The organism is Paenibacillus sp. Marseille-Q7038 (genome assembly GCF_965111595.1).
The window spans coordinates 2,252,060-2,367,402 of record NZ_CBCOOM010000001.1; the positions used below are offsets into that span (position 1 = coordinate 2,252,060).

104 protein-coding genes, 1 pseudogene and 1 riboswitch (2 of these 106 running past the window's edge) are annotated in these 115,343 nt (G+C 41.2%); of the genes and pseudogenes, 18 read left to right on the top strand and 87 right to left on the bottom strand.

The features are described 5' to 3' along the window. Positions 1–1,423, bottom strand: the 5' portion of a protein-coding gene (gene glgB, locus ACWPWY_RS10650; protein WP_454191677.1) for a 1,4-alpha-glucan branching protein GlgB. Its footprint begins 644 nt before the window's first position; only the first 1,423 of its 2,067 coding nucleotides appear in the window; its start codon is at positions 1,421–1,423; the stop codon falls past the left edge of the window. Between the two features lie 195 nt (positions 1,424–1,618). Between glgB and ACWPWY_RS10655 the strand changes: the two genes are divergently transcribed. Further along, the gene (locus tag ACWPWY_RS10655; RefSeq protein WP_454191678.1) at positions 1,619–2,827 is read left to right on the top strand and encodes a glucose-1-phosphate adenylyltransferase; all 1,209 of its coding nucleotides are present in this window, start codon (positions 1,619–1,621) and stop codon (positions 2,825–2,827) included. Between the two features lie 93 nt (positions 2,828–2,920). Here the strand turns inward: ACWPWY_RS10655 and ACWPWY_RS10660 are convergent, their stop codons facing one another. The 6 genes from ACWPWY_RS10660 to ACWPWY_RS10685 all read right to left on the bottom strand — a co-directional run bounded on the left by ACWPWY_RS10660 (position 2,921) and on the right by ACWPWY_RS10685 (position 8,939). Further along, positions 2,921–3,448, bottom strand: a complete 528-nt coding sequence (locus tag ACWPWY_RS10660; protein ID WP_454191679.1) for a GNAT family N-acetyltransferase — start codon at positions 3,446–3,448, stop codon at positions 2,921–2,923. A gap of 19 nt (positions 3,449–3,467) precedes the next feature. Then, a complete protein-coding gene (locus ACWPWY_RS10665) occupies positions 3,468–4,898 on the bottom strand; it encodes an ATP-binding protein (protein ID WP_454191680.1) in 1,431 nt (476 codons plus the stop codon). Then, complete coding sequence (locus ACWPWY_RS10670) at positions 4,898–5,593, bottom strand: response regulator transcription factor (RefSeq protein ID WP_454191681.1); 696 nt, start codon at positions 5,591–5,593, stop codon at positions 4,898–4,900. The genes ACWPWY_RS10665 and ACWPWY_RS10670 overlap by 1 nt, the downstream gene beginning before the upstream one ends. Further along, complete coding sequence (locus ACWPWY_RS10675) at positions 5,590–6,885, bottom strand: hypothetical protein (RefSeq protein WP_454191682.1); 1,296 nt, start codon at positions 6,883–6,885, stop codon at positions 5,590–5,592. The genes ACWPWY_RS10670 and ACWPWY_RS10675 overlap by 4 nt, the downstream gene beginning before the upstream one ends. 65 nt (positions 6,886–6,950) lie before the next feature. After that, positions 6,951–7,676 (bottom strand): phosphonate ABC transporter ATP-binding protein, encoded by a 726-nt coding sequence (locus ACWPWY_RS10680; RefSeq protein WP_454191683.1) that lies wholly within the window; start codon positions 7,674–7,676, stop codon positions 6,951–6,953. 90 nt (positions 7,677–7,766) lie between these two features. Then, entirely contained in the window at positions 7,767–8,939 is a 1,173-nt protein-coding gene (locus ACWPWY_RS10685; protein ID WP_454191684.1) for an MFS transporter, read from the bottom strand. Between the two features lie 217 nt (positions 8,940–9,156). Here ACWPWY_RS10685 and ACWPWY_RS10690 point away from each other — a divergent pair, with 217 nt between their 5' ends. Continuing rightward, positions 9,157–10,074: an ArsR family transcriptional regulator gene (locus ACWPWY_RS10690; RefSeq protein WP_454191685.1), complete on the top strand. Its 918-nt coding sequence runs from the start codon at positions 9,157–9,159 to the stop codon at positions 10,072–10,074. A 36-nt stretch (positions 10,075–10,110) separates the two neighbouring features. Continuing rightward, complete coding sequence (locus ACWPWY_RS10695; RefSeq protein WP_454191686.1) at positions 10,111–10,866, top strand: HAD family hydrolase; 756 nt, start codon at positions 10,111–10,113, stop codon at positions 10,864–10,866. Positions 10,867–10,933: 67 nt separating this feature from the next. Here ACWPWY_RS10695 and ACWPWY_RS10700 read toward each other — a convergent pair whose 3' ends face one another. The 8 genes from ACWPWY_RS10700 to pdhA form a co-directional block, all read right to left on the bottom strand. After that, positions 10,934–13,234: a DNA topoisomerase 3 gene (locus tag ACWPWY_RS10700; protein ID WP_454191687.1), complete on the bottom strand. Its 2,301-nt coding sequence runs from the start codon at positions 13,232–13,234 to the stop codon at positions 10,934–10,936. A gap of 246 nt (positions 13,235–13,480) precedes the next feature. Continuing rightward, positions 13,481–14,968, bottom strand: coding sequence for a glutamate synthase subunit beta (locus tag ACWPWY_RS10705; RefSeq protein ID WP_454191688.1), 1,488 nt, complete (start codon positions 14,966–14,968; stop codon positions 13,481–13,483). Between the two features lie 365 nt (positions 14,969–15,333). Next, positions 15,334–15,840, bottom strand: a complete 507-nt coding sequence (locus ACWPWY_RS10710) for a dihydrofolate reductase (RefSeq protein ID WP_454191689.1) — start codon at positions 15,838–15,840, stop codon at positions 15,334–15,336. A gap of 25 nt (positions 15,841–15,865) precedes the next feature. Further along, on the bottom strand, positions 15,866–16,660 hold the full coding sequence (locus ACWPWY_RS10715) for a thymidylate synthase (RefSeq protein ID WP_454191690.1): 795 nt from the start codon (positions 16,658–16,660) through the stop codon (positions 15,866–15,868). Between the two features lie 185 nt (positions 16,661–16,845). Next, positions 16,846–18,261 (bottom strand): dihydrolipoyl dehydrogenase, encoded by a 1,416-nt coding sequence (lpdA, locus tag ACWPWY_RS10720; protein ID WP_454191691.1) that lies wholly within the window; start codon positions 18,259–18,261, stop codon positions 16,846–16,848. A gap of 4 nt (positions 18,262–18,265) precedes the next feature. Further along, entirely contained in the window at positions 18,266–19,564 is a 1,299-nt protein-coding gene (locus ACWPWY_RS10725; RefSeq protein WP_454191692.1) for a dihydrolipoamide acetyltransferase family protein, read from the bottom strand. A 30-nt stretch (positions 19,565–19,594) separates the two neighbouring features. Next, positions 19,595–20,575: an alpha-ketoacid dehydrogenase subunit beta gene (locus ACWPWY_RS10730; protein ID WP_454191693.1), complete on the bottom strand. Its 981-nt coding sequence runs from the start codon at positions 20,573–20,575 to the stop codon at positions 19,595–19,597. Positions 20,576–20,724: 149 nt separating this feature from the next. Further along, the gene (gene pdhA, locus ACWPWY_RS10735) at positions 20,725–21,792 is read right to left on the bottom strand and encodes a pyruvate dehydrogenase (acetyl-transferring) E1 component subunit alpha (protein ID WP_191799380.1); all 1,068 of its coding nucleotides are present in this window, start codon (positions 21,790–21,792) and stop codon (positions 20,725–20,727) included. Between the two features lie 257 nt (positions 21,793–22,049). Between pdhA and ACWPWY_RS10740 the strand changes: the two genes are divergently transcribed. Further along, on the top strand, positions 22,050–22,784 hold the full coding sequence (locus tag ACWPWY_RS10740) for an alpha/beta hydrolase (RefSeq protein WP_454191694.1): 735 nt from the start codon (positions 22,050–22,052) through the stop codon (positions 22,782–22,784). Between the two features lie 86 nt (positions 22,785–22,870). Here ACWPWY_RS10740 and ACWPWY_RS10745 read toward each other — a convergent pair whose 3' ends face one another. Together ACWPWY_RS10745 and ACWPWY_RS10750 are read right to left on the bottom strand one after the other, a co-directional pair. Further along, a complete protein-coding gene (locus tag ACWPWY_RS10745; RefSeq protein WP_454191695.1) occupies positions 22,871–23,335 on the bottom strand; it encodes a low molecular weight protein-tyrosine-phosphatase in 465 nt (154 codons plus the stop codon). Positions 23,336–23,352: 17 nt separating this feature from the next. Next, on the bottom strand, positions 23,353–24,012 hold the full coding sequence (locus ACWPWY_RS10750; RefSeq protein WP_454192855.1) for a trimeric intracellular cation channel family protein: 660 nt from the start codon (positions 24,010–24,012) through the stop codon (positions 23,353–23,355). A gap of 146 nt (positions 24,013–24,158) precedes the next feature. Here ACWPWY_RS10750 and ACWPWY_RS10755 point away from each other — a divergent pair, with 146 nt between their 5' ends. Then, positions 24,159–24,803 carry a thiamine diphosphokinase gene (locus tag ACWPWY_RS10755; protein ID WP_454191696.1) on the top strand — a complete coding sequence of 215 codons (645 nt, stop codon included), beginning with the start codon at positions 24,159–24,161 and terminating at the stop codon, positions 24,801–24,803. Positions 24,804–24,869: 66 nt separating this feature from the next. On the opposite strand, the gene ACWPWY_RS10760 is transcribed toward ACWPWY_RS10755, so the two are convergent. From ACWPWY_RS10760 to metH, 25 genes are all read right to left on the bottom strand, one after another. Next, on the bottom strand, positions 24,870–25,946 hold the full coding sequence (locus ACWPWY_RS10760; RefSeq protein WP_454191697.1) for a ThiF family adenylyltransferase: 1,077 nt from the start codon (positions 25,944–25,946) through the stop codon (positions 24,870–24,872). After that, positions 25,943–26,710, bottom strand: a complete 768-nt coding sequence (locus ACWPWY_RS10765; protein WP_454192856.1) for a HisA/HisF-related TIM barrel protein — start codon at positions 26,708–26,710, stop codon at positions 25,943–25,945. Before ACWPWY_RS10765 ends, ACWPWY_RS10760 begins: the two co-directional genes overlap by 4 nt. 2 nt (positions 26,711–26,712) lie before the next feature. Then, positions 26,713–26,916, bottom strand: coding sequence for a sulfur carrier protein ThiS (gene thiS / locus ACWPWY_RS10770; protein WP_454191698.1), 204 nt, complete (start codon positions 26,914–26,916; stop codon positions 26,713–26,715). Continuing rightward, the gene (gene thiO, locus ACWPWY_RS10775; RefSeq protein WP_454191699.1) at positions 26,913–28,067 is read right to left on the bottom strand and encodes a glycine oxidase ThiO; all 1,155 of its coding nucleotides are present in this window, start codon (positions 28,065–28,067) and stop codon (positions 26,913–26,915) included. Before thiO ends, thiS begins: the two co-directional genes overlap by 4 nt. A 26-nt stretch (positions 28,068–28,093) precedes the next feature. Further along, positions 28,094–28,768, bottom strand: a complete 675-nt coding sequence (locus ACWPWY_RS10780) for a thiamine phosphate synthase (RefSeq protein WP_454191700.1) — start codon at positions 28,766–28,768, stop codon at positions 28,094–28,096. A gap of 207 nt (positions 28,769–28,975) precedes the next feature. Continuing rightward, positions 28,976–29,079: riboswitch (TPP riboswitch) on the bottom strand. A 77-nt stretch (positions 29,080–29,156) separates the two neighbouring features. Next, positions 29,157–30,707, bottom strand: a complete 1,551-nt coding sequence (locus ACWPWY_RS10785; protein ID WP_454191701.1) for an ABC-F family ATP-binding cassette domain-containing protein — start codon at positions 30,705–30,707, stop codon at positions 29,157–29,159. 152 nt (positions 30,708–30,859) lie between these two features. After that, positions 30,860–31,852, bottom strand: coding sequence for a hypothetical protein (locus tag ACWPWY_RS10790; protein WP_454191702.1), 993 nt, complete (start codon positions 31,850–31,852; stop codon positions 30,860–30,862). Further along, the gene (locus ACWPWY_RS10795; protein WP_454191703.1) at positions 31,839–32,390 is read right to left on the bottom strand and encodes a hypothetical protein; all 552 of its coding nucleotides are present in this window, start codon (positions 32,388–32,390) and stop codon (positions 31,839–31,841) included. Before ACWPWY_RS10795 ends, ACWPWY_RS10790 begins: the two co-directional genes overlap by 14 nt. After that, the gene (locus ACWPWY_RS10800; protein WP_454191704.1) at positions 32,384–32,686 is read right to left on the bottom strand and encodes a hypothetical protein; all 303 of its coding nucleotides are present in this window, start codon (positions 32,684–32,686) and stop codon (positions 32,384–32,386) included. Before ACWPWY_RS10800 ends, ACWPWY_RS10795 begins: the two co-directional genes overlap by 7 nt. Positions 32,687–32,802: 116 nt before the next feature. Then, entirely contained in the window at positions 32,803–33,285 is a 483-nt protein-coding gene (locus tag ACWPWY_RS10805; RefSeq protein WP_454191705.1) for an ABC transporter permease, read from the bottom strand. Positions 33,286–33,308: 23 nt separating this feature from the next. Continuing rightward, positions 33,309–35,426 carry a hypothetical protein gene (locus ACWPWY_RS10810; RefSeq protein ID WP_454191706.1) on the bottom strand — a complete coding sequence of 706 codons (2,118 nt, stop codon included), beginning with the start codon at positions 35,424–35,426 and terminating at the stop codon, positions 33,309–33,311. Continuing rightward, positions 35,368–37,179: a pilus assembly protein CpaF gene (locus ACWPWY_RS10815; RefSeq protein ID WP_454191707.1), complete on the bottom strand. Its 1,812-nt coding sequence runs from the start codon at positions 37,177–37,179 to the stop codon at positions 35,368–35,370. The genes ACWPWY_RS10810 and ACWPWY_RS10815 overlap by 59 nt, the downstream gene beginning before the upstream one ends. Before the next feature lie 20 nt (positions 37,180–37,199). Continuing rightward, complete coding sequence (locus ACWPWY_RS10820) at positions 37,200–38,036, bottom strand: hypothetical protein (protein ID WP_454191708.1); 837 nt, start codon at positions 38,034–38,036, stop codon at positions 37,200–37,202. Then, positions 38,033–38,743, bottom strand: coding sequence for a ParA family protein (locus tag ACWPWY_RS10825; protein WP_454191709.1), 711 nt, complete (start codon positions 38,741–38,743; stop codon positions 38,033–38,035). The genes ACWPWY_RS10820 and ACWPWY_RS10825 overlap by 4 nt, the downstream gene beginning before the upstream one ends. A 22-nt stretch (positions 38,744–38,765) precedes the next feature. Beyond that, complete coding sequence (locus ACWPWY_RS10830) at positions 38,766–39,818, bottom strand: SAF domain-containing protein (RefSeq protein ID WP_454191710.1); 1,053 nt, start codon at positions 39,816–39,818, stop codon at positions 38,766–38,768. A 43-nt stretch (positions 39,819–39,861) separates the two neighbouring features. Beyond that, a complete protein-coding gene (locus ACWPWY_RS10835; protein WP_454191711.1) occupies positions 39,862–41,337 on the bottom strand; it encodes a protein kinase domain-containing protein in 1,476 nt (491 codons plus the stop codon). Between the two features lie 182 nt (positions 41,338–41,519). After that, on the bottom strand, positions 41,520–42,569 hold the full coding sequence (locus tag ACWPWY_RS10840; RefSeq protein WP_454191712.1) for an SAM-dependent methyltransferase: 1,050 nt from the start codon (positions 42,567–42,569) through the stop codon (positions 41,520–41,522). Positions 42,570–42,575: 6 nt separating this feature from the next. Beyond that, the gene (locus tag ACWPWY_RS10845; RefSeq protein WP_454191713.1) at positions 42,576–43,349 is read right to left on the bottom strand and encodes an ABC transporter ATP-binding protein; all 774 of its coding nucleotides are present in this window, start codon (positions 43,347–43,349) and stop codon (positions 42,576–42,578) included. Continuing rightward, positions 43,346–43,663, bottom strand: coding sequence for a thioredoxin family protein (locus tag ACWPWY_RS10850; RefSeq protein ID WP_454191714.1), 318 nt, complete (start codon positions 43,661–43,663; stop codon positions 43,346–43,348). The genes ACWPWY_RS10845 and ACWPWY_RS10850 overlap by 4 nt, the downstream gene beginning before the upstream one ends. Beyond that, positions 43,660–44,004 (bottom strand): cyclic-phosphate processing receiver domain-containing protein, encoded by a 345-nt coding sequence (locus tag ACWPWY_RS10855; protein ID WP_454191715.1) that lies wholly within the window; start codon positions 44,002–44,004, stop codon positions 43,660–43,662. The genes ACWPWY_RS10850 and ACWPWY_RS10855 overlap by 4 nt, the downstream gene beginning before the upstream one ends. 26 nt (positions 44,005–44,030) lie before the next feature. Then, the gene (locus tag ACWPWY_RS10860; RefSeq protein ID WP_454191716.1) at positions 44,031–44,888 is read right to left on the bottom strand and encodes a deoxyribonuclease IV; all 858 of its coding nucleotides are present in this window, start codon (positions 44,886–44,888) and stop codon (positions 44,031–44,033) included. Next, entirely contained in the window at positions 44,876–45,694 is an 819-nt protein-coding gene (locus ACWPWY_RS10865) for an Fpg/Nei family DNA glycosylase (RefSeq protein ID WP_454191717.1), read from the bottom strand. Before ACWPWY_RS10865 ends, ACWPWY_RS10860 begins: the two co-directional genes overlap by 13 nt. A 54-nt stretch (positions 45,695–45,748) precedes the next feature. Then, positions 45,749–46,531, bottom strand: a complete 783-nt coding sequence (locus tag ACWPWY_RS10870) for a TIGR01457 family HAD-type hydrolase (RefSeq protein WP_454191718.1) — start codon at positions 46,529–46,531, stop codon at positions 45,749–45,751. 156 nt (positions 46,532–46,687) lie between these two features. Further along, positions 46,688–47,605 (bottom strand): ribonuclease Z, encoded by a 918-nt coding sequence (rnz, locus tag ACWPWY_RS10875; RefSeq protein ID WP_454191719.1) that lies wholly within the window; start codon positions 47,603–47,605, stop codon positions 46,688–46,690. A gap of 82 nt (positions 47,606–47,687) precedes the next feature. Beyond that, positions 47,688–51,128, bottom strand: coding sequence for a methionine synthase (gene metH / locus ACWPWY_RS10880; RefSeq protein ID WP_454191720.1), 3,441 nt, complete (start codon positions 51,126–51,128; stop codon positions 47,688–47,690). Positions 51,129–51,326: 198 nt separating this feature from the next. On the opposite strand from metH, the gene ACWPWY_RS10885 reads away from it, so the two are divergent. Then, positions 51,327–51,869 (top strand): cupin domain-containing protein, encoded by a 543-nt coding sequence (locus ACWPWY_RS10885; RefSeq protein WP_191799355.1) that lies wholly within the window; start codon positions 51,327–51,329, stop codon positions 51,867–51,869. Positions 51,870–51,929: 60 nt separating this feature from the next. Here ACWPWY_RS10885 and ACWPWY_RS10890 read toward each other — a convergent pair whose 3' ends face one another. From ACWPWY_RS10890 to yneA, 4 genes are all read right to left on the bottom strand, one after another. After that, complete coding sequence (locus tag ACWPWY_RS10890) at positions 51,930–52,334, bottom strand: FixH family protein (RefSeq protein ID WP_454191721.1); 405 nt, start codon at positions 52,332–52,334, stop codon at positions 51,930–51,932. A gap of 104 nt (positions 52,335–52,438) precedes the next feature. Next, on the bottom strand, positions 52,439–53,224 hold the full coding sequence (locus ACWPWY_RS10895; RefSeq protein WP_454191722.1) for an HAD family hydrolase: 786 nt from the start codon (positions 53,222–53,224) through the stop codon (positions 52,439–52,441). Positions 53,225–53,252: 28 nt separating this feature from the next. Then, positions 53,253–53,780, bottom strand: a complete 528-nt coding sequence (locus ACWPWY_RS10900; protein WP_454191723.1) for a methyltransferase — start codon at positions 53,778–53,780, stop codon at positions 53,253–53,255. A gap of 395 nt (positions 53,781–54,175) precedes the next feature. Next, positions 54,176–54,547, bottom strand: a complete 372-nt coding sequence (yneA, locus tag ACWPWY_RS10905; RefSeq protein WP_454191724.1) for a cell division suppressor protein YneA — start codon at positions 54,545–54,547, stop codon at positions 54,176–54,178. A 178-nt stretch (positions 54,548–54,725) separates the two neighbouring features. On the opposite strand from yneA, the gene lexA reads away from it, so the two are divergent. Then, positions 54,726–55,352, top strand: coding sequence for a transcriptional repressor LexA (gene lexA / locus ACWPWY_RS10910; protein WP_160031939.1), 627 nt, complete (start codon positions 54,726–54,728; stop codon positions 55,350–55,352). A gap of 98 nt (positions 55,353–55,450) precedes the next feature. On the opposite strand, the gene ACWPWY_RS10915 is transcribed toward lexA, so the two are convergent. Further along, positions 55,451–57,358, bottom strand: a complete 1,908-nt coding sequence (locus ACWPWY_RS10915) for an SIR2 family protein (RefSeq protein WP_454191725.1) — start codon at positions 57,356–57,358, stop codon at positions 55,451–55,453. Positions 57,359–57,914: 556 nt separating this feature from the next. On the opposite strand from ACWPWY_RS10915, the pseudogene ACWPWY_RS10920 reads away from it, so the two are divergent. Beyond that, a pseudogene (locus ACWPWY_RS10920) lies at positions 57,915–58,304 on the top strand (transposase); the annotation flags it as partial. 134 nt (positions 58,305–58,438) lie between these two features. Here ACWPWY_RS10920 and glnA read toward each other — a convergent pair. From glnA to ACWPWY_RS11020, 20 genes are all read right to left on the bottom strand, one after another. After that, positions 58,439–59,767 (bottom strand): type I glutamate--ammonia ligase, encoded by a 1,329-nt coding sequence (gene glnA, locus ACWPWY_RS10925; RefSeq protein ID WP_332083852.1) that lies wholly within the window; start codon positions 59,765–59,767, stop codon positions 58,439–58,441. A gap of 208 nt (positions 59,768–59,975) precedes the next feature. Continuing rightward, positions 59,976–60,389 (bottom strand): MerR family transcriptional regulator, encoded by a 414-nt coding sequence (locus ACWPWY_RS10930; protein ID WP_160032050.1) that lies wholly within the window; start codon positions 60,387–60,389, stop codon positions 59,976–59,978. An 84-nt stretch (positions 60,390–60,473) separates the two neighbouring features. Continuing rightward, positions 60,474–61,730, bottom strand: coding sequence for a methionine gamma-lyase family protein (locus tag ACWPWY_RS10935; protein WP_454191726.1), 1,257 nt, complete (start codon positions 61,728–61,730; stop codon positions 60,474–60,476). 87 nt (positions 61,731–61,817) lie between these two features. After that, positions 61,818–63,104 (bottom strand): GTPase HflX, encoded by a 1,287-nt coding sequence (gene hflX / locus ACWPWY_RS10940; RefSeq protein WP_454192857.1) that lies wholly within the window; start codon positions 63,102–63,104, stop codon positions 61,818–61,820. A 51-nt stretch (positions 63,105–63,155) separates the two neighbouring features. Beyond that, positions 63,156–64,142: an AAA family ATPase gene (locus ACWPWY_RS10945; protein WP_454191727.1), complete on the bottom strand. Its 987-nt coding sequence runs from the start codon at positions 64,140–64,142 to the stop codon at positions 63,156–63,158. A 94-nt stretch (positions 64,143–64,236) separates the two neighbouring features. Next, positions 64,237–64,893, bottom strand: a complete 657-nt coding sequence (locus tag ACWPWY_RS10950) for a YdcF family protein (RefSeq protein WP_454191728.1) — start codon at positions 64,891–64,893, stop codon at positions 64,237–64,239. A 2-nt stretch (positions 64,894–64,895) separates the two neighbouring features. Beyond that, complete coding sequence (locus ACWPWY_RS10955) at positions 64,896–65,447, bottom strand: DUF402 domain-containing protein (protein ID WP_454191729.1); 552 nt, start codon at positions 65,445–65,447, stop codon at positions 64,896–64,898. Between the two features lie 241 nt (positions 65,448–65,688). Then, positions 65,689–68,364, bottom strand: coding sequence for a PBP1A family penicillin-binding protein (locus ACWPWY_RS10960; RefSeq protein ID WP_454191730.1), 2,676 nt, complete (start codon positions 68,362–68,364; stop codon positions 65,689–65,691). 173 nt (positions 68,365–68,537) lie between these two features. Continuing rightward, positions 68,538–68,777 (bottom strand): RNA chaperone Hfq, encoded by a 240-nt coding sequence (gene hfq / locus ACWPWY_RS10965; protein WP_160031946.1) that lies wholly within the window; start codon positions 68,775–68,777, stop codon positions 68,538–68,540. A 46-nt stretch (positions 68,778–68,823) separates the two neighbouring features. After that, on the bottom strand, positions 68,824–69,777 hold the full coding sequence (gene miaA / locus ACWPWY_RS10970; RefSeq protein WP_454191731.1) for a tRNA (adenosine(37)-N6)-dimethylallyltransferase MiaA: 954 nt from the start codon (positions 69,775–69,777) through the stop codon (positions 68,824–68,826). Further along, on the bottom strand, positions 69,761–70,546 hold the full coding sequence (locus ACWPWY_RS10975; protein ID WP_454191732.1) for a class I SAM-dependent methyltransferase: 786 nt from the start codon (positions 70,544–70,546) through the stop codon (positions 69,761–69,763). Before ACWPWY_RS10975 ends, miaA begins: the two co-directional genes overlap by 17 nt. A gap of 24 nt (positions 70,547–70,570) precedes the next feature. Further along, entirely contained in the window at positions 70,571–72,616 is a 2,046-nt protein-coding gene (gene mutL, locus ACWPWY_RS10980; RefSeq protein ID WP_454191733.1) for a DNA mismatch repair endonuclease MutL, read from the bottom strand. A 36-nt stretch (positions 72,617–72,652) separates the two neighbouring features. Further along, positions 72,653–75,415 (bottom strand): DNA mismatch repair protein MutS, encoded by a 2,763-nt coding sequence (gene mutS, locus ACWPWY_RS10985; RefSeq protein ID WP_454191734.1) that lies wholly within the window; start codon positions 75,413–75,415, stop codon positions 72,653–72,655. 105 nt (positions 75,416–75,520) lie between these two features. Then, on the bottom strand, positions 75,521–76,750 hold the full coding sequence (locus ACWPWY_RS10990) for a putative amidoligase domain-containing protein (RefSeq protein ID WP_454191735.1): 1,230 nt from the start codon (positions 76,748–76,750) through the stop codon (positions 75,521–75,523). Positions 76,751–76,861: 111 nt separating this feature from the next. Further along, positions 76,862–77,419 (bottom strand): outer spore coat protein CotE, encoded by a 558-nt coding sequence (locus ACWPWY_RS10995; RefSeq protein ID WP_191799335.1) that lies wholly within the window; start codon positions 77,417–77,419, stop codon positions 76,862–76,864. 113 nt (positions 77,420–77,532) lie between these two features. Then, positions 77,533–78,498, bottom strand: a complete 966-nt coding sequence (locus ACWPWY_RS11000) for an aromatic acid exporter family protein (RefSeq protein ID WP_454191736.1) — start codon at positions 78,496–78,498, stop codon at positions 77,533–77,535. Between the two features lie 190 nt (positions 78,499–78,688). Continuing rightward, positions 78,689–79,528, bottom strand: a complete 840-nt coding sequence (locus tag ACWPWY_RS11005) for an ABC transporter permease (RefSeq protein ID WP_454191737.1) — start codon at positions 79,526–79,528, stop codon at positions 78,689–78,691. Further along, positions 79,525–80,307 carry an ABC transporter ATP-binding protein gene (locus tag ACWPWY_RS11010; RefSeq protein WP_454191738.1) on the bottom strand — a complete coding sequence of 261 codons (783 nt, stop codon included), beginning with the start codon at positions 80,305–80,307 and terminating at the stop codon, positions 79,525–79,527. The genes ACWPWY_RS11005 and ACWPWY_RS11010 overlap by 4 nt, the downstream gene beginning before the upstream one ends. Before the next feature lie 27 nt (positions 80,308–80,334). Beyond that, positions 80,335–81,345: an ABC transporter substrate-binding protein gene (locus ACWPWY_RS11015; protein WP_454192858.1), complete on the bottom strand. Its 1,011-nt coding sequence runs from the start codon at positions 81,343–81,345 to the stop codon at positions 80,335–80,337. Positions 81,346–81,549: 204 nt separating this feature from the next. Continuing rightward, positions 81,550–83,067 carry a carboxypeptidase M32 gene (locus ACWPWY_RS11020; RefSeq protein ID WP_454191739.1) on the bottom strand — a complete coding sequence of 506 codons (1,518 nt, stop codon included), beginning with the start codon at positions 83,065–83,067 and terminating at the stop codon, positions 81,550–81,552. A 117-nt stretch (positions 83,068–83,184) separates the two neighbouring features. On the opposite strand from ACWPWY_RS11020, the gene ACWPWY_RS11025 reads away from it, so the two are divergent. The 5 genes from ACWPWY_RS11025 to ACWPWY_RS11045 all read left to right on the top strand — a co-directional run bounded on the left by ACWPWY_RS11025 (position 83,185) and on the right by ACWPWY_RS11045 (position 85,772). Then, complete coding sequence (locus ACWPWY_RS11025) at positions 83,185–83,532, top strand: iron-sulfur cluster biosynthesis family protein (protein WP_454191740.1); 348 nt, start codon at positions 83,185–83,187, stop codon at positions 83,530–83,532. Positions 83,533–83,579: 47 nt separating this feature from the next. Next, complete coding sequence (locus ACWPWY_RS11030) at positions 83,580–84,158, top strand: beta-class carbonic anhydrase (protein ID WP_454191741.1); 579 nt, start codon at positions 83,580–83,582, stop codon at positions 84,156–84,158. A gap of 219 nt (positions 84,159–84,377) precedes the next feature. Then, positions 84,378–84,935, top strand: a complete 558-nt coding sequence (locus ACWPWY_RS11035; RefSeq protein WP_454191742.1) for a PadR family transcriptional regulator — start codon at positions 84,378–84,380, stop codon at positions 84,933–84,935. A gap of 88 nt (positions 84,936–85,023) precedes the next feature. Next, positions 85,024–85,488, top strand: coding sequence for a hypothetical protein (locus tag ACWPWY_RS11040; protein ID WP_454191743.1), 465 nt, complete (start codon positions 85,024–85,026; stop codon positions 85,486–85,488). Positions 85,489–85,493: 5 nt separating this feature from the next. Further along, complete coding sequence (locus ACWPWY_RS11045) at positions 85,494–85,772, top strand: YxcD family protein (RefSeq protein ID WP_191799327.1); 279 nt, start codon at positions 85,494–85,496, stop codon at positions 85,770–85,772. A 543-nt stretch (positions 85,773–86,315) separates the two neighbouring features. Here ACWPWY_RS11045 and ACWPWY_RS11050 read toward each other — a convergent pair. After that, positions 86,316–86,924 carry a hypothetical protein gene (locus ACWPWY_RS11050; protein WP_454191744.1) on the bottom strand — a complete coding sequence of 203 codons (609 nt, stop codon included), beginning with the start codon at positions 86,922–86,924 and terminating at the stop codon, positions 86,316–86,318. 214 nt (positions 86,925–87,138) lie between these two features. Here ACWPWY_RS11050 and ACWPWY_RS11055 point away from each other — a divergent pair, with 214 nt between their 5' ends. The 3 genes from ACWPWY_RS11055 (at position 87,139) to ACWPWY_RS11065 (ending at position 90,356) form a co-directional block, all read left to right on the top strand. Beyond that, positions 87,139–88,272, top strand: coding sequence for a PAS domain S-box protein (locus ACWPWY_RS11055; protein ID WP_454191745.1), 1,134 nt, complete (start codon positions 87,139–87,141; stop codon positions 88,270–88,272). A gap of 41 nt (positions 88,273–88,313) precedes the next feature. Then, positions 88,314–88,598, top strand: coding sequence for an ATP-binding protein (locus ACWPWY_RS11060; protein WP_454191746.1), 285 nt, complete (start codon positions 88,314–88,316; stop codon positions 88,596–88,598). Between the two features lie 276 nt (positions 88,599–88,874). Further along, on the top strand, positions 88,875–90,356 hold the full coding sequence (locus ACWPWY_RS11065; protein ID WP_454191747.1) for a 4-hydroxyphenylacetate 3-hydroxylase family protein: 1,482 nt from the start codon (positions 88,875–88,877) through the stop codon (positions 90,354–90,356). 14 nt (positions 90,357–90,370) lie between these two features. On the opposite strand, the gene ACWPWY_RS11070 is transcribed toward ACWPWY_RS11065, so the two are convergent. From ACWPWY_RS11070 to ACWPWY_RS11080, 3 genes are all read right to left on the bottom strand, one after another. Further along, positions 90,371–91,081, bottom strand: a complete 711-nt coding sequence (locus tag ACWPWY_RS11070) for a hypothetical protein (RefSeq protein ID WP_454191748.1) — start codon at positions 91,079–91,081, stop codon at positions 90,371–90,373. Then, positions 91,065–91,547 carry a flavodoxin gene (locus tag ACWPWY_RS11075; RefSeq protein ID WP_454191749.1) on the bottom strand — a complete coding sequence of 161 codons (483 nt, stop codon included), beginning with the start codon at positions 91,545–91,547 and terminating at the stop codon, positions 91,065–91,067. The genes ACWPWY_RS11070 and ACWPWY_RS11075 overlap by 17 nt, the downstream gene beginning before the upstream one ends. A 202-nt stretch (positions 91,548–91,749) precedes the next feature. Continuing rightward, positions 91,750–92,163: a hypothetical protein gene (locus tag ACWPWY_RS11080; RefSeq protein ID WP_454191750.1), complete on the bottom strand. Its 414-nt coding sequence runs from the start codon at positions 92,161–92,163 to the stop codon at positions 91,750–91,752. A gap of 173 nt (positions 92,164–92,336) precedes the next feature. On the opposite strand from ACWPWY_RS11080, the gene ACWPWY_RS11085 reads away from it, so the two are divergent. Together ACWPWY_RS11085 and ACWPWY_RS11090 are read left to right on the top strand one after the other, a co-directional pair. Further along, entirely contained in the window at positions 92,337–93,200 is an 864-nt protein-coding gene (locus tag ACWPWY_RS11085) for a class I SAM-dependent methyltransferase (RefSeq protein ID WP_191799320.1), read from the top strand. Further along, complete coding sequence (locus ACWPWY_RS11090) at positions 93,201–93,935, top strand: RluA family pseudouridine synthase (protein ID WP_454191751.1); 735 nt, start codon at positions 93,201–93,203, stop codon at positions 93,933–93,935. Between the two features lie 69 nt (positions 93,936–94,004). On the opposite strand, the gene ACWPWY_RS11095 is transcribed toward ACWPWY_RS11090, so the two are convergent. From ACWPWY_RS11095 to nth, 16 genes are all read right to left on the bottom strand, one after another. Next, on the bottom strand, positions 94,005–95,516 hold the full coding sequence (locus tag ACWPWY_RS11095; protein WP_454191752.1) for a DHA2 family efflux MFS transporter permease subunit: 1,512 nt from the start codon (positions 95,514–95,516) through the stop codon (positions 94,005–94,007). Positions 95,517–95,525: 9 nt separating this feature from the next. Then, a complete protein-coding gene (locus ACWPWY_RS11100) occupies positions 95,526–95,966 on the bottom strand; it encodes a MarR family winged helix-turn-helix transcriptional regulator (protein WP_454191753.1) in 441 nt (146 codons plus the stop codon). A gap of 185 nt (positions 95,967–96,151) precedes the next feature. Then, the gene (locus ACWPWY_RS11105) at positions 96,152–96,583 is read right to left on the bottom strand and encodes a MarR family winged helix-turn-helix transcriptional regulator (protein WP_454191754.1); all 432 of its coding nucleotides are present in this window, start codon (positions 96,581–96,583) and stop codon (positions 96,152–96,154) included. A gap of 250 nt (positions 96,584–96,833) precedes the next feature. Further along, positions 96,834–99,272, bottom strand: a complete 2,439-nt coding sequence (gene gyrA / locus ACWPWY_RS11110) for a DNA gyrase subunit A (protein ID WP_454191755.1) — start codon at positions 99,270–99,272, stop codon at positions 96,834–96,836. Between the two features lie 12 nt (positions 99,273–99,284). Further along, positions 99,285–101,261, bottom strand: a complete 1,977-nt coding sequence (gene parE / locus ACWPWY_RS11115) for a DNA topoisomerase IV subunit B (RefSeq protein WP_454191756.1) — start codon at positions 101,259–101,261, stop codon at positions 99,285–99,287. A 194-nt stretch (positions 101,262–101,455) separates the two neighbouring features. Next, positions 101,456–102,445 carry an ABC transporter permease gene (locus tag ACWPWY_RS11120; RefSeq protein WP_454191757.1) on the bottom strand — a complete coding sequence of 330 codons (990 nt, stop codon included), beginning with the start codon at positions 102,443–102,445 and terminating at the stop codon, positions 101,456–101,458. Further along, a complete protein-coding gene (locus ACWPWY_RS11125; protein WP_454191758.1) occupies positions 102,438–103,406 on the bottom strand; it encodes an ABC transporter ATP-binding protein in 969 nt (322 codons plus the stop codon). The genes ACWPWY_RS11120 and ACWPWY_RS11125 overlap by 8 nt, the downstream gene beginning before the upstream one ends. After that, positions 103,399–104,250: a GDSL-type esterase/lipase family protein gene (locus ACWPWY_RS11130; protein WP_454191759.1), complete on the bottom strand. Its 852-nt coding sequence runs from the start codon at positions 104,248–104,250 to the stop codon at positions 103,399–103,401. Before ACWPWY_RS11130 ends, ACWPWY_RS11125 begins: the two co-directional genes overlap by 8 nt. A gap of 235 nt (positions 104,251–104,485) precedes the next feature. Further along, a complete protein-coding gene (locus ACWPWY_RS11135) occupies positions 104,486–105,130 on the bottom strand; it encodes a CAP domain-containing protein (RefSeq protein ID WP_454191760.1) in 645 nt (214 codons plus the stop codon). Positions 105,131–105,429: 299 nt separating this feature from the next. After that, positions 105,430–105,885: a GNAT family N-acetyltransferase gene (locus ACWPWY_RS11140; RefSeq protein WP_191799310.1), complete on the bottom strand. Its 456-nt coding sequence runs from the start codon at positions 105,883–105,885 to the stop codon at positions 105,430–105,432. Further along, the gene (purT, locus tag ACWPWY_RS11145; RefSeq protein ID WP_454191761.1) at positions 105,875–107,062 is read right to left on the bottom strand and encodes a formate-dependent phosphoribosylglycinamide formyltransferase; all 1,188 of its coding nucleotides are present in this window, start codon (positions 107,060–107,062) and stop codon (positions 105,875–105,877) included. Before purT ends, ACWPWY_RS11140 begins: the two co-directional genes overlap by 11 nt. Before the next feature lie 131 nt (positions 107,063–107,193). Continuing rightward, the gene (locus tag ACWPWY_RS11150) at positions 107,194–109,041 is read right to left on the bottom strand and encodes an ABC transporter ATP-binding protein (protein ID WP_454191762.1); all 1,848 of its coding nucleotides are present in this window, start codon (positions 109,039–109,041) and stop codon (positions 107,194–107,196) included. Further along, entirely contained in the window at positions 109,038–110,810 is a 1,773-nt protein-coding gene (locus ACWPWY_RS11155) for an ABC transporter ATP-binding protein (protein ID WP_454191763.1), read from the bottom strand. Before ACWPWY_RS11155 ends, ACWPWY_RS11150 begins: the two co-directional genes overlap by 4 nt. A gap of 242 nt (positions 110,811–111,052) precedes the next feature. Further along, a complete protein-coding gene (locus ACWPWY_RS11160; RefSeq protein WP_454192859.1) occupies positions 111,053–114,649 on the bottom strand; it encodes a dynamin family protein in 3,597 nt (1,198 codons plus the stop codon). A 311-nt stretch (positions 114,650–114,960) separates the two neighbouring features. Then, a complete protein-coding gene (locus ACWPWY_RS11165) occupies positions 114,961–115,233 on the bottom strand; it encodes an NAD/NADP transhydrogenase alpha subunit (protein ID WP_191799305.1) in 273 nt (90 codons plus the stop codon). Positions 115,234–115,260: 27 nt separating this feature from the next. Then, a protein-coding gene (gene nth / locus ACWPWY_RS11170; protein ID WP_454191764.1) for an endonuclease III crosses the window boundary here: on the bottom strand, positions 115,261–115,343 show its end. It continues 613 nt past the right edge of the window; only the last 83 of its 696 coding nucleotides appear in the window; its start codon lies off the right edge, out of view; its stop codon occupies positions 115,261–115,263.

Below are 115,343 nucleotides of genomic sequence, written 5' to 3' on the forward strand. Positions count from 1 at the left end.
GCAATTTTTTCCCTGGGGAAGTTATAAAATAACCTAACAAAGCACGCAAACCCGCAAACTTCTGTTCATAATCTCCTGGCATTTTATTAAGAAGAGATTTCTTGCCATGTACTACTTCATCGTGTGACAGCGGCAGCAAATGGTTCTCATTATAAGCATATACCGAAGGGAAAGTTAATAAATTATGTCTGCCAGGGCGCTCAGAGAAATCCGTTTCAAAATATTCAAGCGTATCATTCATCCATCCCATGTTCCACTTGTAATTAAAGCCGAGTCCACCAGCATACACAGGACTGGTAACTTGAGACCATGAACTGGATTCTTCCGCCATCATTAAAGCTGCAGGGTAATAGTGAAAGATCGTTTCATTTAATTGTTTAATAAAATCGATGGCTTCCACATTTTCATTCGTGCCCTTTTCATTCAGACAATACTGGCCTTCTGCTTTCTCAAAGTCCAGCTTCAGCATACTTGTTACTGCGTCAATACGCAGACCATCGATATGGTACATATCCATCCAATAAAGTGCGTTAGATATAAGGAACGAGCGAACCTCCGGTTTGGAATAATCAAAACTTAGTGTTCCCCAACCCGGTTTTTCTGCCTTAAGCGGATCTGCATACTCAAACAATGGTGTTCCATCAAACATGCGAAGTCCATGGGCATCTTTAGCGAAATGCGCAGGAACCCAGTCCAAAATAACACCGATACCCGCCTGATGTAGCTGATCAATCAGATACATCAATTCATGAGGTGTCCCGTACCTGCTTGTCGGAGCGTAATAGCCGGTATTTTGATATCCCCATGACAAATCGTATGGATGTTCAGTGATTGGCATAAACTCTACATGAGTGTAGGACATTTCTTTCAGATAAGGGATCAATAACTCAGGCATTTCAGCATATGTATAAAACTCCCCTGTCTCTTTTTGTTTCCATGTCCCAAAATGCATCTCATATATATGAAGTGGTTTTTGATACACCTCTTTTTGCTTGCGTCTCCAGGAAGCATCCTTCCACTTATAACCTTCGATCTTGGAGGTAATGGAAGCTGTATTTGGTCTTACTTCAGCGTGGAACGCGTAAGGATCTGCTCTCAGCAGAGATTCATTATTAGAGGTGAGAATATGATATTTGTAAAATGTTCCTTCATCGATGTCAGGGAAAAAACGACTCCAAAGCCCAGAATCGGGTATCTTATATAATACATCCGCTTCTCCCAGACCGTGATAGCCGTTGCGATCAAGAGCAAGGCCTACTTTTGAAGCATTCGGTGCCCAGACTGTGAAACGATAGCCTGACACTCCGTCTTCCTGAACCGGATGAGCTCCGAGAAAATGATAACTAAAATGTGAAGTTCCTTCGTGAAACAAATAAATATCTTCCGAGGAAATAAATGATTTCGGTACATTGTTTTCGATCAAAGAGATCACCTTCTTTTTAAAATAGAATAAACACTACAAAAACATTATTACCCCATTTTCCCCATTATGAAAATGAAAAATAGCTAAACGAAAATATAAATTTAATTTTAGCTTTTTTCAGAAAATGGTGATTCATCTGTGTTGGGCTCCGTTTAATAATATATCACGGAAACATACTATGGGAGGGAAATACAAATGGCTAAAAAAGAATGCATCGCCATGTTATTGGCAGGAGGAGAAGGGAAACGTCTGGCTCCACTGACATCTAAAATCGCAAAACCAGCTGTTCACTTCGGCGGTAATTATCGAATCATTGATTTTCCTCTCAGTAACTGTGTAAATTCAGGTATTGACACTGTGGGAGTCTTGACACAGTATGAGGCAGAATCTTTGCATGGACATATCGGTAAAGGTGAACCTTGGAACTTAAATACAACTAAGGATAAGGGAGTTACTCTTCTTCCTTCTTGGAATACAGGATCAGATGAGTACTGCGGAACAGCAGATGCTATCTATAAAAATATAGAATACATTGATGCACAAGATCCAGAGAACGTCCTTATTTTGTCTGGTGACCATATTTATCAAATGGATTATCGTAAAATTCTGAAGTATCATGAGGAAAAACAAGCATTAGCTACCATTGCAGTAATGGAAGTACCTTGGAATGAAGCTCATCGCTTTGGAGTATTGAATACAAATGAAGACATGCGTGTAACTGAGTTTGTTGAAAAACCAGCGCAACCAGAAAGCAACCTAGCTTCTATGGGTATTTATGTGTTTAACTGGAAGCACCTTAAAAAACATTTGATTAAGGATGCGGCTTCTACGGAGTCTAGTCATGACTTTGGCAAGGATATCATTCCTTCTATGCTGAAGGGTGAAGACCCGCTTTATGTATATAACTTTGAAGGATATTGGAAAGATGTTGGAACTGTGCAATCCTTATGGGATGCCCATATGGATGTATTAAACGGAGTGAACTTGACGAAAGAAGAACTTCAGGCATGGCCTATGTATTCACGTCAAGGACGTACAAAATTTTCGGCTCATAGACAAAAAGCAACACTATCCAGAAATTCTATCGTTCATGATAACTGCTACATGGAAGGGAATTCTGATCATTCTGTTGTTTTCTACGGCGCAGAAATTGGTAAAGGTTCCACAATCAAAGAAAGTGTAATCATGCCTAATGCTCGTATTGGACGTAATGTTACTATTGACCGCGCCATTATTGGTGAAGGAGCTATCATTAGAGATGGGGCTGTAATTAAAGGCAGTCTAGACGAAATAGTTGTCATTGGTCCAGGAGAAACGGTCGGAGCCAAGCCTTCTGTTCGAACAAACCGTCTACTCAAAGACGTGTACGAAAAAGCAGGCCAACTTCGAGCTACTTCAAGCTAAAAAAAGATTATCTTCATCATACCATCTTTGAACAAAAAGAGCACCCCATGATTGGGATGCTCTATTTTCACTGTCTAGAACCTTTTATAAATTTTATCTTTGATATAAATTCACCTGTCGATCGCCCATATCTGTCACACCTTGGTGTATGAATCCTTGTCCTTGATAAAATTCATTTAGTTGCGGACTATGGGTTATACAATCCAGACGTAACCCCTTTTTTCCTGCAGCGAGAACAATCTCTTCTGCTGCATCAATCATCCAGTTGCTTAGTCCCCGTTTTCGATAAGCTCTGCACACGGTCAATCGATGAAGATAACCGTATGCCTCATCATTTAACGTCCCCCAATAATCCGGATCCTCTCCTTGCAAGGTAAATAATCCGACTGGAGACTCATTAAAATAAGCAATATAAACATCACGAACATCAAAATATTGGTGTACAGCATCTAATGTAAACAGACCTGGTGTCCAATGTTTAAGCCCATTATCGACCATCCACTCTGCTGCTTCAACAAGCAGTGCTCTAATCTCTTCCGATTGATCAGGCGTTGCCTGTATTAGCCTAATGATTCCATCAGTCACTTCTCTTGTTCTTACTACTTTCAATCCTTGATCCATAAACCTCTCCCTCTCCAGTTTAGACTTCTTCAGGATCTATATCCGATTCGAAGTGTTCTTCCTCGATTAAAGCAGGGAGTTTTACCGTCACCGTTGTTCCATTTCCAAGTTCACTTTCCATCAGAAGCGTACCACCATGAAGCTCGATAAGTTGCTGACTAATGGCAAGACCCAGCCCAGTTCCACCATGTTGATGATCAACTTGATAGAATCGATCTTTTACACGCTCCAGATGTTCTTCACTGATCCCAATCCCAGTATCTTGAACAATGACAACTACCTGGTCTTGCTCACGTTTTATCGTAATATCAATCCATGTATTCATGTGAGAAAATTTAATTGCGTTGTCAATGACATTAAGAAATACTTGTTTTAATCGGTTGCCATCCCCAATAATTAAATAATCTTCTTCTTCCGCACTGAGTCTAAGTTTTATTTGTTTTTGTTCCGCTTTAGCCCATACATTCAGCATGATTTCTTGCAAAACTTCACGAACGCTAACCGTGCCTTTAACCATCTTCATCTCATTTTGTTGCAATTTAGAGAAATCGAGCAGTTCTTCAACGAGCCCAATGAGACGGTTGGTTTCTTTTGAGATGATTTTAAGACCCATTTTTGTTTCTTCAGGATCATACCCGCCCGATTCGAGTGTTTCGTTCCATCCCTTTATACTTGTCAGCGGTGTTCGAAGTTCGTGAGAAATGGAGGAAATGAAATCATCTTTCACCTGATTACTGCGCACAATTTCCTCAGCCATATAATTCAAGGTAGAAGAAAGTTCACCAATTTCATATTTATAGTCCCCTTCTATGCGGACGTCAAAACGACCTTTTGCCATCTCTGCCGAGGCGGCTGTAATGATATTGATCGGTCTTACAATGGAATTCGCTAGCCCAATACTAATCGTAAAGACAAGCACAAGTACCCCTACTACGATCAGTCCTGACCATACTAAAATATCTACTAGAGCATCATTCACTCGCTCCATACTTGTTACATACCGAGCAATATATACATTATCGTTACCATAATCTATTTTGGTGGATACTGCCATAACAGACTCACCTGTGATTACATCTTTTCCAATCCAACGTCCTGTACTGCCTTTAAGGGCCTGCGGAACATCACTTGTCTGTACTACCCGATCCGATTCAAATCCAGAGGAAAGAGCAAGAACTCGACCTTCCGTATCCAGGATTTCAAGCGATGTATTTTCGAGTTTAAGATAGTACATTAGATTTGATATGAACGAACTCTCGTTACTGCTGTCTATAAATGATGAATTGTAATATCTGATTACATTTTTAGAGTTAGACTCAATGTAGTTATATATACTATCGTAGTAATACTTCTGCATCGCAACCAGAAAGATGGATTCAATCAAAAGCAGCGCAAGCAGAACAAGAATAAAATACTGCAGCACAATTTGCCTGCGAATGCCTTTCATCATTAAGCTCTACCTTTCCACTTGTAGCCATGCCCCCAAACCGTTTGGAGAAATTCCGGCTCAGAAGGGTTGCCTTCAATTTTTTGACGAAGTCGTCTTATGTTTACATCTACAATTTTAGGATCACCCATATATTCTTTACCCCAGACATGATCTAGCAGTACATCCCGGCTTAGAGGCGTGTTTTCTTTTTCAAGGAAGAATTGGACTAGAGAAAACTCGGTCGGTGTTAATTCAATGGCTTGCCCATTTCTCTTAAACTGCTTGGAAATTAGGTCGAGTGAGAATGGACCTGATTCAAATGTCACTTTGGCCGCTGTTTCGCGGTGTACATTCACTCGGCGCAATAAAGACTGTATACGTGCAATGAGCTCCGTAGGACTAAAAGGTTTACTTACGTGATCGTCAGCTCCCACGGATAAAGCATATACCTTATCCTGTTCCTGAACTTTTGCTGTTAAAAAGATAATTCCGATTCGTTCGTTGTTCTCACGAATACGGCGGCATACTTCAAACCCATCAATCCCAGGTACCATGACATCAAGCAGGGCAATATCAATATCATTTACAGCGTTGATGATTTTCATTGCCTCCATACCATCTGCCGCTTCCAGGACGTCAAATCCATTTCTTTTCAAATTAAGCACGATAAAACTGCGGATGGACTCCTCATCTTCCATAATCAGTACTTTACTCATTCTATAATCATCCCTTCCTGTTCCGGATCTGTAAGCAAATTATTACTTGGTGTGTTTTGACCGGCTTGTTTTGGCAATCTGTATCCGATGACCTGGTTACTAGAACGAACGATTTGTTTCCAATCATCTTTTACCCGTTCCCAACTGTCCAGTGAGAAAAACTGAATTTCAGCAACCGTTTCATCGGTATCTGCCAATTTAAAGCGTAAATATTTATCTTTGACTGACTTCGTATCCAGTGTAACATTTCCATATTGTTCAGGCTGCAAGTTGAAATAAAACCGATCTTGATCATCCCGATATTGCTGCATTATAAAGGTTAGACCCTCATCACCATTCCATTGGTAGAAAGAATAAAAATACAATTTTTCACTATCCACAAAATGTTCCCAGCCGGGCGGTTCTTCAAGCAAACCAAATTCCACAATACCATCGTTGTTGATATCTTCACTTAATATTCGTCTTGGTTTAAACGTAATATCTGTGCCTTTAAAGGCCTCAACCAATTGATTATTTTCCATATAGATTAGGTCAGAATAGGAATTCGAAGCATCTAATGCGATATCCAGAATAATCCCTGTCTTGTTTTTGGATATCTTTCCTGCTGATACATTATAAAAATCTCGCATCTTGGTATCAATCGTCATTTTGTCGAGCACTTCAAAACTTCCATCATTATATTGATATACCGTTATCGTCCCTTGTCCTGTCGTCGGCAGGATATTCATAATTGTGAGGTCATGAATACCATCCCCATTTAAATCCATAGGGTTACGAAATTCATCCATAATTACGTATTTTGAATAGGGCATCTCCAGAATTTTCTGCAAAGTACCACCTTTATAAGTGTAGGAAACGAGCCAGTTTTGCGCATTCTGTTCTACTCCGCTTGAGAATCCGGCCATAATTTCGAGTCCTTCATCCCCTGTAATCTCTTGTAAACGAAAGGAATTAAGAACGGAACCAATTCCATCAAAGGTCAATTTCTTGACCCATGTATCTCCCTGCTTCTCAAGCAGCATGCCTCGAATCTTAACCTCGGGATCATCAGGCAGATCATAAAAAACGACTGCCTCCATGACGCCATCATTATTTAAATCTTTTTGAATAATCTTATTAGACATCTCTCTGGGCTGGGTAATCGTAGAACCTTCCGGAAGTTCCCCTTGAATGACACTAAGTAGATTTTCTCGTTCCGTCGTCATTTGCGGGGTCTTCATAAGCGATTTTGGATCATTAAAGGAATCCAGTCCATTGCCGCAGCCACTAATCAAAAATATAGAAAGCAACATGGCTCCCAGAAAGAAAAGTTTATGTGAATTTCTTATGATTTGCACCAGATCACTCTTCTCATTCATTAAATCTTGTTTTTCTCATGTAAGGTAAGTCGTCTGCCACGAATATCAAAAGCGAGCCTTCCTTCAGAGAGCCCCCATATTCGAGTGGCATAACGTTCTGCAAGTTCGATAGGCAGCACTGCAATCACCGTCATATGCTCTTCCTCACATAGCTTCTTGAAATTTTCAAGTACACTATCTGCTGATTTCGGATCAAGACCGATAACAGGTTCATCCGCTAGAATCACTTTCGCTCCGTGGGTTAGAGCCCTGGCAACAGCAACACGTTGACGCTCACCGCCGCTAAGTTGTCCAGCTTTCATATGCGCTTTGTCGAGCAGACCGACACTTTCTATCACGTCCATAGAACCCATGTAATCATCAGATCGAACCATACCTGTCAGCATTCGCCACCAAGGTGTTTGTCCTGATCTGCCGATGAGAACATTTTTAAGAACCGTTTTATTGGTAAATAATTCGGGATTCTGTTCTAAATAAGCCCACTCACGTTTAATTTGTTTTTTACCAGCATAGCCAGCTTGAAAAATATCTGTGCCATGCACAGAGAATTTTCCGCGGTCCCAACTTTCTTTAAGAGCCAGCAATCGTAACAAAGTGCTTTTTCCGCTTCCGCTTCCACCGACAATGCCAATAAACTCGCCTTGCTGCATATCAAAGCTAATTTCTTTCAATACGGAAATCTTATCTGAACCAACGGCCTTTGCCAATTGCTCTACTCTGATCATTTACGTTTATATCTCCTCTTATCCGTAGAATGTATATCTTTAGTTTATTGGAAATAGAGTAGATTTTCCATGCGAACAAGTGTTCTTTTGTTATAGTTTGTTCTGCTTAAAGAAAAACCCGGCAATTCCAAACAAGAGATAACATGCACCGAGCAGCCAGAACATGCCCCCCGGGGCCCCTAGTCCAAGCATAATTCCTCCGAGATTAGGTCCGAGAATACTCCCTATATTAAACTGAAAAGAAGCTACAACGTTTGCAGCCGGCAATACATTTTTAGGTAGAATATCAGCTGCATAGGCGAGGCCCAGAGAAAAGAACGAACCAACAAGCCCGCCAGCTACCGTTAATAGTAATAAGGTTGGCCAAAATTGTGTGCCCGCCGATGGAATCAGCATAAATAAAACTCCGCCTAAGATTCCCGAGATCATAAGAATTCTCTTTCTTCCATACCGGTCACTTAAAGCTCCAAGCGGTAATTGAAGAAGCAGTCCCCCGATCCCTACAAAAGGAAGTAATGTGGAGATATCACTCTCGCTAAATCCGATACGAAGCCCATAGATAGGGAAGTTACTGTTCATGCCCGATTCCATATAACCATATAAGAATGCTGGAATGAGTGCATACCAGGCTAATGTAAAGCTGCGGCGGTATCTCCCTGCTCCGCTTGCTTCATTCATTATTTTTTCAGGCCGGGTATCCGGTAATTTCAGAGCAAATAACAAAACGATCAACATGAAGAAAAAAAGAATAGCAAACGGTACAATCTGTCCATATCCCAGCAGCTTAATTCCGAGCGGTCCTATACTAAATCCAAGTCCATAAGACATTCCGTATATCGAAATGTTTCTGCCCCGAGAAGCTGCGGGTGTGACAAGCAGTACCCATAACTGAGTTGAATAATGGAGAGCGCTGTCTCCGATTCCAACCAAAAGCCGTAATAAGAACCACAATCTCAGATCAGGAATCAATGGAAACAACATGAGCGGAATCATAACGATAATAAGACCAGATACGATTAGTTTCTTAAACCCTACTGCCCCTAGGATTCGCTCAGCTACCAGTGTCATTGCAAAAGAACCTATGTACATGACTGCAGCATTCAATCCGTTTATGCTTGAAGAAACGCCCATCTGCTCTATAAAAATAGAGAGAACAGGTAAAAGCAAACCTTGACTTAGTCCAGCTACAATAATAATGGCGATGAGAATACTAAAATGTGCCTTTGAACCTTCCTGTCGTATTGCCCCAGCTGACTTACTCAAAACATTCTTTCCCTCCTATGCTCGCATGACAAAATAAAAAATCGCCATTTCTGACGACCTGTAACTATCTTCTATTATATGCTTATTCATTCAGAAACGGGTTACAAAGTATTCAACATTATAGTGGACAACACAGCTAAACACAAGCGATAATGGAATGAACACTTACTTTTTGTATAGTAAGCTTATACCTGTGATAGGAGGTCTGTTCATACAGATGGGTTATCAGGTGAAAATAGACGTTACTCCCATATACGAGCTGCTGAATAGCTTTATGGTTTATGTAACGAGAAGATGGGTTCAGAGCCTTGATATCGGGCCTGAATGGATTGACACCGTAGATAGCACACTAAAGGAAGAAGTTCGTGAATCATTGAAAGTAGCTTCTAACTGGCCCTTTAGCGATTATGATGTTTTGTATGCCTGGACAGCACTAAGAGAGACAACGAGTGAAGTTGAACCCTTCCTTAATGAACTCGGCTTAAAACCTGCTGAAAAGCTCTGGAAACAGATTCATCATATCCTTCCAGATGTAACACTTGCGGAAACATTACGCATCCGTGATGACTACATACCTTTACTTAAAATATGGGATGAGCATTATTTTCAACATCTTAATCCCGAACATCGGAAATTAATTGAAGAAGACAGTTCTGAGAAAGAACTCCTTCTTACAAAAATGAATTCGGACCAATTGATTGATTATGCCACTTCTGGGTTAATGGTCGAGGAGATGCCTGATCTTCAAAAAATAATACTTTTCCCTACTGTTCATAATCGGCCTATTAATATGTATTGTTTTTATAAAGGTATGTTATTAATTCAATATCCTGTAGATGTGCCTGAGCGGCGGGAAGACGAGCCGCCTATTAGTTTACTTCGTCTGACCGATGCGATTTCAAGTCCCGAACGCCTCCAGCTCTTACGATATATCTCTAATAAGCCCAAATCTTTAAGACAAATTTCAGAGGAACTTGGACAAACGGAAGACACACTCAGACCCCATCTGATGTCACTTCGAGTGTCCGGTCTCCTTCAAACACATCTGGGTCAAGAGCAAAGTGAGAAGTACTGTTTGCGTCCTGATGGATTATCGGAACTGAGCATGTATTTGGAATCTTATATCAGGTTATGACATCGACATCATTAGAGAAATAAGGAGTGAGATTCTATGAAATCCAATGTAAAACAGCAAATTATATTTGACCTTGATGACACACTCATTCATTGTAACAAGTATTTTAACCTTACACTCGGAGCGTTCCTCGAACTAATGCAAGAATGGTTCTGTGACTACCAAATTACTCTAGAAGATATTCGGAATAAGCAAATGGAGATTGATGTATCCGGCGTTGCCATTTTTGGTTTTGCAAGTCAGCATTTCCCTCAGTCATTAATTGACACCTACGTCTATTTTTCAAAAAAAGTAAATCGTCCTATCCATACGAATGAACAGGCACAACTTCAAAAGTTGGGAATGAGTGTGTACGATCAGGAGATTGAAGCTTATCCAGGTATGGTTGAGACTTTAGAGTGTCTCGTTGATCAAGGTCACACACTTCACCTTTATACTGGCGGCGAGCATATGATTCAACAACGAAAGATTGATCAGATGAAGCTCGGGGAGTATTTTGAAGATCGAATTTATATTACTCGCCACAAAAACATTGAAGCTTTCGAAAAAATTGTAAGTGAAGGACAAATGGATCGTAAAAATACATGGATGATCGGGAACTCTCTTCGCACTGATATTGAACCTGCTCTCACCGCAGGGGTCCATGCTATATACATCGAGCAAGATATGGAGTGGCAGTACAATCTGATCGAATTAAATAAGCCAGAGAACTACTCCCTTTATACGATCAAAGACCTTACTCATGTACCGAAGATTATTTCAGAGTATCTTAAACAACAAGCTCATTTATAAAAATGAAAAAGAAGGACTGCCAAGGAATTCTCCAAGCTCAGTCCTTCTTTTTTCATTCGATTTTTACTTACTCTTGCGGTTCAAGTGATAGCTTGCCGGTCACCGGATCATTCAGTGTAATCTTCGCCTTTGTTACCGTCCCCCTGCTATCTTTAAAAGATAACACCTGCGTTTTCCCTTTACTCAATAAAGATTCCAGCATTTTTTGCGAAATTTGTTTTCCCTCGTATTCTTTCCAGATGACAAAACCGCATCCTTGCTTGAAATGACTGCATCCATACCCTTTACGTCCTTCAATGATCTGCCCCCCGCATCCTAAGCGGGGACAAGAGCCAAGTGCGGTACGCACGGATGTAGCAGGTCCTGTACTTTTTGTACTCGTTGTTGCTGCCGATGCAACCGCAGTTCGAGCACTCAGGCTTGTAGTATTTTGAGAGCGAGACTGCCCAGCTGGTGAACTCGTCTGTTTCTTCGTCCGATTTCCCGCTGTCTTCTTTCCTTTACTAGGTGTATCCTCATCACCAAAAGCATCTTTTGGAGCTGGTTTCTGAACCCGTACTTTTTCAATGATCGATATCGTAAATCGCTTCACGTTCTCCATAAATTTATCTTGTGCAGCTTCTCCTTTAGAGATCTGACTCAGTCTGCGTTCCCATTGTCCGGTCATTTCCGGGGAAGCTAACAAATCGACGCCTGCACTTCGAATGAGCTCGATGGCCATTTTACCTTTTTGAGTAACCAGCATCTTCTTACCTTGCATCGTAATATAACCGACTTGTTTAAGCCGTTCAATCGTAGCCGCTCGCGTAGCTGGTGTTCCGAGGCCCGCATCTTTCATGGCATCTCGAAGCTCCTCATTCTCGATCTGCTTACCCGCACTTTCCATTGCCCTTAGCAAGGTTCCTTCTGTATAACTTTTGGGTGGATTCGTTTGTTTCTCTTTCATCTCACTTTTTGTACACTGCACAGGCAGATCCGGGTTAACCTGAAAAGGAACCGAAATAAGTTCTTCGGGTTCTTCCTCTTCCCCACCCTTTTTTGTCTTGCGTTTTTTCGCCTGGTTGTCTTCCGAAGGCTGTACCACTTTCCAACCTAAAGAAAGCAGTTCTTTGACGTTCGTCTTAAATGTATGACCTTCCACTTCGGTATATACGGTATGCAGTTTATATTCTGCCGGCGGATAAAAGTGTGATAAGAACCGGCGCACAACCAAATCATAGATCTGTCCTTCATCCTTGCTAAGTGTTCCTGGCTTCTTCAGCGTTGGCAGAATAGCATGGTGATCTTCTACCCTCTGCGGATTGCATACACTTTTATTTCCCTTATGAACAAGGGAAGGATTTGCTTTTTCTGCTAAATCAGCATACGGTGTATGTTTTAACAATTGCAATGTTTTTTGCATACCTTCTATATTCTGTTCTGTGACATAGTTCGAATTGGTTCTTGGGTAAGAAATCACTTTATGTTTTTCATATAAGGCTTGTGCTATATCGAGTGTTTTCTTCGCTGGATATCCAAATTTCGCATTCGCTTCTCTTTGTAATAGAGTCAGATCATACAATTTATAAGGATGCTCTTTCGAATTTTTTACATCATATTTTGCGATCTTCCCTGTTTTGCCCTTTACTTTATCCGCAATCTCTTGCGCCTTCTCGGCAGAAGTTAATCGATCACCTTGCCATATACCCTGATAATCTGTAGATTCCTGCTCAAATAAAGCTGAGACCTCATAATAGGTCAGAGAATCGAAAGCTTCTATCTCTTTTTCCCGGTCATAGATTAGAGCAAGTACAGGGGTTTGTACTCTTCCTACGGAAAGAAGTGTATTATGTCTTGTCGTAAATGCTCTGGATGCATTCATGCCAATCAGCCAGTCTGCTTCACTGCGTGCTCTTGCCGCTTCCGTTAAATGTTCAAATTCCGAAGCATCATGTAACTGTTCGAACCCTTTTTTAATACTCTCAGGAGTCAGATCTGAAATCCATAATCGTTTGACAGGTTGACTCAGCTTCAATTGCTGCTGGATCAGATCAAAGATATACTGTCCTTCTCTCCCCGCATCACATGCATTAATAATTAGATCGGCTTTGCGTGAAAGCTCTCCAATGGTTTTTAGTTGGTCTTTTGTTCTTGGATTAGGTGTAATCTTGAATCGGTCTGGAATAATCGGCAAATCATCAATACTCCATCGCTTATATTTATTATCATAGGCTTCTGGCTGTGCAAGCCCCAATAGATGTCCAATGGCCCATGTTATAATATATTTTTCACCTTCAAGATACGTACGATTGTTTTTGGCACGCGGTTCAACGACCGCCGCTATAGTGCGTCCCATATCTGGTTTTTCCGCGATAATCAGCGTTTTCATGCGTTCGTTCCTCCCTGTAGCCCTAGCCAAGCGAAAAGGAGCTCCCCTCAAGTAATGACGGAAGCTCCCTGCTTCTAAGTAGACCTCATTATAACAGAAAACTTCTCAATTCGTAAGTTGTTCATAGGTTCAGTAACTAGAGTAAACAATAAAAAGCCCCCTAGGGAAGGGCCTTTGCCTTCCATCTAAGAGGGATTTTTAATAGATCACTAATATATGAATATACGAGTCTAGGATGCAGAAGTTTTAAACAAGAACGGTGGAGCCCATCAAATATTTATCCACTTCCCGAGCCGCTTCGCGCCCTTCATTAATTGCCCATACAACCAGACTCTGACCACGTCTCATATCACCAGCTGCAAATACTTTCTCTACGTTCGTGTTGTATTTTCCATAACGCGCTTTCACATTCGAACGACGATCTGTTGCAAGACCCAGCTGCTGAGGAATTACTTGCTCTGGTCCATCAAAACCGATCGCGATTAGTGCGATATCGGCTTCAAATACTTTTTCGGTTCCTTCGATGGGTCTATATATTTTGCGGCCGGTCTCATCGACAATACGCTGGATTTCAATCGTATGAAGTTCCTTAAGATTTCCATTCTCATCACCTACGAATTTCGTAGTCATGATGGAGAATTCACGAGGATCATTGCCAAAAAGTGCTTTTGCTTCTTCCTGAGCATAATCAAGAGTATATACATTCGGGAATTGCGGCCAAGGATTCATAAGAGGATCACGTTCTAGTGGTGCTTTTTCATGCGTACCAAATTGGGTCACACTTTTTGCTCCATGACGCAGTGAAGTGGCAACACAGTCAGAACCGGTATCTCCTCCGCCAATGACAATCACTTTTTTGCCTTCTGCCGAAATGTAATTTCCATCTTCAAGTCCTGTATCCAGCAAGCTTTTGATCGTTCCATTCAAAAAGTCCATCGCGTAGTGAACTCCGTTCAGCTGACTGCCTTCAATGTTAAATTCACGAGGTTTGGTTGCTCCGCCGCAAAGGACAACCGCATCATACTGATTCACTAGTTCTTCTGATGAAATGTCTTTGCCAATCTCAGTATTTGTTACAAAGGTAATACCTTCAGCAGCAAGCAGATCTACTCGGCGCTGGACTACTCCTTTGTCTAGTTTCATGCTGGGAATACCGTACGTTAACAGACCGCCGATGCGGTCAGCACGCTCATAGACAGTAACGTTATGACCTGCTTTGTTAAGTTGCGCAGCAGCTGCGAGTCCAGCCGGCCCAGAGCCTACGATAGCGATTCGTTTATCTGTACGTTTTTCAGGAGGATTCGGAACTACCCATCCTTCTTCAAAACCTTTTTCAATAATTGCTTCCTCAATCGTCTTGATTGTAACCGGCTGGCTGATGAGGCCAACTGTGCATGAACCTTCGCAAGGAGCTGGGCAGACACGACCTGTGAATTCAGGGAAGTTGTTCGTTTTATGCAACCTGTCAAGTGCTTCTCTCCAAAGTCCACGATACACCAAATTATTCCATTCTGGAATTAAGTTATGAACCGGACAACCGGATGTTCCGCCAATCATATCGATGCCGGCATGACAATAAGGAGTTCCACAATCCATGCAGCGGGCACCTTGAGTTCTTAGCTCTTCCTCTGACATATGTTTATGGAACTCTTCCCAATCTTGAATACGATCCTCAGGCGGTCTATCTGCCGGAAGTTGTCTTTTGTACTCCATAAATCCAGTTGGTGTAGACATGTTACGTTCCCCCATCCATTTTCATCTGACCAACATTAGCGAGCTATTCATGCTGAAATCCGAACAATAGCACTATAGTTGACAGTTCATGTATAATTTTTCGATTATTGTATCACAAAAAAGAAAAATTTGTACTTTAGGTTATACAACATTCGAGTGCATTCACACTAGATACCCATCAAAAACGGCTTGAGTATTCCTGTAAGTACTGATATTTCAACTATATTAGCATTCAGAATCACAGATGTTAAATGGATTTTGAGAATAATAATTTGTATTATTCTGCATTTCGTTCACATAACATGATAGATAGTTTTTATGAAGGTAAACACAAAATAAAATGAGTGTTTTATGTCTCAACAACGCTAGGAACCTAAAAATCCAAGATTAGAACGTCTCTCATAAAATTGAAAGGTATAATCATATGGATTTTTCTCATCTTTTTCCCCAGGGATCTCTTCAACCAGCTTCCACTGTTCCAAGTCCACATCATCCATAAAAGTATCACCGTCGAACGTCTCATTAATTTTGGTAACGATCAATCGATCAGCATACGGCATAAAAGCCGTATATACGGTTGCTCCTCCTATGACAAATAGCGGCTGTTCTTTCGCCATCTCTACCCCTTCCTCAACGGAATGGATCACATCAGCCCCATCAAAGGTTTGTTCTTTACGAGTGAGGATCACATTTTTACGGTTAGGAAGCGGTTTTCCGTTAAAGGATTCCCATGTTTTTCGTCCCATGATGACGGTATGTCCTGTTGTTTGTTCCTTAAAAAAAGCCATATCCTTAGGAAGTCGCCAAGGCATGCCGTTATCTTTCCCGATGACTCCGTTGTTGCTCATGGCCCAGATCATGCTTATGCTCATTCGCTCACCTCATCAATAATAGAATTTATACAGAAACCGGTGCTTTAATCGTCGGATGATATTTATAATCTACAAATTCAAAATCTTCATATTTATAATCAAAAATAGACTCCGGCTTCCGGTGGATTACGAGTTTAGGAAGATCGTATGGTTCGCGGGATAAAAGTGTCTCTACCTGCTCTAAGTGGTTCATATAAATATGCACGTCCCCACCAGACCAAACAAAGTCACCCGGCTCTAAATCGCACTGCTGAGCAACCATATGAGTTAATAAAGCGTAGCTTGCAATATTGAAAGGCAGCCCTAGGAATGTATCTACCGAACGCATCGTTAGCATACATGACAACTTTCCACCTGCTACATAAAACTGGAACACAAAATGACATGGAGGCAATTTCATGTTATCGATTTCTGCTACATTCCATGCGCTAACAATGTGACGCCGTGAGTCCGGATTATTTTTAATGGAGTCAATAACATTCGAGATTTGATCGATAAACGTACCCTCAGGTGTTTTCCATGTTCTCCACTGAGAACCGTAGACCGGTCCCAAATCACCGTTCTCATCTGCCCATTCATCCCAAATGCGCACGCCATTCTCTTTTAGATATCTTATATTAGTCTCACCGCTTAAGAACCATAACAGTTCATGAACGACTGATTTTAAATGAATACGTTTTGTTGTCACGAGCGGAAATCCTTTTGATAGGTCAAATCTCATTTGACGGCCAAACACAGAAATCGTCCCTGTACCGGTACGATCCTCTTTTTTAACACCATTATCCATAATATCTTGAAGTAATTCTCGATAGTCTTTCACTTTAAGACAATCCCCTTTCCATACCCCTGTACCTATATATCATAATTTACTTCTTCATATTATCACAGTTTACCACCTGAGCCACTTCCGATTAGCAAAAAAAAGAGGCAAAGAAAACGAATGATCGTCTCTTGCCTCCAAAGCAAACTATGCTGTTTAAATGAATTACTTAAACTCGTAAGAGATTAGCGAACCATTGTGTGGATTGGATGTCCCAAAACCACTTCGGATGCTTCCGCCACGATTTCACCAAGCGTTGGATGCGCATGAATTGTTAATGCGATATCTTCAAGGGTAGCACCCATTTCGATAGCAAGACCAAGTTCAGCGATCAAGTTAGAAGCTTCCAGACCAACGATTTGTGCACCTAGTACAATTCCTGTGTCTTCTTCAGCAACAAGCTTCACGAAACCTTCAGGATGTCCAAGGGAAACGGCACGACCGTTAGCTGCATAAGAAAATTTACCGGATTTAACTTTATATCCTTTTTCTTTTGCTTCTTTTTCAGTGTAACCAACGCTAGAGCATTCAGGATCTGTAAATACTACCGCAGGCATTACTTTGTAATCCACTACGGAAGGCATTCCAGCAATCGCTTCAGCTGCCACTTTACCTTCATAAGAAGCTTTATGTGCAAGTGCAAGACCTGCAACAATATCACCAATTGCGAAGATATGTTTGTGGTTTGTACGGCCTTGGTTATCCACTTTCACAAAACCACGCTCGTCTGTTTCTACACCAATCAGGTCAAGACCAAGCTCACCGTCAGTGTTTGGACGACGACCAACCGTTACAAGCAGATATTCTGCAGTAACTTCTTTGCTTTCGCCGTTAACGCTATATTTAACAGTTACATCTTTATCTGTTTGCTCAGCAGATTCTGCTTTTGCACCCGTTACGATTTCGATGCCTGTTTTCTTCATGTTTTTCGCAACAAGCGAAGTCATGTCTTTATCAAATCCAGGAAGAACTGTATCCATACCTTCGATAATGGTTACTTTTGTTCCGAATTTGGAGTACATTTGACCAAGCTCAGCACCAATGTAGCCGCCGCCGATAACGATCATGCTAGCTGGCACTTCTTGCAGGTTCAAAGCTTCTGTAGAAGACAGAATGCGTCCGCCAAACGGGAAAGGTTTCAGTTCGATTGGACGGGAACCTGTAGCAATAATTGCGTTTTTGAAACGGTAACGCGGAGATTCATGATCATTGAATACACGCGCTTCGTTTTCATTAATGAACATGCACTCACCATTGAAAATCTCAACTTTGTTGCCTTTAAGCAGGGAGCTTACGCCACCTGTCATTTTTTTAACAACACCGTTTTTAAATTCTTGAGTTTTTGCAAAGTCCACTTTTACGTTTTCTGCAGTTACGCCGAATTGATCAGCGTGTTTTGCATTCTCATAAGCGTGAGCTGCTGAGATCAACGCTTTGGAAGGGATACAACCACGGTTCAAACATACACCGCCGAGTTCTGATTTATCAACGATCAAAACGTTTTGGCCAAGTTGAGCCGCACGAATTGCTGCTACATAACCACCAGGGCCTGCACCAATGACTAGAGTATCAATATCTAGAGAAGCGTCGCCTACTACCATATTATTATACCTCCATTACCAGCAACTCGGGATTAGCGAGAAGGGATTTAATATAGTTCATAAAGTTTTGTGCTGTAGCACCATCGATGATACGGTGGTCAAAGCTTAGGGACAGAGCCATTACTGGAGCTGCTACTACTTCACCATCTCGAATGATTGCTTTTTCACTAATACGTCCAGTTCCGAGGATAGCAACTTCTGGGAAGTTGATGATCGGAGTGAAGAACATACCGCCAGCAGAACCGATGTTAGAGATAGAAATTGTGCTGCCTTTCATTTCGTTAGCAGACAATTTACCCTCACGACCGCGTGCAGCTAGATCACGAATGCTATCAGCGATCATCCAGATGCTCTTACGATCTGCATCATGAATTACAGGAACAATGAGTCCGTTATCTGTATCTGTAGCGATACCGATGTTGTAGTATTTTTTGTATACAATTTCGTTAGATTGCTCATCGATCATTGCGTTCATTACAGGGAACTCACGAGTTGCTGCAACGAGTGCTTTCACGATAAATGGCAAGTAAGTTACTTTTGTACCTTTTTTCTCAGCGATTGGTTTCATGCGAGTACGGAATGCAACAAGTTCAGTTACATCAACTTCGTCCATGATTGTAACGTGAGGTGCCGTGTAAGCAGATTTAACCATTGCGTTAGAAATAGCTTTACGAATTCCTTTGAAAGGTACTCGCTCTTCTTCTGCACGAGTGCTAACGCCAGCGCTTGCTGCAGGAGCACTTGCTGGTGCAGTTTCTTCTTTCGCAGGAGCTTCTGCTTTACCGCCGCCATTTTTGAATGCTTCTACATCTTCTTTCGTTACTTTACCGTTGTTGCCAGTACCCGTAACTTCAGAGATGTCCACACCTTGCTCACGAGCAAATTTGCGAACGCTAGGAGTTGCCAAAACTTCTTTGCTAGAAGCTGTGGAAACACCTTTCTCTCCGCCTTCTTTTGCTTCGCTTGGGCTGCTGCTAGCAGGGGAATCTGTAGTGTCTGCTCCGCCTTGTGCTGCATTTGCTTCTTGTGAAACTTCTTCTTCGTCTTGCTCAGGAATTTCGCCTTCAGCATCAATTACCGCTACAATTGCGCCAACGTTAAAGATGTCTCCGTCTTTTGCGAATACTTCTTGAACTGTACCGTTAACAGGGCAAGGTACTTCTACGACTGCCTTGTCGTTTTGTACTTCCATGATGATATCGTCGTCAGTAACTTTATCACCTGGTTTGATGTGCATTTTGATGATTTCGCCTTCGTGAAGACCTTCCCCTAGTTCAGGGAATTTATAATTAAATTTAGTCACTCGTATTACCTCCCTAGATTAAAACCCTAATTAAAATTCGAGTACTTTGTTCACAGCTGTAATGATGCGATTAGGTGTAGGAAGCCAAGCGTCTTCGATTTGCGCAAATGGATATACTGTATCTGGACCCGCAACACGAAGAACAGGAGCTTCCAAGTGCAGAATAGCTTTTTCATTGATTTGTGCAATGACTTCAGCAGCTACACCGGAACTCTTCTGAGCTTCTTGAACCACGATTGCGCGGTTTGTTTTCTTAACAGATGCCAAGACTGTATCGATATCGATTGGGCTAATTGTACGCAGATCGATAACTTCTACTTTAATACCTTTTGTTTTTTCCAGTTCTTCTGCAGCTTTCACAGAAGTGTGAACCATCATACCGTAAGTAATGATCGTTACATCAGAACCTTCGCGAACAACATTCGCTTTACCAAGTTCAACCACATAGTCTTCTTCAGGTACTTCAGCACGGAACGCATGGTAGAGGTTCAAATGCTCCATAAAGAATACAGGATCGTTATCACGAATAGATGCGATCAAAAGACCTTTTGCATCATAAGGGTTAGATGGGACTACTACTTTAATACCCGGAGTTTGCGTAAGCAAACCTTCCAGAGAATCTGTGTGAAGTTCAGCTGCTTTTACGCCGCCGCCAAAAGGTGTACGGAACACGATTGGGGAGTTGTAACGACCACCTGAACGGAAACGCATACGTGCAGCTTGAACCGCAATTTGGTCAAGTGCCTCAAAGATAAATCCTACAAATTGAATTTCAGCAACAGGACGGAAACCTGTAACACCAAGACCTACTGCAAGACCGCCGATAGCAGACTCAGCAAGCGGTGTATCGAATACACGTTCTTCGCCAAATTCTTTTTGAAGACCTTCAGTCGCACGGAATACACCGCCAACATTACCCACGTCTTCACCGAAAACCAGGACATTCGGGTCGCGTTTGAGCTCTACGCGCATTGCATCGCGAATCGCTTCTTTCATGTTCATTTGTGCCATTGCTTCATTTCCTCCTTAAACATTTAACAGTTCCTATGACCACCCAGCGACCTTTGTCAGCTTGATATGTACAAGCAGTTACAAGGATCAGGGTTCAGCCACAAATGCTGTGGCAAACACTTCTAAAAAGCCTTTACCGAATTTCGATATTATTCGAAATCTGCTTTTTGTTCTTCCATATGTTTTGGTGTGTGTTCGAACATACTGTCGATCAGACCAGAGATTGTCATTTTTTCTGTTTTCTCAGCGCGTTTGATTTCTTCGTTTACTTTCGCTTTCGCTTCATCTTTCACGCGAGCTGTATCTTCTTCAGTCCAAAGACCTTTTTTCTCAAGGTATTTAGCAAGACGATTGATTGGATCTTTTTCATTCCATTCGCCTTCTTCGTCTTTCGTACGATATTTAGAAGCATCGTCAGACAAGGAGTGTGGACGATAACGATATGTCAAAGCTTCGATCAAAGTTGCGCCTTCTCCGTTGCGAGCACGTTCTGCAGCTTCTCTAACAGCGGCGATTACTGCGAAAACGTCCATTCCATCAACTTGAATGCCTTTGATACCTGCAGCAACTGCTTTATGTGCGATAGACAGAGCAGCTGTTTGTTTCGCGAAAGGTGTTGTAATGGCATAACCATTGTTTTGTACAAAGAAAATAACTGGCAGTTTGAAACGCCCTGCATAGTTAAGACCTTCGTAGAAGTCACCTTCAGAAGAACCGCCATCACCTGTATAAGTGATTGCAACATTCTTTTGGTTTTTCAATTTGAAGCCCATTGCAATACCCATTGCATGCAGAATTTGTGCACCAATGATGATTTGCGGCATCATTACATTTACGCCTTCTGGAATTTGACCACCGTGTTGGTGACCGCGGGAATACAAGAATGCTTGATAAAGTGGAAGTCCGTGCCATACGAGTTGCGGAATATCACGGTAACCCGGTACTACATAGTCTTCTTTCTCAAGGGCAAACTCACTACCGATCATGGAAGCTTCTTGACCAGATACTGGTGCGTAGAATCCAAGACGTCCTTGGCGGCCCAGGTTTACTGCGCGATCATCCCAAGTACGTGTAAATACCATACGGTACATAATTTCTTTCAATTGATCATCGGAAAGCTCTGGCATCATCTCTTTATTAACGATTTCACCGTCTGGAGACAATACAGTAAGAGCTTCTACTTCCTCTGTATATACTTCGTAAGGAACCTTGCTCATTTTTTTCTTCACCTCAACAAAAAATTTGAATATCAAGTTCCGCTGTTATAGAATTATTATACACCTGTTTTGGTACATACGTCAAAGATAAACGTTGATTTTTTTAACTTCAGTCTTTTTTTGTTTGTATAACAGGGGATATAAAATGGTATAACAGCTTCATGCTAAAACCATTGCTTGTACAACGTAAGCACTTACGTTTAATCTTATCTTATTGTTAAGATGATTGCAAAAACAGATGAAAAAGGTGACAAATCATGACGGATTCTCGCTATTTAAAAAGAACCATCTTAAAAGAAGAAATGTTCAGTCAATTTTTGAATGAAACACGTAATCTTCGCATTTATCTCCCGCCTGGTTACAATGAATTATTAAGTTATCCTGTCGTTTACTGTCAGGACGGCGAAGAATTTTTTAACTTCGGTCGGATCGCTACAACTGCAAACCGACTTATTCTTGATGAAGGCATCGAACCTTTTATTATTGTCGGCGTCGAAGTTAATGTGAAAGTTCGAACGCAGGAATACGCTCCTTTTGGGAACCGGTTTGATATGTATACTTCTGCTTTTGCAGAAGAAGTCATTCCATTCATTGAAGCAAAATATCCTGTTCGACGCTCGAAGGATGAACGTATTCTGGCCGGCGATTCGCTTGGCGGCAGTGTATCGCTGCACTTGGCCTTGATGTATCCAGACCTGTTTAGCAAAGTAATCAGTATGTCTGGTGCTTTTTATGAAGAATCCCAGGACATTTACGCGAAAGCATCCGATTTGTCCTCACTTGAAGTTTGGATGATTGTCGGACTCCAAGAAAGGGATTTCGAAGCCGATACAGGCGTATACGATTTTGTAGACCTAAACCGGAAAACCCGCAAACTTTTAGAAGATCGCGGTGCTGCGGTAACTTATGCTGAAAAAGACGGGAAGCATCAATGGGGTTTCTGGCAAAATGAATTGCCGGATGCATTAATGCACTTCCTCAATAAAGGTTGATTTCAGGTAAAACAATTCATATCGACCTAATGATATCGCTTTCATTAAGATCATGATATTAGCCGGCTCACAGAGCCGGCTTTTTATTACTCATTTTCTTCTATAATTTGATTCAACAATACTTCCGTCCCAAGATCAATAAGCCGGTACACTTCATCAAAATTGCCTGTGTAATAAGGATCCGGTACTTCTCTAACCTGCTCTTCAGGAAGCAAATCCATAAACTTAATAATCTTGGCGTTTTCCGCGCCCCGAAGTTTGCGAAGATTGAGTTCGTTTGAATCATCCATACAAACAATATAATCAAATGTAACAAAGTCTTCTTCTATCACTTGTCTCGCCGTCATACCTTCAAAAGTAATTCCTTTGGAAGTTAGTAATGAGCTTGTTCCTTCGTGTGGAGGTTTACCGATATGCCAATCCCCCGTGCCTGCAGAATCCACTACTATTTTATCATCCAAATGACGAGCTGTAATCTTATGCCGCAGTACCGCCTCCGCCATAGGAGACCTGCATATGTTACCTAAACATACAAACAAAACCTGTATCATATCTCTCTCTCCTACCCTTACAAACTTTTCGTTTGATGGTTGTTAGCACCAGCCTCTAATATCACTTCTTCACTTGGTCTTAGAGATCTTCTAGGCAACTTCCATTTATAGTGCACAGATAGCATTCTCAGCATAACAACTACTGTAAAAAGAATGAGCAGACTCGTTGTACTGTTCATCATACCCAGTCCAATAAGAAGCCCTGCCATGATTGCCCACACCGCGTAAATTTCATCTCTTAACACCATCGGTTTCCGTCCTGCGAGTAAATCTCTGATAATACCCCCCCCAATACCAGTTAGAACCCCCGCTACGATAACGGCGCTGATCGGATGATTCATTTTTGTAGCATAAAGCGCACCCTGAATAGCAAAAGCAGATAACCCAATGGCATCAAAAAACATCTCTGTTTTTTTCCAATGACCAATCCACGGAATAGGCAGCACAAAAGCAATCGCAATAGAAATAAGTGCAAGCATAATTAAGGTGCCCTGACTCCAGAGCGTTGTAACAGGAACTCCGATCAGAACGTTCCGAATTACGCCCCCGCCAAAGGCCGTCACCAATCCGAGTACCACAATTCCTAAGATATCGTAATCTTCCTCCATGGCAACAAAAGCTCCCGACATCGCAAAAGCAATCGTTCCTACAATACTGAACACTTCAAAAACACTCATATCCACTGCGGCTTCTAACCTCACCTTATAAGTCATTTTAATAACACACTTTTCACATTGTAGAAGACTTTTGGCAGATTGTGCAACAAGAAAATGTCCTATATACTCAAGGATAGTAAGGAAATCACATTCAAGAAGGTGTCAGAATGACTACTAAAAGAATAATAATTTTTACGGGAGGCTCGCTTGAAGAAAGTGATATCAAAGAAATACAACCGGGAGATACCGTCATCGGTGCTGATTATGGTGCATGGTTCCTAGTCCAGCATGGAATTACACCTGATCTCTCCGCTGGAGACTTTGATTCGGTTACAGAAGAGCAACTTCATAAAATACAGCAAAACAGTAAACAATTTGTTAGTTGTGACCCGATTAACAAGAATTTATCTGATACTGAATTGGCTTTAGAATATGCAATCGAAATGAAACCTGAGGAAATTATCATTTACGGTGCAATCGGAACAAGACTGGATCATACGCTTGCTAATATTCAGATTATGTCTAAAGTGCTAAGACGTGGGATTCCATGTTCTATCCGAAATCAACATAACCATATATCAGTAACGGACTCGGTACATATCGTTCAGCGTAGTGATTTTCCTTATGTATCACTCATCCCTCTGTCCAATGAGGTTACCGGAATTACGCTCGAAGGATTTATGTATCCACTTCATGACGCCGTACTCTCTATCGGTGAATCTCTTGGAATCAGTAATCGGCTGCTGAATGAAACAGGAACAATAACCATAAAAGAAGGATTACTCCTGGTTATTGAGAGTAAAGATGAGTAATGACAGAACAAACAACCATTCACTTCATTGTGAATGGTTGTTTTTATGAATGATATTTTATAAGCATTAACCGAAGTAACGGTGGTACAGCGTTTTTGCTGCTGCCTTATCTTTTGTACCATGTACGAGAACCCGCCCGTCTTTAAAAATAACCATTCGCTGGGCATCAAGCTGAAAAGAAATCAAAAAAGGATTACGTTCTACCTTGCCTTGATTCAGTCTGCGAAGGCGCTCTGCAACCTGCTCCAAATCCCACTCTATTTTACGGGCAGGACGTATTTGTACCGTATCCCGCCCGCACAAAACCTCAGACCTATCGTTATTAGCAGCATTTAAATAGGGATACGTGCGTTCCGCTCCGCAAGAAAGACATGCTGGATTCTTCGCTCGATCTACACCAATTGAAGTATATTCGTTGCGCCACATTTCAAAAGATAATAACTTTTTACGCATCACATCATCATTCCCACTCAGCCATTTAAAAGCTTCCATTGTCTGATTAGCCGTTACCATCTGTACAGTCTGAGGTAATATCCCCGCAGTATCACAGGTATCTCCGCCAAGCGGAACTTCTCCTAGCAGACAATTTAGACACGGGGTCTTACCGGGAATAAAAGTGTAGGTAATCCCGTAACTGCCAACACAGCCTCCATAAATCCATGGAATGCCATATTTCACAGCTAAATCATTAATAATGAGTCTTGTGTCAAAATTATCTGTCGCATCCATCACTAGATCTGCAGCCTCGATTAACTCTTCTAATTCATCAATCCCTGCATCCATAACATGAATATCAATCGTGATTTCAGAGTTAATGGCCTGCAGCCGTTTCTGAGCAGCCACGGCTTTTGGAAGCCGCTGCTTAACATCATCTTCATTATATAGCTGCTGTCTTTGCAGATTAGACCACTCCACATAATCGCGATCTACGATCGTAAGGTGACCTACCCCTCCTCTTGCCAGCGTTTCAGCGATTCCTGTGCCTAGTGCACCCGCACCGATAATAAGCACATGGCTGTCCATTATTTTCTTCTGACCTTCGACTCCAAGCGGAGCAAAAAGTGTCTGCCTTGAATATCGTTCATAATGCTGAACTTCTATATTATCTTCGTTATTATGCGCAGATGAAACTTCTTTGTTCAATTCTCAAACATCCCTTCCAGCGGACTGCTTGCTGCTGCATACCGTTTCACAGGAATCATCCCGGATTCGTATGCTTTTCTTCCTGCCCAGACTGCATATTTCATCGCTTCTGCCATCACGACCGGATTGCCTGCGCCTGATACAGCTGAATTTAGAAGCACGGCATCTGCACCTAGTTCCATGGCATACGCCGCATCGCGAGGTGATCGTATTCCTGCGTCAATGATAACAGGGACAGCCGCTTGTTCTATAATTAATTCAAGTGCCCTTGGGTTGTTAATGCCTTGTCCAGAACCAATAGGTGACGCTCCAGGCATAAGCGCATGAACACCCATCCTTTCAAGTCTTTGTGCAAGAATGACATCATCCGATGTATACGGAAGGACAATAAAGCCTTCCTCAAGCAGGATTTCACATGCTTTTACCGTTTCTAATGGGTCAGGAAGAAGTGTTCGTTCATCCTGGGTGACTTCAACCTTTATCATATCACATAGACCTGAAGCTTTCGCGAGCCTTGCAATTCGTATAGCTTCCTCGGCGGTTTTTGCACCCGCTGTATTAGGCAATAATGTATACTTCATGAGATCGAGCTGATCTAGAAAATGAGGTTCGTTTTTCTTATCTAAATTGAGTCTTCGTACTGCAAACGTAAGAATCTCTGTTTCTGAAATTTCAACTGCCTTTCCCTGTACATCCAGATTCTCAAATTTACCTGTTCCGAGCAATAGCCGAGAATAAAAATTATATTTACCGATCGTTAACATCATTATCCCCCTCCTACAAAATGTACAATTTCGATATGGTCTCCATCTTTTAATAATGTGTTTGTATGCATATCTTTCGTCAAAATTTGTTCGTTACATTCAATGACTACGGTCTTTACGCCAAGGTCTAGTGACTCCAGCAAATCTTTGACACTTAATTGATCCTCATCTATTTGCATGTGCTGTCCGTTTACTTTTAGTTTCAATGAATTCCGCTCCTCTCTTTTATAATCCGGCTTGCTGAAAAGGAACTGATACCGATCTCATCTTCCGTTTCTCCAGATAACAAGCGGCTCATCGTCTCTCCTGTGACTGCACTAAGTAAAATACCATTGCGATAATGACCTACTGCAAGATACAAGCCTTGAACTTCAGAATAAGCTCCTATGTAGGGTAGTCCATCTATTGTTTGTGGCCTTAGGCCCGCCCATGTGTGCAGAAAAGAAGCTTCACCTATATCAGGAATCCAGCCTGCTGCTTTATGTAAAAGGGTATTCAGGCCAGAGACACTTACTTTATTATCATTTCCGTAAGGAATACTCGTGGCACCGATCCAAATTTCCTGATTTGGTTTGGGAACAATGTAAACATCAGGAGTATAGATCGTATAGCGCAAAGTTTCACTATTCATTGATAGGGCTATCATTTCGCCTTTTACAGGATAGATATTCAGTTCAATGTTGATAGTCCCTAGAATTCTATTGCTGCCAAGTCCTGCCGCAACCACCACTTTATCTGCTGTATAAATACCTTGATTCGTCTCTACTCCGGTAACACGGTCATTTTCGAGTAGTAGTCTTGAAACGGAGCAGTCATCGATAAAAGTAGCTCCTTTCTTTTGTGCACCTTTGATATAAGCTTTGGTTAACTCGGCAGGTAGCAGTTGATGTTCTTGGGAATAAAATAAAGCACCTTCTGCTTTCCCCGTGATTTTTGGAATTTCATTTTGTAGTTTGATCTTGTCCCACCAGTGTCCCTGCTTTGTCTGATCTATGGTTTTTGAGAATTTTTCTTCTTGGTACCTATCTTCCATAAAAGGTACGACAAAGCCATTATCGTTGATGGCTACGTTGACTTCACTGTGTAGCTTTAGATCATCAATTAATGGTCCCATAAGCTGCTGGCTGCGCTGCGCCCATCTCCTAATTTCCTCTGATGAAAAATGTTCAAGCCCTGCTGCAAGCATCCCCGCTGCATGACCAGAAGCTCCATTCGCCTGATGAGCACCTTCAAGCTGTATTACGTCCATTCCGTCACATGACAAGTAATAAGCTATAGCGGATCCGATGACACCGCCTCCAATAACAAGCACTTCCGCATTCCGTTTGTTTTCCTGATCTAATCTGTTTAAAGTCAATTATCTTCCCCTCCATCCCTTGCCCGCTATTTGATATCCCCATACTTATCTAATTCTTTTCTATACCTATAGACAGCTTCCAGCGGATCTTCCGACTGTAATACTCCTGAAATTACGGCAATCCCACTTGCCCCCGCCCACATCAGTTCTTCAACCCGCGAAGGTGTAATTCCACCAATGGCGATCACAGGCAGGTTAATCACTTCACAAATCTCCTGAAGGGAAGCAAGTGTTCTGGGGGGCAGCCCTGGTTTACTATGAGAAGGGTACATATGTCCGTAAAAAACATAATCTGCTCCCTTTTTTTCAGCAATCTTCGCTTCTTCCAGTGAATGGACAGAGACACCAAGTCTTATAGCTCGTTTCGTTGATGCCTTAGGCTTCACTTCTTTTCTCACTTCTTTTCTGTGCAATGAAGTTTTCAAAGCGTGGCTTATTTCTTGCACTCCCACATGGAGAGCTCCTGTTTTGTAGGCAAGCGCAAGCTCTTGGTGACGGTTTAGGGTCAACTTATTCATAGGAATCTTTAGCTCTACCACATGTTGTACGATCTTCTCCATTTCTTCGTAACTACTTTCCTTCTTCCGAAGATGAAATGAAGTGATATACGGCCAAATCTCCACAAAATGGTTTAGTTCTACTAAATCATGACTCATCTGCTGAGAAGAAATCACATGAAATTCAATAGATTTTGTTGACAATTCTCTTTCTCCTCCATCCTGATGTGCCGAGAGTATGATTTAAAATGAACGCAAAAAAACCACTCCTCGTAAGGAGTGGTTTGGTTAGGCGGAATTGAAAATGAGCATTCGCTAAAGTGATATAAAGCAACAAGGAAGGATTTTCTCTCCCTCTTAGCATCAACTTAGCCATATACTGTATTCAATACGTCAAAACTCATACTAGCACAAGCTGCTAGCCCACTTCCCTACGCTGGTTCTAACCAGATCAGGTTCAAAGGGTCTGGAAATATATCCATCTCAGCCGACAAGCGGCCCCCCTAGTGATTCGTCGATATAAAGTTACGTTCAGATGCTCATTCTATCACAAATGAGAAAATTTGTAAAAGAGAGACTCATTAGCATATGACTACGCTTCTTGAGACCATTCCTCCACATTCCAAGTCTTAGTTACCCAATCTTCGTAGAAATCAGGTTCGTGAGATACAAGAATCACAGTACCTTTAAATTCTTTTAGCGCGCGTTTCAACTCTTCTTTAGCCACAACGTCTAAGTGATTCGTAGGCTCATCAAATAGAATCCAGTTCGTTTCGCGCATCATTAATTTACATAGCCGTACTTTAGCCTGTTCTCCACCGCTCAGCATATTTAGAGGTCTTGTGATGTGTTCATTTTTAAGACCGCAGCGAGCAAGATGTGCCCGTACTTCATGCTGATTCAGATGAGAGAACTCATTCCATACATCATCGATTGGTGTGATTTTCTCAGGACGAACTTCCTGTTCGAAATAAGAAGGGAACAAAAAGTCACCAAGGTACGTTTTACCGCTATATGCCGGAATTTTACCAAGAATTGTCTTAAGCAACGTTGATTTACCTACACCATTACAGCCGACAATAGCAATTTTTTCCCCACGCTCAATCGTCATCGTCATCTTCGGAAGGAGTGGGCGGTCATAACCAATTTCAAAATCGATTCCTTCAAATACCGTTTTACCACTGGCTCTAGCTTCTTTAAATCCGAATATAGGCTTCGCAGCTTCTTCTGGGCGATCAATTCGTTCTAGACGATCTAGTTGTTTCTCACGGCTCTTCGCTCGGCCTGACGTTGAATATCTCGCTTTATTACGCTGAATAAAGTCTTCCTGCTTCTTGATAAACTCCTGTTGTTTCTCATAAGCATCAATATGCTGATTCTTATTCACATCGGCCATATCAAGGAATTTTTCGTAATTCGCCGTATAACGTGTGAGCTTCGCGAATTCCAAATGGTAGATTACATTAACCACCTTGTTCATAAATTCCGTATCATGAGAAATAAGCATAAACGCATACGGATAATCGTTCAAGTAACGAGTAAGCCATTCAATATGCTCTACATCCAAATAGTTAGTAGGCTCATCCAAGAGCAGAACATTAGGTTTCTCAAGCAACAATTTTGCAAGCAGTACCTTTGTACGTTGTCCTCCACTAAGTGCAGATACATCCCGATCAAGTCCAATAGCAGACAAACCAAGTCCGTTCGCCATTTCTTCCACTTTCACATCAATGAGGTAGAAATCTCCGATTTCCAGCTGCTCCTGAATTTCTCCCATTTCCTCAAGCAATTGCTCAAGTTCTTCTGGCGTAGCATCACTCATTCGTTCTGTGATTTCTAACATTTCTTTTTCCAATTCAAGCAAAGGTAAAAATGCATCCTTCAAGACATCTCGAATTGTTTTTCCCGGAGTCAGTTTCGTATGCTGGTCTAAGTAACCGTAACGAACTTTTGGTGTCCACTCCACTTTACCGCTGTCTTTCAGCAGTTTACCCGTTAAAATATTCATGAGTGTCGATTTTCCGACCCCATTCGCTCCTACAATCCCAACACGCTCTCCTGCAAGCAGGCGGAAGGATACATTTTTAAATAAAGTGCGATCTCCAAAATTGTGACTTACATTTTCAACAGTCAATAAACTCATATCGTGCGATTGGCTCCTATCTGTATGGCAGTATGCCTATATTATCTTGTTCATATTTCACTCTAATATGATATATTAGCACAAGACAGAGCTCTACCGAAACAAGGAGTTTAAATAAGCCATAAACTTCTTACAAATATATTTCAGAAAAACTAGAAACCGCCTTGTCCTTCATAACAAGTTTGCTCATAGTAACCAGAGGCGGCTGCTTCTTTTGCATTGTTGAACCTTTCTACTTGCCTATAAGGAAAGGCACATCCGCTTTTATAGTAATATTTAGAACCTGTCGATTCATCAATCGCACCGATGATCACGTCTTTTTTTACTAATCTTCCACTTCCAAATGCATAATTATTGTAATACTGATCGCCAACGGGAATTCCCTGAATAAAAGCCATGACTCCCACATCATCAATTGTGTTGTACCACTCTTCTTGTGGAATGATAGGAAGTGTAAACTGATATCCATTCCCGTTACGAAGTATATGATCATTATGATATGTAATAGCGCTCGCAAGATGATCCTGAATTGAGCTGACTATGACTTGTCTTCTTACATTTTCAAATCCTTCTGCATCTTGCAATAAAGGTACAGAGGTTAGCAATTGTAGCTCATTCCGGTAACCCTCTATCCATTGATCCGTGCCTTGAACGTATACGTGTACATAATCATCCAGCGTGAATCGAAATAGGTTGCCATCGTCATCTTCATATACATACAATTTCTTCTCCGTCCATAAATGCTTTTCTGCCTCATTTCCAAAAACATCTGTGTAAGCTGTGGAACGATAAAGATAGAACCCATCATAATCGATAACGACCAGAGCGGGCAGGTAGGTAAGAAAAGCTTGCTGCGCAGGTAGGTCCTCGAGTCCAAAATTGATTGCAATGGACCGCATGAATTGATTCAACAGAAGATCCTTATCCACCTTGAGCAGCTTGACTGAATCATAACGTGTTTCAAACGATGGATCCTCGTTCTGATGCATCATTTGACTTGCATCTTGTACAGCAGTCTGAATCGACTGATTGTATTTTTGCTCTAACCTCATTACCATAAGGTCATCTGTCCCATGTAGAGAATAAACCCAAAATAAAGGAAACATGATAATGACAAAAAGAATGGAATAATCAGTAATCCTCATTTAGCACCATTCCCCCATAATTGGCGGTTACCCTGTACACGGATTCAGCTCCAAAATGAAGCCACTCCTGAAAAATAGTGCCCGGTGTTCGGTTTGTATTCTGTACCGCTACTCGAAAAAAATCCCCGCTTGTCAAAAAGTACCTTCGGCTAGGATCATCAACTGGAACGAGATTGTCCGGATATAATACAGGCATAATCTGTTCGTTATAGTAACCATCCATAACCGCATCAAACTCGCCTGTAAAACCCATCTGATTTGCGGAGTCTTCATACGCTGGGACATACTTTTTATGATGATGTTCGATTTCTATGTTATATGTATTTCCGGTTAAAGATAATTCTTGTTGAAACTGATTATACATCGTCGGAGTGATATATCCTTTTGTTCTTACTGCATCAACAAAGCTAGTGACCGTATTATATACAGTCAATTGAGAAAGTTCATCTTGTCTATTAGCGGACTCTGCCGCAGGATAAATATACAATAGAAGTACAGCAAGCAGTGCGGCAAGCATTTTTGAAAGACTGTCTACCAAGGAGCGCTTCCCTCCTCCCAAAAAGAAATTTCTTTAAGAACTCCCTCTGAATCTCTTTCGTATTTTATAAGATAACGTGAATTCATTTCGATCTTTGCATTCTCTAAGTCCAGACCATTCACTTTTATTTTGTAGAATTCATAGGATCTTCTATTCTCAGTACTCATGACATCATTGATAAGTGCATGTACATATCCCCCCTTAACTAATTCCGTCACGGGTGATTCACTCACACTCTGGATTCTTCCATCTTCTATTGCATGATGGTTACGTCTCTCTTCCGTAGCTTTGTCCATGCCTGATAGTAAAGAAAGTGTGAAAATACAGGCAGCAAGACAAAGGCTAACAACGGCACTTAAAAACAGGATGTCTCGTGTATGTTCTCCCAGCTTGCTCGCCCCTTTTCATCTAATTATGATTGTGTAAATAGGAGTCCACGTACCACGTTGGAACTATCTTTCACCACGGTAGCTTTAAATCTTCCGCTTGGATTTACGTACTCGCTTTTACGTTCATTTAATGTATTTTCAACTGCACCTAATGTTGCCCCCTCAGGCGCTACTACTTCACCATATGCGGAAGACTCTGATGTTACATTAAGAGGATATCCATACCATTGTCCTGCTGCATTTTTCCCTGTTTTAATGTAAATACCGAACTGGTCTTTTCCTTTAAATTTACGCAGTGCATTTGTTACTTGAGATCCGCTAATGGTCGTTCCGTCATAAACGGTGAAAGATGTTTGTGATAATTCCGTCTGAATATCAGCAAAATTATTTTGGGCTGTCTTTGTTGCCTCCTGAGCAGAAATAAAGAGAATGACGACAATCGTTATTAAAGCAATGGTAAGAAAAATACCTGCTGCCACTTTTAATGCGGAAGATGCATTATTCATTTGTAGGGCCTCCAATTTTTCGTTTATATTTTTTGAATCTGTTCGTAATAAACATTCATTTGCGTAAAGCTGACCACGATGAGCGGAAGCACCAGATAAAGAAAGATTAAAGCGTACATCGGTGTGAAACCAATGATCCGGCCCCATTCTGCTTTGGTCTCGATCGTCTTCGCGTATTCTTGCCTTCTCTGTTCGAAATAAAAGGACATCTGATGATCCAAATCATCGAATGCTTCCTTTATCGTGATTGTACCGAGCGCCAGTATAAGCTTGTCTGCCACCCTTTGAAACTCTGGCAAAGTTATTTCTTCCTTTAATTGTTCCAGCGCTTCTTCAGGACCATGTTCATAGTGAAGAAGACATTTTTGTAACGGGGTTTTAAAAATCACCGCGAAGCGGTTCAACCATTCGAGTATCTCTTCAACCGACATTCGGTCCATATCCCGAAGAATAGAAATGACAGTCTGATACTGATATACTTCATGTCTCATATCCATTCTGCGGAAGCGCCTTTCGGTGTAAAGCAGCAATACAGGAAGATGGTAACCTATGTAAGCTATGAACAGACAAGACAACAGTTCCCACCAACGAAAAACTTCCTGATTCCAAGCCTGGAGCTTCTCTGCAATTCGATGTGCTGAAGTATTTATATCTTCAAGAATCAACTTTTTATCTGAGTGATGACGCAAGGAATTCTCAATCTGTTCGTATGTGCTTTTCGCACTCATATTCAAATCTTGCATTACTTTCTGGTCAAGATAAGTCCACCATAGTGAGGTTTCCTTCTCGGATTGCGGCAATTCTCCAAATACCGTAGAATTCACAACAGGCTGATTTAAAATATGATTTCTTTCTATATTGTGCAAGATACCGACACTACTCATGGCAAAAATGAAACATCCGATAAAGCAGGTAATTCTTCTAACTTCAAACCATTCCAATTTGAGATGGGTATTCGTATCCCGAAGAAGCTTAACAAGAGATGCATAGGACCGGGTGCCCGTTTTCGGACCAAAAGCGGATACTAAATGCCGCATCCATTTCCACTCATAGAGTCGCTTTTCCCATATCTTCTTCCGGTCACCTGCCCTATAACCCGTCTCTTGCGTCCGCTGGATCTGTTGCAATAAAGCATAGGATCCGATGATAATAATATAAATGGACAATAAAATAATAAATCCATGTTTACTTTCATAAAATTCATTCATCGTTGGAAAACTGTTTCTTGCCCATTCCTCTATGGGTTTTGTGAAAAAGACCGGAGCGATACTAATCACATTAAGACCTTTTAATAAATAATCCAGCTTTGCAAGTCGTAATATTTCCAGATGTATCTCCTGTGTTAAACTGCCAATTCCCTTAAGATAGATGGAATCCTGTCTTGCCTCCTGATCTCCGAACTCCATCACCATGTATGATATTCCAGCAAATGCTTTTAGAAATCGATTAGGGGCTGTCTCATAATAACGTTCCAAAGCTTCATCTGGATGAACAGAGGTTAACGCAGCGTAAATGTGCATCGCATGTCTCGCAGCTTCTCCTTGTGATACTTCGGCTGCTTCATATAATGCTTCCTCCACCATGCCATGTTGATGATATCTATGCCTCACTTCTGCGAATAACTCCACCATCTCAGACAGCAGTTTGCGCTCCTGCCTTGCGACCGTCATATCTAGGAATAGACTGTTGACTACAACACCTACCAATAAAGCCAACATGAAAAAACGTAAGCCCGGCTGTATGGTCATGAGAACGATACCTGAAATAAGGAAACTAGCCCATATCAGAAAAGTCAGCTTCATCGTCTCTATACGCAGCAAGTATTCACTCATTCCATATTGATAACTTAATTTTTTGCGAACAAGTTGAATATAATTGGAAACACCAGGGACTTTAGCTAAATAAGAATAAGATTGAACGAGAAAGGATTTTATTATCGCCCTGAGATTTTTTGGACTTCTAATTTTTTGGCTATCCATCCTATGAGGTGAAAAATTTTGCTTACGATTCATAAGTTGTATGAAAACGTAAATGATGAGCAGGCCTAGGATGGATACAGTCAGAATAAGAAGCAATATTTGTTTAAGAGACATGGCTACTCCCCCAATAAGACGCTGCAAATTGTTCGAATCTTGAGGCATCCTCCCTGCTCATCTGCGAGATCATTTCCTGCTGATTCATTGACGAAATCGGAGAGGTCATATGGTACATGCCAGCACGATACTCCACTATATTCCGATAGGTAAAAGCTTCTCCACCTGAGCGAGATGATGTTAGATCCGGAATACATTCGGTAATCCGCTCAATATATCTACCGCCATCAGCATCTTTTTTCAAATGAATATCAAAATTCAGCACACTTGCCACCTGTTCCTCCGCAATATGTTCATGTCTAAACATTCCTACTTTAAGAAGCGAATTCCTTAAAGAAAAAATTAAATCTGGAAACGTTTTGGCATGGTGCGTAAACACGGTAAATAGACTGGCTACCTGTGACATTTGAATCATCCAAGCTGCCACTTCATCACTTGCAACCTCGCCGAGAATATTAACGGTTCCATCGGTCTTTTTTTGCAGATCCAGCCCTTGTTGACCTGAAATATGATCTGTCTCCCGGAAGCTCAAAATATTACGTTTGCTGTACAGCTTTCGTAAATGAAGTTCAAAAGCCATTTCCTGTACACGAAGAGTATGATAAGGATAAATATGCTCGATCATCGCCATTAACAACGTTGTTTTTCCCGAGCCCTGCGCACCAGTGACCGAGGTAATTCTGCAGCCTTTCATAAGATAACGAATGAGTTCAATAACCATATCCGAATTCACGCCCGTAATTAATTTTGGCAATGTCGCACTTGGTAAATCGAATTTCCGAACAAAAAATGCCCATGATTCCGAAAAAGGCGGTCTAACGACAACCACCCTTGAACCGTCCTTCATCTCATTCACCTTATATCCTTTGGATTCTGACAACTGACCTGGATGATTGTACTTGTATATATTCTGACACACCCTTTTCAGCTCGCGTTCTGAACCAAAAGACAAAAATGATAAATGAATCGTCTTCCCTTTATAAAAAATCCATACACTTTCTGTGCTGCGGCTAACTTCTGATTCTATTTCATAATCGCTTTCTTCCTGAAGAAGATGAAATGGCATATCTGGAATCCGATTCATCTCATGACCTAATACTCCGCTCACCCCAGCACTTACCCCGTCAATCTGCTGATCCCGAATATCATCAACAACCGAAAATCCTTTATAATGCTGATAAACTCGTTGTACTAGAATATTAACTTTGTCGAGAAAATGTAGTTCTCGATACTCACAATCAAAAATATACGCAATGTCTTTCGATGTAATCTCGTAATGTCCACCTGAATCTGATTCAGAGTGCCTTCTTAGTTCTGCCAGATCATATGTATCAATAAGCTTTGATAATGCTTCTGCTCCAAATTGCTGCTGGTAAATATAAAATATAATCTCAAATTGGTCCTGAATACTTAACTCATCGAGACGATCAAATGGGATGGCTTCATTAATATTACGTTCTGTCAGTCCATAACTATGAATAAGCACATCAGTAATTAATTTCTTCACATAATGTTTATCACTCAAACTACCCGATATACAATCTTTCAGAGCTCTTCTCATCTCAGCTCTTTGATTTATTTTTCGCTTGTATTCCTCTTCATGCAGTCCTGCATCTGCCAATTGGCTATGACTTAACTCATGTAACGCTTGTTTCACATACTCTGTTACATGCTCTAATGTTGCTTCTTCTTCCTTCCCTTTTGTAGGGATGGTTTCTGTGATTTTTCGATTATTTCTTAACTTCATGAGTAACAGAAGAATACAACTGGCAGACAATATGAGCAGAAGGAAAATATTCATTACGACTTCCCTCCCAGCTATTATGCTCCTCTTTCGAGTTGTTTTAGAATACTGCGCAAACCAGCACTCTCCACTATGATTTTGGATAATTCACGAATGCTCGCAGCGAGTTCTCCCATTTCTCCACTCTTCTTATCCATATTTATCGTCTGATGAATGTAAGTACCGATATCTCTTCGATTCCATGCATCTCTATACGGTGAGCAATAGGGAATAGGTATGATTGGATCTTTATAACCAAAACGACGTTTAATATTGGCGGGAGTACAATTGGAGTCACGATCGTATAGGCCGAGTGAAATAATAATCTTCTTCTGTTCCCATTCCTGCTTCCACTTCGTGTTTGTGAAGAATTGTTCTACTTCTCTCATATTCTGATTCAAGTTAACAACCACAACATCGCTATCTTTCATGATCTCTCTCCCCCAACTTTCTCCACTTCCTGCATCCAGTAATATCAGATCATACGCCGCATTCGTAATTTTAAAAATAGAAGAGATCTGCTTCGTGCTTAGATCCATCTCTCCTGTAAAAGGAAGTCTATATTTTCCTGGAAGTAAATCCAGTTGGTTCTTGAGAAGAGGCACCGTACAATCTCTGAACTTTTCTTTTGTTAAACTTCCACTTGAATACAAACGAAACATGGCATCCCAACCGGTTGTTGATAACTGATCCAATACAAAGTCAGTGTTCGTTTCACGAATCGGCATCCCTAACTCACAGCTTTCTCCTGCATAATCCACATGCATAACAAGGGAACGTAAACGCTCAGATAATCCAATCATATAAGCTACTGATATCATGTTTGATGTTGTGCCACTACGCTGATATGGACTCCAAAAAGTAACAATACTCATGCTCTCTTCCTTTCTGCAAGGCATATGGCCTTTTTCGACTCTACATAGGTCCATCCGGTAAGGAGTTCAAGCAATAGCGCAAGTGATTTCTTATATTGCCTTGATAAAGGCTTTACACGAATTTTTTTGATATGTTCATTTTCAATTTGCAGCGCAATATCCATCTCATTCCAATAAATTGAGACAGGTGTTTCATGAAAATGTATAGGAATTTCATTGTAAAATCCCCATGCATACTGATCTATTGTCGTATCCATAATCTGCGTCCAAAGTCTGTAGAAGTTCGGTAACTCTTCAACTTGAAGACTCTCTTGAAGTTTATAAATCCATTCCTTGCCTCTCTCGAGATGCTCACGACGATACGTACTAACCCATAGTCTTGCTGCCGCTGATATCCATTCTTCTTTTGGTAAAAAATCCAATTGTTCAACATCCATAAGGATAAAATCATAATGGGTTATATCCTCACCCACACTAGATAAGTAGCCTACCATTTGCTTATAATTCGAAAACCCGCAAGCTACATCAAATCCTTCATATTCAGCGATCCACTCAGGTGAAAAAATAGTGTCGATGCTATACCTGTAGCGTTCATATTCGGTTCCATCTACTAGCAACACTTTAAAGCCCATGTTGGCTAGGATTTTACTAAGATATATTGTTACGTCTGTTTTGCTCGCCAAACCTGCAAATATCCATGTTTTCATTGGTTAGCCCTTCACCCTTCACTTAGGGATTTATCGTCCCTGGCTGTGATAAAATTTGATTTTGTTCCGCTAACGGACCATACACTTCTTTGGCATTTTCCGATCCTTCAGCAGCGGATTCTTTCCATATTTCTGTTCCGCTAGATCCTTCGGAACTTGTCCGGTTCATATCTTGATCTGAGTTCCACGATTCTCCTGGAGAGCTTTGCCCTCCACCTCGTGAAGTCAAAAGATCTTGTTCAATCGATTCTGAAACTACGTTTGTCTGGGAGGAAGCAAGTGCACTCTCTAGTGTTCCTCTCAAATGTTTTGCTAGAGCCTGTTCCGCGTGTTCCACTATATTTGGATTTACCTCGATTAACTGCAGTACTTTTTCGTTAGCTGGATATGTAGGTATGGCACTCTCTTGAAACTCTGGCTCTACATAACTTAGTGAATAGAGAGACGCTTTATGTAAGTAAGCATCTACCATTGCACTCGACAATGTCAGTATTTCCTCCTCCGTTAATGTAATCCACATTGTAGAACCGTTTAATTTCTCTACCTTTTTCTTTGATAAAACAATATAGTCTTGACCTGTGGGAAACTGAATACGAACATCGACCATTTCCCCCGCTGATAATACAGATGGCAGTTTAATTACTGAAATTTCACGATTTCTTAGGTCAGCTGGGGTAGGCTCGTCCTGATACAACATAGCTTCGGTAATGACTGTTCCTGTTTGCAGTTCTATTTTTGCTACTGTGCCTCTTATATCCTCCAGATCATCCATTAGATTCGCTGGTGACTGGTCTGCAGAGATCAGGATCGCTTTTACATCCGAATTCTGAATTAATGTACCTGGCTTCACATCCCTAGCAGCAACATAACCTTTCCTGCTATTTTTTTGTTCACCCTTTAACTGCTGTGTAAGCTCGCCTAGCTTTATTTCATACTGTGCTTCTTGCTTATTCTTCTTCACATTGTCAGCATAAAAATCGTAGAACATATAACTTCCGAGTAAAAGACTAGCAGCTCCTGCACCTGCAAGACCGGCATAGATCATTTTTTTGCTCTGTCGTCTAAGTTTTGACACAAGTGAACTCCTATCTACACTCTTTCCTTTGAGTGCTGTTTTCCTAATTTCTTTTTTTGAAAAAAAAGCTTTTTTTCTTCATCGCAGGAACGATATCCTTAAGTATGTCTGATAAAACTTCATCTACATCATCTTCTTGATCAAACGGGTCTATTTGTAGTGGCAAGCTGTATACATGCCTTGTTTTTAAGTTTTTTCTCAATCTTACTACGGTGTTTTTTCCGGCGAGAGGAACAACGTAATTCCACTTTGTTTTAACAGTTGATTCATAACTTCGTGAGAACAAATAGATATCTGACTGCTTCCACTCTGCTGCTCCTCCCACCACAATCGGCACATCACTTCGCTGTAGCTCTTCCACGGAATAGGGATGACGTTCACATCCCAGATCCAAAACAATATATTGATAATTGCTGTTCAAAAGTTGAAGAATCTCTTTCTTGCTTGTTCTGCGGAAATAGTGAACCCCTGTTATTTCAAACATACGCCGTTCTTCTGTTATCCCTTCTTCTCCATGAGCTATTGAATCTATTCTTGAAAAAGCAATCGCTCGCTGAGAAAATTCGATAATGGCTACCTTGCATTTCAATCTAGCCAGATAATGAGCAATGGCAATCGAAGTATGGGTAACACCCACGCCAGGTCCTGTGCCTATAACAGATACAACACTAGTCCCGTGTGGAAATACGGCTCCTTGCTCTTGGTTTTCAGGAAACGAGCGATGTGATAACTTGAACATTTCTTCTCTAAGTTCTTCTACAGATTGATACCTGCTCGATGGATCAGATCGAAGCAGTTTTCTAATGATCGGAATATAAGGACGAAGTGCCTCATGTCGAAGCAGTTGCTCTACCCCTGGTATCCATTCACTGTGTGCTCCTCGGGTTACTAAATATAAGAAAAGTGCCCCAAGACTATACAAATCGGATCGTACATCCGTCTGACCACTGCCATACTGTTCGGGTGAAGCAAATCCGATGGTTCCGAGTTTCACTGTATCCTGCTGATGATTCTCCTTGTAATTTCGAGCAATCCCAAAATCAATAAGTCGAAGTTCTTCAGCTCCTGTAATCATGATGTTTCCCGGCTTCAAATCACGATATATGATGGCCGGTGAACGATGGTGCAAGTAATCAAGAACTTCCATTAACTCTTGGATCATCAGGATGATCTTGTCAAAGGGCAGGATAAAATCATGTTTGCTAAGATGTTCAGTAAGGGTTATCCCGTGAATATAATCCATCACTAGATAGGTATATCCGTCAGCATCGGGTTCAAAAAAATCAACAATCTGCGGTAAACGAGGGTGCTGAAGTTCAATCAGCATCTCTGCTTCTGTGACTACATTTCCTTGATATCCTGGATGCGCCAGGCTTTCTTTAATAGCCCATTTCTTTCCGAGAAGCCTTAAATCTTCTGCCATATAAACATGACTCATCCCACCAGAACCGATACTCCTTACAATCTGGTATCTCCCTCCGAGGATAGAACCTCTTTCTAAACGCGAAGGAAACCGCATAATGACCTCCTTATGCACATAAAAAAAGAGAAAGCCCCCTATTGCTGAATTTGCAATTATTACTTGCAAATTCACACAACAGGGATGCTTTCCCTCGTTTTTCGTACTGGTTAATTTTGGATTCATTATATGACAGGAATGAACCAAATGTAAAGTACTTTTTCAAATCTTCTTTTCAACAATTAATATTTGATCATATACAGCGTAATCTCATCCCGATTATGAAAAAGCTGCTTAGCATGCTGAATCTGCATTCGAGAATCTTCAAACATACTAATTACTTCCTTAATCAGCGCCATCGGTTTTTTGTGCATTAATTTTACAGTTACCACAGCTGTACCGCCAGGTCTTAAGCTGTAAAGTAAGTCGGTAACTAATCTCGCCATTAGTTTGGGACTCCAGCTCATATCACATACGAGAAGATCGAATTCATTTTCCTTGAATTTTACATCTCCTGCATTTTTAGATACATATTTAAGTCTAGGATTCTTAAGAAGGACTGGATTCATTTTGGCAGGATCAACTGCTGTAACCTCAAGCCCTCTTTCTAGCAAGAAGGAAGTCCATCCCCCTGGTGCTGCACCGATATCCACTGCACGATGAAAAGATGAAAAAGGAATTCCTAAGGTTTTCTCAGCTTCAAGCAGTTTGAATTTAGCTCTTGAAATCTGCCCATCTTCCTTTTGAAAACGAACAGCTCCTCCATTCCAGTCAGAAAGATTATCTTCTGCACGGGATACACCTGCATATAAACGTTCCTCCGTAAGATATACGGATACAATTAGATCTGCATCCTGCACTACGTGCTGCGCAGGGAGAAGTTCAACGCCATGTAAGATATGCTGTTTAAATGCACCGGAAGTTCCTTCATAATTGCTTTGCTCTGTTTTTCTCACCTGCAGACTGAATGTGCCTTCTTGCAGTGCACTATGATTCAGTAAAAATCGGAATAACTGGTCATATGCATGATCTTGTTCGTCCATCCCCACTTCAAAGTGGATAGGGAACAAATGTCTTAGAAAAATGGGGGGAGTTTGATAGATTAGCTCTGTAACTTCTCCCTGGGATGTTGGCAAAGTAGCTAAAAACACTTCACCAGAGACAAGCATTGTACTTTTTACCGTTCCAAACATTCTCCGAAGTTCTTCTTGTGCATAAGGAGCAAATCCATGGTTTGCTGTACATATAAAACGGGTTGTGATTCCTTCTGCCGTCTGTTCTTGATTACTCAATTCTTATTAACCTCCACTGCATACTCGTATCCAAGGGCGTTCATGAAACCAATCCAGCTCCACAGAAATTCCGTACGTATCCATTATTGTTTCCTTTGTTAATACTTCTTTTTTAGGACCAGCCGCAGCCACTTTCCCATCTTTTATAAGCGCAATATGAGTAAATAAGGGCATAATCTCTTCAATATGATGCGTTACATACACAATAGCAATATCTTGTTTTCTTAGATTGTCTATAGCCAGTAACATATTCTCACGTTCGTACATATCTAGACCAGCGCAGGGCTCGTCCATAATCAGCAATTTGGGATGGGCCATAAGAGACCTGGCTAGGAGTACCTTTTTGCGTTCCCCTTGGGATAGAGTCCCAAAAGGTTGCTGTGCTAGATGAGAAAATCCGATATCCGCAAGTTTCGCATGCGCTTCTTCTTTTACTTCATCCGGGATGTGCTGATAGAAACGCAAAAAAGCGTAAGCTCCGGTAGCGACTACTTCCCACACGGGATCTTTTAACGCCAGCTTTTCTATTAATGTTTGACTAATGTAGCCAATTTCTTTGCGTACTTCACGCACATCACATTCGCCATAAGTATAACCCAGTACGTCCACTTTCCCTTTAGAAGGGAATAAATAGCCCATCATCATTTCAAGAATTGTCGTTTTTCCGCTTCCGTTTCTTCCTAAAATGACCCAATTTTCATCTTTGCCCATTTGAATGTTTACATCATCAAGAATAAGCTTGTCACCGCGCTGGAGTGATACATTTTGCATCCCAATCATGAAGAAACCACCCTCCTGATTTGATTCAACAAATGCTGTGCCGATTCTATTTTATAAATGTGAGTCGGCAGTTGTTTCTCTCCGCTAAACAGTAATAAGGCGGGTACACTCGTAATCTGATATTGCCGAACGACGTTCTGAATGTCTGCTATATTTGCTTCATACAAAATCCCCTCTGGCAAAAGATACTCTGCAACTTCAAGCATCCGTATACCCGCCTGACAAGTGCCGCATAAAGGAGTATACACATACAGAGCAAAGGCTTTTCCTTCCCATGCCATGCGTAAAATTTCATTCTGTTCAATTTGTTTCATTGTCTGGTTCTCGATGCTTGCGCTATTTGCTCAAGCAGCTCTTGCGGTATAGGGCCATTATGAACTTCGGTACGGTCCGGCTTATTCATGTATAGTAATTCATACATTGCTCTGCGTCCAGCATCACTTGAAGTATGCAAATAAATCGCATTCGGATACATCTGTTTATTCACGATAAACGAAGCAATATCAAGTCCCGTCGGATTCCCATAACCCAAATCAAAATCCAGCGACAAAATATTTACATCATATTCAACAAGAAGCAGCTTACACTCTTCTACATCTCTTGCCAGTGTAAAACCAGGTGGACATGTTCGATAATCATCCAAAAATAAGTTCATTCTTCCCCACCTTTCTATAACAGCTTTCAAGTTATCCAAGTTCGAATTAACTCCATGTCTTTCTGATGAGTTCCATCTTCACCTGTTTCAGTTTCCAGTACCCATATAGAGCCCTTCACGTCTTTTTGCTGTAACAGCCAGGCTAGTCCATTCTCCCCTATATATCCTTTACCCACTCGTTCATGGCGGTCTTTATTAGAACGATATCCATACTTTGAATCATTTACATGAATGGCACGAAGTGCATCAAAATAACCGAGACTTCGTCCTTTTTCAAGCAGTTCTGGATCTTCTGAACCGTTCCAAAGACCGCTCGCATAGGCATGACACGTATCAAAACAAAAACCAATCGAGTCAGCGTATCGGGACAAATTTCGTATTTGCACCATTTCTTCCATCGTCGTACCCATAGGACCATGATCCCCTGCTTGATTTTCGATTAATATCTTAGATTCGCCTTCCCAGCCTGTGAGAACGTCTTCTAAAAACTGAATAATGTGATGATACCCAACAAGCGGATCACTCATCTTCACATGACCAAAATGAACTACAACACCAGCTGAACCACAGGCTTCTGCAATCTGCAGATCATTTTGCAAGGAAGATACCATTCCTTGGTAATGAAGATCCCCTTTGCTTTGACCCAGAGCGGGATTCGTAGGATAGGGTGAATGTGCGATCGATCGAAGCCCATATTTTATACAGAAGGCTTTGCAACGCATTGCTTCTGTCCGATCAAAATTTTTCACACGAAGTCCTCGAGGATTTTTCGGAAAGTACTGAAAAGCATTGGCTCCCATATCAAATGCTCTTTGAGCTGCTTTCGAATAACCACCGCGAGTACTTACGTGACTACCTATATAGTTAGAGGTCAATGCTGACATACTGGGCAGAAAAAAGCTTTCTTCCCGGTAATCTCTACTTTATTAATAATCCCCTCGTTACATCTCGTACAGGTCTCTCCCTCGCGGTCGTAGACACGGCACTGCTCATCATACTTTCCTGTTAACTCGTCACCAACATACAGCGGCATTTCCATATAACCCCCGCCTGCAGTCGCTTCCCGCAGAACAGATTGGATCGCATGATAGAGTCTTGATGCGGCATCCTCGTTAAGAAGAACATCTTGTATTTTCGTGTCTGGTCTTAGACTGGCTGCAAAGGCGATTTCATCGGAATAACAGTTCCCGATTCCAGCAATGACACGCTGATTTACAAGTGTTGTTTTTACCGTGCCTCTTCTACCTTTTAACCGGTCCTTAAACTTTTCTATAGTAAAACGATAGTCAAGAGGTTCCGGACCAAGATCCGACATGAGCTCTTCCGTTTCTTTCGCACTTAATAAGTGAAGATAACCGAGCCTCAGTCCGATAAAATAAAGAACGATTTCACCAAATTCAATTTCAACTTGAGTTGTGCGTTTCGGACGCTCTTGCTCCGTTCCGACATAAAGCACACCTCCAAGCATGAGATGCAGTACAAGTCTTTTACCCGTACTCATATGAAAAATCAAATGTTTACCCCTGCGCTCAATATAAACAATTCGCTCATTTACAAGTTCTTTTTCAAATACTTCTGGGGTGACATTTATTGATTTTTCACGATTAACGGTAACGTTAGTAATGGTATGATCCAGTAATCGTTCAGATAATAACTTCCGGTAGTTCTCCATCTCCGGTAATTCCGGCATATGAACCTCTTCCTTCCCTTGATGCTATATAAGTAGTTTACCTTACTATCTTTGTTAGATGGTCGTTATCAATTCATGAAGATCTTTATGAATTTCATTTGGTTTAATGCCGGTCGCACGCATATGAGTCTCTAGATTTGCTTCCGTCGTTACTCCTGTTAGTACAAGAATAGAACGGCATCCAGCGGCTTCTCCAGCAGCAATATCAGTTCGCATATTATCTCCAATGACAGCTACCTCGCTAGCAGGAAGACCAAGACGATCAATGGCATGCTTCATAAGAATGCTGGAAGGTTTACCGATCACCACGGGTTTCACACCTGAGGCAGCTTCAATTGCTGCTCCCAAAGTTCCTGCGCCCGGTGTCAAACTGTCGTCTGCTGGTAGCTGAAGATCTGGGTTAGTTAAAATGAATTTTGCTCCTCCCATAATCCAGCGAAGTGCTTTTGTCAGCTTTTCATATGTAAATTCACGGTCAATACCCTGAATTACGTACTCTGGTGATTCTTCAGTAATATGAAGTCCTGCGGAGATTAGTGCTTTCTCCAGTCCATCCTCACCAATAAATGCAACTTTCGCACCAGGTGATTCAGAAGCCACATATTCAGCCGCTGCCACTGCAGATGTACACACTTCTTCTCCGGCCGCTTCTATTCCAAGAGATCTTAGGTGTTCCGCTACTCCTTCAGGTGTTCTCGATGAATTATTCGTTACATATAGGTAAGGTATGTTGGAACTTTTTAAATGCTGAATTAGCAAATCTGCTCCATCAATACGATGTTTTCCGTGATAGATTGTTCCGTCTAAGTCTAACAAGTAAGCTTTAGGTGAATTCATAGCTGTAGTACTCCTTTCAAAAGACAAGTTCATATTCTTATATAAATAAGCATTATGCCCATCGTACAATCTTTTTAAGAGGATTGCAAAGCAGAAATAACACACAATTTGCTCGTTTATTTTTTCAAGTGTTACTTGTTTCCAATGTTATAAAAATCAGATTTGGATTAACTCATGTTCCATAGCAAGTCTTGTGTCCGGAAAAACAGACTGCGCCTCCAATAGCAGGGGTTCAAGATGTTCTGCATCTTTGTATCTTGAGCTAAAATGAGTCAGAATCAGTCTGCCTGCACCCGCTTCTTTTGCCGCTTCAGCTGCTTGACGGGCCGTACTATGATAATATTCGTGCGCTGTAGAAGCAAGTTCATGCAAGAAGGTAGCTTCATGGACAATAACATCAGCGCCTGCCGATAAAGGTACCACATTTTGAGTAGGTCTCGTATCGCCTAGAATCGTAATGACTTTTCCCGGTTTCGGTGAGCCAAGTACGTCTGCTGGATGAACAATAACACCATCTTCAAGTTCTATGCTTTCGCCGCGTTTTAATCTTCCAAAAAGTGGACCCGGTTTGAGCCCATGCACTGCAAGTTTTGAAGGATCAATGCTTCCAGGGCGATCCTTTTCCATGATTCGATAGCCGTAACTATCAATCCGATGCTCGAGCAGCGCTGACTCTACTACAAACATATCATCTTCAAAAATAATGCCGCCCTGATGTTCCACAATGTTCAGCTCATAATTCACGCGGGACTGGCTTAACTCCAGGGAAGTCTCCACGTATTTACGAATTCCTGGAGGGCCATATAGCGTAAGCGGTGTGACGCCGCCTTGATAAGCTCTGCTTGACAACAAGCCAGGCAAACCAAATATATGATCTCCATGTAAATGAGTTATAAAGATTTTTTCCAGCTTACTAAGTTTAAGCGGTGATTTCAAAAATTGGTGCTGCGTGCCTTCTCCGCAGTCAAACAGCCACATCGATCGGCGCTCCTCCATCAGCCGCAGGGCGATTGAAGTTACGTTGCGCTGTAGCGACGGTACTCCTGCATTTGTTCCTAAAAAATACAATTCCATAATGTTACACCTCATCTTACTGTATGAATGATAAAAATCCCCCGATTTAGGATCGGAGGATTCCTTACTTTGTTCTACATTTTCACGCTTTTTCCACGTTAAAATATTGCGCCTCCGGATGGCTGAACACCATCGCTGAAACCGAAGCTTCCGGTTCCATCATAAATCCTTCGGTCAGTTCTACCCCGATATCTTCCGGATGCATTAGTTCAAAAAGTGGACCTTGATCTTCAAGATCAGGACAAGCCGGATAACCAAATGATACCCTGATTCCTTGGTACCTCGCCCCTAAACGCTGTTTCATCGTCATTTCAGGAGGATCTGAGAATCCCCAAGTATCGCGCATCATATGATGAATACGTTCTGCAAGTCCTTCTGCCACTTCTAATGCAATCGACTGCAGAGCATGAAATCTCAAGTAATCACCTTTCTCTTTCCATACCTGAGCGAGTTCCGAAATTCCATGTCCTGCTGTTACCACGAGAAAACCGACATAATCCATTGTACCGGATTCTACAGGTTTCAGAAAGTCTGCGAGACACAAATGTGGTTCGACCTTTTGACGAGGAAACTCAAACGTGTGTAATACTTTGGTATGATCTTCTGGATCGTATATGAATATTTCGTTTCCTTTAGACTGAGCTGGGAAAAATCGATACATTGCATTCGCTTTAATAATTCCATCTCTTACAGCAAGGTCCATAATTTCATCAACCGTTTCCTTAAGCTGAACTGCCTTGGGATCGCCAGCTGCAAGCAATTGTTCTACATTACCTTTAAGCCCTAAATGATGACCCAGCAGCATCTGCATGTTCACATAAGGAAGAATATGACCAATTGGGTAATTACGAAGTGTGTGTCTTACAAGATCTGGCGGCTGATATACAGGAGCATCTACTGAAATCTTGGAACGTTCCACCCGTGTAAGCTTGGGAAGAGAAATTACTTTTTCAGCTGCATTTGCCTCCGCTTCTTGTTCCCGTTCCATCTCCATAACCATCACTTCTCTAGTCATCGGATCCATTAATTTGTTAGCAATATCAAGTCCATCCATTGCATCTTTAGCATAAAGGACCATCCCATTATACTCGGGTCTAATTCTTGTTCTTGTGAATTTCCGTGTAAGCGCAGCGCCGCCAACCATAATAGGTACGTCAATACCCGCATTACGTAAATCTTGCGCCGTCATTACCATTTGTTGAGCAGATTTTACGAGCAATCCAGACAAACCAATTGCGTCCACTTTCTCTTCACGGAAAGACTCGATAATTCGTTCTGGTGGTACTTTTATACCCAAATTCACAATCTGGTAACCGTTATTGGCTAGAATGATCTCTACTAGATTTTTGCCAATGTCATGTACATCACCTTTTACAGTGGCGAGCATGATTTTTCCTTTAACAGAAGTTTCGTTCTTCTGCATAAATTGTTCTAGGTAGGATACAGAGGCTTTCATCACTTCTGCACTCTGGAGCACTTCAGCAACGATCAGCTCATTGTTATTAAACAGTCTCCCAACTTCCTCCATCCCTTTCATTAAAGGACCATTAATAATCTGAAGCGGGCTGTATTTCGCTCTCGCGAGTTCCAAATCCGGAATAAGACCTTCTTTACTTCCTTCAACTACATAGCTCGCAAGACGCTCTTCTAGGGAAAGATTCGAGATTTTTTCTTTTTTCTCTACTTTTTTATTACGAAAGGCTGCTACAAAAGCAGCTAACGTCTCGTCACTGGTCCGGTAGATCAAATCTTCCGCCAGTTTTTTATCTTCTGGTGAAATCGAAGCATAACGTTCTACTTTCTCTGTGTTTACAATCGCATAATCGAGACCCGCCTTGGTACATTCGTATAAAAATACAGAGTTCAGGACTTCTCTACCTGCTTCCGGCAAACCGAAAGAAACATTACTAACTCCCAAAATCGTATGTGTTTCAGGCAATGCTTCCTTGATCAGACGAATTCCTTCAATCGTCTCTCCTGCAGAACCGATATATTGTTCATCTCCTGTACCAACAGGAAAAACAAGGGTATCAAAAATAATGTCTTCCGGACGGAGATGATATTTATTAACTAAAAGATCGTACGATCGCTTCGCTACTTCAAGCTTATCTTCACGGGTAATGGCCTGCCCCCGCTCATCTATTGTACCTACAACGACCGCTCCGCCATATTTACGAAGAATAGGCGTTACTTTTTCAAACTTTTCTTCACCATCTTCTAAATTAATGGAGTTGATAATAGCTTTACCCTGAGAATACTGTAAAGAAAGATCAATCACATCAGCATCGGTTGTATCAATCATTAATGGAACTTTCACTTTTTTCACAACCAACTCTAAAAACTTCCGCATATCCTCTGTCTCATCACGGTCAGGGTCTTGTAAACAGATATCAACGACCTGGGCTCCATTTTTAACTTGGGCACGAGCGACTTCAGAAGCTTCTTCATACTTACCTTCGACAATCAATCGTTTGAATTTTCGCGACCCCAGCACATTCGTCCGCTCCCCTACCATATAAGGACGATTGTCTTGTTCAATATAAACAGGATCGATCCCGGAGATTGCCGGAGGGTGTGTACCCGTTAGCGGACGAGGTTCAATCAGATCGAGCTTGTCCTTTAATACACGGATATGTTCTGGAGTTGTTCCGCAGCATCCTCCGGCAATATTAAGCCATCCCTGCTCCGCAAAGGCAGCGATTTTTACAGCTAAAGACTCAGGGGATTCATGGTAGTGACCATTCTCGTCTGGCAGACCGGCATTTGGATAACAACTAACTGCAACACTTGACATGGCAGAAAGTGTACGAATGTGATCTCTCATGAATTCGGGTCCTGTCGCACAGTTAAGCCCAATCGATATCGGACTCAAATGTTCTAACGAGACATAAAAAGATTCTATATTTTGACCTGCCAATGTCGTACCCATAGGTTCAATGGTACCGGATATCATAATAGGCAGTGTTATATTACGAGCTTCAAAAGCATTCCGAATTCCAATACTTCCCGCTTTTACATTCAAGGTATCCTGGCATGTTTCAAGGAGAAGCGCATCAACGCCTCCATCAATCAAAGCTAGAGTCTGTTCTTCATAACTCTCAATTAGTTCATCAAATGTAACTCCACCTGTTACAGATAATGTCTTAGTTGTAGGACCCATGGCTCCGACGACATAACGCGGGGACTCTGGAGTACTATATTTATCTACAGCTGCTCTTGCAAGCTTTGCAGCTGCCAGATTGATCTCTCTCGCCTTATCTTGTATATCATATTCAGCCAAAACAACAGAAGTTGCACCAAAAGTGTTTGTTTCAATAAGGTCCGCACCCGCTTCAAGGTAACGTTCGTGTATCGTCTGGATGATTTCAGGTCTTGTGAGCACTAACATTTCATTGCATCCATCCAGTTCCTCCCCGCCAAAATCTTCAGCAGTCAGGTCTTCCTGTTGAATCATGGTACCCATAGCACCATCTAAGATTAATATTCGCTTCTGTAATGCTTCTTGCAGACTGATTTTATCCACCCTCATACCTCCCGCAAAACGTTACGTCTAAGTTTAGCAGAAAAGGAAGTTTTATGAAAGAATATTTAAATCGCGAAGAACCGCGTCATAACAATGATTTCAGGATATTAATGAAGATAACTGACAAAAAGTCAATCGACAAAAAGGAGAATATTCGCTATAATAGCAATTAAACCAAGTGGAAAAGAGGGAAAGTAAATGGCAGAAATCTTAATTCGAAACACGAACGAAAGAATCACAGGTGAAGATAATGTTCGTTCCTTCCTCAATCAATATGAAGTACTTTTTGAAAAATGGGATGCATCAAAACTTCCAGTTGAACTTCAAAATAACTTTGTATTAAATGATGAAGAAAAACAACAAATCCTGGATGTTTACGATACCGAAATTAAAGATTTGGCTGCCCGCCGAGGTTATCAAATCTGGGATATCATCACTCTGTCAGAAGCTACTCCTGATCTGGAAGAAAAGCTTGCTAAGTTTGAAGAAATTCATACACATGCAGAAGATGAGATTCGTGCGATCGTTTCTGGTAAAGGGATCTTTATCATTAAAGGTGACGAACAAACAGGCTACTTCAACGTAGAGCTTGAGCCAGGTGATGTCATTTCTGTTCCTGAAAACACGCCTCACTTCTTTACACTTATGGATAACAAACAAATCATCGCTGTTCGATTGTTTATTGAACAGAATGGCTGGGTTGCAGATCCGTACCCAGATCCTAGCTTTATCAAGGCCTAATTCATATGATAAGTAAATATACCACCCTGTGAGATCATTCATAGGGTGGTTTTTTTGTGGCTATTTTTTAGTAACTTCTACTTGTTTCGATGGCATAGAATGCATCCCTCTCGCTGTTACATGAGAAGTAACTTTATATATTCCTTCAACAGGAAACTGATACACTGCGGTATACTTCCCCTCCCCATCGTATGTTGTATCCACTTCTAATCCTATACTGCCTTCTAAAGAAATTTCAAATGTCACATCGTCTGCATCATCTATGTATTCATCTTGCTGAGTAACAATGGCTTCCAATTGTACAAGGTCAGAGACTGCAACTGCTTCCCCTTCAGGAACAACGAGTTCTACCTTTATTGGTTCAAGTAATTTCATTTCCGTGAATTCGCTTCCTTCCTTTTGGCATCCGCTCAATAATATGAGGGAGATCATCGCATAACATAGTAATACAAATAATCGTCTCATCTTTATAAATCCTCTCTTCTATTCGTATGAAGATAAAAGAAAACCGCTTCTGTTTTATTCAAACAGCCAAGCGGTTCATGGAAGTGAAATCTAAAGTTGTTCTATTATGATAACAGTTCGTAAATTTCTGTAAGATGTTTAATTTCAACATCAGGTTGAAAGGATTGATCGTTTGTTTTCTCATTACGGTTAATCCACACTGCTTTAATGCCTGCAGAAAGCGCACCCTTAATATCAGTAGTCAGCTTATCTCCTACCATTAACGCTTCCTCTGCGGACACATCAAGCTGGGATAAGGCATGATGGAATATCGCAGCATCCGGCTTTCCTTTACCAAACTTCCCAGAAATAATGATGTGATCGAAATAAGGAACCAAATCAGGCACACCATCGAGCTTCTCTTGCTGCAAAGAAGGACATCCGTTAGTGAGAAGCAGCAACTTCACTTTACCTTTCAACTCTGTGAGAACTTCGAGAGTCTCATCATACATATAAGGACGAGATCTTCTCTCTTTACCAAATTTATCAGCTAACTCTGCACCAAGTTCGCTATCATTCACACCAAGTGCCGCAAGTCCATTCGTCCATGCATCTTTACGATATCCGGGTACTAATTGTTCGAGCTTTCTGAATTCAGGCTGTTCTCCAGCATTAAAATTCGCCCATAGTCCCTCAAAGGGATTGATGCCAATCATTTTCGTGAATGGAAAAGTTTCATAAGATTCATACAGCTTTCTAGCTTCGTTTCTTACCGATACTTCAAGTTCATGAGGATCCACACCGCATTTTTTTGAGGCATAGAGACATGTTTCGTAGAAAGCCTCTTCCACACTCTTTTCATCCCATAGCAGGGTATCATCCAAGTCGAACATCACTGCTTTAATTGACATCTTGTTCTCTCCCCTTGAGTATATCGATTTATTTAGCTTCTTTTAGAGCTTTCTTATCCTCTACCGGAATCTGATGTGCCTGTGCAAAGGTAATTAATCTTTCGCCCATTGCGTCGGTATCATATAAATTAAGCAAACGACTAAAAGCCCAGTTACTGCCTTTATCGTTGTGTTCAATAATAATAGACCCTTTATCTACCACAATACGTTTGATGTCTTCTGCACCAAGTGAACGTTCTCTGCTTAGCTTAATAGTCTTGATCCGTTTCTTACCTACTTTAAGATAAGGACGACGGAAGAAATACATCAGTGCTAGTCCCATATAAAGTACAAATACAACCCAATCAAATCCAGCCACGCCGCCTTTTGTAAGGCCGCTAAGCGTTAAGAACATAAAGGCTAGTACAACGAGTACGAAAGGAAATATAAATGCTCTTCCTTTAAAAATATCTTCATTTTCCATTCCGGAGCCAAGGACGGGTTGTCCCTTTTTTTTGCGATTCTTATTTACTTTGTGTTGATTCCTTTTGACTGCTCTTTCAAATGAACTTGCCATGTAAATCCCCCTTTAAAATCTGTGCAATCCAGTTATTATATCATGGTAGTTATATACTAACTCTCCACTCATAACTATGATTAAACCTATCTTTTTTTCATGGGAATAAAAGTGGTTTTAGCATAATGGAATCCTCTTCCTTCATCTAATTTACTCCCTTAAAAAAGCACAATCTCCTTAACTTTGCCATGTAAATAAAGGGTTGTCAAGGTATATACCTGTATGGCAAGACCTCCTTATGTAAACAACAAAAAAAGGACACAATTGTGAATTGCGCCCTTGCCGATCATGCATTAAAAAACGATATAGACAGCATCAATGAACTGTAAAATTAAAGTAAGACTTCATTAAACTTTTTTAATACAAAAATTCTAAAATACAAAAAGCATCTTTTCTTACTCTACATGAGGTAAGTTTAATACTTGTCCTGTTTGAATATCACTCGTTTCCATCACATTCAGCCGCTTAATTTGTTCAACATACTCCCTGGTATCCATGCGATGTGGTTTATGATCCAAAGCAATCGACCATAAAGAATCTCCTGTAGATACAACAAACTCTTGGTAGGAAACAATTTTACTTGCATTAGTAAGAACCGTCATAAACCCAGTTAGACATAAAAAAGCAACACTAAGAATGATGACCAGGCGAACCAAAAAGCGTCTATTATTATAAATAAATTGATGAAGTAACTTACCAAGTAAAGTATGATTCTTAGTTCCTTCTGCATTGCTATAGATACTATTGTATGTACTGTATTTTAGCATATATATCGTCCTCCAAACATTTGTTCTCATTTCTATATTGATCACTATAACACGAACATGTGTTTTGGACAATAACTTTTTAGAACAATTGTTCGTTCTATTTTAGAACTAACGTTTGTACGAACGGAGGTTCTATGCTATAATTTTCCCAAACGTTATTAAGTGGAGTTGATACGGTATGTCGAAGGTGTCCAGCAGGCAATTAGCAATCTTGGAGTTTATACGAAATGAAGTTCGATTAAAAGGATATCCACCGTCCGTAAGAGAGATTGGTGAAGCTGTCGGACTCGCGTCCAGCTCCACTGTTCACGGACACTTGGATCGTTTGGAGAAAAAAGGTTTAATTCGAAGAGACCCTACAAAACCTCGTGCAATTGAGCTTTTGAGTCATGATGAGTTAGATGAGACAAGCCAATTTGCTCAGACGGTTGTTAGAGTTCCTGTAGTCGGTAAAGTAACCGCAGGTATTCCTATTACTGCAACAGAAAATATTGAAGACTATTTCCCTTTACCTATGCAATATGTGGGAGAAGAGAAAGTGTTTATGTTGAATGTAGTAGGAGATAGTATGATCGAAGCTGGTATTGTCAATGGGGATTATGTCATTGTTCGTCAGCAACAAACGGCTAACAATGGTGAAATCGTCGTAGCTATGACGGAAGATGATGAAGCTACAGTGAAAACTTTCTATAAAGAAAAAGATCATGTACGTCTTCAGCCTGAGAATCCTACATATGAACCTCTCCGGCTTACCAAAGTAACTATACTAGGTAAAGTTATTGGCCTATTCCGTGATTTTCATTAATTTTTTAAAAAATAAAAATAATTTAATTTGCACTTATATTTTTAAAGCAGAGATCTTATAACTCAGATCTCTGCTTTTCACGTTTTACTCCACTACTTTTATTTATCTTCAGATGGTGGATTATCCTCAAAATAAAGATAAATATTATTACTTCGGCTCCTAATTTTAAGTTTAACACTAGCATTAGTTTGTAAATCCTCTAAAGTTCGATCAATATCAACTACATAAAAATCCTCTGAATCTATTACTGGAAAACCCACATTTATCTCTTGCCCAAAGAGTCTAATTGTTTCCTTTTCGCTAAAAGTGAACTTGTATGAAAAAGAGTGCGTGTTAATAGTTTTAATTAATGAATGATCATTCTCCAATTCGACTGTGCATTCTTCTAACCTCTTCTTTTTCCCGTACGAAATGTTTATAAGATCAGTTATCGACTTAATATCATCTTCAGTTAATTCATTAGGTATATTAAATTTAACTTGAAAATTATTTTGTATTAGCAATAGATTATTGTAGAGTTCGATTCTGGCATCTAAAGCTTCTACTGCATTATCCAATTTTATATCTTGTATTTTTGGGATATTTTGAAAAGGAAAACTATCACTAAAAAATCTTAACTCTTTCCCTGTTATCCATTCCCTAAAAAATTCATAAACATGTTTACCTCGTAAAACATTGGGAATTAGAGCACCGTTGAAATCAAATTTAAAATTTTGCGACTCATCTTCTGTACCAATTATAAACTTAACATTAAATGGAGAAACATCGAAAATTAGAGTAACTAATCTCTGATTGTAGAATAATTTTATATCTACATCTTCTATGTACATATTGCTTGGATGCAGTGCAAGATCACATTTCCCATGCCAACTTGGATTTGGTGTCAAAGACAAATTTTTAATTAAGTTAATATCCAGTAATTCAACACCATCAAATTCGGTTCTAATAGAAATCCCTTCACCTTCTGGTAAGAAAATTTCATCTGTTGCACCAGATTCCAACTGATTTAATATTGCTTGTAGTACTTGGGGGTTCGCTCTTAATAAACCTGAGAATTTTTTATCAGAAGCTACCTCCGGCGATATACTAGCAGATCTTAAGAAGTGATTCCCCGTTTTGTCATGAGAAAAATTAGTATCCAAACCTTTAGACTGTAAAATCGGTAATGCTTCTTTAACAGACAAAAAGCCTGATCGCACATCATTAACAATATTCTTTTCTATCTCTATTTTCAGTATATTAAAAAATTCTTCTCCCCTCATATTAATATAGTGGATATTTCTTTTAGCATATTTCCCAACCTTATACTCAGGCATATTTGGTGCTATTAAGAACATTTCTCTCTGAATTGGTTCTAAATGTTCGATTATCTCTGCAAATATAGAGTCAATGTTTTGATCTTCTAGTGAGAAACCTATAAATAAGACTGAATTTTTAGGTATCAGGCTCTTAATCTCATTCCATATCAAATTACTATGGGTACGCCGGAAATAGTCCGTGTAATCTGCTTCTGTTATAACTATTTGATTTGGATTATCCACATCACCATGAACTTTATAAAGTGTAACCAATTTTTTATCCATAAGTGCTAAATCTTCATCTTTAACTACAACATTTAATTTATTATCATAATAAACTTCTTCATGTGCCTTTTCTATTGCACGATCATAATTCGTTGTAACAAAGTATTTGAATTGTGGAACCTGGACTAGAATTTTGTGAGTCGAAAGATTAGTAGGGCTCTTTCGAAATTCTTGTCTTAAAACCTTTATAAGCGTCTGTCTACTCCCTCCATTCATCTCTACAAACTCTCCAGTTAGTTTTTGCAAATTTTCCTTATGTCTCTCAAGAATAGTTTGATGTTCCGTAACCGCTTCCTTGATTATCGATTCAGAAAGCCCTCTTGCAGAAGGATAACCAGCCCCTAATGACATTCCAGAACCAATCCAAGGAACAACCTCTCCTTTACGAATAAATTTAATCAACTTCTCTAAGTTAGCGTCCACATTCAACTCTCCTTTAATTGGAAATAGCATGATTGTTTATTATAATTAATTAATTTTCCTTCGATATACTAGACTATTCATTAACCTTATTTTTCAATAATATGTTTTAAAATCATTTACGATAATATTACTCTCTTACTTTACCATTTCAATATCAAACTCACTGATAAAATTTAAAAAAATATATTACCTTTCAATAGTATATTTTGTATTAGTTCATAGGAATTGAGCTAGTAATTTAGTATAATTATTCCTTTGGAAAATATATGTTAAGATGAATATATCTTGATTCATAATATTTGTAAATTAGAGGTGTCGAGTGAAGAGTGATTTGAGGAAACCAAGTTCCAGGAAACGTATAAGTGCACAAACAAGCATTAAAGGACAACTTACACATAGCTTAGGGCTGAAAATGCCAAGGGGACGGGATGGCTTACCAATCCCTAGAAAGCGACCTATAACAAGATTTACAGTAAGACGACATTTGATATATTCAAGATAATTAGAAAGATAATGAAATAGAAATAACTTTTCATTTGAGGTGACAATCATACTAATGAAACAATCATCCACTCAGCGTGACCAACCTGAAATTGGTTGCTCTTGATCAACTCGTCTCAGAAGATCATTGGTTCGCAAAATCGAATCAGCGATCGATTTTTCCTTTATCTACGATTTGGTTCAGGATCATTATTCGAAAATTGGACGGCCTAGCATCGATCCGGTCATCTTAATTAAACTACCCCTTGCCCAATATACCTTTGGTATTCGTTCCATGCGAAAAACGATCGAAGAAGTACAAACCAATATGGCGTATCGTTGGTTTTTGGGCTATGGATTTTATGATAAAGTTCCGCATTTCTCTACTTTTGAAAAGAACTACGAACGTCGTATCAGCATCACTTCTGATATCTACGCTCACGTATCAAAGAAAATAGAAAAAGACTCGATCAAAAAATATGAGAAATACACAAACTTTGTGGGTATTTCTGGGGTGACCACCCACAATTAATCCCCCTCCGTCTTTCCTCCAAAAAAATAAAAAACCCTTGTCGCTAAGAGCGCCAAGGGTTTTCCATTCTAGTAAAGCGTCAAATATTGATCGCGTTCCCATTGATGTACTTGTGTGCGGTACATATCCCACTCGATTTCTTTCAATTCATAGAAATGAGCAAGTGCATGTTCGCCTAGTGCATCCGTAATTACTTCACTGCGGATTAGTTCATGCAATGCTTCTTTCAGGTCAGCTGGCAAGGAAGGAATACCTTCTTCAATGCGCTCTTCTTCTGACATGATATAGATATTACGGTCAATAGGAGCCGGTAATGACAATTCACGTTTGATACCGTCAAGACCTGCTTTCAGCATAACTGCAAGTGCAAGATAAGGATTCGCTGCTGGATCTGGGTTACGAACCTCTACACGAGTACTCAGACCACGTGATGCTGGAATACGGATCATCGGGCTACGGTTACTTGCTGACCATGCTACGTAACAAGGTGCTTCATATCCAGGAACCAAACGTTTGTAAGAGTTCACAGTTGGATTCGTGATCGCAGCCATAGCACGAGCATGTTTCAGAATACCTGCCATGTAATGGCGAGCTTCTTTACTCAGACCAAGTTCGTCAGACTCATCATAGAATGTATTTACATTACCTTTAAATAAGGACTGGTGACAGTGCATACCTGATCCGTTCATACCAAATAGAGGTTTCGGCATAAAGGTTGCATGCAGACCGTGCTGACGAGCAATGGTTTTTACTACGAGTTTAAAAGTTTGGATCTCATCTGCTGCTTTGATAGCTTCTTCATACTTGAAGTCAATCTCATGTTGTCCTGGAGCCACTTCATGGTGAGAAGCTTCCACTTCAAAGCCCATCTCTTCCAAAGTAAGTACGATCTCACGACGGCAGTTTTCACCAAGATCCATGGGAGCAAGGTCAAAATAACCACCTTGGTCATTGAGTTCCGTTGTCGGATTACCATTCGCATCCGTGCGGAATAAGAAGAATTCAGGTTCAGGTCCCACATTCATGGAAGTATAACCCATTTCTTCTGCTTCTTTAAGTACACGTTTTAAAATACCACGCGGGTCTCCAGCAAATGGAGTACCATCCGGCATATATACATCACAGATAAGACGTGCAACGCGGTTCTCAGCAACCCATGGGAATACGACCCAAGTGTCTAGATCCGGGTACAAGTACATATCGGATTCTTCGATACGAACATAACCTTCAATGGAAGATCCATCAAACATCATTTTATTATCCAATGCTTTTTGTAACTGGCTCACTGGAATTTCAACGTTCTTGATCGTACCGAGCAGATCAGTAAATTGTAAACGGATAAAACGCACATTTTCTTCTTTTGCAATACGAATAATGTCCTCTTTAGTAAAACTCACAAAATCCTCTCCCTTTTCTTCATATAAGTATCAGCTTCAATGAGTGCATGCAGGACAGCCGATCCGTTTTCTAACAGAAATAGCACGATTGCTATTACTTAGAAAATGTTGGTTCCCCATTCATTGTCACAGGCGCACTTCCACATGTCAAGAAAGTGAACCTGAAGTCCTATTTCAACTTATCACCCAAGTTCACGCCTCAAGAAACTTATTTTTTGTTAAAGAAGCGTGACAACTCACCTTGAATTAAGGAAACCTGACCTGGACGTTTACCAGCAACCAGCTGTTGCTTGAGCATCCGATGCAACTGAGAATCCGATAGCTCTCTTCGTTTCACTTCGGTGTCAGGAGTAATAACTGTTGCTTCCTCTGATTCTTTTGTTACTGGGTTCATTACTTGCTTAATCCCCGCAATATTGACCCCTTTTTCAATTAAAGCTTTAATCTCAAGCAATCGTTCTACATCATTAAAAGAGAAAAGACGCTGATTTCCTGATGTACGCGCTGGGACGATTAAATTATGCTGCTCATAATAACGAATTTGCCTTGCAGAAAGATCCGTAAGTTTCATAACGATTCCAATAGGAAATAAGGCCATATTTCTGCGGATTTCATCACCCATGTCGTTCATCTACCTTCCAAGTATACTATATACCATCATTGTACATTTATATGATATGAAGTGTCAATGATATGTAAGGAAAACTCACAGTAAATTACGGTCCTTCATGGTTTGCAGTGCCATAAGAACGCCATATTTCACATGGGAGTAAGTAAGACCACCTTGCATATATCCTATGTAAGGTTCTCTAATCGGTGCATCTGCCGATAGTTCAAGGCTTCCACCCTGAATAAAAGTTCCTGCTGCCATAATCACTGGATGCTCATAACCTGGCATGTCCCAAGGTTCTGGTACCACGTGACTATCAATTGCCGAAGCTTTCTGAATACCTTGAACAAAAGCAATGAGATGGTCTGGGCCATCAAAAGAAACAGCCTGAATGAGATCGGTCCGCATCTCATGCCATGCAGGTTTTGTGACAAAACCAACCGCTTCAAACATTGCAGCTGCAAATATACTTCCCTTGATTGCTTGTCCGACCGTGGAAGGGGCTAAATATAAGCCTTGATAAATTCCTCTTGTAGTCCCAAGCATTGCTCCAACTTCTCCGCCGATTCCTGGTGCCGTGAGCCGGTAAGCAGCAAGCCGAACATATTTTTCTTTTCCGCAAATATAACCACCGGTTTCAGCTATACCACCGCCCGGATTTTTGATCAGAGAACCTGCAATTAGATCAGCACCTACTTCGGTAGGTTCTTTCTCTTCCGTAAATTCTCCATAACAATTATCAACAAAAACAATGACGTCTTCTTTTAATGCCTTTACTTTTTGAACCATCTCTTCAATCTGCGTCACCGTAAAAGATGATCTCCAGTCATAACCTCTGGAACGCTGAATCCCGATCACTTTTGTACGTTCATTGATGGCTTCTTCCACTGCACTCCAATCAATCAAACCCTCCGCCGTAAGTGCAGTCTCCTGATACGTGATTCCAAAATCATGTAGTGAACCTGTACCATCCCCAGCTTTTCCTATGACTTTATGTAACGTATCATACGGTGTGCCTGTAATATATAGCAGTTCATCTCCTGGACGTAGTACTCCATAAAGCGCTGTAGCAATGGTATGTGTCCCCGAGGCAAAATGCGGACGCACTAATGCTGCTTCTGCCCCGAATACTTCAGCATAAACTTCATCTAGCACTTCACGTCCGCGGTCATTGTAAGCATACCCAGTGGAACCTGCAAAATGATAATCACTTACTTGCTTCTTCTGAAAAGCTTCAATGACTTTCCACTGATTCTTATCGATAATACGATCGACTTCTCGTAACTTACTTTCAATCTTCTCTTCAATCTCTTGTCCTAAACGAACAATTTCTTCTGAAAAAACGGCCTTCATGTTCATCTTCTCTCCTCATGCGTACAAATCTGACATGATATGCACTTTAGTTGTTATCTTGTTATCCGGTAAAATCACGTCAAATAATTAAACTTCAATAAACTCTTTCAGCATATGTCCATATTTATCATATTCCCCTTGCTGAACTTGTACTTCATATATAACATCACTTTCATCATATTCCGTATTAATTACATCACCCACACGGTAAATAACTGAAGTAATATCTCCTCTTTCTGCCGGTATGCGGAACTTAACTGTATCTCCTGCCAGTTCCTCTTGAATCATCTCACGAATGCTAAGTAGATCTGCTTCGTCAAAGGCACTGATCTTCTTATACCCTTTACCAGATGGCAGCATTTGAAGCTGTTCAGGCGTACATGCATCTTTTTTATTAAATAGTACAATCTGCGGTTTATCGGCCGCTCCTAGATCTTCAAGGATCTTATGAACGACATTCATCTGATCTTCTCTCATCTCGGACGATGCATCCACTACATGGAGAATAAGATCTGCTTCATTCACTTCTTCAAGTGTAGCGCGGAATGCAGCTACTAAATCATGCGGTAGATTCTGAATAAACCCAACGGTGTCCGTTAGAACGATTTCTTTGCCGCTGGGAAGTTCCATCGTACGTGAAGTAGGATCAAGGGTAGCAAACAATTGATTCTCAATGTATACATCAGCTGCAGTCAGCTGCTTTAGTAGGGTTGATTTTCCCGCGTTCGTATAACCAACAAGAGCAACCTGAATAACCCCGCTCTTTTTGCGGCGCTCTCTGTACAGTTTACGATGACGCGTCACTTCTTCCAGTTGACGTTTCAAATCGCTGATTCGATTACGAATATGTCTACGATCTGTTTCAAGCTTGCTTTCCCCCGGTCCACGGGTTCCGATTCCGCCGCCTAGACGTGATAAATTCTTGCCATGACCGGACAAGCGCGGAAGTAAATAAGAGTGCTGTGCGAGTTCAACTTGGATAATTCCTTCTCTTGTATTTGCTCTTTGGGCAAAAATATCAAGGATGAGCTGAGTACGGTCAATGATTTTGAGATCGAGGCTCGCTTCCAGGTTCCGTACTTGAGCACCCGAGAGATCCTGATCAAAAATAGCCGTAGTCGCCCCCAGTTCATCCGCAACGAGTCTAAGTTCTTCTACTTTTCCTTTTCCGATAAACCATTTGGTATCCGCTCTTTCCTTGTTCTGCGAAATTACACTAAGTACTTCAACCCCTGCTGTTTCTGCCAGTTTAACAAGTTCCTGCAGAGAATATTCTGGGTTAATTCCACTTCGTTTCACTTGATCCGTCACTAGACTGACTAAAACTGCTCTATCTTTTATATCCATATTTGTTTCGTGCGTGGAGTTTGCCATCATGTTTGCCCCTTATTTTTCATATCGTTTGCTTGTATTATTGTTTTTCATTTATTTCGTCTCAAGTTTTAAATCCTCTGTTCGCAAAGTCATCAGCTCGAGCTTTCCCGGGCTTCCTGACGAATATTGATTTAGCAGCCGGACCGCCTGGTGACGAATCGACTTTTCAATAATATTCCGAACATACCTTGCGTTACTGAATGCTTGAGAGGTATCATTTTTTTCTTCTAGCAAATGTTGTTTTAATTTGAGTATGGACTGCGGCATTAAAATATAATCCCGTTCTTTTGCCATAAGTTCTGATATTTGGATCAATTGATCAATGGAGTAGTCTGGAAACTCGATCTGAATGGGAAAGCGAGAAGGTAAACCCGGATTGGTCTGCATAAAAAAATCGATTTCCTCTGAGTATCCAGCAAGGATAAGTATAAATTGATTTTTGTGATCTTCCATTGCTTTCACTAATGTATCGATCGCCTCTTTACCAAAATCTTTCTCTCCACCGCGAGCTAGACTATAGGCTTCATCAATAAACAAAATACCACCAAGCGATTTTTTAACCAGATCCCGCGTTTTTTGAGCGGTATGTCCAATATATTCACCCACAAGATCGGCCCGTTCTACCTCAATCAAATGTCCTTTGGTCAGAACCCCCATCTTCTGAAATAGTTTCGCAACAATTCGCGCCACTGTTGTTTTCCCAGTACCAGGATTCCCTTTAAAGACCATGTGGTAAACATGAGAGCCGCTTACTAGACCCGCCTCGGTCCTCATCTGTGCAATTTGCAAAAACGCATATATTTCAAACACAAAATCTTTTATACTTTCAAGTCCCACGAGTTCGTCTAACTCTTTTTGAATATCCTGGTACATAGCGAATTGAGGATTATCTTTGATCTGAGCCTGCGTTGTATCTGCCTCTGTTGTTGAGCCGCCCTGTACACTATACAAATCCGTGTGATTACGAAGTACCACATTTATTTGCCGGGAAGGTCTACCTTCCTGACCCCCTCCAGCTGCCATCGCTCTTCCATTCATCTAACGCTCACCTCTACTCTTCAGGGGCTTAACTTCCTCTACTTAAGGTATTCTAGCGGAGCGAATGTTATTAGAAGTTTTGCGAAGTAGGTTGTTAGAAAGAGAGCACAATCTGATCAATCTTCCACTTCGAGTAGGCGAGGGTTTCTCTTATTTGGCTAGGTAAAAATGGCATGACAAGGGATTCAGCTAGTGAAATCATTGGTTTATCATAATCAAGGAACGTAGCAATTTCAAGCGATCTCATCCCATGAAAATCATGAGTAATAATGACCGAAGAACGGAGGCCATGTTCATTCATGATGCGTTTGCTGTATAGTAAATTTTCGTAAGTACTCGTAGCTTCATTCTCTAAAAGAATATACTTAGGATCTACTCCCTGCCGAACAAGGTATTGCTGCATCCCTTCAGCTTCTGTGTACCTATGCTCAGAACTATCAAGCCCTCCGCTCACGATGAAATAAGTAAACGTCCCTTTTTCATATAACATCAGCGCATGGTCCAATCGTTCCTGTAAACCAGGACTCGGTACATCTCCCCAAAGCGAGGCTCCAAGTACAATTCCGACATCTACCTTTTGTCCGCTTATGTTAGATTCGCTCGGCGTAAGAATTCTCCACTGGGTATACCCGATCCAAAGTAAAAAGAGAACAGCCAACAAGAGGATTATCTTAAAAAATCGCTTTCTAGCTTTCGTGGCGTAGATAACATCTTTTAATTTCAGTCTCTTTCTCATCTTCTCTATCTTCATGTCTACTCCTTAAAGTCACCATTTTCAAATAGATTCGCCCGATCTTCCAGGGACATTTTGAAATAAGGAAAGGAATGAGCATCAATCGTCTGAAGAAGATACTGCGCCGTTCTTGTTGATAGTTCATAATCTGCTGTTGTAATATGGCCTTTCTCCAGTGCATCATCCAGTTCATCTTCATCCAGCAAAAATACTTCTCCATCTTTGAGGACAATCACATCGAGATATAAATCATCAAACCAAGGTACTCCTTGATCCGTAATCCCCTGATTACGACAGGTATCAATGTACCATTCAACAATTTTCTCCTCATCATCAAACATGGCTGTCACAACATAATGTTCATCTTTTGGAAAATACTGAAGCCAAGAATAACCTTTATCTGCAGTGCAAAACGTATATCCACCATACGTCTTCCACAGCGGTTCCTTCAAATCATGAATCGTATAAAGGGATAAATAGCCTGTGAATTCTTCACTCTCCACATATCGGCAAGCAAATTGCCGATTGGTAATTCTTCGCCAATTGGCTCGATCTCCGAATTTTCTTTTCATCCTCATCCCTCTTCATTCATTACTCACATCCAAATACGATGCCTATCATTTTTGATGAAGTGATCCTTTCACTACATCCAAGTTCTTAATTCGCACATTTCGCATCTCAATTAAGAACAATCTACAAGGTATTTACAGCTTACCATATTTAAGATATACACTCAAAGTCGCTTCCCGTAGAACAAAAAGAAGCCAGCAGGTTTGATCACCTGCTGGCTTCTTTTGAATTGAAATGATTCATTTAGGGTGTAGTTTCATCTTGTTTGTTGGTATCGGCTTGGGGAGTGGTAGCTCCATTCGTAGCAGGAGAAGTCTCATTAGCAGGTGGAACCGTTTCTTCTGGAGTGGTTGTTTCACTTTCTCCACCAGATCCGCTGTTTTCACCAGGCTTAGGAGTTTCGGTTTCACCGCCGCCACTTTCATTTCCTCCATTGTTACCATTGCTATTTTCGTTACCATTACCGTTGCCGTTATTATTGCCATTTCCTTCATTAGATCCGTTATCAGATCCATTACCGGTGCCATTTTCGTTGCCGTTATTAGCACCATTATCAGTGTCATTCTGGTCTTCACCAGAATCTTCACCTTCATCCACAGGAGGTGTTTCTGGTTGCTCTGGCTCTTCAGGTATAACCTCTTCCGCTTCAATGAAGAGAGTAACTGTGTTCGACGGAGCAGAGTCTTCTCCATTTTCCGGATTAATTGCGGTCACATAGTATTCATAGGTGAGTCCCGGCAATGCTCCCGTATCGGTTGCACTTGTGTCTGAGATTCCATCCTGGATCCGAGTAAATGAACCTTCTGAAGATTCTTTACGGTATACGCGGTACTTCTCACCTTCGGTAGATGATCCTTTCCAGCTAAGAGATACCGCTTTTTGGTTAACATCATACGAAGCACTCAGACCGCTGACCGATACATCTACTTCTACTTCCGGTTCTTCTACCGGAGGAGCCACTGGAGTGTCAGGAATTTCATTCTTTGGAGTAAAGAATTCTTTTCGTTCTACCCCTTCAAGTGCCTTTTCCATAACTGTACTGAAGAAGGTAGCAGCAAGTTTACTACTGTTTTTCAGCATATGCTCTGCATCTGGTTCATCATACCCCATCCATACGGCTGCGGTATATTCCGGTGTATAACCAACAAACCATACATCACGGTTTGCACTGTTTCCAGAGATACCACTTTGCGTCGTACCTGTCTTACCCGCAACTGGTCGGCTCAATTTAGCACTCGTACCCGTTCCGCTGTTGACAACTTCTTGCATCATCTGGGTCATTTGATAGGCTGTTTCTTCACTCATCACTTGTTCTTTATCATCTTTATGCTCATAGATCGTTTTGCCATCACTATTTACAATCTTCGTAATCGCATAACCTTCCTGGTACTGACCGCGATTGGCAAATGCACTATACGCTGTAGCCATTTCCAGTGTATTCGTCCCTTTACTTAGACCGCCGAGCGCCATCGAAAGGTTACGATCATCTTCCGTCATCGTAATGCCCAGTTTTTTAGCAAACTCGTAGCCTGTTCCTACACCAATTTCGTTAAGCAACCAAACTGCAGGAATATTTTCCGATTTAGTAATCGCATCAGCCATTCCAATGGTGCTGGAATATCCGTGCAAGTTCTTCGGACAATAATCACCAAAACATTGCTGTTCATTACTCAAACTAGAGTTTTTCGTGAACTTCCCTGTCTCCAGAGCCGGTGCATACGATGCAATTGGTTTAAATGCCGATCCCGGCTGACGATAACTGCTAGTTGCACGGTTGAAGCCTTGACGCTGATAATCACGTCCACCTTGAAGAGCAACGATACTTCCTGACTCATGATCCATAATAACCATTGACCCTTGAACTTTCTCATCATCAGGACTATCTTCAAACAGATCATCATTTTTGAAAGCTTCTTCGACTGCTTCCTGAGCCTGCGTATTCATCGCTGTATAAATCTGATATCCGCCAATATTCAAATCATCAGTCGTTTTGCCTGTTACCTCTTCAGCTTCTTTCAGAACATAGTCCACATACGAATCATATTTACGTTCTTCTTTTGGTCTTTCGTAAGTGTATTCAACTTCCTTCGCTTCTTCCATCTCTTCCTTCGTGATATATCCTTGCTCATACATCAGATCAAGAACTACACCCCTACGAGCTTTGGAATCAATTGGGTTCCCTGAAGGGTTATAAGCAGACGGTCCTTTTGGAATCGCAGCCAGTGTCGCAACTTCCCATAGTTCCAGTTCACTTAGATCATCTTCACCAAAATAAAACTGCGAAGCTGCTTTAATTCCATATTCCTGATATCCGAACCACACACGGTTCAAATACATGGTAAGGATCTCGTCTTTGGTATAATTCCGCTCAAGCGCTAGTGCGATTGACACTTCAGTAGCTTTACGGAAGAATGTTTTATCCCGAGTCAAGAATACGTTCTTGGCTAACTGCTGGGAAATTGTACTTCCCCCTTCAACTAACGAACGGGCCATAACGTCTTTTACCGCAGCACGGGCAATGGACCAAAGGTCTACACCCTTATGTTCATAAAATCTGCGGTCCTCTGTAGCAACAAATGCATCTTTTACGAGTTGAGGAATTTCTTCTTCTGTAGCCGGTTCCCAATTTTCGATCGAAAGCTCACTAATCTCGTTTCCTTGTGAATCATAAACTTTCGATGTTTCGTTCACCGTCATCTTATCCAGATTCGCAGATAGAATGCGTTCTCCACTAACCATAATGAACAAGTACCCAGCCAGTGCGATGAATATAGCAAAAGCTGCTGTGAAAAATAAAGTCCAACCTACGCGTTTACGTGTAATTTTTTTCTTCTTAGATCCGGCTTTTTTATCGCTTGGTTTCTTTTTATTATTCTTATTGTTGCGATTGCCGGATCTGGACAGTGTATCGTTTGACATGATACCTCCCTGACTCCTTTTTGGTACGCACGATGAATGCTACCTTATGTCTTTTTCTTTAGTATTTGTAGAAACATGGAAAAATACCGTAGGAAGTAAAAGAACAACCTTTACAGGTTGCTCCGCCAATCCTTATCCCTATTAACGATTTCATTTTAAGAAAGTTTCATTCTTTATTCTTCATTGTTTCCATTTTGCATCAGTGAGATGTTGCGCTGAGGTGTAAAAGTGGATATGGCATGCTTATAGATCATTTGCTGGCGTCCGTCACTATCGACAACAATCGTATAATTATCAAATGCCTTTACCGTACCTCGAATTTGAAAACCGTTAACTAGAAATATGGTTGCTGGAATGTTTTCTTTCCGCATTTGATTCAAGAACGTATCCTGGATGTTGATGGACTTGGTCATTTAGCCGTACCCCCAATAATTCTATTAGATTGTTTTGAAGATGATGTTACTTCAAATTCAGCTTTTTAGCTATTATATCACGTATCATAGCGAAACTCGTAGAAAAATTTGCAGTATCCGTCATATCCACCCAATGAATATCTTTCATATGTCTGAACCAGGATAGCTGTCGTTTGGCGAATCGACGCGTATCTCTCTTCAGTTCACTTACGGCTGTTTCTAGCGGAATTTCTCCTCGAAGATAAGAAGCAATCTCTTTATATCCGAGACCTTGCATAGAGATGCAGCCTGGTCCTACACCACGATCTAGCAGTGAAGCTACTTCCTGTACTAAACCTTCTTCCATCATTTCATCAATACGGTCTTCAATACGTTTATATAGCATTTGTCTATCCATTGTCAAACCGACGATAAATAGATCATAGGGAGATTCTTTTTTTTGCGCGGCAAGCTGATCAGATTGTCTCATGCCTGTCATATGGTAAATTTCAAGCGCTCTGATCACACGTCTTACATCATTAGGGTGTAATCTTTCGGCACTCGGCGGATCAATTTCTCTTAATTTCTCATGGAGTTTCTCAGGTCCGTGCACATCCGCATAATCAAATTGTTCCTTACGAAAATCTTCATCAGAGCCCACTTCCGAGAACTGAAAATTATAACATACGGATTCTACATAAAGTCCTGTGCCCCCTACGATAAAAGGCAACTTTCCTCTCGCATGAATATCTTCGATCAAGTGGCGGCAGTTCTCTTGAAATTCTGCTACCGAATAAGGATAATCTGGCTCATGAATATCGATTAGATGATGAGGAATCCCATTCATTTCTTCTGGTTTAATCTTCGCTGTTCCAATGTCCATCTGCCGATATACCTGCATAGAATCACCTGAAATGATCTCAGCATTAAATGTTTTGGCCAGTTCTATACTCATTTTTGTCTTTCCCACCGCTGTAGGCCCTACAAGGACAAGCAGCTTGGGCTTATTGCTCGTTGTCAAGTTCAATCACTCCGTACACTATTTTGGACCTCGCACGATCGGGTTCACGCAACCCCAGTCTTGTAAATTCATCGCTACCGGCCTTTTCTTTCATAACGATCCGCTTTCTTGCGACTCTGCGTGCCTCTATTATACTCTCGATCTGTAGCGCAGCATCATTTGCGAATGGACGAAGGGGCTTTATGCCGCTCGAATCCAGCATCGGTTTACGAAACATAGGATCAAAATAAATAACGTCAACGCTTTTATCTTCCATCTGCTTGAGCAAACGAAGGTGATCACTATGTTTTAGTTCAATTGATCTCATTGCCTCATTTACCTCAGGCTTGCCTGTACGGTAGTACTTCATTCCTTCGAGTAATAATGTGTATAAGGAATGCGAGCTTTCACAAGCAATAACGTGACCGCTTTTTCCAACCGCTACAGCAAAAACTAGGGCATCCGTACCTAATCCGGCTGTGCAATCAAGCACGGTATCTCCTTCCTTGATGTCACCTGCCGTCAGCATCGGGTCACTTTCCCCCCGTAAAATCCGCTTCGCTCTGACATACCCCATGCTCGGGTGAAAAGAAAGCTCTGGTTCGTTTTGACGGCTAAGACGTGCTCCTTCCTTTACGACCACAACAATCTCATCATCCTTATACTCTTCTGCAAGCCGCGCTAGAGAAGTTTTATTTCGCGGGACATATAAAGATCCAGTGGCCTCTGCTAGATCCATTGCTCGTTTCACTAGATCCCCATTTTTTGTTTCCCCAGTTGTAATTAACATGATTTCTCCGTTCCTTATTCCAATTTACATAACTCTTTTAAACATTTTTTCTAAATCATACGTTGAAAAGGAAACGACAATGGGTCTTCCATGTGGACATGTGTATGGCTGCTTACACTCAGCGAGTCTTTCAAGCAAGACCTCGGCCTCTTTTTCAGTCAATTTCTGATTCGCCTTAATAGACGCCTTACATGAACACATAATAGAAGATGCTTCCCGGAGCTTCGATAAGTCAATAGACCTTTCCGATAACACCCATTCTGCCATTTCTAGAATGATCGATTCTTCACTTCCTTTTGGGAACCAGTAAGGATAGGAAGTAACACGAAAAGTCTGCCCTCCAAAATGCTCCAGATATACACCCGCTTTCTCAAACCACGGAAGCTTCGTTTTCAGCTGCTCTGTTTCTGAAGGGGTAAACTCCAGTGTAATTGGAAGCAATAGCTCCTGAGACGCTTCTACTGGATTACCAAACTGCTTGTAATAAAACTCATAATTGATTCGCTCATGAGCAGCATGCTGATCAATCAAATAAAGACCACTATCATTTTGCGCAATCAAATACGTTCCATGATGTTGACCAATCAGAGAAAGTTCTGGAAACTCAGGAAGCTCCGGTCTCTCTGAAGAATGATGATAGGGATCGGCTGGTTTATTATTTTTGGATGCAGCGATATCACGATAATAGTCTTTAAAGGACTTATTGAGCTGCGATTGTTTTACTTGTTGACGTTCATTTCTCACTTCTGAAGGAGCTTCTGAATAATTAAAGGGTGAGAGACTCTCCTGCTTCCCATCCGGCTGAATGTAGTCTTCATCAAGATCATCTTTTGAACCTTTAGAAGGAAGCGTCTGATCTGGACTCTGAACCTGTTGTTCATAACTAACCGATCTCTCTCTAATCTCAGAAGAAGGTAATTCTTTTTCTATAGAAGAAGTGTACTGTTTCGCAAAAGAACCAGAAAACTGCTTTGTTTCCGCACGATCTTCGATCTTGCCTCTTGGAAAATGGAATTGTTCCTGCACAGTAGAAGTGCTGCCCGGTTTACCAATCGTTTGCTTGACCACTTGCGGTATTAACACTTCTTGCCGCAGGGAAGCATGTACTATTTCCTCTACAAAAGCGTATAGTTCAACTTCTTTACTAAATCGCACTTCCAGCTTAGCAGGGTGCACGTTCACATCAACCAGCGACGGATGCATTTCAAGCTGTAATACGGCCAGCGGGAAACGATTAATAGGCAATAGTGTATGGTACGCCTTCAGCAGTGCTTGATTCAGTCCATAGTTTCTAATATATCTTCCATTGATAATCGTGGATATTCCGTTCCGGTTGGCTCTTGTAAAATCGGGTCGACTCACAAATCCTCTAATCTTATAATCCAGGTTTTCCCCGTTTACTGGCAGCATCGTTTTGGCCGCAGAAGTTCCATATATGGCAGCAATCACCTGAACCAAATCACCGTTTCCAATCGTTTGCAGCAACATATTCCCATTATGTCTTAGGGTAAATGCGATATGAGGATGTGACAATGCCATTCGGTAGATCGCATCTGAGATATGACCGAGCTCTGTCTGGATCGTCTTCATATATTTCAGCCTTGCTGGTGTATTATAGAACAGTTCTTCTACCGTAAAATCAGTACCTCGAGAAGCGGTAATATCTTCATGTCGGATTAATCTACCGCCTTCAATTACAATCTCTCTTCCACGCCCGTCGTCCTTATTCGAGCTGACAAGACGAACTTTAGACACGGCAGCAATACTCGGGAGTGCTTCTCCTCGAAATCCTAAACTCGTAATTTCAAACAGATCTCTGCCATTCTCGATTTTACTTGTTGCGTGACGGTAAAAGGCGGTTTCCATATCATCGGGATCTATGCCGCCGCCGTTATCTGTGACACGAATTGTTTGAAGTCCCCCTTCATATACAGAGACATCAATTCGTGTACTGCCTGCATCGATCGAATTCTCTACAAGCTCCTTTACTACCGAAGCGGGTCTTTCTACCACCTCACCTGCAGCAATCTGGTTTGCAATATGTTCATCCAGGACATGAATTTTAGCCACCTTTTAACCCTCCCTTTACTTCAATTATATTTTAAATTATAGATCATTTACTTTCATTTTCAGGTCATTCACAAACTGCATCGCTTCCAGTGGGGTCATATTCATTAAATCCGCTGTTTTTAGTTTCTTGATGATATGCTTCACAGCTGGATCAACCTCTGCTTGAGTTGCTTTTTTCTTCGGCTTAATGTCTTCTTCATCAAAAATCGAAAGCTGAACGACTTCTGTATCTTGCGTACTCTCTTCAGCGGTATCAAATACCGGTGACTCCATGACATATTCATCTGTCTTACGCTCATCCAGCTCAGAACTTAGACTAGAATACGTATGATCCTCAGAAGTTGCAGCACTTTGCTCTCTGCCAGCAGCAGACTCTAAGTGTACATTCTTCTTAATATCATGCTTGTCCATTGTACCTATCGTCTCATGGATGAGGCCATTCGCTCGCTCGATAATAGAGCCAGGCAGACCTGCAAGTCTAGCTACATAAATACCGTAACTGCTGCTCGCAGCCCCCGGGATCAATTTACGCAGGAACTGAACTTCATCTTCTTTCTCCTGGACTGCCATCGAGTAATTGCGAAGAGAAGATAGACTTTCCTCCAAATGAGACAGCTCATGGAAGTGAGTCGATACAAGCGCCTTGCAGCCGATATGATCATGTACATATTCAATCACAGCCTGAGCAATAGCCATCCCTTCACTTGTAGAAGTTCCCCGGCCAAGCTCATCGATAATAACCAAACTTCGCGGTGTTGCTTTTTCGGTCATGATCTGAATATCTGCCATTTCAACCATGAAAGTACTTTGACCTCCAATGAGATCATCACCTGCGCCAATTCTTGTGAAAATCCGGTCCATAATCGGAACTTCTGCCTGCGCAGCAGGTACAAATGAACCCATTTGTGCCAAAATTGTAATCAGAGCAACCTGCCGCATATAGGTGCTTTTCCCTGCCATATTCGGACCAGTGATTAGCAAAATACGCGGATCTTCTTGTTCCATCAAGGTATCATTAGCCATGAACGAACCATCGCGCATGACGGATTCAACGACAGGGTGTCTGCCTTGCTTAATCTTCATATCAAATGCATCCGTAATTACAGGTTTTACAAAACCTCGTTCGGCACTCACCGTTGCAAGGGATTGATAGACATCAATCTCTGCAACTTGCTCTGCGAGGCGCTGAAGTCTTTTTACTTCACCTGCCAGCTTATCCCGAAGTTCAATGAATAAAGAATATTCAAGCCCCATCATTTTTTCCTCGGCTTCAAGAATAAGAGTCTCCTTCTCCTTCAGCTCGGGAGTGATATAACGTTCTGCGTTGGCCAGTGTTTGTTTTCGCTCATACCGTCCTTCTGGCAAGGACGCTACGTTTGATTTTGTCACTTCAATATAGTAACCGAATACTTTGTTGTATCCGATTTTAAGAGAACGAATGCCTGTAGCTTGACGCTCTCTGGCTTCAAGCTCAGCAATCCAGCGTTTTCCGTTCACACTTGCATAACGCAGTTCATCGAGGTATTCATGATACCCTTCTCGAATCATTCCTCCGTCCCGTACGGAAACTGGCGGCTCATCCACAATAGCTTCCTCGATCAGTTCCTTAAGGTCGAAACAGTGATCTAGGGAACTTGCAATCTTTTGCAATGTTTCAGATGGAGAGTTCAGACATAATTCAATTAAAGCAGGAACCCTGGCAAGTGATACTTTTAGCGCATTCATGTCCCGACCGTTCGCATTTCCAAATGCAATCCGTCCGACAAGGCGTTCCAGATCATAGATTTCTTGTAACTGCTCCCGAATATCCTGACGCAAGATAAACTGATGATACAGCTTGTCTACCGCTTCCAGACGCTCTTCAATTTTATTCTTTTGCAAAAGAGGTTTATCAATCCAGCGGCGGAGCATTCTTGCGCCCATGGATGTTTCCGTCTTATCAATAAGAGACAGAAGGGAACCTTTCTTCGACCGATCGCGCACCGTTTCTACTAGTTCTAGATTTCTCCTAGTAAAAGGATCAAGGATCATATAGTTATCAGGTTCATAAGTCGATACTTCTGTAAGCTGACCAAGAGATCGTCTTTGTGTCTCATGAAGATACGAGAATAAAGTGGCCAGACAGTGCTGACGTTCTTCCCCGAGTCTAGCCCATACCGTTTCTCCAAACTGCTCAATCACAAGGTCCGCTTTACTCTTCTCATAATCCGTAAAAGTAACTGGTCGATTCCCCGTCATCAGTTCACTCTTCACCGTATGGAGAAGAGCTGTGTCACCAAATATTTCTGACGGTTCGTAAATCCCAATTTCATCTTTTAACCACTTCTCGGAGTAAAGGGCTGATGTTAAATAAAGTTCGCCCGTAGACAGATCACATGCGGAAATGGCGATCATCCCATTCTTCTGGGTAAGACAAATCATATAGTTATTGCTTTTATCGCCAAGCGTTTTGCCTTCCATGACCGTTCCTGGAGTAATGACACGCACAATTTCCCTGCGGACCATCCCTTTGGTTGTCGCTGCATCTTCCATTTGTTCACAGATGGCTACTTTATATCCTTTTTCAATTAAACGATGAATATAGTTATCAGCCGAGTGATAAGGCACTCCGCACATCGGTATTTTTTCGCCGCCTCCGCCTTCTCGGCCGGTAAGTGTAATTTCTAGTTCTTTAGCGGCAAGGGTTGCATCTTCAAAAAACATTTCATAAAAATCGCCTAAACGAAAAAAAAGAAACGCATCTTGCGCTTGTTCTTTTACTTTCAAATATTGCTGAATCATCGGCGTATATTGTGCCATGATATTTATCCACTCCTGCTACACGTTGTAAAGCTTTCATATCTTTTTTCTAAGATACGGCTTTCTATCGTTCAGATCTCTATTATAACAAAAAGACTAAGCATGTCATGGCTCTAGCGGAATATTCCACATGGGCCGGATATCCCTTGTTTCATCCCACGTCTTACCTTCGTATAAGGCAGACACTAACGGGTTGATATATTTATGAAATTTTCGGTATTCAGGAAGAAGAATCATTTCTTGCAAAAGGGGCTCCATGACAGAGCGGAGCAGAACCCGGTTCCCTTCATAAAAGGCGGCATGTATCTCTGGCTGATCCAGTGGCCGCAAGTTTAGTCTCCGGTACTGAGAAACAATGAGTCCTGCCATAGCCACAACACCTTTTGCGATCATGGGAGAGACTAGAAAGCTTGGCAACGTTCGATATTCAAATCCTCCGTAAGGTTGTACCCGAAAATCTCCCAGGTATCCATAACGAGGTCTTCTTCCGGCGCTTCTCGGATCTTCCAGTATGGCAACAGGTAGCGCTAAATAATTGTCTAGAGCCCGCAAGAGTTCGAAGCTAAGCACCACCTGGCTAAAATGTACGTGTCCCCCAAGAGGAATTCCTTTTACAGGCATACCTCCTGCACACCAGATTAAAGAACGATCGGTAATAAGAGAAGAAGCCGTACGAAACGCATGCATAAGGTGTGTCATGAGTTCTCTTGGTTCAGCGCTCGGACTTGGGCGGAGTTCAGCTACAGGATAGATCCTTCTTCCATCCCGAGTAATAGAGTCACATCCCACTTCTCCTTGACGTTCCAAGAACAGAGAGGCAGGAACCATAGTTCTGTCTTCACGTAATAGCAAAAACTCGGGGTCCATGCCAAGTACCGGTACAGTGCCCGCTTCTATTTCCGCTTCCAAAGCGAGCTCTGTTTCCCCTATTGCCTGTTCGTACATTAGACGAATATCATTACTTATGAGCCAAGGATAATCGTTGACACTCGTAATGACAGCTCCTTTTTCCGATGATTCCAATACAATCTCTGCGTGCACTAAATTCAGCGCATAAGCTGCCTTTACGGCAGCACGTTCAATTCTTCTATGACGGGACGTTTCTTCTATTCGAAGTACGGACGTCTCTTTAATTTGCTTTATTCCTGTGTATACGACCTTCCGAACCCGCAATGCTTTCAGCTGACTAACTAGTACTTCATAATATACTTTAAAATAATTTTCTTGCTCTCTATGTATAGAGAGGGCGGAACCGAGACCCGAACGTATTAGTCTTGCAGATCGTTCTGCTATAGACATCTGCTCATATAAAGGTAAATTCCGGATTACGACCATCCCGCTTCCACCCTTCTCCTTCAGACTAAAAAAATAAAAAAAAGGAGGGCTGCCGCCCTCTACGCCGAAGAGTTCGGCGCATATGATGCACTATACAGATCGAAAAAGCAATTACAGTTCATCATCCAGTGAATCTGGATCAAGTTCATCGAAATCTGCTTCGACTGTACCAAAATCATAATCTTTGTCATCGTCCCCACAGCCATGAGGACTAACAAGCACATTGACTTTGGTTTCGGCAATCAGTTCGACAGCGAATTCGCGTTCCACCCGAATAAGTACACTCTCACCATTTGAAGATACACTTGCTTCTACGCAGCTCGGTTCCTGTGTTGACTCCGCAGAAACCTCTACTGTAGAAGCACGGTGTTTCGGATCAAGGTACGACAGTGGAACATTCTCTACATAAGATACTGTTTCCTTAGCAACGTCGGTTTGAGAGTTTTGGTCATAAGAATACCAAATATTGATATCGTAAGTACCAATCACTTCAATTCCGTCACCAGCCGCAACCGCCTCGTACTCGTGATTTATAATCCATGCACCTAAAATACTGGTAGGATTATGTGGCGGAGTCACAGTATGTGTTACGGTAGAGAACTTACGACCTTTGCCGCAGATCGCTTTCGTTATAATCTCTCTACATTGTTGTTTATGACCTAATGACATCTTTGAACCTCCTCCATACAATCATTCCATTTATATGTATGCAGGACATGGGCATTTGTTGATTGATTAAGCCACTTATTTTTTCTATTAATAAAAGATTTATGAAATAAAAGCTATTCTCCTTTAGCTGACACGGGAAAAGGAGCTTTATCTTTTTTCGCAATTTTTAAATATAATCCAAGTTCTCTGCAGAGTTGTCTAATCGCGGAACGAAGTTCAAATTCCTCCCTAGTGGTTGGAAGGTCCATTACGCGAAACTGTTCTTCCATCTCTTGCAGCAGTTTTTCGGTACGCCCCGTATAGAACTCGGTGTGAACATCAGCGCTTAGCTGATCAAATAACTCAGCTACCATCTCGGCATGTGTCATCGTTGTATATACTTGGGATATCAAATGCATCATATGCTGAATTGAATCTAGCTGCGTCTTTCGCATGTAAAAATAAACCGTCCATTCTTCGTTTGGGTGAATAACCTGATTTTCGAGATACATTTTAGAAGCGGCAATTCCGCTTGATATCACTTTTTCTGCTTCAATAATCTCTTTTCCACCCCAAACATAGGAAGGATCCTTTAAGGTGTTTGCGAATTCCTTGAAAATCACAGAAAATAATGCATCAATGTCGTGTCTTATGTTTAACAGTTTATTATCCGGTTTCGGCATGTAAGCCATATTCACGACCATAGCCGAACCCAGACCGATAATAAGCATCAGAATTTGAATTCCGATGACCTCAAAACTGATCTCCCCTCCGCTAAATACCCGAAATACAACAACGGAGCCGGTGACGATCCCTTCTTTGAACCCTGCTCGTACAATCGCAGGAAAAGCGGTCAGAATATAGGCTGCCAGCACCCAGTAGTGAAATCCAAATACTGCAAACAGAACAGATGCAAAAAGAAGCCCGACTACCGACGCGAAAAACCGTGCCGAAATGGTTTTCAGGCTTCTTTTGCGAGTTACGTCCACTCCAAGTATAGCGAGTAGACCTGCCGAGGTCGGACTGTGCAAGCCCGCCGCATCAGCAATCAGAACAGCCATAAGAGCTGCAATAGCTGTTTTAATAACACGAAACCCCATGTATGATATCTCTCCTCTATCTCTATCGGCAATCAAGGTTCTACACGAATGCAGACAACCTTGTTATTACCCAAACGGATCGTAGGTATTTATCGTACATGATTTTTGTTAGCCGAACAATGTAACTGATTCGGGTGACGCAAAATCTACATATTTCCGTGTTTTTTTCACATTACTTTGATTCATTGTGCTATAGTTCACGCCCTCCCATCAGTTTGCGCTCAAGCCAAGCTACAAGTTGGTACATAATCGTAGCAACAACGGCGATGACGATAAGACTGGACATGACGAGCGTAAAGTTAAATACCTGAAAACCATAAATAATAAGATATCCAAGTCCTTCCTTCGCAACAAGAAATTCTCCGACGATAACCCCGATCCAAGCCAGCCCCACATTCACTTTTAAAGTAGAAACAATCGCCGGAAACGAAGCTGGAAAAATAACTTTTCGAAAGATTTGCTTGCGGTTCGCTCCAAAAGTACGAACGACCTTCACATAATTCGGATCTACTTCATTAAAGCTGTTATATACAACGAGCGTTGTAATAATGACAGTAATGGAGATCGTCGTCATGATGATTGCGGTAAAACCAGCACCAAACATGACGATAAAGATGGGACCGAGGGCTACTTTGGGCATACTATTAAATACAACGAGGTATGGATCAAGAACCTTAGATAAGAAAGGGGACCACCAGATTAAGATGGCAATGAGCGTTCCTAGAATGGTTCCAAGCAGAAACCCAACCACCGTCTCAAATACAGTAACGGATAAGTGACTCCAAATTTCACCGCTGGCTATATCCTTACCAAGCTGTCCAAAGATTTTGGAAGGATAACTGAAGAGCAGCACATCAATCCATTTCATTCTTCCAGCGACTTCCCACGATAGAAACATAATAATGAGAATACCAATCTGGGTAAGACTGACTTTTCGGCGCAAGGATTTTCGTTTGCGATTATACTGACCATGGATTTGCCCAAGCCAGTCCTGCCCTTGAGATTGATTCAACCCTTCTTGCTCCTTCATCTGTTATCCTCCTTTCCATCTGTGTCTTCCAGTTCTCTCCATATCTCATTAAATAGTTCATTGAATCCAGGCTGTTCCCGCGCATAAAAAGGCTGTGCCTTCCTGATTCCATCCGGAATGACGAATGTTCTGCGAATTCTCCCTGGATTTTTATCGAGTACAATCACTTTATCACTTACCGCAATCGCTTCAGATAAATCATGTGTTACCAGGATAGCCGTCTTCCCCTGCTCTCGAAGTATGGCAGAGATCAAATCTTCAAGTTGAAGTTTCGTTTGATAGTCTAGTGCTGAGAAGGGTTCATCGAGCAGGAGCAGGTCAGGGTTCGTTGCCAACGTTCGCACAAGTGCTACCCGCTGGCGCATCCCGCCTGATAAGGAAGAAGGGTAGAGGTTTTCTGTCCCTTCAAGCCCCATATTTGCGAGCATTTCACTTGTTTTTTGTTCAGAATCTTTCGTAAGCTGTCCCGTAATCTCAAGACCTATTAATATGTTCTCCATAATGGTCCGCCACGGGTACAAGTAATCCTGTTGCAGCATATATCCAACCTTGGGGGAGGGGGACTTGATTACATCTCCAGATAACCTGACTTCTCCTTTCGTAGGAAAAAGGAGTCCGGCGATCATAGAGAGTATAGTTGTTTTACCGCAGCCGCTTGGACCGACTAGACTAATGAACTCGCCTTGCTCTACTTCTAAATGAAGTGATTCAATCGCGAGTTTTGCTTCTCTTTCGGTCACATACACATGGGTAATATCCTTCATTTCTATTAAAGTCATTCACTCACTTCCTTTGATAAACAGACTTCACTTGGAGGAGATAACATCATTTGCAAAATCGTTATTCACAATGGCCGAAGCGGGAACTTCCTCTCTTAGTTCTCCTGCATTTTTCATAACTGCAAGCAAGTTATTCCACTCTTCATCGTCAATGATCGGGTCAGTCGCATAAGTTCCTTGTGCTTTATAACGCTCTATACTGCTGGTAACGATCGATGGATCCGCATCTTTGAAATAAGGCATAATAACATCCGCAATTTCCTCAGACGAATGCTCATTCACCCAGGTCTGTGCTTTATGAAGACCTCTAGTAAATTTGGTTACGGTCTCTGGGCTTTCTTTTATATAACTTTGCTTTGTCATAAATACCGTATAAGGCAAATGTCCGCTTTCCACCCCGAACGAAGCAACCACTTTCCCTCTGCCTTCTTTTTCAAAAATGGATGCTTGCGGTTCAAAGAGCTGCACATAATCTCCAGTTCCCGAAGCAAAGGCAGCTGCAATGTTTGCAAAATCGATATTTTGAATCAGCGTCAAATCCTGGTGAGGATCGATCCCCTTCTTACTGAGTACAAACTCTCCCGCCATCTGCGGCATACCACCTTTTCTCTGACCAAGAAATTCACTATTTTTGAGCTGTGACCAGTCAAAGTCACCTTGTTGATCTCTTGCGAATAAAAAGGTTCCATCGGTTTGCGTTACTTGAGCAAAATTGATTACAGGGTCTTCTGATCCCTGCTGATATACATAGATGGAGGTTTCGGCTCCAACTAAGGCGATATCAATGGACCCTGCCAAAAGAGCAGCCATGGTCTTGTCTCCACCTGCAGTCGTTTGAATCTCTACATCAAGTCCTTCTTCCTTGAAAAAACCTTTAGCGACAGCTACATACTCTGGTGCATAAAATACGGAACGAGTAACCTCCCCTACCCTTACCTTTACATCCCCGCTGCTTTTTCCACCCGTACACCCGCTGAGAACGACGCTTAACAGGAGAACCGGCAATACAAACAGCTTCCACCATCCTTTTCCTTTCATCATAGAACCCTCCCCGAAGTAAGCAATGCAATTTATGAATATAGTATGCAAATAACTTACTAATGGTTAACGAAATCAAAGAGATGACACCGCCCGTTTTCATATATTTCACATCGCAATGTAAAAAAAGCTGACAGATCATAATGACCGTCAGCTTTGTCTTTTTCACTTTGAAAACTAAGCATTCTTCTCTCTATCTATGCTCTATAGAGAATAAATCTCTTTATATTTATTCTCTAAATAATCTGCAAGATAATCCGGATTTAGCTCTTCTCCCGTAATTGCGAGTATAAGTTCAGAAGGTTTTCGTGATTTACCATACTGGTACACTTTTTCAGTAAGCCATTCTTTAATCGGAGAAAGATTCCCTTCTCGAAGATAATGATCAAATTCCGGCATTTCTTTTCGCATCGTGTTAACGATCTGTGCAGCATACATATTTCCCAGTGAGTATGATGCAAAATAACCAAAATCTCCACTGGACCAGTGTACATCCTGCAAGACACCCAAACCATCGTGAGGAGGTGTCACACCGAGGTATTGTTTATATTTTTCATTCCAGACGGAAGGAAGATCTGAAACCGATAAATTCTCGTTAAATAACATCTTCTCTATTTCATAGCGGATAATGATATGCAAGTTGTAAGTTAGTTCGTCTGCTTCAATACGTATTAGTGAACTCTCTACTTTATTAATTGCACGGTAGAAAGATTCTACAGATACATCTTTCAACTGCTCTGGGAAGTAAGACTGTAATACCGGGTAATAGCGCTCCCAGAAAGGCAGACTACGGCCAATCATATTTTCCCACAATCTCGATTGAGATTCATGAATTCCCATGGAAGTTCCTTCTGCAAGAAGGGTGCCTTCCAGTTTTGGATCGATATTTTGTTCATATAGCGCATGACCGCCTTCATGAAGTGAGCTGAATATGGCGCTTGCCACATCTTTTTCATAATAATGCGTGGTAATACGTACATCCCCTGGATTAAGCCCTGTAGCGAATGGATGAACGCTTTCGTCTAGTCTTCCGGCTTCAAAATCATAGCCCATTTCCCCCAGAATATAGCGGCTAAATTCTTCTTGTTTCTTGATATCGAAAGCTTGATCCAGGAAGGAAGTATCCGGTTTATGTACGGAATTTTTAATTTTTTCTTGCAGAGGAACGAGTCGCGCTTTCAACCTGCTGAATACTTCGTCAAGTTTTGCTACCGTGAGATCGGGTTCAAACATATCAAGCAGCGTATCGTAGCGCGTATCTTTCACGCCATAATAATCTATGAATTCTCTTTTCATTTCTACGATTTGGGATAAGTAAGGTTCGAAGGCAGAAAAATCCCCGCTTTCTTTTGCACTCTCCCACTGCACTTGTGACTTCGGCGCAAGCACGCTAAAAGCCTGGAATTTATCCGGCGGGACGGACTGCATACGATCCATTTCCAGCTTAAGATCCTCTACTAAACGCTGATTTTGTTCTTGAAGCTGATTAAATACATCTTCGTTCGTTAAATAAGTAATGAGCTCTTTCATTTCATCCGAGATCGAAATTTTGAATGCTTCTGTTGCCAGCATACCAATTGTCTCAGAACGTGTATCTACGCCCTTACGTGGAGCACCCGTAGCTAAATCCCAATCAAGCAAACCGATAGCCTCATAATAACTTTTTATTTTTCGATTCATATTCAAAAAAACTTCGAATTTTGCTTGAATATTGTGATCCATATCAATGCACCTCATCTACAATATAATCTCTTCCTCTTGATCATACTTTTTGTAAGTCGTATAATCAACTTTACAGAGTAGATTACTTATCTTGTAATATAGGAGGAACGAGTGACTATGAAAATCAAAGTAAACAAGGCTGCAGAAGAGCTTCTTAAGAATAAGCTTGGTGAGAAGCCCGGTGTCATTCGTTTGTTTTACGACACGGAAGGCTGCGGTTGTGTAGTAAGCGGCGTTCCTGCATTTCATATTGTTTCAAACACGGAAGATTTGGATATTACAATGGAGAGCAATATCCCGGAGCTCACCTTTATTCTTGACGGATCAAAGGCTGTTTTTTTTGAGGAAGAACTTATTTTATCAACAGATCCTGGTGATCGTTCTTTGAGACTATCCAGTAACGGGCAACATTATGGCATGTATCTGTTTCCGAAGGATACTCGTGTTCAAGAAACACAGGACTAATTAGTTAAACCTTATCACTAGCTAGTAAATACCAAGGAGGATGTAACATGGACAACATCAAGGATATTCTGGAACATAACAAGCAGTTTGTAGAAAACCGGGACTATGAGGCTTACATATCCGATAAGTTTCCTCAAAAGAAAATGATGATCGTTACATGTATGGATACACGACTCGTTGAACTTCTTCCGAAAGCCATGAATTTCCGTAATGGTGACGTTAAAATCATTAAAACAGCAGGTGCTGTTATTTCTCACCCATTCGGTAGTGCAATGCGCAGCATTCTTGTAGGATTGTACGAGCTTGGTGCAAAAGAAGTCATTGTCGTAGGGCATCATGAATGCGGAATGGCTGCACTAAATAGTGATGATATGCTCCATCACATGACAGAAAGAGGAATCCCAGATATGGTCCTTAACACGATCGAACATTCCGGGATTAACCTTAAAAATTGGCTCCGCGGATTTAACAACGTAGAAGAAGGATTGATGGAAACGGTAAATCTAATTCGCAACCACCCTCTCCTTCCTTCCGATGTACCGGTTCACGGTATGATTATTGATCCAAAAACTGGCGCGCTGGATCTATTAGTTGACGGACACAAAAATCTTGCAGTGAAATCATAATAGATAGAGAAACAAGAGTCTACATTACACTCCGTAATGTAGACTCTTGTTTTTTTATTACATTTTCGTGACACAACTTATACATTCTTCGGATGGAAACCGGAAGAACGGTTGTCAAACCATACAGTATTAGTGTACACTTTTATTCATATTATAGTTATAGAAAACGCTTAATTTCATGTTTGATGTAGCTATAACTTAGTAAAGGAGAATGTCCACTTGAACATACTGTCCTATGGTTTGCTCGGGTTACTCACACGTGACGAATCTTCCGGCTATGATCTTATGCTAAGAATTCAGCCACACTGGCAAGCAAAGCATAGTCAAATTTATCCAATTCTTTCCCGAATGGAAGATGAAGGACTGCTATCGGCTCGCTGGGTTGAACAAACAGACAAACCGGATAAAAAAATGTACCGTGTCACAGACAAAGGTATTCAGAAATTATTGGACTGGATGTACACTCCCGTGTCCACCCCGGCTTTAAGGGATGAACTAAATCTTCGTATGATCTGCTTCCAAGTCACCAATCCCATTGTGATGAAGCGATGGGTCGATGAACGCAGAGATTGGTTTGAATCTCGGCTTGCATATTATGAAGCATTGCTTGCCAATTTACCTGAAGAAGCAGTACAACCAGGCAGTCCATATTTTGGGGAATACATTGTAAATACGAAAGGAACCATGACTGCAAAAACGGGTATTGAATGGTGCCATTGGGTTAATGGCCTCATAAATAATCATTATCAAGAACGCGAAGCAACCAGCACACATTAATGATCGCAAAAAAATGAAACCAATGATTTTCTCACACGTAAATAATCTATGTCACAAAAATCACATTCCAGGAGGGTTTTTCACTCATATGAAAAAATGGTTCAGCACGAAACGTATATTAATGGTGATGATGGCTTTTACACTGATTTTCTCTACTCTTGCAATTCCGGATCATGCCGATGCACGCCGCGGTGGATTTAAATCAGGTACCAAGTCATATCAAAGTAATCCTAGCCGTTCTAATAACAGCACGAACTCGAATACAAAAAGCAATGCTACGAATAACTCTGCAAATACAGCAGCTAAGAAACCAGGATTTTTTGGTGGTGGATCTTTAATGAAAGGTCTAATGATTGGTGGTCTTGCAGGGATGTTGTTCGGCGGTCTCTTTGGTAACATGGGATTCCTCGGCGATCTGCTCGGTCTTGCAATTAACCTCTTAGCGATCTATGTCATTGTTATGCTTGGAGTAGGTATTTATAGATCTATTAAGAAACGTCGCCTGGAGAATGAAAAATCAGGTAATAACAACGGCGGAAACGGACGGTATTAAGAAATATGGTTATTACAATGGATGAGATCGTGAATGCAATATGCATCCACACTGCAGAACGTAAACAAATTAACCCAACGGATGTTCAAGTCGAACTTAGCTGGGATGAAGATACCGGATACAGTGCAGAGGTATGGGCTCAAGGTCGCAGCCAGTTCATCGTTGAAGCGAATATGATTGAAGCGATCCTGCGATACGTTCACCAGGAGTATAATATTCGTGCTTATCGTGAAGATGTTACCCTTGAACTTGATGAAGAAATTACGGCCACGATCCGTACTTAATCTCTACGATTTAGTTTAATCTAGATATACAGTAGAAAAGGCTGTCCAAGTCATGAAAATGACGCTGGACAGCCTTTTTATTTTACACATCACATTGATCCTCATTTTAGAGAGCTTTCTAATGGAAGCACGAATAAAAAACGATACCCACCAGCTTAGAATATAAGCTCGCGGGTATCGTTAAAATTATGGTGCGGGTAAACGTATTTATGTAAAGAGTTTATTAATTATCTACCAGTGTACTCAGATCCATGATCAGCTAGATCCAATTGAAGTGGTGTGTAACTATGAAAAGTTACTACGAATAGTCCCAATAGGAGTGCTACGGAAAGAATGGTTTTTTTCATCTGATAAGTCTCCTCTCATAATGATATCGTTTAATATATCATAACACATCTTTAACTGTGAGACACTACCAAATTTTCTAATAACTTCAAATAGTGATATTGCTTTTTTAAAATACTTATCATTACCCAACTGATCTCCGCAAAAAGAATATGCAGAGTTAGATCAATCGCAAGTGAGTGTTCTTGTCTTTTGTGTCTATATAAAGCTAGTTGATACTGATAAGCCAAGTAATGTCTTTGCCTTAACCTTCTCTTTGTAATGAGTGTAGTCTTTTATGTGTTGCTTTAACTGATTAATCTCAGATTCCACATCATAATTGAATTGATTTGCGGAGCGAAGGATATTTATTAATCCTTGTAGTGCTTGTTCGGGGGTGTTGACTAAAAACTCAACATACTCAGGTATTCTTTCTTGTTTACCATCTAGTACATCAATCTGCAATGTATTTGCTGAAGCAAAAAACTTAAAGTCTTCTATTATAAACTTTCCTGTTTCCGTAGAATCATTAAGCCAATCAAGATTTGCATAAAACGATATGTACTCTCTCGATTTATTAAGTTCACCTAATTTCTGATAGGACAGACTTTTCATTAAAGAACTATAACCAAAATAATAAATAATATGTTGTTTAAATTCATGAGAAGTGGACTCCGTTTCAACGAGTTCTTGGTGAATTTCTTTTGCTAAACTCATCAGTTCATCTGAGAACGAAAGAACTTCCTCCCAATTCTCTAATGTATAGTTGATCTGGATCAACTTAACCAATGTGTCTAAGTCGAGAGATTCGCTAAGGATAATGTTCATGCATTATTTTCCCTCCTCACTATTTAATATCATATATTTACTTTATTTTACATTACATATAACTTGAGGTCAATTAAATGTAATATTATTGATTTTAATATATATTGTTGGCTTATTTTGCTTATTAATAAGAGATAAATGTTGCCGTTTTCTTTTCAAAGATTATAATTAAAATCATATACATCCCTGTCACAGATAAGAGAGGAGACATTCAGTGCATCCACAAAATTATGACTTTGCTTTTACACAAGCTGCAATAGGTATGGCTCTCATTTCGTTGGAAGGAACCATTCTAAATGCAAATCCAGCACTTTATGATCTCTTAGGATACAAACCGCCTGAAACCAGTTCATCTCCCCTTCACTTCATTGAAGACAACATTATCAATAAAATCATTCAAGTGGGTCGGTCTCTTCAACCCGATCATCGAAATACCATTCACCAACCTTTCGAACAAGAATATAGTCGTCCTTTGGGACAGAAAATTTCTCTTCATATTCATGTTTCTCTGGTATTAGATATTAATAAAGCCCCTATATATTATTTGGCTCAATTTCAGAATAGGCCGAAAATAGAATATATAGAGGAGCAGTTACAGATTGCAAAGTCCTCTTTACATGAGAATGAGAACTTTCTTCAACAAATGTTAGAAGAACTTTCTCTCACTGTGCTGATTACGAAACACGGAATTATTAAATATGTGAATCCCGCTGGATTGCAATTGATCTATGCAGAAAGTTTGGATGAAGTACTCGGGAAAAGTATAGATCAATTTGTAGATCCCTCAAGTCACAGCACTCTCTTCGAACGAAGAGAAAAATATTATAGTACCAAAGAATTAGGATCTGTACGTTATCTAATCCGATGCTTCAATGGACATAAGAAATATGTTGAAGGATTTTCATTACAGATTACCTACAAAGGTCAAGATGCCGTCATCGGGATATTCAAAGATATCTCAAAACAAGAAGCAGAAAAAGAAAGAACGATGCAATCCGAAAAGCTATCTACTGCTGGCCAACTCGCTGCAGGAATTGCTCATGAAATCCGTAATCCACTTACGGCGATCAATGGATTTATGAAACTGCTTCGCTCCTCTAAGGCCAAGTCAGATCAATATATTTCGATTATTGAATCCGAGTTGAAACGTATTGAATTCATTGTCGATGAACTGCTTGTCTTATCCAAGCCTCAAAGGAATCACACCAGTACACCACTAAATGTAATCGCTTTATTAGATCAAGTGATAATATTAATGAATGGACAGGCAGCTCTTCGAAACATCCAGATTCTCACACAATATCCCGACAGACAATTCGTCATCATTATGGGTGTGCGAATCAACTGAAGCAAGTATTCATTAATCTACTTAAAAATGCACTAGAGGCGATGAATCATGGAGGAACGATTCATGTTTATCTCCAAATAAATGATAATGTAGTTCAAATCAGCGTTCAGGATCAAGGATACGGCATGACCAAAGATCAGATCAAAGCACTGGGAGAACCTTTTTATACAACGAAAGATACAGGGACTGGCCTTGGATTTATGATTACACAAAATATTATACATAACCATGGTGGAGAAATTACAGTAGACAGTATTCCTGAGCAGGGTACCACGTTTACCGTATCTCTTCCTAAACTCATGATTGCAGATAGAGCAGATCTATAATCCTTAAAGTAAGGAAACTTACTCTCTACTATTGCCTTCATAAAAGAACGGTCTCAAGTCGTTCAAGTGAACCTAACGAGACCGTTTTTTCTTTTATTTATGCCAGCTTTCTTTTTCCAATGTCATCTATCTTGAATATATAAGTATCAACATATCGCCCAATCTTGCCTATTACGTCCAGGACAAGGTACTTTTAAAACCTCTTTCTCGTACAGTATCCTAACAGCTGATAGATGTCCGTCTATCTTCCTAGTCGAGGCGCAAGAGGTGAAAGCTATGCCAATAAAAAATGGCAATCAGTATATCGAGCGAATAGATCAACAGAATTTAAACCTATGGTATCAAGGAAAAAGAATCCCGGGACCTTACTCAGAACACCCTTTGTTCAGCGGACTCATGAAAACACAGGCTGCATTATACGACTTACAGTGTGATCCTGAGTATCAAGATGAAATGACGTATCCCTCTCCACTCACGGGAGAACCTGTCGGGCTTTCTTTCCTTCCCCCTGTTCATCCAGATGATATCAAAAGAAGAAAACGCATGATGGACCATTGGTCTGCAAAGCATCATGGTTTTTTGGGCCGCTCTCCAGACTACATGAATACAGCTCTCATGTCTTTGTATACGGCAGCTGATATTTTAGAAGAGCATAACCCTGCTTATGCGATGAACCTTCGTAATTATTATGCTTACTGCAGGGAACATGATATCACTTTATCTCACGCTTTTATTCAGCCATTCGCCAGTAAAGTGTCAGGCCAAGTGGATTCGCTCGAGGATTCGATTACAGCTAAAGTCATGGAAATAAATGAAGAAGGTTTTATCATCAGTGGTGCCTTCATGATGGCAACACAAGGAGTCACTTGTGATGAGATGTTGGTATTTCCTACGCCAACACTGTATCCTCTTGATGATAAAAATCCGTATGCCTTTGCTTTTGCCATCCCGAATGACCTGGAAGGCATAACCTTTATCTGCCGAGAAAGTAATGCTTCCAAATCTCTGTATAACCATCCGCTCAGTGCAAGATATGAAGAGATGGATACACTTGTTATCTTCGACCGTGTACTCGTTCCACATGACCGAATGTTCTATTACGGGGATGAAAATGTCGGTTACCGTCTATTCAGTGATGGGAATTTCCATACTCATATCGGGCATCAAATTGTATCTCGGTATATAGCAAAAACAGAATTTTTCCTCGGACTTGTAGAATCGCTGGCTCAAGAACAAAATGTGAGTTTTGATGCTAATATCATCGGCCAGACAGCTAAGATTATGACGATGCTCGAAACGTTTAAAGCGCTTAGAATTGCAGCCGAAGAAGGCGCAAAACAAAATAAGTATGGTTACTATGTTCCAGCATCAAGTCCTCTTCTTGCATCCAGTATTCTATTTCCGTCCTTCTATTTAGAAATGGTGGATATGATTCAGCGGCTAGGCTCTAGTGGTATTATTATGATTCCTTACGAAGAAGACCTCTCTTCAGAAGTTGGAAGTTATGTGCAAGAGTATTTACACGGTCTGGAGTCCACATCTAAAGATCGTATAGCTCTATTCAGACTGGCATGGGAACTCGGAGCTGGCTCATTCGGGGGACGGCAAAGTCAGTTTGAGCGCTTCTTCTTCGGTAATGCTCAAACCGTCAATTTCCGGATGTTTAACAGTTACGATAACCATGAAGATTATCAGCAGCTAATTCATGACTTCTTAGGTATAGAAAAGAAACTAACAGATGACGAAGATGACCAATAATTCAAATTGCATGGTTATAGAACCCAAGAATTAGATTCCATCGTTCTTCCCTCAGAACTACAAAGCGGGGATGCAAGCTTTATATAATCCAGTGCAAGAAGATAATCTTCATCGTTAGGCTTATAGGTCTCTTTCTTCCCTTCCATCAGACAGTCTACTTCAATACAATAGGGAAGTGTTTCAAAAGCATGAACACAGAAAACTGTTGCAAGATGTTGATAAGCCTTCATCACCTCAGGGTGATAAGAGACCATGTACTTATGTATGGTTAATTGTGTAGCAGCATTCGTATCAAACTGCCATGCGGTTTGAAATATAACAGATAAGTCCATTTGTAGCTCAGGAACAAAAATGCTCAGTTCTTCAAAGAGCAGAGTCGGATATAGAAACTCTGCTCTTTGGGATACCACTCGGGTAAGTTCATCCGTAACCTGGGATTTCACATGCCAATAATGGTCAGCAGAATCAAAATCAGCGATCTGCCTTGGCCAGCGTTTTTCAAGTAAATACGGAATAGGCACTTCTCTACGAACCTCGGGAAGAAGCGTATAATACTCATTTACAGCGTGACTGACCGCATACTGTACACGATGTCTCCAAACATACTTCTCATGTATCTTTTCTTCCTTTCTGATCCGGTTCCATGACTTCTCAGACCATAACATCTCTTCTAATTGATAGTCATTCAAAATCCGGTTCACCCTGCCATCAGGAGCATGTACCATTCTGCACTTCCTCCTTCATCAGGCTAGCTAAACGATTCGCAAAACGCGTTCCGAGCGCGCGGCAATCGTTTTTTTCTTCATCTAAAGGACTATATTCAATCTTCAAAGATGGCTCCATAATCACGGCACCTCGTTCCTTAACCTTTGCCTCTGCGGTATCAACTGCTCCGCAGAATAAATCATACGAAGTATCTCCACTTCCAAAGAGAGAAACAGGATACCCTGTAAGGTCCACTTCATCAAGTTCCTCATAGAAATCTAAGAATTCATCTGGTAAATCCCCGTCTCCCCAAGTGTATAAACCGATCAGTGACCCGTCATAATTCAGCACTTCATCTGCCCTACACTCTTCGGCTGTCTTTAGTACTGCAGTATGACCTTGTTTTGTTATACCTTGCGCAATTAATTCAGCTATTTCCTCTGTATTTCCCGTTAAACTTGCATATACAATCAAGATGTTAGCCATCGCTATATCCCTCACTTTATCATGTTATTGTCTCATCATATTTGATAATGATTATCATTGTCAAATAAATGAGTTCTATTTCTCTTATCTCCTCTGTAAATGCAAAAAAATACGCCTTCATGAACGAAGACGTAATCTCGTGTTTGGGGTTTCCTTACTTTTCTATGTAAGTCGAAAGGTTATTATTTTGTTTACTCCACGGCTATACTCTTTCAGCGGAAAGTTTCTGTTCTTTAGTTAATAGCGGTTCAAATTCATATACCCATACTCCGTTATCAGCAACTTTTATTTTCACAAGTCCTTTTTTACGTAATTCATCTAGAACCTGCTCCGCTGTTTTCTGATCCATCTCTGTATACAATATAATTTCAGAGATCGTAAGCAGCTGGTCCTGCTCCATAGCAAGCCGTAACAGTTGCTTTTCCATCCTTCTATTTTTGGTTTTTTTCATACGAGATAGCTCATATAATCCCATGCTAAGGGGAAGTACGCCAAAGATCATAAACCCGAAATCAAGCCCTGAATGATATACGATAAACGAATAGATATAGAGTACAATCGAAAACAAACCAAGACTAATGAGTGTCCATAAAATCCATGCTTTGCTGTTTCCCATGGCTCTCCTCCTTCTTCCTATATCATAAGTTTACCCAAAAAAAGCGAATCAGACCATTACTCAAGCGAATTCGTCTTGTTTTTTCCGCAGTATTCCGGGGAATACTGGCATGAAAACATAGAATTGTTGTACAATAGTATCTAAATGTTAAAAACGAAGGATGGATTAATTACATGTACGCAGCTCAAGATTGGAAAGACTATGAAGTTATTGATACTGGCGGCGGAGAAAAATTGGAACGCTGGGGAGATATCATTCTCAGAAGACCTGATCCGCAAATTATTTGGCCCCTAAAAAAAGAGACGGGTGCATGGCGCGATGTACATGGCCATTATCATCGCAGCTCCTCTGGCGGAGGCAACTGGGATATGAAAAAGCCGATTCCAGACCGCTGGACGATTTCTTACGATCAGCTTAAATTTTATATTAAACCTACGAGTTTTAAACATACAGGTTTGTTTCCAGAACAAGCAGCCAACTGGCGCTGGATGATGGACAAGATTCAAAATGCAGGGAGACCTATTTCGGTGCTGAACCTGTTTGCTTATACAGGTGGAGCTACGGTCGCTTCTGCCTATGCAGGAGCAAGTGTCGTTCACGTAGACGCTGCAAAAGGCATGGTACAGTGGGCTAAAGAGAACGTTCAGCTTTCCGGCCTTGCAGATCGCCCTGTTCGATTCATCACAGATGACGTATTTAAGTTTGTACAACGTGAACAGCGCCGTGGAAACCGTTATGATGCGATTATTATGGATCCTCCATCCTATGGACGTGGTCCAAACGGTGAAACTTGGAAGCTGGAACAGAATCTCTATCCATTCCTTGAATCCTGCACAGAAATTTTGTCGGATAACCCATTGTTTATGCTGATTAACTCCTATACAACGGGAATCTCTCCTACAGTTCTATCCAACATGCTGAACATGACAATGACGGATAAGTATGGCGGAAAAATATCAGCAGGTGAGATCGGTCTTCCGATTACGAAATCGGGTATGACACTGCCGTGCGGTATCCTAGGACGCTGGGAATCCTAAATGATGGTACATGGTCGTAAATTACCTCCTCTCACCATTCTTTACGAGGACAATCACCTATTAGGTGTCGAAAAAATCGTTAATGTCCCTACTCAGGCCGATGTATCGGGTGATATGGACATGCTGAATCTGTTAAAAGAAGATATAAAAATCAGGTTTAATAAACCCGGTAATGTTTATCTTGGACTTGTTCACCGATTGGATAGACCTGTTGGAGGTGCTATGATTTTTGCGAAAACCTCTAAAGCGGCTTCCCGACTTTCTGATGCAGTTCGGACGAGAAAATTTGATAAAACCTACGTAGCTGTCGTTCACGGTCATCCCCCTGCACGTCAAGGCAGGCTTGAACATACCTTACTTAAGGATGAGAAGACAAATATCGTTACGGCTGTTCCTAAAGGAACACCTGGCGGTAAAGATGCTGTGCTTGACTACTATGTATTGGGTCAAAATGATCATTTCAGCTTAATTCAAGTTGTGCTCCATACAGGAAGATCTCACCAAATTAGAGTTCAATGTAAAGAAATGGGCTGTCCTTTATATGGAGATCAGAAGTATGGCTCCTCTGTGAATAAGCCGGGCCAGCAACTTTCCTTATGGTCTTGTTCTGTTGGTTTTCCTCATCCGGTAACGAAAGAATATGTGCAGCTTATCTCTATTCCACCAAGAGAATACCCTTGGAATGAATGGCAAGAAAGTATATATCAAAGTGCCGCACGTCAGCCCTTTGTTTAACAATACAAAATGTACGCAACAAAAAAACCGCTCTGCTAAGCAGAACGGTTTTTTTAGTTAGCTAACAACTCAATTAGATTGGCTTGTGCTAACTTCCGATTGAACAGAAGGAGCACCTGCAGCGTCCTTCGGTACTGATTTTTTAATAAAGAAGGCAAAGACTAAAGCCACAACCGTCAGTATGGTAGCAATAATAAAGGCAAAGTTAATGCCATGAATGCTGGCATCCTTCATTAATTTAGCTGCAGCTGCTGCATCATTCATATTTACATCTGTAGTATGATCAATAACGTATTGTTTGAGCGAACTGCTATAAAGGGTTACGAAAACCGCTGTACCAATTGCACCAAATACGGTACGCATCGTATTCAACATTACCGTACCATGTGCATTTAACTTTTGCGGGATATCATTAAGCGCCGCTGTCTGAATTGGCATCATAAGGAGTGACATACCAAACATACGGAATGTATACATCAGAATCAGATGATTATAGGAGGTATCCATTGTTAATTTACTGAATTCGTAGGTAGTGACTACCGTAATCACCAAGCCAATAATACTCAGCCATTTCGCGCCGAATTTATCAAATAATCCACCCGTAATCGGGGACATAATCCCCATTACAATCGCACCTGGCAACATGAGAAGACCAGAATCTAATGCACTGATGCCGCGTGTGGTTTGAAGATAAATAGGAAGCAAAATCATACCAGAGAACATCGCCATATTTACGACAACCAGAATTAAGGTGTTCAGCGAATACATTCTATTTTTAAAGACACGGAACTCTAGCAACGGAGTATCTAGTTTAAACTGTCTCAATATAAATATAAGCAGTGCAATGGTTCCGACAACAAGACAGGAAACCACAATCGGATCTCCCCAACCACTTGAACCCGCATCACTGAATCCGTACAGCAAACCACCAAATCCAATCGTTGATAAAATAACGGATGGGATATCCAGTTTAGGATTGCTTATCGGAGTTACATTTTTAACAAAACGCATGCCGACAAGGATAGAGATCACTGCAATCGGCAAAATGATCCAGAATAAAGTTCTCCAATCATAATTTTCTACAACATATCCTGAAAGCGTAGGACCAATAGCTGGAGCCAAAATCATGGCAACCCCAATCATCCCCATTGCTTTACCCCGTTGTTCAATTGGGAAGATATTAAGAACAACAACGGAAAGTAAAGGCATAATGATAGCAGCACCCGCTGCTTGAATGACACGCCCTGTCATCAGAATAGCAAACGTAGGACTTATTCCACATAACAGTGTACCAATCGTAAATAGACTCATACCCGAGATAAAAATTTGTCTGGTCGTAAATTTAGCCATCAGATAGGCAGTGACCGGCATTAATACACCATTCACAAGCATAAACCCGGTAGACAACCATTGTACAGTCGTTTCTGTTATATCTAGACTTCCCATAATGCTTGGTAGCGCAACGTTAAGCAAGGTTTGGTTCAAGAATGCAACAAACGCACCAAGCAGCATTGCTAATAAAATAGGACCTTTCTTTACATCTCCAGCTTGAGAAGGCTGGTTCACAGCAATACTACTCATAAAAACGAATCATCTCTCTTTCTCCATCTTTTGAATCATCAATGAATGAATGCGCAGAAGGTTTTCTATATCTTCCTTTGGTAAATCCATCATCGGAGCTACCCGCTTCATAAATAATTGATACATTTTTTCTTGGGTTTCTTTGCCTTTCTCAGTTACATGAAGCTCGAGTGACCTTCTATCTTGTACACATCTTTCCCTCACAACCATCCCTGCTTTAACCAAACGATCAATGACTCCACTCATCGTACTGTTTCCCATATGACAAAGTTCAGCGAGTTCCGAAAGACCAATATTCGGATGATCAATCAGAATAGATAATACGAGAAGTTGAATCCTGGTTACTTCGATCTCACCATTACCCTCATCAACCCAAAAGTTACGATGAAACGTCTGTGATACTTGGCGAAAAGAATTGAAAATACGGTACATCTCATCATAAGCCATCATTATATTCACCCTAAATAGTTATTATATATAATATTTCGTATACGAAATATAAGGGTTACAAAGTAATATTATAAACCGATAATAAAAATAGTCAACTATTTTCATATGTAATTACTTTCTTAATTAAATATGTACATAAATAAAACCAGAAATATAATATATTCCTGGTTTTAGACCTTTTTATTTTAAGAAGACTGTTTAGTTGTTGCCGTTTGTGTAGTGATTTTTGACAAAAGATACACTAACAATTGCTGGTTATGCGATGAAATCTTACTTAATGTCTGATCTATGAATTCTTCTCGAATCGTCATTCCGCGTACCGCTTCGAGTCTTCCTTTTTCACTTAGTGTTATCCACACGACCCGGCGATCGCGATCATCTCTTCTTCGTTCTAATAGCTCATGTTTCTCCATTCGATCAAGCAGCATCGTAACTGCTGCCGGTGTAGTAGCTAAATAAGGCGTAAATTCAGAAGGTTTCATTCTGGGGTGTTCCAGTAAAAGTTCCAGTACAGTAAGCTGGGCTTCGGTCAATACAGGAGCCAGTTCCTGTTCCATATGTGATTTGTAGTCCTTCGTTAGTCTAGACCACAACTTTACAAATTCGGAAGAATGCATTCATTTCCTCCCCTTTCAATGGATTAGGCCAAAATGTACACAATGAACTTTGATTTACATGCTCTACTATTCACCAGCTGAATTATCTTGTTAGATGAACATTTCGATGTTTTTAGTAAGAATCCTTCCCCATTTTCGGCACTCGACCCTTATCGACGAAGGTTCTTAATCTTCCCAAAAAAGCATCAAAAAAAGTCCTCCATGCCGTATTTTGGCATGTGGAGGACTTGTTATGACATCTATTTTAGATCTACTCTGACAAATGTAGAATTTTCACAATCAAATCTGTTTTTTCTGCGGCTACAATCGATTTACCGACGCTTTTCTTGTCGGATATCGGTGCAGACTCTGTTGAGAATGGAAGTGTCTTTCCTTGTTCTGTCCAAGCTATTAGTGATTTAGGCTCTTTCACATGATAAGCGGCAACGATTCGGGTTCCATTGGATCTTACTCTTTTTCCTTCTTTGAATTCAAAGGTAATGACTCCCTTACCTCCACGGGTTTGCAGAGGATAATCTAGCAATAATGAACGCTTACCATATCCAAGTTCCGTGAGGGTGAAGACTTCACCCTCATCTTCGTCAACCCATAGTGCAGCGATTACTTCATCGTCGTCTTTTAGCTGAATGCCTTTGACTCCCCCAGATACACGGCCCATAGAATTCACTTCACTTTCTAAGAAGCGTATGCTCATTCCATTTTTCGTCACAAGCAGGAGATGTCTACTACCTGTACTTAATTGTACTTGGATGATTTCATCCCCAGCCGCTACTTTACAAGCAGCTACAGCGGAAGATCGTTTTGTTGCATATTCCTTAAGTTCGGTACGTTTTACTTGACCTCGTTTGGTCACAAACACGAGACTAGATCCTTCTTGTTCGAAATTACGAACAGGAATCACACTAATTACTTTGTCTTCTTTCGATAGAGGAATCACATTTACGATGGCCGTACCAGGTTCCTTCCACTTAAATTCTGGAATCTGATGGACGGGAAGCAAGAAGTATTGACCTCGCTGAGTGAAAACAAGCAAGTTATCAAGGGTATTGACGTCAAGAAGTGAGGTAATCAGATCGCCATCTTTGACACCTGAACTTGTGCGTTCTGCTCCTGATCTCGTAAATGACAACATACTCGTACGTTTGATATACCCGTCATTTGACAAGGTCACTAGCACATCTTCTGAGTTCACGAGTACTTCAAGATTTACTTTCAACTCTTCCACTTGGTCTTGAATTGCTGAACGACGATCTATACCATATTTATCGCGTATTTCCTTCAGTTCCTTACGTATAATACCAATCAGTTTACGATCGCTTTCCAAAATACTGCGTAACTCTTTCACTTTTTTCTGGATTTCATCCAGCTCTTTTTGAAGCGTTGTAATCTCAAGATTCGTTAATCGGTATAATTGCAAGGTTAGAATGGAATCCGCTTGTCTTTCAGAGAATCCAAACATCCATTCCAAATTGTTTTGTGCATCTTGACGATTCTTGGAGGCTTTAATTGCCGCAATCACTTCATCAAGGATATTCAGAGCCTTTACCAATCCTTCAAGGACGTGTGCTCTGTCTTCTGCTTTTTCCAAATCGTATTTGGTACGATAGGTTACCACTTCGCGTTGATGTTTAATATAAGCTTCCAAAATTGGTTTCAAACCAAGTTGATGCGGCGCTTTATTAACAATCGCCACCATATTGAAATTATAAGTGACCTGTAGATCTGTCTTTTTGAACAGGTAAGCTAAAATACCTTGTGCATCTGCATCTTTTTTAAGTTCAACGACAATTCGCAAACCTTCTCGGCCGCTCTCATCGCGTACTTCTGCAATTCCCTCGACTTTTTTCTCTAAACGGATCGTCTCCATCGCAGTAACAAGACGTGATTTCACGACTTGATATGGAATTTCAGTAATCACAATTTGCTGCTTACCGCCGCGAAGATTCTCGATGTCTGTCTTGGAACGAATATAGATACGACCTTTTCCGGTACGATACGCATCGAGGATTCCTTCGCCGCCCATAATAATGCCGCCTGTCGGAAAATCTGGACCTTTAATGAAGGTCATGATCTCATCAAGCTCGATCGAAGGTTTCTCCATCACCGCAATACAAGCATCAATGACTTCTCTTAAATTGTGAGTAGGAATCTCGGTCGCAAAACCTGATGAGATCCCGCTCGCCCCATTAACCAACAAGTTTGGATAGCGGGAAGGAAGCACCACGGGTTCCTTCGCCGTATTATCGAAATTGTCTTTAAAAAGAACCGTACGTTTCTCAATATCACGTAAGATCTCCATAGCAATGGGTGATAACCTGGCTTCCGTATAACGCATCGCTGCAGCTGGGTCATCATCTTGTGAACCCCAGTTACCGTGACCGTCAACGAGCACATGGCCCATTTTCCATGGCTGTGCCATACGTACCATCCCATCATAGATGGAGGAATCACCATGGGGATGATAATTCCCCATTACGTCCCCTACCGTTTTGGCAGATTTCCGATACGGTTTGTCAGGCGTATTATGAGAATCATACATCGCATACAAAATACGTCTTTGTACAGGTTTTAGTCCATCTCGCACATCAGGGATGGCTCTATCTTGAATTATATATTTAGAATACCGGCCAAAGCGATCACCAACGACTTCTTCTAAAAATGCCGGCAAAAATTGTTCTGGTAAACTCATTCAAAGCACCTTCTATTCTTCGTACTCTGTAAAATCAACATTCTCTACAATCCAGCGTTTACGCGGATCTACTTTGTCCCCCATCAGGGTGGATACTCTTTTTTCTGCTTTTGCTGCATCTTCGATCTGCACTTGCAATAAAGTTCGGGACTCCGGATTCATCGTCGTTTCCCACAATTGATCCGGATTCATTTCACCCAGCCCTTTGTATCTTTGCAGTTCGAAGCCTTTTCCAAATTCTTTTAAATAATCTTGTAGTTGTTCATCGGTCCATGCGTACCTTGAGGTTTGCTGCTTACCGGACTTACGAGAAATTTTATAAAGCGGCGGCTGAGCAATATATACTTTGCCTGCATCAATGAGAGGTTTCATATAACGATAGAAAAATGTAAGTAAGAGGACCTGAATATGCGCTCCATCCGTATCTGCATCCGTCATAATGATAATTTTGGAATAATTGCTGTCTTCTACGGCAAATTCAGTTCCAATACCTGCCCCAATCGCGGCCGTAATGGCACGATATTCTTCGTTTTTCATGATGTCGGCAAGCTTCGCCTTCTCCGGATTCATCGGTTTCCCTTTAAGTGGTAAGATCGCCTGGATCTTCGAATCTCTACCCTGTTTGGCTGAACCACCAGCTGAGTCTCCCTCAACGATAAATAGTTCATTTTTTGTAAAATCTTTGGATTGGGCTGGTGTCAGCTTGCCTCCAAGATTGGTACTTTCACTGCGTTTCTTACCCGTACGCATATCATCTCTTGCCTTACGAGCAGCCTCGCGGGCTCTTGAAGCTTGAACTGCTTTTCTAATCAATGTCTGTGCAATTTGCGGATTTTCTTCTAAAAATCGTTGTAAGTTCTCGGTCACGACCTGATCTACCGTACTACGTGCTGATGCGCTACCGAGCTGGTCTTTGGTCTGTCCTACAAATTCGACTTCAGACATCTTTACGCTGATAACCGCCATCATACCTTCTCTTAGGTCATTTCCTTCGAGATTTTTATCTTTTTCTTTAATCATACTAGTACGGCGGGCATAATCATTCATCACCCGTGTGTACGCCGTTTTGAATCCCGTTTCATGCGTACCGCCGCCTCTAGTTGGAATGGAGTTTACGAACGAGGCAATCGTTTCAGTATAGCCAGCATTATATTGAATCGCAATTTCGACTTCGATATCATCCTTTTCCGCATTGAAATGGATGACTTCGCTTAGAACGTCTTTGCCTTCATTCAAGTATTCAACAAACTGTCTTGCTCCACCTTCGTAATAAAATTCATCCGTTTTCCCGGAACGATCATCTTTCAATACAATCCGCAAACCTGAATTCAGAAAGGCAATCTCCTGAAGTCGCTCCGACAACGTATCATAGCTGAGCGCAATCCCCGTTTTGAATACCCTGCTATCCGGTTTAAATGTAACTTTCGTTCCGGTACGATTCGTATTTCCAAGCACTTCAAGACCCGTAACCGGTTCACCAACATGCTCTTTACCCTTTTTATCTACCCAATATTCAAAGCGCATCCGGTGAATTTTACCTTCACGATAAATCTCAACTTCAAGCCATTCAGACAAAGCATTGGTAACTGATGCGCCTACTCCGTGCAAGCCACCCGATTTTTTGTATCCGCCACCGCCGAATTTACCGCCAGCATGGAGAATTGTATAGACAACCTGTGGAGTAGGTACTCCTGTTTTGTGCATCCCTGTTGGAATACCGCGTCCATTATCATAAACGGTAACTGAACCATCCTTATGTAGCGATATTTCAATTTTGTTACAATACTTAGCTAAATGTTCATCGACCGCATTGTCGACAATCTCCCACACTAAATGGTGCAAGCCTGAAGTACTTGTGCTACCAATATACATCCCTGGTCTTTTCCGTACTGCGACAAGTCCTTCTAACACCTGAATATCATCAGCGCCATAACCGGCTTCTATATCTTTGCCGGAAACTCCAGCAGATAGATCCATTTCCTGGGCCATAAATGCTCCCCCTCTTATGCCTTCACTCATTTATGAATGATCACACTTTTAGAATATTAATATATTTCACAATACAAGCGGATCTTCTCTATAGAAATCCTTATAAAATCTATAGACAAATTATGGAAACCTATTCTGTTTTTACCTTAAAACTTCGAAAAATGCAAACAGATGTTTTCTTATCCTTGTCCATTTTAATTCAAGATATCCCGTTTCGTAAAGACAAGGAATGAAACAACCAGTGCAATGAGTCCCCAGACGGAAAGAACTCCAAGTGAAAATACGAAAGTCATTCCCTCAATCGGCGGTAAAGTACCTGATAAGTATCCGGTGAGACCAAGATTCACCATGAATAAATATTTGGCAGTGCTCCACGACGAAGCCATATTCGTTAAGATACTTCCTGCAATCAGTGCAGCCATCATGATGACAATACTTGCAGAAGTACTTCTTACTAGAGTAGACACCATAAAAGACAGGACCGCTACGATGATACTGACAAACCATAAGAGCCCAGACTGCATCAATAAATACTTCCACTGCGGCACCATATGCACTTTTGACATATCCACATCCGAACCATTGATTTGAAAACCGGTAAAGATGGGCATCGTAAATCCTTTATATCCAAAAAAGAGTCCTGCTATAAGATAGCATATAACAAATACAGCAAGAACAAGAAGAGAAACGAATAAAAATAAGGTAAGGAGTTTACTCAACAGAATTTTCCACCTGCGAACAGGTCTCGTTAGCAACATTTTAATCGTGCCCGATGTCCTCTCACCAGATACAAGATCTGAAGCCATGGCAACCACAAGCAAAGGAATAAACAAGTTAATGGAATTGTTCATAAATTCTCTTGTGAACGTAACCCCGCTAGGCTCTTTGGGATTGAGATCATGCTCGAGATAATACTGAAGCTGTTGAATATAAATCCTACGATATTTCTTCCATTCCTCTGGTACCCGGTCACTTCCGAGTGAATTCTGATTATCCGTGATTGCTTGCTGCATTTCAAGTCGCCAGTCATTTCCAAACTTTTCGCGCTTTGATTCAGACTCTTTCATCTGAGCATAGGTAAACATCGGCGTTAATACAAGCAAAACGAGTATAATCACGTAAAATCTTTTTTTCTTGATCATTTTAATGGTCTCGTTCTTTACCAAAGGCAAGAGACTATTCAATAGATTCACCTTCTGTCATTCGTAAAAATAACTGTTCAAGTGTAGGATGTACTCTTTGTACTCCCTCCACTTTCACTCCCGCAATGACCATGGTTTTCACCATTTGTGGAACTAGTTCTTCCGGCATCTCTGTAATGATCGCATTCGGTCCAAGATTCGCGATCAAAGTATCATCTAACATAGATGTATCTCGCAGTCTCTTAATCCGCGGATGATTCGTTAACCAGCGGGATCCCTCATCAAATGGTGTTACATGCCAGACAGTAATATTACTATGGTCTCCAATAAGTTCGTCGACTTTACCTACGGTGAGCACTTCACCATTATTAATGATAGCCACTCGGTCACACAGAAGCTGAATCTCACTAAGCAAATGACTGCTGACAAGAACGGCTAAACCTTCCTCTGCCAGTTTTTTTATAAAAGCCCTCAGTTCCTTTATCCCTTTCGGATCAAGTCCATTGGTTGGTTCATCTAATATAAGCAGTTTTGGATTTCCAAGAAGCGCCTGAGCGATACCTAAGCGTTGACGCATTCCCAAAGAGTATGTGCTCACTTTATCATGTATTCGCTGACCCAGTCCCACAATCTTCGTAACTTCATAAATACGCTCTTCCGTAACATCCGGAATCATGCGTGCAAAATGCTCTAAATTCTCAAACCCTGTTAGATAATTATACATCTCTGGGTTTTCGACGATAGATCCTACATACCTAAGTGCTTGCTCGGGTTTTTGGTGTACAGGGTATCCACACACCTCAACTACCCCTTCTGTCGGTTTGATTAAATCAACAAGCATCCGGATTGTCGTTGTCTTCCCAGCTCCATTCGGACCTAAAAATCCGAAGATTTCGCCAGCGTGCACTTCAAAAGTAACATCTTTAATAATCCACTTACGCCCTATCTTTTTTTTAAGATGCTTCACAGATAATACGATTTCTTGCGACAGATATTCACTCATCGCCCATCTCCACCTTTTTTCCATGTTGATCAGTGATACCAAGCACTTCTATAATTCGTTCTGCCATCTCTTCATAACCTTGTGCGTTCGGATGAAAATGATCACTGGCAAGCAGCTCTGATACATTGTTCTCAAACAGGTCAAATGTCGGTGCAAGAGCCATCTGATCATAGGTACTTATCAGCTCAAGTACTTTACTATTCCATGCAGTTACTACAGCATTCCCAACTTGTTTTAGATCTTGCAAATCATTGAATGGATTATATAAACCAACATAAACAATCTCGGCGTTAGGATTAATCTCAGCTATTTTTTTCAGCACTTCTTCGAGCGACCCTGAGGCTTTGGGCAAAAGATTAAATAGTGCAGCAGTGTCCGGAATATTGATATCCGCTCCTTGATTGGTCTGAGCACCTTGAAACAGATCATTCGCACCGATGGAGAGTAGAATAAGATTAGATTGTTCCAGTGTATACTTCACACCTGCTTCATCTAGTTGAGGAAGAAGTTTCTCAGCAGTAAGTCCATTAATCGCTAAATTTGCTGTCACTCTAACTTCTTTTCCATCTTCCTTTAGCATACTGACAACCCTGCGAACAAACCCCTTTCCTTCATCGTCTCCTGTACCTTTGGCAAGCGAGTCACCAATAGCAGCAATTTTAATTTCTTTGGATTGTTCTATAGGGGATGTGATAGCCGTCTCTTTCTGTTCAGATATAAAAGCAGTGTCACCTGACGGATTCACGATATCCTGAACTGCTATCATAAAGCCATAAATAAGTATGATCGTCATAATGATGGATATGGTACTTACAGTGATCCAAATTTTGCTCGATGACTTCACAAAAACATTCCCTTCGCACTGTATTTACTTACAGTAAACATAAAACTTCCCGTCCTTATTTGCAAATCAATGCCCTCTCTCTTCTTTACTATCTGCCAAAAACGAAAAAAAAGACCTCCAACAATAGTGGAGATCTCAAAATAACGACAAAATAGTATGGCACCTAAAAAATATGGCATCTTGCATGTAAAGGTAAAATCATAAGGTTTGATATTAAACAAAGGTTAGAAATGTATTATTTTCCAACAAAAGCTTGTACCCAGTAGCCGTTAACATATCCTACACCGATCAACGTGAAATTCTCATTCATGATATTTGCTTTGTGACCTGGGCTGTTCATCCAAGCTTTCACCACTTCTGCAGGAGTTTTTTGCCCTTTAGCAATATTCTCACCTGCGTATTTATAAGTAATTCCAAACTTCTTCATCATATCAAATGGAGATCCATAAGTTGGAGACGTATGACTGAAATAGTTGTTATCATTCATGTCTTGCGCTTTGGCTACAGCCATTTTTGTAAGATTCGTGTGAATAACAAGTGGTTTGAGGCCAGCTTTCGCACGTTCTTTATTTACCAGTGATACTACTTCTTTAGCATAAGCGGATACGACAGAAGAACTGCTTTGATTTTGGCTTGTGCTGTTATTATCCGTACTGCTGTTCGAATTATTATTCGATCCTGATTGCGGTTTTTGTACGGTCCCTCCTGTGTAACCATTCTGCTGCAACCACTGCTGAATATATTCGCTATAGCTTTGACCTTTTTGAGTGGATAGAGAATGAGCGGATGCAAGTCCTGCTCCAGGAATCAGCATCCCTGCTGCAAGAACAGCAGAGAGACTTCCTGCAATGATCGTTTTTTTAAGAACATTCTTTTTCAAAATACTTCAACTCCCAAATTAATTATTACAATTTTGTAACTGGTATGTTTAGGATTATATCAGCAGTTTATAAGTTTGTTAACCCATAATTTATGGAAATAGTTAAAAAGTCGTAACTTTTTGAGAGTATAGAATCAGAATTGTTTTGTAATAAAAAGTACAGTAAAATGTCCCGAGTTGTACAATGATGTAATGATAAAGAAAAACATAACAAAACAACCTAACGGCAAAAAAACCATTAGGTTGTCCTTATTTTATATTGAATTCATTAAAAATGGAGTCTGTCTCGTATATATAGATTACAGTGATTTGCTGAACCGATACCCATGTTTGATAAAACCGATATGCTCGTAAAATGGATATGAGGACTTATGTTGTTCCCGATTGCCTTCGATAATCAGCAATTTTTCGCTCCCATGTTCACGTGCCCAACTTTCAGCCAGCTCCAGTAGTCTACGCCCAATTCCTTCACCTCGGTGTGAATGACGGACAATAAGGGAAGTGATTTGTGTCGCTTGATTACGGCTTGCATGAGACTGAATGCATTGCAAACCTAGTAAACCAACTACTTCATTTTCTACTTCCGCTACCAACATACAAGCTCTCTCGCTTGTTTGACTCATCTGGATGCGTTCCCTCATGACTCCAGGGGTGGCTGGATATCTGACCTCATGCATCAGACTCGTCACCGCATCCACATCGTGCAGTTCACACGCTCGAATCGTCAGTACTGGGGCCTCTACATTACTTAACATGGTTAACCTCCACTTTCAACATATTTGCGGCTTGTTTTGCCGTATCTCGTGCACTCTCTACATTAGTTGATGCACTTAATGCTACTGCCATTCTTCTTCCTACTTTAGTCTCAGGTTTTCCGAATAAACGGACCTGAGTCCTTGGTAAAGATAGTGCTTCTGACACTCCAATAATTTTGTAGGATGATGTCTCAGAATCTGCTTTTAGTGTAGCAGAAGCTCCTGGTGTTAACAACTCCACTCCGGTAACTGGAAAACCAAGAATTGCCCTTACATGGAGTGCGAATTCAGATAGGTCCTGCGTAACCATCGTTACCATTCCGGTATCATGGGGACGTGGAGAAACCTCACTAAATACAACTCCATCCTTCGTCAGAAAAAGTTCAACCCCAAATAAACCATAACCTCCAAGTTTATCTGTAATCCTCTTTGCGATTTCTTTGGCTTCATTCAGCTGCTCTTCGCTCATCGGATGTGGTTGCCAAGATTCTATATAATCCCCATCCTTTTGGATATGTCCAATAGGTGGGCAGAATACCGTTCCAGATACAGAACGGACTGTCAGCAGGGTAATTTCACTTTCAAATTCAACAAATGCTTCAACAATGACACGAGTTGTTTTTGCTCTAGCACCGTCCAAGGCAGCATTCCAACTAGATTCAGCATCCTCATAGGTACGGCATACACTTTGACCTTTACCAGAGGAACTCATCAGCGGTTTTACTACACAAGGAGTTCCTAGTTCACGAACCGCAGCTTGTAGTGTCTCCAGACTATCTGCAAATCGATAAGCAGCTGTAGAAATGCCAAGTTCCTCTGCTGCAAGGCGCCGGATTCCTTCCCGGTCCATCGTCAGCTTTGTTGCTTTAGCTGTTGGAACTACACGAAATCCTTCTTCTTCAAGCTGAACTAGTGCATCGGTTGCAATGGCTTCAATCTCAGGAACGATCACATCGGGTTGCTCTTTCCGGATGATCTCTTGTAACAATTCTGCATCGAGCATATTAATACAGTATGACCTATGGGCGATTTGCATCGCAGGAGCATTATCGTAGCGATCGACCGCTATGGTCTCAACGCCAAGTCTTTGGGCTTCGATAATGACTTCTTTTCCTAACTCTCCGCTGCCAAGCAGCAGCAACTTTTTGGCTTCAGCCGAAAAAGGAGCACCCCACATTCTCTCCCATCCCCCTATGTGAGAAATCTACTACATTTCTCTATTTTCGGGGTTATTGCGGCAGAATGCAAGAGTGCTCGACTTTTTTCTTGTGAATATTACATAGATTTTCGCTTTCTAACGAACAAAATTTACAAAAATCTGAATTGTTCAATCAATCCGTTATAAATTCCTTTTTGCTGGATGAGTTGTTGATGATTTCCTTGTTCTTTAATTTCACCATGATCCAGCACGATTATATTATCTGCATTCCGGATCGTCGAAAGACGGTGAGCGACCATAAATGAAGTTCTACCTTTTAGAAGCACTTTCAGTGCTTCTTGTATTTTCAGTTCCGTCTCCGTATCAATGCTCGCGGTTGCTTCATCAAGGATTAAGATCCTCGGATCTGCCAGCAAGGCTCTCGCAAATGACAGCAGCTGACGTTGACCCATGGAAAGTACGTTTCCGCGCTCTTCCACTTCTGTCTCATATCCGCCGGGAAGTTTCACAATAAATTCATGTGCATTAACTGCTTTTGCAGCTGCTTCTACCTCTTCATCGGTCGCATCTAGGCGCCCAAATCTAATATTATCCCGAATTGTACCGGAGAAAATAAAAGTGTCTTGAAGTACAATACCGATTTGACTTCGCAGACTGCGAATCGTCACATCCCTGATATCATAGCCATCAATCGTCAGTTTGCCATCTGTCACATCATAAAATCTACTAAGCAGATTAATAATGGTACTTTTACCTGAACCAGTATGGCCAACCAGTGCAATAGACTGCCCTGCTTTAACGTCAAGATCAATTCCTTTGAGCGCCTGACGTCCTTTTTCATATTCAAATACAATATGTTCGAATTTAATGTCGCCCTTGATTGATGGAATCGGAACCGCATTTGGCTTATCTGCAATGCCAGGTTCTTCATCCATAAATTCAAAAATACGTTCTGAAGATGCCATAGCGACAAGAAGCTGATTATACATCTGGCCTAACCGGTTAATTGGATCCCAGAAGTTCCCCACATAATTAGCAAAAGCAACGAGAAGACCAATACTTAGTTCACCTGATTGGATAAGAAATGCCCCGTACCAGAATAAGATCAAGGAACCTACCCCGCCAGTAATTTCGATCAGCGGTCCGAATGCTTGGTTCATTGTCGAAGCTCTATTCCATGATTTACGGCTTGTCGCATTCATTTGATCAAAGAACTTCATGTTCTCATCTTCTTGTGTGTAAGCTTGAGTCACACGGATCCCTTGAATAGATTCGTTAAGATGTGAATTGATCCGTGAATTTTTCATACGTACATCTTGCCATGCTCGCCTGATTCGAACTCTCAGTTTCGTCGATATAAGGAACATCACCGGCACCGTTAGAATCACCGCGAGCCCCAGTTTCCAGTTAATAAAGAGCAAAATGATCATAATTCCAACGAGCTGTACGCAGTCAATCATCAGGTTAACAACCCCGTTGGTGAACAAATCTTGTAATGAGTTGATGTCGTTGGTTATTCGAACCATAACAGAACCGGCAGGTCTTTTATCAAAAAAGGAGAATGATAATTTCTGTATGTGTTTAAATAAATCGGTTCTGAGGTCGTAAATAACCCGCTGTCCTATAATATTCGTATATTTAATTCGGTAAGTAGCCGCTGCCCACTGAATAATATATAGGAGCAAAATTCCTCCTGCAATCCAGTATAGCAGTCTGAGACTCGGCAAACCTTCTGTCGGTGCGATCGCTTTATCGATTGCAAGACTTGTCAGATAAGGGACGGTCAATTTTGTGATTGTCCCGAGTATCATCATAACAATAATGATGGGCAGTAACTGTTTTGCATAAGGTTTCATATAAGCGAACAACCGAGTGAACTCTCCCCAGTTGAACGGCTTTTCTATAACCTCATCATCTTGATAGACAAACCGTTCCTGGTTTTTATTTTCCTTGGTACCTCGAATCTTTTTGCTGTCTGCTGCTGTATCTGCACTCATGAGTTCACCTGCTTTCCGGGTGCCCGCTGCTCACGAGCGATATGATCCGCATATTGAATATGATAAACATCTTGGTATTGCCCAGGAACTTTAATCAGTTCGTCATGCGTCCCCCGCTGTACTACGAGACCTTCGTTAAGCACCAGTATTTCATCGGCATGTCGTAAAGAAGAAATCCGATGGGCGATGATAAATGTGGTTCTACCTCGCATAACTTCCTGGAATCCTGACTGAATCTCATGTTCTGTCTCCATATCAACTGCACTCGTCGCATCATCAAGAATGAGGATTTTAGGATTCTTGAGTAATGCTCTCGCGATGGCAATTCTCTGCTTCTGACCACCAGATAAACCCATTCCCCGCTCACCGACAATCGTGTCGTAGCCAAGCGGCATTTCCATGATAAAATCATGGGCTTTGGCAAGTTTAGCAGCGCGGATGATCTCCTCCATAGATACGTCTTTTAAACCATATGAAATATTATTACGAATACTCGATGAGAACAGGAATGTCTCTTGGAACACGGCCGCAATCTGGCTCCGTAAAGTTCGAATATTGATATCATTGATCTCCATGCCGTCAATCTTAATCGAACCTGAATTAATATTATAGGCGCGCATTAACAGCTGAATAATTGTTGATTTACCCGATCCTGTCCCCCCCAGAAAACCAACAACCGTTCCCGGTGGTGCTTCCAGATTAATATCTGTAACTGCTGCTATTTTGTTTCCGTAAGCAAAGGTCACATGTTCAAAAGAAACATGCCCTTTAACCTGCTCGGGAGCAAGAATAATAGAATCCTCTGTATCCTGAACATCAATAGGCTGATTAAGTAACTCCAGTACGCGTTCACCGGAGGCTTTGGACTGGGTATAGTTATTGATATGGAAGCCAATATTCCACATGGGTCCGATTATGTACCAAATTAAACTAAAGAAAGCAACAAGTTCGCCTAGTGATAATTCTTTTTGTATAACTAATCTGCCGCCAACAACAAGAAGTAAGATAACACTCATCGAAGCCAGAAGTTCCATGATCGGGAAAAACTTAGCCCATAATGATGATGCAAAGATCTGATTCGACTTGTAGCGTTCATTCCGAAGTGAGAACTTATCTACCTCATGTGGCTCACGAGCAAACGATTTAACGGTACGCACTCCCGTTACATTTTCTTGAACAGCTGTCGTAAGTGAGCTCATCGCCAGCCGCATTTCTTGGAAAGCAGGGTGAATTTGTTTTTCGAATTTGAGAGCAACCATCACAAGGATTGGCATGAAGATCATTGTAAATAAGGTTAGCTGCCAATTAATCGAGAACATCATAATCGACCCAAACAGAACCATGAGAACCATATTTAAAATCTGAGCAAAACCGAATCCGATAAAGTTACGGATGGCTTCAAGGTCACCGGTTAGCCGTGACATCAGGTCCCCTGTCTTAGCCGTATCATAATAGCGGAAAGACAAAAACTGTAGTTTTTCGTAACATGCGTTACGTAAACGATAAGCAAGATAGTTACCAAGCCTAGCGCCAAAAAAGCCATGCAAGAACTGCAATGATGATTTTAGAATGACCACCCCGAGTACGGTTAGGGCAAGCATGGGAACGCCTTCAAAATTACGAGGCGTTATCATATCATCAATGAGTACCCTCAGTAGATTCGGGTATATAAGCCCGAGTGCAGTCGCTAAGGCCAAGCAAAGTATTGATAAAAACAACAAATTACGTTTGGTCCAGAAGAAGCTCTGCAGTTGCCTGAGAACATCCATGTTTCTCCTCCTTCAAAATATTTACTTTTTTACGAACATTAATGAAGTTTATCACCGCATTACCACCTCGGCAAAGCGAGAATCAACTCATATTCCGCCTTCTTTTCGTATGAATGGGCAATAACAGGAAATAATCCCCATCTCTCAATGAAATGGTCAGCTATCCTCCCCTATTCAGGGTCATTGGCACAAAAAAACACCCCCGCTGCTAAAATTGCAGGAGAAGGGTGTTTTTTGTACTCTTAAATAGGTGATTCCTGTTCAAGTAAGGACAATTTTTGGGCAAGCAGGACTAACTTTTCTGAGTCATCTGCTAAATCCAGGGCTGCGACTAGTCCAGATATATTCTCTTTCCACTGCTCACCGAGATCTAGGGAAACCTCATGAAACGATGTCCGAATCAGTGATTGATAGTAGTCTTTAAGAAGAGTCTCGTTCTCCTGTAACTGTTGACTAATGAATTGTTTAAGTTCTGGTTCAAGTACTTGCTGTAACTCTTTTCTGCCGTTGCCTTCAAAAAAGGATTTTGGATTTTTGAAGTATTTCCAATACAGTTTGAATTCAATACTCCCCTGTTCCTCTCCCGTCCGAAGAGACGGAGTTTCCCAACCCTTCGATAAACTGACCGACAGAGAGATGCCTGATGTCAGCCCACTGAGTTTGTTAGCCATTTCCTCTGCGGCGAAAGTAACCAGCTGTTTCCCTTTGTTCTCCAGCCTGATGGAAGTTGCAAGCAGTTCTTGCTGCATTTCAAGATTCAGCATTCGAAGCAGTTCCCGTCCGGAAGAGATAAATATAGCTTTTAAATCACCAGCATCTTCTCTTAGTACAGAGGGGTGGAATGCTTCGGACATAAACTCTGAAATGCGATAACCAATACGCTGACCCGTATGGAAGATTAATTCCTGAGTCTCTTGAGCGATCTCGTGATCTTTTGATTGCTTTTCCAGTAGCTGAAGAAGCTGCACCCCCTGTGTAAGTGCCTTTTCTAGTTCTACTTTACGGTGTTCTCTCGCTTCTGCTCCCTGACGTGCATCTTGCACCCACTGTTCTACTCTTGTGCGGACAATGAGAATATCTTTATTTGCTTCAAGCAGAGCAATATCTAGTAATTCTTCTCCTACAAATGTGCTGAACGCTTGTTCAAACTCCGTAAAACCTGACTCAGTAAGCTTGTCTTCATTTCCGGTTTGTTTGGCATCAAGGGCTTGCAGACTGGAGACTGCATAGAGGTGGGGAGAACGCACCCCGTTTTGTTGTAATTTCTGGCTGACATGCTCTTTAACCCGTTCTAATTCCTCGGAAGAAGCTGCGAGATCCGCTGCATTGATCACAAAAAACATATTATCAAGGGACTTCGTGTCCTTAACCCGGCCCAGTTGATTCAAGAACTGCCTGTCTCCCTGAGAGAAAGCATGGTTGTAATACGTTATAAACACTAAAGCATCCGCATTCTTCATATAGTTAAACGTAACACCGGTATGTCTAGCATTAATGGAGTCAGCTCCCGGTGTATCAACGATGATGATCCCCTGATTCGTTAGCTCACAGCTGTAATACAGATCAATCGATTCTACAAAACAAGATTTGGATTCTTCAGCAACATAAGCACGGTAATCTTCCATATTTACTACAAAAGATTGTCCCAGCTTAGATAAAGCATCCTCGTATCCCCGGGCTGCAGCTTTCAAAAAACTGTAATGCGGGCGGCCGGCTGGATGTACTTGCTGCGGAGTTAACTCACTCACAGTGGTCTTCCATGTCTTCTCTTCTGGAACACCAAGACCAAGAAGATTAAAAGAAAACGTCAGATCTGCCCAGATGCTGTCTTTGGACTTCATTGTCACTTGTGCTGTCCGGTGGGTCATACCTTCTGGCGGCGCCATTATCCGGTTTATTGCCGCTGTGGTTGGGTGCGGCGATACCGGTAGTACTGCTTCGCCAAGCAAAGCACTGGCGAACGATGATTTGCCGGCGCTGAACGCACCAAACAACGCCAAAGTGAATGTTCCGCCGGCAAAGGATGCCGCGCGTGTATTCAGTCCACGTACCGCCGAGTTCATGGCGGAATAAGGGATTAGATGAGCTGCGGCCTCGCGTAATCTTGCCGCAGCCGCAGACAGTCGCTCATGCCGCCTAGCGGCAAGAGCCGGACGCTCCTTTCGCACATTGAGGGAGCCCGTATGCTCAGGTGTAGCAACATTACAATCTACACCGGTGCCGGGTAGAACCGCAGCTGTCTCCAGCGGTGCAGTCCTGTGACTGACCTCTGGTAATCGTTCCGAGGTGAATGTTGTAGCTGCCGGGAGCATCACACGTACCGTTGTTGCCGTATCCTGAATATTCTGCTCCAACTGGGATAACTGATCAGCAACCTTATTTTTCATATCTAATTGCTTTCTTTGTTCTTCTAAAGCCACAAGGACAGGTGCATTCTTCTCTGATAGCTCATGAAGTAGATCATCCGCTAATTCAAGAGCGGATCTCCGATAGGAAGCAATCAGATCTGCCCGTAGATCTTTACAATAATTGAGGACATATTCCCCTGTGATCTGCGTATCAGGTGCTTTACGTTTCGTAATCAGTTCTATCTCAGGAGTGTACAAATTCGCTTCTAGTTTCTCGTTCCACTCTTCATTCCATAATCCATGGGACTGCCCGAGCCCTCTTAACAAACTCTGAAGATGGAACGAAATTTGCCCGTCCGCTTGTCTCGTGAGGAGATCCCAAAATTGCTGAAGACGTGCGTCTTTTTCTTGTTCGGTCTTCCCTGAGCTAAATAAAAAACCAACTTTAAACCCGGGGCGTCTGCTTTCTAGATAACTCTCGGCCGCTGATCTTACGTCGGCAGGTGTGATGTTGGCAGAAGACAGTAACTGATCTGCCTCCGTCCGGAAATGTTTTCTTTCTTCAGCAGTCATTTCACTTATTTGCGCAATTTCTTGATTAAAGCGCGCGGTCTCAGAAGCCAGTCTTGCGGCACCTTCTTCTCCTCCAAGCTCATCCAGCATCCGTTGTTTCATATCCTCATGTTTTTCTTCCCAGTTCTTGATAAATTCTTCGCCTACATGACGTGTAGACGAGGCAATACTATGCTGAATAAGATCTGATCGGAGATCAGGGAGTGTTTTCACCAGTTGAACTAGTTCATTCCACTGATTATAGGGATGAGTCTCTTGTTTCAACGTCGTGAATAAGAGACCCGCATATGTAACTTCCCACGCAGCAAATACTTCCTCTACCGCACTTCGGTACGCTGAAAAGCTAAGCTCTTGTTCTCGGTGTTTATCAATCTGGGTCACGACTAGATAAAGGGGCTTCCCCCAATCGGACAAGCTTTTTGCAAAAGATAAATTATTTTCCGATTGTACATGGTTATAATCCATCACATAGAAAACAGCATCAGCCAGATGTAAAGCGGAGTCCGTTGCTTTCTTGTGAGCGTCATCCGTCGAATCTACACCAGGGGTATCCAGCAGAACAGCATGCTCTTGCAGAAGGGGAACCTCATCCCACACTTCAATAAAAGAGTATTGTTCACCATTCTTACAATACTCATCTAATTCTTCAGGCATAGCTACGATGGGACTTTTTTCAGAGGAAGAGAACTCTCGTTCACCTTCTTGCTCCGTTTGATATATTTTGGCTAACTTTGGTCCATTTCGAATAGCCACTACATTGGCACTCGTAGGTACAGGACTTGCAGGGAGTACTTTTTTACCGCATAGACTATTAATCAGACTTGATTTTCCGGCTGAAAAATGACCACAAAAAGCGATCGTTACTTCATCTACCGCCGCTTTCTGAAGTAAATCTTCCATGGCAGATGATGCTGTCATGTCCTCGTGCTGAATAAAAAACTGTTGCAGTTCTTGTAAACGCTCTCGCATTTCTTCATTCTGTCTGCTCCTGTGCGTCAGCATGTCCTAGTCAGGCTCCTTCTCAACTTTTCTTTTCAACCAAATATGTACATTTTATCACTCAGAACTGGAGATTTGAACCTAATTTCGCAAAATCTTTCTGAACAAAAATAAAACCGAGTCCCTCGCTCGATAAGAAAGATCACTTTCTTATCGAAACGTGGAACTCGGTTGATCGCTGAATAATCTGTTTCTGAAATATCCAGCCTATTTATTATTTTACAGATTCATTATTGAACTGCATTCTCAAGCGTAGGAAGCAAGATTTCGAATACTTGTCCATGCTGCAGGATCGTAATGTTTCTTAACTTATCTTTCATGACAACCACTTCAGTTTTTTGAGACATACGCTCAAGGTAATGCTCAGGAACATCGCCGGAATGGCTTACTGTAATTCCTTCGATTTCTTTTTCTTCATTTTCGCTCATTTCAGTTGCAACTACTTCTTCAAAAATATCAGAAAAAGCGTCAAATTTGTCTGTGTACACGGAAATGCATTTCATTTTTTCTCATCCTCTACTATTCGTTTACTATTTTTCTTGGTTTAAAGCGGATGACCCTCGTTCCTTATCTTTCCTGATTTGGGACGTTTTCATACGCTTTTTCCCTTCAC

Coding starts and splice junctions, on each gene's coding strand:
- ACWPWY_RS10710 (WP_454191689.1), bottom strand. CDS start 15,840: ATGAGCATAAGCATGATCTGGGCCATGAGCAACAACGGAGTCATCGGG.
- ACWPWY_RS11100 (WP_454191753.1), bottom strand. CDS start 95,966: ATGATGGCTTATGATGAGATGTACCGTATTTTCAATTCTTTTCGCCAA.
- ACWPWY_RS10800 (WP_454191704.1), bottom strand. CDS start 32,686: ATGGACAAAGCTACGGAAGAGAGACGTAACCATCATGCAATAGAAGAT.
- ACWPWY_RS10695 (WP_454191686.1), top strand. CDS start 10,111: ATGAAATCCAATGTAAAACAGCAAATTATATTTGACCTTGATGACACA.
- ACWPWY_RS11030 (WP_454191741.1), top strand. CDS start 83,580: ATGGACAACATCAAGGATATTCTGGAACATAACAAGCAGTTTGTAGAA.
- ACWPWY_RS10680 (WP_454191683.1), bottom strand. CDS start 7,676: ATGATCAGAGTAGAGCAATTGGCAAAGGCCGTTGGTTCAGATAAGATT.
- lpdA (WP_454191691.1), bottom strand. CDS start 18,261: ATGGTAGTAGGCGACGCTTCTCTAGATATTGATACTCTAGTCATTGGT.
- hflX (WP_454192857.1), bottom strand. CDS start 63,104: ATGGCAAACTCCACGCACGAAACAAATATGGATATAAAAGATAGAGCA.
- lexA (WP_160031939.1), top strand. CDS start 54,726: ATGTCGAAGGTGTCCAGCAGGCAATTAGCAATCTTGGAGTTTATACGA.
- ACWPWY_RS10865 (WP_454191717.1), bottom strand. CDS start 45,694: ATGCCGGAATTACCGGAGATGGAGAACTACCGGAAGTTATTATCTGAA.
- ACWPWY_RS11150 (WP_454191762.1), bottom strand. CDS start 109,041: ATGAGTGCAGATACAGCAGCAGACAGCAAAAAGATTCGAGGTACCAAG.
- ACWPWY_RS10740 (WP_454191694.1), top strand. CDS start 22,050: ATGACGGATTCTCGCTATTTAAAAAGAACCATCTTAAAAGAAGAAATG.
- ACWPWY_RS10895 (WP_454191722.1), bottom strand. CDS start 53,224: ATGTCAATTAAAGCAGTGATGTTCGACTTGGATGATACCCTGCTATGG.
- ACWPWY_RS10950 (WP_454191728.1), bottom strand. CDS start 64,893: ATGAAGATAGAGAAGATGAGAAAGAGACTGAAATTAAAAGATGTTATC.
- ACWPWY_RS10890 (WP_454191721.1), bottom strand. CDS start 52,334: ATGAGACGATTATTTGTATTACTATGTTATGCGATGATCTCCCTCATA.
- ACWPWY_RS11165 (WP_191799305.1), bottom strand. CDS start 115,233: ATGAAATGCATTTCCGTGTACACAGACAAATTTGACGCTTTTTCTGAT.
- ACWPWY_RS10765 (WP_454192856.1), bottom strand. CDS start 26,710: ATGTTAACGATCGGTAAATATAATTTTTATTCTCGGCTATTGCTCGGA.
- pdhA (WP_191799380.1), bottom strand. CDS start 21,792: ATGAGCAAGGTTCCTTACGAAGTATATACAGAGGAAGTAGAAGCTCTT.
- ACWPWY_RS10955 (WP_454191729.1), bottom strand. CDS start 65,447: ATGAAAAGAAAATTCGGAGATCGAGCCAATTGGCGAAGAATTACCAAT.
- ACWPWY_RS10785 (WP_454191701.1), bottom strand. CDS start 30,707: ATGAGTTTATTGACTGTTGAAAATGTAAGTCACAATTTTGGAGATCGC.
- ACWPWY_RS10885 (WP_191799355.1), top strand. CDS start 51,327: ATGGCAGAAATCTTAATTCGAAACACGAACGAAAGAATCACAGGTGAA.
- ACWPWY_RS11040 (WP_454191743.1), top strand. CDS start 85,024: ATGAAAAAATGGTTCAGCACGAAACGTATATTAATGGTGATGATGGCT.
- ACWPWY_RS11105 (WP_454191754.1), bottom strand. CDS start 96,583: ATGCATTCTTCCGAATTTGTAAAGTTGTGGTCTAGACTAACGAAGGAC.
- purT (WP_454191761.1), bottom strand. CDS start 107,062: ATGTGGGGTGCTCCTTTTTCGGCTGAAGCCAAAAAGTTGCTGCTGCTT.
- parE (WP_454191756.1), bottom strand. CDS start 101,261: ATGGCCCAGGAAATGGATCTATCTGCTGGAGTTTCCGGCAAAGATATA.
- ACWPWY_RS11140 (WP_191799310.1), bottom strand. CDS start 105,885: ATGTTAAGTAATGTAGAGGCCCCAGTACTGACGATTCGAGCGTGTGAA.
- ACWPWY_RS11050 (WP_454191744.1), bottom strand. CDS start 86,924: ATGAACATTATCCTTAGCGAATCTCTCGACTTAGACACATTGGTTAAG.
- ACWPWY_RS10675 (WP_454191682.1), bottom strand. CDS start 6,885: ATGTTGCTTTCTATATTTTTGATTAGTGGCTGCGGCAATGGACTGGAT.
- ACWPWY_RS11065 (WP_454191747.1), top strand. CDS start 88,875: ATGCCAATAAAAAATGGCAATCAGTATATCGAGCGAATAGATCAACAG.
- ACWPWY_RS11125 (WP_454191758.1), bottom strand. CDS start 103,406: ATGAGTGAATATCTGTCGCAAGAAATCGTATTATCTGTGAAGCATCTT.
- mutS (WP_454191734.1), bottom strand. CDS start 75,415: ATGGCACAATATACGCCGATGATTCAGCAATATTTGAAAGTAAAAGAA.
- ACWPWY_RS10850 (WP_454191714.1), bottom strand. CDS start 43,663: ATGAAACAAATTGAACAGAATGAAATTTTACGCATGGCATGGGAAGGA.
- ACWPWY_RS11005 (WP_454191737.1), bottom strand. CDS start 79,528: ATGAAGGAGCAAGAAGGGTTGAATCAATCTCAAGGGCAGGACTGGCTT.
- ACWPWY_RS11095 (WP_454191752.1), bottom strand. CDS start 95,516: ATGAGTAGTATTGCTGTGAACCAGCCTTCTCAAGCTGGAGATGTAAAG.
- ACWPWY_RS10665 (WP_454191680.1), bottom strand. CDS start 4,898: ATGATGAAAGGCATTCGCAGGCAAATTGTGCTGCAGTATTTTATTCTT.
- ACWPWY_RS10975 (WP_454191732.1), bottom strand. CDS start 70,546: ATGTTAATTACAACTGGGGAAACAAAAAATGGGGATCTAGTGAAACGA.
- ACWPWY_RS11010 (WP_454191738.1), bottom strand. CDS start 80,307: ATGACTTTAATAGAAATGAAGGATATTACCCATGTGTATGTGACCGAA.
- ACWPWY_RS10835 (WP_454191711.1), bottom strand. CDS start 41,337: ATGCGGTTTCCTTCGCGTTTAGAAAGAGGTTCTATCCTCGGAGGGAGA.
- ACWPWY_RS10825 (WP_454191709.1), bottom strand. CDS start 38,743: ATGAAAACATGGATATTTGCAGGTTTGGCGAGCAAAACAGACGTAACA.
- ACWPWY_RS11090 (WP_454191751.1), top strand. CDS start 93,201: ATGATGGTACATGGTCGTAAATTACCTCCTCTCACCATTCTTTACGAG.
- ACWPWY_RS11025 (WP_454191740.1), top strand. CDS start 83,185: ATGAAAATCAAAGTAAACAAGGCTGCAGAAGAGCTTCTTAAGAATAAG.
- ACWPWY_RS11075 (WP_454191749.1), bottom strand. CDS start 91,547: ATGGCTAACATCTTGATTGTATATGCAAGTTTAACGGGAAATACAGAG.
- ACWPWY_RS10745 (WP_454191695.1), bottom strand. CDS start 23,335: ATGATACAGGTTTTGTTTGTATGTTTAGGTAACATATGCAGGTCTCCT.
- ACWPWY_RS10705 (WP_454191688.1), bottom strand. CDS start 14,968: ATGTCTACACCAACTGGATTTATGGAGTACAAAAGACAACTTCCGGCA.
- ACWPWY_RS10995 (WP_191799335.1), bottom strand. CDS start 77,419: ATGTCATTAGGTCATAAACAACAATGTAGAGAGATTATAACGAAAGCG.
- ACWPWY_RS10750 (WP_454192855.1), bottom strand. CDS start 24,012: ATGAGTGTTTTTGAAGTGTTCAGTATTGTAGGAACGATTGCTTTTGCG.
- rnz (WP_454191719.1), bottom strand. CDS start 47,605: ATGGAATTGTATTTTTTAGGAACAAATGCAGGAGTACCGTCGCTACAG.
- ACWPWY_RS10930 (WP_160032050.1), bottom strand. CDS start 60,389: ATGGGTGATGAAATCCGCAGAAATATGGCCTTATTTCCTATTGGAATC.
- ACWPWY_RS10670 (WP_454191681.1), bottom strand. CDS start 5,593: ATGAGTAAAGTACTGATTATGGAAGATGAGGAGTCCATCCGCAGTTTT.
- ACWPWY_RS10690 (WP_454191685.1), top strand. CDS start 9,157: ATGGGTTATCAGGTGAAAATAGACGTTACTCCCATATACGAGCTGCTG.
- ACWPWY_RS10815 (WP_454191707.1), bottom strand. CDS start 37,179: ATGAATATTTTCCTTCTGCTCATATTGTCTGCCAGTTGTATTCTTCTG.
- ACWPWY_RS11070 (WP_454191748.1), bottom strand. CDS start 91,081: ATGGTACATGCTCCTGATGGCAGGGTGAACCGGATTTTGAATGACTAT.
- ACWPWY_RS10845 (WP_454191713.1), bottom strand. CDS start 43,349: ATGATTGGGATGCAAAATGTATCACTCCAGCGCGGTGACAAGCTTATT.
- ACWPWY_RS10820 (WP_454191708.1), bottom strand. CDS start 38,036: ATGAGTATTGTTACTTTTTGGAGTCCATATCAGCGTAGTGGCACAACA.
- ACWPWY_RS11085 (WP_191799320.1), top strand. CDS start 92,337: ATGTACGCAGCTCAAGATTGGAAAGACTATGAAGTTATTGATACTGGC.
- ACWPWY_RS11080 (WP_454191750.1), bottom strand. CDS start 92,163: ATGGGAAACAGCAAAGCATGGATTTTATGGACACTCATTAGTCTTGGT.
- ACWPWY_RS10730 (WP_454191693.1), bottom strand. CDS start 20,575: ATGGCACAAATGAACATGAAAGAAGCGATTCGCGATGCAATGCGCGTA.
- ACWPWY_RS10870 (WP_454191718.1), bottom strand. CDS start 46,531: ATGAATTCACCTAAAGCTTACTTGTTAGACTTAGACGGAACAATCTAT.
- ACWPWY_RS11060 (WP_454191746.1), top strand. CDS start 88,314: ATGAATCATGGAGGAACGATTCATGTTTATCTCCAAATAAATGATAAT.
- ACWPWY_RS10700 (WP_454191687.1), bottom strand. CDS start 13,234: ATGAAAACGCTGATTATCGCGGAAAAACCAGATATGGGACGCACTATA.
- hfq (WP_160031946.1), bottom strand. CDS start 68,777: ATGACCAAGTCCATCAACATCCAGGATACGTTCTTGAATCAAATGCGG.
- ACWPWY_RS10935 (WP_454191726.1), bottom strand. CDS start 61,730: ATGAAGGCCGTTTTTTCAGAAGAAATTGTTCGTTTAGGACAAGAGATT.
- ACWPWY_RS10655 (WP_454191678.1), top strand. CDS start 1,619: ATGGCTAAAAAAGAATGCATCGCCATGTTATTGGCAGGAGGAGAAGGG.
- yneA (WP_454191724.1), bottom strand. CDS start 54,547: ATGCTAAAATACAGTACATACAATAGTATCTATAGCAATGCAGAAGGA.
- ACWPWY_RS10960 (WP_454191730.1), bottom strand. CDS start 68,364: ATGTCAAACGATACACTGTCCAGATCCGGCAATCGCAACAATAAGAAT.
- ACWPWY_RS11045 (WP_191799327.1), top strand. CDS start 85,494: ATGGTTATTACAATGGATGAGATCGTGAATGCAATATGCATCCACACT.
- ACWPWY_RS10900 (WP_454191723.1), bottom strand. CDS start 53,780: ATGGCAAGTTCATTTGAAAGAGCAGTCAAAAGGAATCAACACAAAGTA.
- ACWPWY_RS10805 (WP_454191705.1), bottom strand. CDS start 33,285: ATGAATAATGCATCTTCCGCATTAAAAGTGGCAGCAGGTATTTTTCTT.
- ACWPWY_RS11160 (WP_454192859.1), bottom strand. CDS start 114,649: ATGACAGCATCATCTGCCATGGAAGATTTACTTCAGAAAGCGGCGGTA.
- ACWPWY_RS11015 (WP_454192858.1), bottom strand. CDS start 81,345: ATGAAAGGAAAAGGATGGTGGAAGCTGTTTGTATTGCCGGTTCTCCTG.
- ACWPWY_RS11155 (WP_454191763.1), bottom strand. CDS start 110,810: ATGGATGTTCTCAGGCAACTGCAGAGCTTCTTCTGGACCAAACGTAAT.
- ACWPWY_RS10990 (WP_454191735.1), bottom strand. CDS start 76,750: ATGGTCGTAATCCGGAATTTACCTTTATATGAGCAGATGTCTATAGCA.
- ACWPWY_RS11020 (WP_454191739.1), bottom strand. CDS start 83,067: ATGGATCACAATATTCAAGCAAAATTCGAAGTTTTTTTGAATATGAAT.
- ACWPWY_RS11000 (WP_454191736.1), bottom strand. CDS start 78,498: ATGGGGTTTCGTGTTATTAAAACAGCTATTGCAGCTCTTATGGCTGTT.
- ACWPWY_RS10810 (WP_454191706.1), bottom strand. CDS start 35,426: ATGCCTCAAGATTCGAACAATTTGCAGCGTCTTATTGGGGGAGTAGCC.
- ACWPWY_RS10755 (WP_454191696.1), top strand. CDS start 24,159: ATGACTACTAAAAGAATAATAATTTTTACGGGAGGCTCGCTTGAAGAA.
- ACWPWY_RS10855 (WP_454191715.1), bottom strand. CDS start 44,004: ATGAACTTATTTTTGGATGATTATCGAACATGTCCACCTGGTTTTACA.
- ACWPWY_RS10945 (WP_454191727.1), bottom strand. CDS start 64,142: ATGAATGGAAGAGCGATGGCAGCTGGAGGGGGTCAGGAAGGTAGACCT.
- gyrA (WP_454191755.1), bottom strand. CDS start 99,272: ATGAGTTTACCAGAACAATTTTTGCCGGCATTTTTAGAAGAAGTCGTT.
- ACWPWY_RS10790 (WP_454191702.1), bottom strand. CDS start 31,852: ATGAGGATTACTGATTATTCCATTCTTTTTGTCATTATCATGTTTCCT.
- ACWPWY_RS10660 (WP_454191679.1), bottom strand. CDS start 3,448: ATGGATCAAGGATTGAAAGTAGTAAGAACAAGAGAAGTGACTGATGGA.
- ACWPWY_RS10860 (WP_454191716.1), bottom strand. CDS start 44,888: ATGTCAGCATTGACCTCTAACTATATAGGTAGTCACGTAAGTACTCGC.